Source organism: Hyphomonadaceae bacterium ML37 (assembly GCA_027627685.1).
Classification (GTDB): domain Bacteria; phylum Pseudomonadota; class Alphaproteobacteria; order Caulobacterales; family Maricaulaceae; genus Oceanicaulis.
This window is the reverse complement of sequence record CP091241.1, coordinates 2,514,803-2,625,943: the sequence shown is the minus strand read 5'-3', so window position 1 is coordinate 2,625,943 and position 111,141 is coordinate 2,514,803. Positions and strand designations below refer to the sequence as shown.

Sequence of the window (111,141 nt, the reverse complement as noted above, 5' to 3'; positions counted from 1 at the left end):
CATCGCCCAGTCAGACCGGATGAATACCGGTCTTCTGATCCACTACACCCCGCGTTTTGACTATTCCATCGGCGTGAAGACCGAATGGGACCGGACCGACGATCTTCTGTTCAACGGCGCCCAGGCGACCTGGCTGGCCAAGCGCTGGTTCGGCGAGGACTATCAGGCCAATCTCTACGCCTTCGCGGGCGCCGGGGTGGCTCAGGGCATCAACGACAATGATCGCGGCGCCACCGGCGCGGGCTATGCCGGCATCATGGCCGACTGGGAGACCCGGCGCTGGTTCCTGTCTTACATGGGCCGGGTCAGCGATATGGGCGAGGGCGGCCACGCCATGCAGGCGGCTCGCGCCGGGGTCGCGCCCTATATCGCGGGCTTTGGCGAGCTGCACACCTGGCTGATGGTTGAGGTCGACCACCATCCCGAAGACGCCACGCCCGTGGCGGTGACGCCGCTGGTGCGCTTCTTCCGGGGTCCGGCCCTGCTGGAGCTGGGCTACACGCCGGTTGTCGACGAGGCCCTTGTCACCTTCATCTATCGTTTCTGATGATCCTCAAAAGGAGAGATCCCATGTTTCGTATCCTGAACGCGGCCATCGCCGCCCTGCTTTTCACCACTCTGCCGCTCGCTCCGGCCGCCATGGCCGACGACCACGCCTATGCCACCCCGGAACTCGCCGCCGCTGTGGAGGAAGGCGGCACGCTGGTCAGCGCCGATATCCTCGGCATGGTCTGTGATTTCTGCGCTATCGCCATGACCCGCACCTTCGGGCGCCGGGCCGAGGTCGCCGCCGTGCACATCGATCTCGATGACAAGACGCTCCAGCTGGTGGTGCGCGACGGTCAGACGCTGGACGACGCGACCATCACCGATCTGGTGCGCCGTTCGGGCTATCAGCTCGCCGGCGACATCCGCCGCGGGGATGACGCCTGATGCGGCTCGCCTTGAGAGAAACCGCAGCTCCGGCGCTGGCGCTCTTCGCCAGCGCCGGGACGCTGATCTGCTGCGCCCTGCCGGCCCTGCTGGTCACCATTGGCGCGGGCGCGGTGATGGCGGGTCTGGCGTCCAATGCGCCGGGCCTGATCTTTCTGTCCGCAAACAAGGAATGGGTGTTCGCGATCGCGGCCCTCGTTCTGGCAGGGGCCTTCGCCATGCGTTGGGCCACGCGCAACGCACCCTGTCCGGCGGACCCCGCTCAGGCCAGGGCCTGCGCGCGGCTGCGCAGGATCGGCGGCTGGGCGCTGTGGAGTGCGCTCATCCTCATGGTGATCGGCGCCTTCTTCGCCTTCTTCGCGGCGGACTTGCTCCTTCGATAGTGCATTTCCCTTTTGCGCGTTCTGCGTCATGATATTCCCCTTTCAGGGGAGGGCGTCATGGCGCGGGGCGTGCGGATCGGGCTGGGTGTACTGTTGGCGGCGGCGCTGCTTGCAGCGTGTGGAGAGCGCGTGGAGCAAGCTGCGCAAACGCCGCAAGCGCCGGTCCTGGTGCGCGCCGCAGGCGAAGTGGCGTCCGCCCACGCCTTCACCATTCCTGCAGAAGACGGGACCGAGACCCGGGTCATTCTGGCCGGCGTCGCCACGCCGCGCCCTGAGGCCGCGCCCGAGGCCGCCGCGCTGGCGCGCGCGCATCTTGATGGCCTGCTGAGCGAGGCGGGGGCGGGCCTGTCCCTCATCCCCGTGGCGGACGGCGACAGCCTGGACCGCTACGGCCGGGTGCAGGCGCGGGCGGTCTTTACGCGCGGCGCCGAAGAGCTGGATGTGGGCGCGGACCTGATTGCCCAGGGCTGGGGGCTGGTCTGGCCGCGCGACGGTCTTGACCTGCCGCTGGAGGATTTTCTGGCGTACGAGGGGGATGCCCGCGCCGGCGCGCGCGGCGCCTGGGGGCTGGGCGTGTTTGCGATCCGCGATCCCGATCCGGACAGGCTCGCCCAGCATCTCGACAGCGCCCAGATCGTGGAGGGCCGGGTGACCAGCACCGGCGAGGCGCGCAATGGCCGGGTGTTTCTCAATTTCGGCGCTGACTGGCGCACCGACTTCACCACCAGCGCCAGCCGTGCTGCGCGCAACCGCTTCGAGGCGGCGGGCGTGCAGCTCGAGACGCTGGAGGGCGCGCAGGTACGCGTGCGCGGCTGGATGCAGGATGAGAACGGCCCGATGATCATCCTGACCCATCCCGCCCAGCTGGAAATCTTCGACGCGCCCGAGCCGCGCACGCTGCGCTGAGGCGGCCTGCGGCAAGCCGCGCGTCAGGCGTCGACCCGTTGGCCCGGGCGGATTAATGTGCGCGCCGCAAGATCAAGGAGCGCGCCATGGCTGACCCCCGTCTCATCACCGCGTTGGACCTGCCATCCGTCGCCGAGGCTGAAGCGCTGGTGGAGCGGCTGGGCCCGGCCTGCAGCCATTACAAGATCGGGCTCCAGCTCCTGCCCGTGGGCGGGATGGCGCTGGCGGCGGGGCTGAAGAACCGGGGCGCGCAGGTGTTTCTGGACTACAAGCTCCACGACATCCCCGCCACGGTGGAAAAAGCCGTGCGCTCCATCACCGGGGCGGGCGCTGATCTGCTGACCGTCCACGCCGAACCGCCGGTGATGCGCGCCGCGGCGGACGGCCGGGCGGGATCAGACCTCAAAATCCTCGCCGTCACCGTGCTCACCGCCTATGACGACGCCATGCTGGCGCAGATGGGCTACGGCATGGGCGCGCGCGATCTGGTGCTGCGCCGGGTGGAGCAGGCGATCGAGTGCGGCATGGACGGCGTGGTCGCCTCGCCCCAGGAAGCCGCCGAGATCGCCGCGCGCGTGCCGGAAGGCTTCCTGATCGTGACGCCGGGTGTACGGCCCGCCGGTGCCGACAAGGGCGATCAGATACGCACCGCCACCCCCGCCCAGGCCCTGCGCGCGGGCGCCACCCACCTCGTCGTGGGCCGCCCCATCAGCTCTGCGCCGGATCCTCGCATGGCGGCGGAGGCGATTGCGGCGGAGATGGCGGGGGTTTGATCCCTCACTCCCCAAACACCAGCGGCGTCAGCAGCGTCGCCAACAGGGTGATAAGCGGGGCGATGACGATATTGATGCGCAGGCCGGCGCGGATCATCTGGCTCATGCTGGCCGCGCCCGAGGCGTAGACGATGGCGTTGGGCGCGGTGGCGACGGGCAGCATGAAGGCGCAGCTGGCCGCCAGCGCCAGCGGTACGATCAGGTGGGCGGGCGGCACGCCGGCCTCCACAGCGATCGCCGCCAGCACGGGCAGGAAGCCCGACACTGTGGCGACGTTGGAGGTGAGCTCGGTCAGGAAGATCACCATGAACACCAGGATCAGCACGGTGAGGGGCAAGGGCAGGGCGGCGACCCAGCTGAGCTGACCACCAATCCAGCCCGCCAGCCCGGTCGCCTGGATCGCAGCGGCCAGCGACAGTCCGCCGCCGAACAGGATCACCGCCGCCCAGGGCAGGCGCTGGACCGTCTCCCAGTCCATCAGCGCCTGACCCTTGCTGGCGTCCCCGCCGGCCGGAATCAGGAACACCGCCACCGCGCCCAGAATCGCGATCTGGGCGTCGGACAAAGCCAGGCGCACCGGCAGGGCCAGAGCCTCGGACAGCCAGGCCAGCAGCGGGTTCCAGCCGAAGCTGATCTCGGGCCGGAAGATCAGCGCGCCGGGCAGTTCGCGTCCCATCCACAGCAGGGCGACGGTCCCGAACGCCAGCGCCACGCGCCATTCCGGCGTGGTCATGCGCCCCAGCGCCCGCTTCTGGCGCAGCACTTCCTCATGGCCCGCCGCATTGGGCGCGCTGGCGCTGACCTTGAAGGTGAAGCGGGTGAGGATGATCCACATCACGGGAAGGATCACCGCCACCGCCGGCACGCCCAGCATCATCCATTCAACAAAGGTGATGGAGGCGGCGAACTCGCGCTCCAGAAACCCGATGGCGATCAAATTGGTGGGCGTGCCCACCGGCGTCGCCAACCCGCCGACGCTGGCTGAATACGCCACCGCCAGCGCCAGCGCCGGGGCGAACATTTTCAGCTCCACGCCCTCATCGGCCATTTTCTCGGCGACCTTGAAGGCGATGGGGATCATCATCAGCGTGGTGGCGGTATTGGAGATCCACATCGACAACAGCGCTGTCGCCAGCATGAAACCGAGGATCAGAAGCGCCGGCTTGCCGCCGAACCGCGCCACCACGTTCAGCGCGATGCGCGCATGCAGATTCCAGCGCTCGATGGCCAGCGCGACAATGAACCCGCCCAGAAGCAGCATGACGATGGGGTCGGCATAGGGTTCGGCCGCGTCGCGGGTGGACAAGACGCCGAACACCGGAAACAGCGCCAGAGGTATGAAAGCGGTGGCGGCGATGGGGATGGCTTCAGTGGCCCACCAGCACGCCATCAGGACGGCGATAGACGCCACGATCCAGGCTTCACGCGAGACGCCCTCGGGCACCGGCAGGAGCTGGATGATGAGGGCGAGGGCCAGCCCCAGAATCAGCCCGATCCGCTTTGCCGTCCAGAATCCGGTCATGCTTTCGCGCCCCCCGCTGCCCTCGCCTGCGGCGATCAGGGCCGCGCATGGGCTGATTGTGGCGGCCAGGCCGCGCGGGTCAACCAGCTATGGGCTGGTGCGGGCAGGAAAGCGTCAGGCGGCGGCTGCGCCGGGATCGTCCCTCGAGCCCTGCAGCACGAAGCGTCGGTCGCAATAGCCGCATTCCACGCAAGTGTCCGTTCCCATATCGTACCAGACCCTCGGATGGCCCAGCGCGCCGCCGCCGCCATCGCACATCACCTTCTTGGATGTCACCACGATGACTTCGGGCGGCGGGAAGGCGGTGGAATCGGGACGGGCGGACATGGTTGGCACAGCGCTCCGCTTGTGGCCGCGCGGCGTTCCGGCGTGGACGCGCCGGTCAGCGCGGGTCTAGTTTGCGTCGATCCGTACCTAGGCGCGCGGCGCGCTGGCGTCAATTGCGCGCCGCGCCGCGCACCGCTCTGACCCGACGGGATTGCCCATGACCGATCACCTCCCCGACTACGCGCTTGAAGCCGAAGGGCTGGAGAAGACCTATCCGGCCGCGAAGAACAGCCCGGCCAAGCACGCGCTGCGCGGCGTGGATCTGTCGATCCCGCGCGGATCGATTTTCGGCCTGCTGGGGCCCAATGGCGCTGGCAAATCGACCTTCATCAATATCTTCGCAGGCCTGGTGACCAAGACTGCCGGGCGCGGCGCCATCTGGGGCAAGGATATCGACCGGCATCCGCGCGCGGCGCGCGCCGCCATCGGCGTGGTGCCCCAGGAACTGGCCATGGACGTGTTCTTCACCCCGTTCGAGACGCTGGAGCTGATGGCCGGCTTCTATGGCGTGCCCAAGGCCGAACGGCGCACCATGGAGATTCTCGACATCATGGGCCTGGCCGACAAGCGCGACGCCTATGTGCGCCAGCTGTCGGGCGGCATGAAACGGCGCCTTCTGGTCGCCAAGGCGCTGGTGCATAACCCGCCGCTTCTGGTGCTCGACGAGCCCACCGCCGGGGTGGATATCGAGCTGCGCCGCCAGCTGTGGGACTATGTGGTGCGCCTCAACGAGGCCGGGGTGACGATCGTGCTCACCACCCACTATCTCGAAGAGGCCCAGGAGCTGTGCGACCAGATCGCCATCGTCAATCACGGACAGGTGGTGGCGTGCGAATCCAAGGACTCCCTGCTCAAACGCCTCAATCGCAAGACGCTGGTTATCGAGCCGGGCGAGCCCCTGTCCGCCGTGCCGGCCGGCTTCGAGCACGCCGATGCGGTGATCCGCAAGGATGGCGCGCTGGCCATCACCTACAAGGTGGGCGAGGCGTCGGTGGCGCGCCTCATTGAGACCTATCACGCCTCGGGCGGGCGCATCGCCGACCTGCGCACCGAAGAGCCGGATCTGGAAGACGTCTTCCTGGCCCTGACCTATGAGGCAGACAGCGCGGCCTGACGGGCCGTCACTTCGCCGTATTTGAGGCTATGCTGGCGGTATGAGCTTCATCGCACGCATGTTCACCCGGTTTCTGGCGCTGATTTTGGCGCTCAGCGTCTTTGGCGTCTCGCTCTGGCTGGCGTTTTACATGCGGCCGGAAGGCGCAGGCGGCTGGGTCCTGCTCATTGGCCTGCCCTTCGCCGGGGCGCTGGCGGGCCTCATCATTTATGGCAGCCTGATGCGGTCGACGGGCGTTTCTGCGCCCCATCCCGAGCGCACCGGCGCGGGCATGATGGTGGGTCTGGGCTACCGCGCACGCCAGAGCGATGAGGACGAACTCGATCTTTGATACGATCTCAGCAGGGCGTCCGCCTGACGCCGCAGGTCAAAGATGAAATGTTGTACATACGCAATGAATTGATTGCGCCCTCCATCAATGCGGGTTAGATAAGGGACAAGACGCGCCACAGCCGGTTGGTCCGGCGCGGCGCGAAGACCCGGAGCCCAGGCGCGTGAACGACACGGCAATCATCCATAACCGCCTGCCTGTGCTGCGCGCCGAGCGCGGCCTGTCGCGCAAGGCGCTCGCCGAGGCGCTCGGGGTCAATTATCAGACCGTCGGCTATCTGGAGCGGGGCGATTACAACCCGTCGCTGGAGCTGGCGCTGAAGCTGGCGGCGTATTTCGAGCTGCCAGTAGAAATGATCTTCTCCCTGCAGCCTTTCACGCCCCTGTCGCGCATGGCTGCCTCTGGCAAAGGCGACTGAGATGTCCTTTTATATGCGCACGGCCTCGGGCCGCATTCCCTACCGCTCGCGCGCCTCGGTGCGCGCCGCCGTCATCCTGGTGCTCATCGGTTATCCCGTGGGCTGCATCGTGCAGCTCATCGCGCTGCACGTGGCGCTGGATATCTTCGGCCTGTTTCTGGTGCTGGTGAGCGTGCTGGCGTTCTTCTGGGTCGCGCCCTCCTATGTCCAGCGCATCGCCGGCGAGGTCCCAAGCGCTCTGGATGACGTGGAGCGTGATCTGCGTCACCGCGCCTACGCCTTCTCCTACACTGTGCTCACCGCGCTGGCCGCTGCGGCGGTGTTCTATCTGGCTGTCGCCAATGATGACACGCGCCTGACCCTCTGGGCGCCGCAGGGCTATGCCCACTGGAACGCGATCTTCTTCGGCGTGCTGATCTACAGCTTCATCATGCCCGCGGCCTGGCTCGCCTGGACCCTGCCCGAGCCCGACGCCGAAGACGTCGAGGGCGAGGCCCCGGTGCGCAAGGGCGGGGCGCGCGTGTGGCTGTGGAGCCTGCTGGCGCTGGGCGGCATGGCCGGCTTTGTCCTGGCCCGCCTCATCTCCGGATGAGCAAGGCGCGACAGGCGCGCCGGACCCTGCGGGCGGGCGCGCGACACGATTGAACCGGCCGCCCGCCTCCTGTATGCACCTCGTCTGGCCGATCAGCACCCGTAGCTCAGCTGGATAGAGCGCTGCCCTCCGAAGGCAGAGGTCACAGGTTCGAATCCTGTCGGGTGCGCCAGATTTTCCTTCGAGCTCGCAATCAGAACCGCTCAGCTGCTCCGGGCGTCCCGCCGCGAACGGCGAAGCCCGCTACCAGCCAAACGCCCGCGCAGCGCGCCGCACCAGGCGGGCGATGGGGTTGTGGGGGTCGGGTTCGGCGTGAGCCAGCGCGGGGACCTGGGCAGGGGGCGACGCCTCGTGGGTCGCGGCGCCGTTCGTTGCGCCTGTGGCGGCGGCGCCGTCCGGGGCCGTTTCGGGGATTGAAACCGCCCCGGCGTCTGCCGGCGCATCCGCGGCGGGCCGGCGCCGGCCCTTGCGGGCTTCCGCCTTGAGGCGGCCGGCTTCGCGGGCTTCCACCGCGGCGGCGATCTGGACTTGCGCCCGCTCATCGCGTCCCACCTGGCGGCGCTCCATCTCTTCGCCATAGGCTTGGAGGATGTCCCTCACATCGCCATCGCCGCGCACGCGGCCGGCATCCAGCCACAGGGCGCGCTTGCAGGTGTCGATCAGAAGCGACGGGCTGTGCGAGGCGAGCACCAGGATCCCGGCCTTGTCCACGAAGGCCTGCATGCGCTCGGTTGCCTTCTTGCGGAAGGCGGCGTCGCCGGCCGACAGCCACTCGTCGAGAATCAACACGTCGGGTTCGAACGCTGTGGCGATGGCGAAGCTCAGCCGCATGCGCATGCCGGCCGAATAGGTCTCCACCGGCAGAGCCAGGAAATCGCCCAGCTCGGAGAAGGCGGCGATTTCCGCGCGGCGCTCCTCGATCTCGGCGCGGGTGCGTCCGGCCGCCAGGCCGCGCAGGGTAATATTGCGATGGCCACTGGCTTCGGCGTTCATGCCCAGATTGATATTGACCAGGGCGGTGGTCTGGCCCTCGATCTCCACCTCGCCCGCGTCGGGCGAGTAAATGCCTGCAAGCACCTGTAAAAGCGTAGTCTTGCCCGAACCGTTCTCGCCGATCAGCGCGATGCGCTCGCCGGACCCGGCCTCAAAGGTGACGCCCTGCAACGCACGCACGCCGACCACCCGGTTCTTGCGGTCGCGTACCATGCGATCGAGGTCCGGATCAATCTCGTGCACGCCCGCTGCGGCGCGGCTGCGGCCGTACAGCGGGTAGTTCACGCAAAGATTCTCGACGCGGATATGGGACACGGCAGCGCGCTCCTACAGCCAGTAGGCCAGGCGGCGGCGCATGCGCGACGCGACGATCGCCGCCGCGATCCACACCACCACGGTCAGGACCCCGACCACGATCCAGCTCAGCGGACGTGGCTCAAGACCCATGAGCGGCGCGCGGAACACCTCCACATAATGGGCGACCGGATTGAAATCGGCGAAATTGCTGCGCCCGGTATCGAGATCGGACCGTATCCACAAGATCGGCGTGACGAACAGCAGGAGGCGCGTGATCGAGCCGACCAGATGGGTGACGTCGCGGTAACGCGCGCTGATCAGCCCCATCAGGTACTGGATCGCGACCGCATTCAGCAGGAAGACGGCGATCGCGGGCAGGACCCAGAGATTGACCAGGGTAGGCTGCCAGCCGGCGCCGATGATGATGACTGCGGCCACAATGAATTGCAGGGCGAAGGTGAAGATCGACCGGCAGATGCTGCGATAGATATGGATCGAGTGCGGCAAGGCGATGGACTGGATCCAGACCCTGGCCCCTGTGAACACGGTACATCCGTCTGTCACATTGCCCACGATGAAACTGAACGCCGCAAAGCCGATCGCGACGTGAATGACGAAGAATTCCCCGCCCCGGTCGGAAAACCCGGAAAAGATGATCGATACGCCGCCAACAAACATGGCGTAGGAGACAACGATCCAGGCCACGCCCAGTATGCTGCGCCGGTAGCGCTGCTGCATCTCGTCCCAGGCAAAGGTGCGCCAGAGATCGGTCATGCGCAAACCGGCAGCGAGGTCGGCGAAGAAGCTGGATATTTCCCCGTCTCTGGCCGTTCGGCGGACGGTGACGCTGGTGCTCATGGACTGACCCCGTCCGTGGTCGGAGGCGCCTGGCGCAAAGGCGCGGGCGCGATCAGGCGGCGCCTGAGTGAAATGGACTTTGCGGCCATGCCTGTCGCCTGTTCCGGCAGCGTCCCCGCGACGCGCCGTGTCCGATCGCTGCGCTGCATCAGCGGCTCTTGTAGGGCGCAATGGCCCGCCTATGCAACTCGCCAAGGCTGAGGCGGGCGACCTGCGCACGCGGATGGACGCTAAGGTTTGAAAAGGTTAGTCTTATCGGGTATTTTACTCGACTCAAAACGTATAGATTGTATTGAGCCGGGTGGCGGCTGGGGAATTTCGAGCCAGACTGGCTCCGCAGACAACACGGGGAAGCAGGGTGTGACGCACGTGGCGTTCAAAACACCTGGCGCAGGGCTAAGCCTTGCGGGAGCCGCTCACTGGGCGACTACCCCTTTGCCTGCCCTGTTCCTTGATCTGCGCCGCCCGTTTGCGCGCGCCTGGAGTGACCCCGATGCGCCCGCTGCACCTTGAGTGCATTGTCTATGGCCGCCCCGGCCTGATTGTCCATGTGGGCGCCGGGCCGGACGGGCCGGGCGCGCTGGCGCAGTCAGCGCGCGCTGCAATTCTGATCGAGCCGGATCCGGACCGGGCGGAGCAGTTGCGCATACGCTACGGCGCCACGCCGTCTGTGCGGCTGATAGAGGGAGCGGTCACCCGCGCCGCCGGGCGCATGCCGTGGCGCCGGGCGCACGCCTTCACCCACGCCATGGGCGCGGCCGGCGCGCAGGGTCTGGTTCGTGACCTCGCTGCAGCCATTGAGCGCGACGCGGACTGTGTCGTGGACTGCATCGCGGCGGATTCGATCCTTAAACCTGACGATTTTGATGGCGAGGGCGAACACATCCTCCTGATCGACGCCGCCGACGATGCTGTGGATGTGCTGGACGCCCTTGACGCCGCTGGCTGGCTGGCGCGGTTCGATCATGTGATTGTCCGGGTCAAAGAGGCCCCGCCGCCCGGGCACGCGAAGGCGCGCGGCGATGTGGCGGACTGGGCGCAGGCCCGCAGATGGCTGATGCTGGCGCTGCCCGGACAGGGCGGCGCGGATGCATGGCGCGCCTGGATCGGCCCGGTGCGCAAGCCTGCATCCGGCGCCGGGCCGGAGCAGAACCGTCCGGCGCCGCACGCCGCGCGCGTGGTTGAACTGGACGCGGCGCTGGAAACCTATCGCGCCGCAACCCGCGACGCCGAAGCGCGCTGGCTTGAGCAGCGCGCAGGTTTGATGGACGAGCTGCGCGCAAGTCAGGCCCGCTGCGCCGGGCTTGAGGCGGACGGTGAGCTGGAAGCTGTTCGCCGCGCGGCCGCTGAGTCCGAGGCGCACAGCCAGGCGCGGCGCGAAGAACTGGTGGCCGAGCTCGAGGCGGCGCGCGTGCGGGCGCTGGAGCTGGGGCGCGCCCTGCAAACGGCCGAGGCGGCGCGCGCCAGCGCCGAGGCGCAATTGCAAAGCGCCCGCCAACCCGCGCGGGATCGCGACGGCTATCAGTCCGCCCTGCGCGAAGACGCTGTCCGGTTTCAGCGCGAGCTTGACCGGCATCTGGAGGCGGCGCGCGCCGCTTCCGAGCGCGAGCGCGCCCTGACGGCCCAGATCACAGCGGCGCGAGACGATCTACGCCTGGCGATCAAAGGCCAGCGCCTGGCCCAGGCGAGCCTGTCGGAGCTCCAGGACCGCTACAGCGCGCTTCTGGATGATCGCAACGCCCTGGATGGGTTGCTGCGACAGCTGACCGACCGGCTGACAAGCGCCGCTACGGCCCGGCTCGGCATCGCTCGCTCCGGGGCGCAGGCGGATTGGGACCATTGAACGCGCAATCCAAAACCGCACCAGGCTTGCCTGTGATGGTCGAAGAAGCGCTGGAGTTGTTGCAGGGGCGTTATCCGCCGGCGGCGCGCGGCGGCTCGGCGGGGATGCCGCTGGGCCAGTTGCTCGAACAATGCTGGGCGCGTAGCCAGGCGCGCGCCCATGCCGGTCCCGAGCCGGTGCGGGTGATCCGCCAGCTCGCCTGCGTTGGCGGGACAATGTTCGCCCGCGCGCTGCAGGCCCAGCCCAATGTGGTGGTGCTGAGCGAAGTGGACCCGTTCGCATCGCGTCCGCGCCGGTCTCCGGAGTTTGCGCCCACCGATCTGTTGTATCTGGCCGAAACCGCAACGGGCAGTGTCGATAACGCCGTGCGCGCGCAGGTTTTCAGCGCCAGTCTCCGCGCCCTCCACGCGGCTTATGACCGCCGGGGTTCTCGCCTGGTGGTGCGCGCTCACAGCCATACCCGATATTGCACCGCGCGCGACTGGGCCTCGCGCCCCGGCGTGACCGAGCTGGTGGCGCGCGACCTGCCGGTGCGCACGCTCACCCTGGTGCGCCACCCGCTGGATTCCTGGATGTCGCTGAACGCCAATGAATGGGTGCACTTCCAGCCGCGGACGCTGGAGGAGTATGCACGGCGTTCTCTCGCCTTCATTGATCAGCCCCATGCCGGGCGGGTGGTGAAGTATGAAAGCGTCGCGGCTGATCCGCACGCCATGATGGGTTGGGTCTGCGAATGGCTGGAGCTGGCCTTCAATCCCGACTGGGACGATCTGGTGGGCGCCATACGCCTGTCCGGGGCCAGTGGCCGGAGTGGCGATGCCGTCAGCCCGCGCCCTCGCGCCGCCGTGCCGGAGTGGATCGCGCAGGAAGCCTCAACCAGCCCGGCCTATCAGCGGCTGTGTGCGCGGCTGGACTATAATCCTGATCCGGCCTCGCCGCCTTTGCCGCGCGGCGCTCCGGCGGACGCGGGCGCCTAAAAGCGCGCGATGGCCGCTTCCATCAGCGCTACCGCCTCGGGGCTCGCCCAGTCCGCGTCGCCGTCCAGCCGGCCGATCTCGATTCCGTGGCGGTCATAGAGCACGCTCAGCGGCAGGCCGCGCGCCCCGGCGGCGAAGCCCAGATTCATGTTGGGATCGAAATACAGGGCGAGATGACCAAGCCCGCGCTCGGCGTAAAACGCTTCAGCATCCTCGACCCGGCGATCCATGGAGATGGCGACCACTTCAAAATCATCCGAGCCCAGCTGGGCCTGCAGGGCGTCAAGCGCCGGCATCTCCACCACGCAGGGCGGGCACCAGGTGGCCCAGAAATTGACCAGGATCACCTTGCCGCGCTTGTCGGCCAGGGTGATCTCGCGCCCCTCGGCGGTGAGGATCGGCCCGCGCGGCTGGGCGGGCGCGCCCGCAACGCTGCGAAACGCGCTCATCTCGCCCACTGTGAAACTCGATAATGCAGCGGGCGCCGGGCCGCTGAAAAAGGCCCCGCCCAGCGTCCAGATGGCGGCGCCGGCGCCGATGACGATCATGGCGACGATGGCGTGGGACAGCTTCAGCTGCGGCTTGCGCATGACGCACTTCCTCTTCCTAATGCCGGCACACCGCCGAACACCCGCTCACGCACAGGACGCCGCCCCGCCCATGACCACTGACGCCCCCGCCTCGTCCCCGTCCGCCAGCGGCATCTGGGGCGGACGCTTTGACGCCGGACCGTCCGCCGTGATGCAGGCCATCAACGCCTCGGTGGATGTCGACAAGCGCCTGTTTGAACAGGACATCGCCGGATCGCTGGCGCACGCTGCGATGTTGACCGCTTGCGGCGTGATTTCAAGGGAGGACGGTGAGGCGATTGCGCGCGGTCTGGACGCGATCCGCACCGATATCCGCGCCGGCCGGTTTGAATGGAAGGCCGAGCTGGAAGACGTGCACATGAATATCGAGGCGGCCCTGCGCGACCGCATCGGCGCGCCCGCTGGCCGCTTGCACACGGCCCGGTCGCGCAATGACCAGGTCGCCACAGACTTCCGCCTCTGGCTGCGCGAGGCGCTCGAAAGCGCGGCCGACGCGTTGCAGGCCTATCAACGGGCCCTGGTTGCGCGCGCTGATGATCACGCCGACTGGGTCATGCCCGGCTTCACCCATCTGCAGACCGCCCAGCCGGTGAGCCTGGGCCATCACCTCCTCTGCTGGGTGGAGGCGGCCGAGCGCGACCGTGGGCGGCTGCTGGATGCGCGCGCGCGGCTGAATGAGTCGCCGCTGGGCGCCGCGGCGCTGGCGGGCACGGCGTTCGCGATTGACCGGGAGATGACGGCGAAAGTGCTGGGTTTTGACCGGCCCATGGCCAATTCGCTGGACGCGGTGTCCTCGCGCGATTTTGCGCTGGAGGCGCTGTCGGGGGCGGCCATCACGGCGATCAATCTGTCGCGTTTTGCTGAAGAGATCGTGTTGTGGACCTCGCGCCGTTTCGGCTTCGCCAGCCTGTCGGATGCGTTTTCCACCGGTTCGTCCATCATGCCGCAAAAGCGCAATCCCGACGCCGCCGAACTGGTGCGCGCCAAGCCCGGCCGCATCGCCGGGGCGCTGCAGGGGCTGATCCTGGTGATGAAGGGCCTGCCGCTGGCCTATTCCAAGGACATGCAGGAAGACAAGGCGCTGGTGTTTACCGCGTTTGACGACCTGATGCTCGCCATCACCGCCATGACCGGCATGGCCGGCGATCTCACATTCAACCGCGATGCGCTGGAAGCGGCGGCGGGCGAAGCCTATTCGGACGCCACGGATCTGGCCGACTGGCTGGTGCGTGAGCTGAACATGCCCTTCCGCGACGCCCATCACGTGGCCGGGTCTGCGGTGAAAACCGCCGAAGCCTCCGGTCTGGCGTTGAAGGACCTGCCGCTGGCGCGTTATCAGGAGATCGAGCCGCGCATTGATGCGCGCCTGTTCGAGGTCTTGTCCGCGCGCGCCTCGATGGAGAGCCGGACCAGCTTTGGCGGTACGGCGCCAGTGCGGGTGCGCGAACAGATCGCCGTTTGGAAACAACGCCTGCAGGCGTGAGGAGACCGACCATGACCGCCGACATCACATGGCAGCGCATCGCGGGGCTCACCGCCTGCGCTCTGGCGGCGCTCGCGCTCACCGGGTGCGGCGTGCGCGGTGGGCTGGAGCGGCCCGCGCCGCTCTGGGGCGATCCCCGGGAGATCGAACCGGACTCCGCTCAGGATGACGACGAGGATGCGGATGAAGAGGAGGACGATTTCCTCGACCCGGACGACTGGCGCGCGCCGGGCTAGCGCGCCGACACGTCCACCCAGCCGAGGCAGCCGGATTGTGCGCGGGCGCCTTCGACGGGCGTCAGCCGCCATTGGGCAAGCTGTTCGCGCAACTGGCGATTGGCGGCGCGGGCCTGCTGGCGGGTCATCACTGGCTGGCTTTCGGGGAAGGCCAGCATGATCGGGCGCAGATTGGACGTTGAGCCGCTGGTGCTGACATCATAGGCGAAAACATAGCGCGCCGCGCCGATCCAGGCGGTGTTGCGCAGCCGGGGCGTCTCGCCCGACCAGGCCGAAAAACCCTCAGCCACTCCGTCCGCGGTCGTGCAGTCGGCGCTGGCGAGCAGGGCGGCCTGTTCGGCCTCGTCCATGAAGGCGATGGTGCTTGACTGGCCGGCCAGAAGCGCGGCGGCGGCGAGTGTGGCGAGAACGGACATGGGTGTCTCCGGTATGTGGACCTGACCGCAGTATGATCCAGTCCTGGTCCGCTGGCAAAGCCTGCCGGCGGGTTATCGGACGGTCAGCTGCGCCGTCGTATGGCAGCCTGTCAGGGGCCGGTCTGGAGAGGCGGTCTCAAACCGCTCCCAGGTGATCCAGTCCAGCAATTCAGCCTCCAGGACCTGGCGCTGGCCGCGTGTGAAATGCCGGGCGCGATCATGATAGGTATAGCGCGTGATGCGTGCGTTGGTGGTCCGGTTATCGCTGTCGATATCAAACAGGAAGTCCACCGTCACCGAACCCCGCCAGAACTCCATGATGCTGTTGGGCACGGTCGGCGACCCCGCAGAGCGGTAACCATCAGAAAAAAATCTGACGTCCTCATCGGTCGCATGGGCGTGGCCGCAATCACCCTGCTGGAATATCCGCTCCACCTCGTCGGGCGGGATCACATCCACAACCCCGCCGCGCTGGCGCGCCTCGGCAGGGGCGGCAGCCATCACGGTTAGCAGGATGAGCACTGCGCTGACAGCGCCGGAACGAGCCATGAAAACCCCTCTTCAAGGGGAAAACTTACGCCGATGCACGCTCAAATGACAAGCCCCGCCGGATCGCTCCGGCGGGGCTTTCTGTATCGCGCAGGCGTAAGGCCTAGTAGCGGTAGTGCTCGGCCTTGAACGGGCCGGCCTGGCTGACGCTGATATAGTCGGCCTGTTCTTCGCTCAGCACGGTCAGATTGGCGCCCAGCTTGGGCAGATGCAGGGCTGCGACCTTTTCATCTAGGTGCTTGGGCAGGATGTAGACGTCGTTCTTGTACTGGTCGCCGCGCGTCCACAGCTCGATCTGGGCCAGCACCTGGTTGGTGAAGCTGGCGCTCATCACGAAGGACGGGTGGCCGTTGGCGTTGCCCAGATTTACCAGCCGACCTTCGGACAGCATGATGATCTTGTGGCCTTCAGGGAACTCGATCAGGTCGACCTGCGGCTTCACATTGGTCCATTGGAAATTGCGCAGGGCCTCGACCTGGATCTCGTTGTCGAAGTGGCCGATATTGCACACGATGGCCATGTGCTTCATGGCGCGCATGTGGTCGACCGTGACCACGTCCTTGTTGCCGGTGGCGGTGACGACGATGTCGACATCGTTGATCACGTCTTCCAGGCGCACCACGCCGAACCCGTCCATGCACGCCTGCAGGGCGCAGATCGGGTCCACTTCGGTGACAGACACGCGGCAGCCGGCCTTGGCCAGCGATTCCGCCGAGCCCTTGCCCACGTCGCCATAGCCGCACACGACGGCGGTCTTGCCGGCCATCATGACGTCGGTGCCGCGCCGGATCGCGTCCACCAGGCTCTCACGGCAGCCATAGCGGTTGTCGAATTTCGACTTGGTCACGCTGTCGTTCACGTTGATGGCCGGGAAGGCGAGCTCGCCGCGCTTGGCCATCTGATACAGGCGCATCACGCCGGTGGTGGTTTCTTCCGACACGCCCTTGATGGCGGCTTTGGCGGTCTTGAACCAGCCCGGCGACATCCGGATGCGTTCGCGGATGGTTTCGAAGAGGAATTTTTCCTCTTCCGACTTCGGCTCGCCCAGCACGGACGGGTCCGCCTCGGCCTTTTCGCCCAGCTGCAGGTACATGGTGGCGTCGCCGCCATCGTCCAGGATCATGTTGGCGGTTTCGCCATTGGGCCAATGGAAGATCGCATCGGCGAACTCCCAGTATTCCTTCAGGTTTTCACCCTTGTAGGCGAACACCGGAATGCCGGCCTCGGCGATCGCCGCGGCGGCGTGGTCCTGGGTGGAGAAGATGTTGCACGACGCCCAGCGCACGTCGGCGCCGAGAGCGACGAGCGTCTCGATCAGCACCGCAGTCTGGATGGTCATGTGCAGCGAGCCGGCGATGCGTGCGCCTTTCAAGGGCTTGGACGCGCCGAACTCCTCGCGCAGGGACATCAGGCCGGGCATTTCGATCTCGGCCATTTCGATTTCGATCCGGCCCCAGCGCGCCAGGCTCATGTCTTTCACATACCGGTCTTCGCCGGTGTTCGCAGCATTGATCAGAGTCATTGTTTACAAGGGCCTTTTCGCCAGTCGTGGGGAGAGTGTCTCATTCGTCCCGGATCGGGACGCCGATCATATAAAGGAAAGTGCATATCGGCGCAAACGCGCATCGCGCCACGGGCGAAATTCCTTGCGACTCAGGAAAATTCTTAAAACGGTCCTAATCTTGTATATACTCTTCGGTAACCGGTGGTGCGGGCGTTCGGAGGGGATGCGTGCGCCATCGCGGGAGGGGTTTCAGCTGACCTGCACGGCATTTTCGCCGCGGATTGGCTCGCATGAGGGGAAGATTCATCATGGCGACTTTGCCGACGGCCTATGCCAGCCTGCGTTTCGGGCGCAAGACCATCGACTTCTACGCTGTCACCGGCGAAGTCGTCGGCTCTGACCCGCGCGCCCGCGCCGAGGAACGCCGCATTCAGGATCTCGATGGCGCGCGTCACACGCTGCGCCTGATGGAAAAGAGCTACCGGCTCGAGCCGGGCGACAGCGCCAGCGTGCTGCGCCTGCAGCCCGGACCGGAACGCCGCTCGCGCCCCGTCGCGGTGGCGAGCCCCTCGGCCCAGAGCTGGTCGCGCACCCATCCGGGCGTCGCGGCCCTGCTGTCGCGCGCCGGCGTATCACGCAATGTGAACTGGTGGCTGACCATGGTGCTGTTTACCCTCGCGGCGCTGGCGATGGTGTGGCCCTATCTGCATGCCTTCCTGGTGGAGCTGGCGCCCGGGCGCATCGCCGCCCTGCCGGCGCCGGATTTGTTTGCGCTGGCCGCGGCGTCCGTGCCCGGTCTCGACACATTCCGCTGGTCGGACGCCGCAGCCGGGCTCGCCCCTCTGCTGGACTCCGCCGCACCCGGTCTCGCGGACCAGACCGGCATGATCGTCTTCGCCGCCATCGTGTCCGCGTTCGCGGTGCTGGTTTATGCGGCGCGTTCCTGGCGCCTGGTCTGGGCGCCGGTGTTTGTGGCGCTGGCGGTGGCGGGGGCTATCGGTCTGAACGGGCCGGCCGGCGCTGAAGGCCCGGCTCTGGCCGCGCTGGGCGTTGCGGCGCTGCTGTTTGTGGTGGGCGGGATGACCAATCGCCTGCGCGACGAGGCGCGGCTGGACCAGCGTATCGCGCTGCTGGCCGACCATCTGGTGTCCCAGGCCCCGGTCGAGCATGTACGCGCCTCGCGCCTGCCGGAGGCTGCTGCGGCCGGGATCGGCGCCAGCACCATCACCGCGTCTGCTCTGCGCGAACCGGCGGCGCCGCATGAGGCGGCAGAGACGGCGATCGACGCCGGCACGGACGTTCAGACCGATGCGCCGGCGGCCGAGGCCACCAGCGCCGCAGTGACAGTCGAGGCTGAACCCGCCTCGGACGCAGAAGCCCAGACAGAAACAGCCGCCGCTGAAACGCTGCCCGAGGCGGCAACCACCGGCGCCGCGGAGACAAGCGTCTCCACGCCTGCGGACACCGCGGACGCTACGGCTGAGGCGCCTGCCGAGGCGGCCGAGCCGGTCAATTCAGCGCCGGTGAGCCACAACGCGACGGCCGAGACGGCGTCTGACGCCATCGAAGCGGATGGATTTGTGGATCCGGACCTGAGCGTGGACACCGCCCCGGCCATTCCGGTTGCGTCCCCCGCCCCGGCTGCGGCCGAGGCCGCGCCGGCCGACGCCGACAGCACCGAGGAAGCGCGCCTGCGCGATGATCCGCGCTATGCCGCGCGCGCCATTGTCCTGCCCGCGCCCCCGCCCATGCCGGCGCCTCAGACCGGGGCCGCGCCCGCCTTCGCTGCGCCTGCGGGCGATAACGCTGCGCTGCAGTCCGGTGAGGCGGAGGCCCAAGGCGCAGGCGACGCTGAACGCACGCCGGAGACGGCCCGCTAGGGGAATCGCGTCTGCAGCGCGTGTTGCCTCAGCCCGGCGGGGTCAAACCCGTCGGATCAGGCCTTCGCAGCCTTTCTCGATCAGGTCGAGGGCGCGGTTGAAATCGGTTTCATCGCCGTAGTACGGGTCCGGTACGTCCTGTCCGGCCATACCCACAGACCAGTCGAGCAAGAGCGAGATTTTCGCGCGCTCGGGCAGGCGGCGGTAATCGCGCGCGGAAAGGAGCCAGCGCTTGTGGCCCTTGTCGAGCGCGATCAGGTGATCGAAACGCTCGAAGTCCTCATCTGTGACTGCCCGCGCCGTGATCCCGGACAGATCATAGCCGCGTCGTTCACCCGCCGCAGCGGCGCGCGGATCAGCGCTTTCGCCGGCATGCCAGTCGCCAGTTCCGGCGGACTCAAAGGCCATTGGCTTGCCGGCGCGCTGCGCCAGAGTGGTCGCGACCGCTTCGGCCAGGGGCGAGCGGCAGATATTCCCGGTGCAGACAAACAGAACCGATATCGCCCGGCGCGCCATGATGGATATCCCTTTGGGGCAAGAAAAAAACGGCGGCCCCATAGAGCCGCCGTTTGCTTTAAGGCGCACTTAAGCGGCGCGGTTAACCGGGCGTGACCGCCGGTTGGGCTGCAAATTGCGGCGCGATGCGCAGATCACGCGCCCAGCGCAGTTTCTCGAAAATCAAAAGCGCTGTGCCGTTATAGTCGAACACCCGGTTGAACAGGCCGCGCCGGGGCAGGTGCAGGGCGCTGGACGGCTCGTCGTGGTGGTGGTCATGAAACGCTTCGCCACCCGTGAGCAGCGCCAGCAGATAGTCGGCCCAGGCCGGCGTCTTGAGGTGGCCGAACACGTTCACGCCCAGGATCGTCGCGTGGAACTGCACCCCGCGCGCCACCACGGCGCTGGCGTGCAGGATCAGGGTCAGGATCAGCGATCCGCCCAGCGCCCACACCAGCGCATAGATCGCGGCGGGCAGCACCAGGTGCACCGCCACCGAGATCAGCGAATAGTGACGGTCAAAGACCACCACCGAGCGCGTATCGCGCAGCCACATGGCCAGCGGGCGCTTGAGATCATTGGGGTCGCGCCAGAACAGCCAGCCCAGCCATGCCCACATTTTGCCTTCGGCCGGATTGTGCGGATCGCCGGGGCGGTCCGACAGGCGGTGGTGCTGGCTGTGATAATTCACCCAGTCCCGGAACCGGCCCTGCATGGCGACAACGCAGTTGAAGGTGGTCAGCACCTGCGCCGGCCAGCGCAGCTCGCCCGCCTTGTGCTGCCAGACACGGTGAAGCGCGCCGATGCCGACATTGCAGATCACCAGCGTCACGGCGCCGGACAGGAGAGCGAGGGGGATGTACCACCATTCCAGGGTCACCCCGGAGAAGGACCAGCCGATGATGGCGGCGGCGATGAGGCCGATGACGCCCAGGGCGGGATAGATGATGGCGGCGAAGACGCTGGCCCAGTCGAGATTAGACCAGCTTTTGCGGATGGCGACCGACCGCGGCGTCGGCAAGGCTTTCATGCAAGACCTCTGTTGCTTTGCCTGCCAGCGATGACACAAGCGTCTGCGGGCAAGACCTCCCCCTTCTGCTGGCGAGATTGACATGGCTTCGCGGCGAAAAACAGGCCTTCGTGCGTCCGGGCCGGTCACAGCGCAGTGAGGCGGGTCGCGGCCGGCGCTCGACGCAGGCGCGCGTGTGCGCTATTGGCGAAGGCAGGATGACAGGGCGGGCGGCGATGGCTGTCAGAGCCCTGAAATAACAGGCAGGGAGCAGGCAATGGCTGAAGGCGAATTTCCGGCGGGCGCACTCATGAAGGGCAAGCGCGGGCTTGTCATGGGCGTGGCGAACAAGAATTCCATCGCCTGGGGGATTGCCCGCCAGCTGCATGCGCAAGGCGCCGAGCTCGCCTTCTCCTACCAGGACGAGGCGCTGGAAAAGCGCGTGCGGCCGCTGGTCGAATCATTGGGTGATGAACCCTTCATGGTCACCGCCGACGTGTCGGACGACGCCTCCATGGACGCCTGTTTCGAAACGCTCAAGGCCAAATGGGGCAAGATGGACTTTCTGGTCCACGCCATCGCGTTCGCCGGCAAGGACGAGCTGCAGGGCTCCTTCACCCACAACACCACCCGCGAAGGCTTCAAGCGGGCGATGGACATCTCCGCCTTCTCCTTCGTCGATGCGGCCAAGCGCGCCAGCGCCCTGATGCCGTCACGTGAAGAGGGCGGCGGCGCGATGGTGACGCTGACCTATCTGGGCGCCGAACGCGTGGTGCCCAATTACAATGTCATGGGCGTCGCCAAGGCCGCGCTGGAAGCCAGCACCCGCTATATCGCCCGCGATCTGGGCCCTGAAGGCATCCGCGTGAACGCCATCTCCGCCGGTCCGATGCGCACCCTCGCCATGGCCGGCATCAGCGGCGGGCGCCAGCTGATGAAGACCGGCAAGGACTGGTCGCTCCTGAAAGAAGACACCACGATGGAAGGCGTCGCGGGCGCGGCGCTCTACCTCCTGTCCGATCTCGGCAAATCGTGCACCGGCGAGGTCCTGCACGTGGACGCCGGCTTCCATGTCGTCGGCGTGCCCGATGCGGGGGAAGGGGAGGAGTAGCCCTCCCTCACCCCACCGGCTGACGCGGCTGGAAGGTCGCCAGGCACGCATCGGCCAGGCGCCACTGGCCGTCTTCCAAGACAAAGCGGCAGGCGGCGTGGTCGCGGCCCGGCTCGCCGGTCTGCAGCCCGGTCATGCCCGGGTTCTGCAGGGCGTCGAAGCGCCCGGCGGGGAAGACATAGGTCAGGCGCGCATTGTCCGTCGCCGGTTCATCGATCAGGCACAAAGGCGGGCGCATGAGCACGGTGCGCACCGAGCGGTCATTCATGCGTGCGCCGAACACCTGCGCGAACACCGCCGGGTCTTCCGCGCGCAGGCGGCGCGCCGTCTCGCCGCCTTCAGCAGCGAGAAGCCCCGCCAGCCGGTTCTGGTCATGGGTGACGATGGCGGCGAAGGCGGCCCGCTCGGACGCATCGGCGTCACGGCAGGAGACCGACTGGGTCGTCGTGGTGCAGGCGCTCGCCAGCGCGGCGGCGGCGAGGGCGGGTGCAAGGCGGCTCAGGCGGGCGGTCATGACAGCGTCTCCGGCATCGTGTCAGCCGCAAGGTGCGGCGGAATTGTCGCCGGGGAGAATGCACGCCCGCGCCCGCTTCGCCAAGCCGTCAGGGGCGCAATTCAGCCGCATCCGCCGCTCATGGCGCCGATCCAGGCGGCGATCAGGGCCGCGCCCTCGTGATAGGTCACCGACCGGCCAAGCTCGGGCATCATGTCGCTGAGCCGCTCGGTTTCCAGGCGATGGGCGAATATCGACTGTTCCGGCGATCCCGGCACGATGGAGAAGGGCCGCCCGCCCGTGCCTGTCCCGGCGGCGATGGGCGGTTTGCAGCGGCCCAGATGCGGCCCGTCCGGCTCCCACGGCTCCAGATATAGCCCCGATGTGCGCGCCGGTCCGGTGCGCGAATGGCAGTGGGCGCAGTTGATGTCCAGCCAGGCGCGCGAGGCCGTATCCAGCGCGGCGCCGGACAAGGTGACATCCCCGTCCCAGACCGCCGCGCGCGGCGCCAGGTCCGGCTCCGGCGCGCCGGTGAGTAATCCGGCCTGTGTCCAGTGCGCCAGCTGGTTCTCAGGTCCGTCGGCATAGGCGAACGGCCCGTTGAGGTGCCGCGCACGAGGACCAATGGGCCGCACCGCGCCGTCGCGCGCGTCAGTGACGTGGCAGGCCGCGCACTGGTTCACGTCCGGCACGGCGTAGGTGAAGCTTTGCGCCGGCCGCGCCGCGCTGATCAGGGTCAGGTCCACAAAGGCCCCGGTGCGCGCCAGCGAGGCGCTGCGCTGGGCGTCGTCCCAGACGTAAGGCAGCGCCTCCCACCCCGCCTCGCGGCGCACGAGAACCCGCGTCTCGATGAGGCGCAGGCCCGTGAGATCAAGCTGCACCCCGTCAAAATGATCCTCCAGCCGGCCCCGGGCCGAGACCTGATCAAATCCACCATCGCTGAGCGAATAGAAGAAGGTCTTGGTGATCACCGTGCCGACGGGAAACTCGAACGTGTCTGTCTCGTGATAGGCCGCAGGTCCCGCTCCGTCCGGGATCCAGACCGTGCGCAGTTTCAGCGCATAGTCGGAAAACAGCGCGGTGTTCAGCCCATAGGCTGTCACGCCCTCGCCCAGCACCAGCGCATCGCCGCGCCGGGCCACCTGGCCCCAGGCCTCCAGCGCCGCCGGGCGCCCGTCCGCGATATAGGCCGGCTCCGGGGGCGGCGCCGGCGGCTGCGCGGAGCAGGCGGCGCAGAGCAGGGCGAGGCCGGCGGCGAGGATCAGCCTCAACACTAGCCCTCCAGCGTGACGGCGGGCAGGGGCTCATGGCTGCAGTTGAAGGCCGCGCGATCCACTTGCGGGTCGGCGAAGTCATTGGGCCCGTCGGCGTTGAGCACCTCGGCGTCGGTGACGCACAGGCGCAGGGCGCCGGGCAGGGCGCCATCCACCATCCGGTCCGTGTTCACATAGCCATCCCAGAACACCGGGGGCAGGCGGCCCGTGGGTCCGAACTTCAGCAGCCGCAGCGCCTGCAGGTCCATATTGTCGGGATTATTGCCGCCGCCCTCATAGGTGTTGGAGTGGACGTGGATGCGTTCGGGATAAGGGTCGAACTCATCGTTCACGCCCAGATCGGAGAAGCCCGAGGAATAGCCTGAGGAGATGATCACGTGGGCGGTGCGGTTGTCGCGCATCCGGTTGTTGAAAATCTCCACATCATCATTGGCGTTGATGAGGATGCCCGTACCCGCCGGCACATTGGCCACCGGCGTGCCGGCATGGCCGAAATTGGCGGTGTTGTTCTCGTGCACATCATTGTCGAACACGCGCGTGCCCGCGCCGGGACGCGGCAGGTTGGGCATGTTGAACACCAGAATGCCGCCGGTATTGTTCACCGCCACATTGCCGTAAACGTCGGCATTGTTGGAGTTCTCGATCTCGATCCCGGCCACATTGTACTCGGCGCGGTTATTGCGCACGATGATCATATCCGACTGGCCCACATAGATCCCTGCGTCCGATGCCGCGATGGCCACCGAATCCTCGATCAGCACATTGCGCGACAGCACCGGATACAGCCCGTAGGCGCCATTGTCGGTGGAGGGGCCGCGCGTCCATTCCACCCGCACGCCGCGGATCGTCACGCCGTCGCCGCCGGTGATCTTCACCGCGTCGCCGGCGGTGTCCTCCACAGCCAGGTTCTCGATGGTGAAATTGTCCGAATTGGAGACCAGCAGGCCCTCGGCGCCCTGGCGCTGACCGGCGAAGGACAGGATGGTCTCGTCCATCCCGGCGCCGCGGATCGTGACGCCGCTGACGCCGCTCAGGGACAGGCCCCGGTCAAAGGCGAAGCGCCCGGCCGGGATCTCGATCACATCGCCGGGCTGCGCATCCAGCAGCGCCTCGTGCAGGACGCTCTGATACTCGGTGTCGAAATCGCTGGTGTCGCGGGCCTCGGGCTCGCCGCCGCAGGCCGTCAGGATCAGGGCTGCGCCAAACGCAGCAATCAGGCGTGACAAGGTCATCGTGGTTTCTCCCCTGACCGGCGCGGCGCGTCTGGCGTGCGCACATCTTGCCGGAGCATGGGGAGAGGTTAACCGCGCGGGGCGGGCGATGTCGAGCAAGATGAACGCTGTTCACACACGAAAAACGCCGCGCTCCCGCGGACCAGGGAGCACGGCGTTTCATGTCGTACAGCAAGCGTCGTCAGGTCGGGCCAGCGCTCTAGCGCCGGGCTGCGACCTTCGGCTTGGGCAGCAGACCTTCGCGCTGGGCGCGCTTGCGGGCCAGCTTGCGGGCGCGGCGGATAGCCTCGGCCTTCTGGCGCGCCTTTTTCTCGGACGGCTTTTCGTAATGGTTACGGCGCTTCATTTCACGGAAGGTGCCCTCCCGCTGCATTTTCTTTTTCAACGCCTTGAGCGCTTGCTCGACGTTGTTATCGCGCACAACAATCTGAACGATGGTCCGCTCTCCCTGGTGTGTTCCGTGCAGGACGCCGCGCGCCTGCTGCCTGTTGATATGTGCTGTCCACGCAAAACGCGCCGGGCCAAGGGGTTTAAGCCCCCGGCGGCGCGGCGGCGCTTCCAGCAGAGGCGGGGGGTATACCGGAGGCGGATACGTCTGTCCAGCGGCCCGGCGCGGCGAAACGCCCCGTGACGCAGGCGTCTGCGGGGCTTATATCTGCATCCATGACAGAGACCGCCACCCCCCGCGCCGACGCCGCCCGCCTCGCCCTTCTGGACGCGGCCCTGCTCCATGCCGCCTTTGACGGCTGGACCGCCGCCACGCTGAAAGCGGCGGGCGAGGATGCGGGGTTCAGCGCCGGCGAAGTGGCGCTGTATTGCCCCGGCGGGGTGCTGGACCTGATCGAGACCTGGTCGCGGCGCAGCGATTCCATCGCCGCCGAGGCCATCGCCGCCGATCCCGCCAGGCGCGTGCGTGAGCGGGTGACCCATGGCGTGATGTTCCGCCTTGAAGCCATGGCCGGCCATGAAGATGCTGCGCGGCGCGCCCGCGCCCGGCTGCTGCTTCCCGATGGTCTGGATCGCGGCGCGCGCCTGATCTGGGCCAGCGCAGACTCCATCTGGCGCGCGCTGGGCGATCCCAGCACCGACGTCAATTTCTATACCAAGCGGGTGACGCTGTCGGGCGTGTTCACGACTACCCAGGCGGTCTGGCTCGACGAGGATGATCCGGCCAAGCCGCGCACGCGGGCTTTCCTGGACCGTCGTATCGACGGCGTCATGCAGTTTGAGAAGGTCAAGGCGCGCTGGCGCGAGGCGCAGGCAAGCCTGCCGGATCTGGCCGCCCTGGCCGGACGCATGCGCTATGGCGGGGGCGGCGGCCGCTAGGGCCTGCACGCCGCCTCAGGCGCGCAACGCGTAGCCGTCATCCAGCTCGCCCATGGCGTCCGCGTCTTTGTCAGCGTGTGACGGCGCAGCAATGTCCGCCTCAGGGCGCGGGCGCGTCATCCGGCTGGCCGCGTAGCCCGAGAGGAGCGTCGCCAGCATGATCAACAGCAATTGAAAGACCGCGGTGCGCACCGCCGCGTCGCGGCGCGCCTGGGCTTCGCCCAGCACTTCGCGCACGCCCTCCTGGGCGAAGCGATTGCGCAAGGTGGACAGCTCGAAATAGATCGGCAGCCGCGTCTCCCGCCACCAGGCGCGGTGCGTCTCGTCCAGCGGCGCGCCATAGCCCGCCGCGATCAGATGACCGCGCGCTTCGGCCAGCGTGCCGGGCGCGGCCCGGGCGATCACGCTTTGCAGCTCCCAGTCCCAGCGCGTGTCCGCGAGGGAATGGAATGCAGCCAGATGGCTGTTCTGCGCGCCCATCGCCTGCAACAGCACGCCATGGGATGACCGGCTGATCTCTCCGGCGGCATAGGCGAACAGGCCCGCCCCCAGCTCCTCGGAATAGCGGTCATGGAAGCGGCACAGGGCGACGAAGGCGCCCGTGAAGCGCGCCTCTTCTCCGGTGGCCAGGCTCAATTCCAGCGCCATCACATCGATGAAGTGATTGAGCGCGCCGGTATAGGCGGCCAGCGAGTCTTCCACCGAGACGCTGCGCGCCAGCACGGCAGGCCGGATCGCCTGGATATCGGTCAGCGACAGGCGCAGTGCATCGCGGGTCTCGGGCCGGAAGGCGGCGGCGTGCACGCTTCCCTCTTCAAACAACGCGAACAGGTTTTCGGTCGTGCCCTCAAAGTTTTCCCAGTTGGATTCATACATCTGGCGCGACGCGTCCGAGCCGGAGATCAGCCAGCTGGTTGCGTTGGCGCGCTCACGCTGCAGATCATCCAGCGCCACCGCCGACCGCGCGGCGAACTCGCCCACCGCTTCGGCCGACGCAATGCGCGCGCCGGTCCCGCTGAACACCGACAGCGCCGACGCGCCCACGATGACCAGAGCGATCAGCGGGGCGAGCAGGAGCAGGCCGAACCAGGGCAGCTTGTCGTCAGACATGGGAGGCAATCCTGTGGAGGCGGCATGAGCCGGGCCTAAGGGTTTATACTCATCAACCCTTTAGGCTCCGCTAACGCGCCGGGGCAGGCCTCACCGCCGCCCGAACAGGCGTTCGATATCGGCGAGCTTCAGCTCCACATAAGTGGGCCGGCCATGGTTGCACTGGCCCGAATGGGGCGTGGCCTCCATCTCGCGCAGGAGGGCGTTCATCTCCTCCACGCCCAGCCGGCGTCCCGCCCGCACCGAGCCGTGGCAGGCCATGGTGCCCACCACCTCTTCCAGCTTTTCTTTGAGCGACAGCGCCTCGTCATATTCGGCGAGCTCATCGGCCAGATCGCGGATCAGGCCCTGCACGTCCAGGCGCTTGAGAAGGGCGGGCGTCTCGCGCACGGCGATGGCGCCCGCTCCAAACGGCTCCACCACCAGACCCAGCTCGGCCAGCTCGTCTGCCCGCTCAAGCACGCGGCGGGCCTCGGCCTCGTCCAGCTCGACGATTTCAGGCACCAGCAGGCTCTGGCGCGCCACCCCGGTCTCGGCCAGCTGGCGCTTCATGCGCTCATAAACCAGGCGCTCATGGGCGGCGTGCTGATCAACGATCACCAGACCGTCCGCAGTCTCGGCGATCACATAGGTGGTGTGCACCTGCGCGCGCGCCGCGCCCAGCGGCCAGCCGGTCTCGCCCGGCGCGGCCGATGCGCCCTCAAAGGCGGGACGCGCGCTTTCGCCCATGCCGGGCCCGGCGTACGCGACGCCCGCATCAAACGGCTCTTGCGCATTCTCCGCCAGCGACGCCTCCCAGGCGGGGGAGGGGCGGTTGGCCCAGCCGGACCGGCTCAGCGGCAAGGAGGGCGCCGGCGCGCCTTCGGGCCGGGCGCGGCCCAGCGCAAAACCCGCCACCGTGGTGGAGGCGCGATGGCCGGCGCCCGCCAGCGCATGGCGCAGCGCGCCCACGATCAGGCCGCGCACCAGACCGGCATCGCGAAACCGCACCTCCGCCTTGGCCGGATGGACGTTCACGTCCACCTGATCGGCCGGCACGTCCACATAGAGCGCTGCCACCGGATGGCGGTCGCGGGCGAGGAAATCCTGATAGGCGCCGCGCACCGCGCCGACGATCAGCCGGTCCTTCACCGGGCGCCCGTTCACAAACAGGTGCTGATGCTGGTTGGTGCCGCGATTATAGGTGGGCAGGGACGCAAACCCGGTCAGGCGCACGCCCTCGCGGGTCTGGTCCAGCGCCAGCGCGTTCTCGCCAAAATCCGCGCCCAGCACCGCTGACAGGCGCGCCTTTCGCGCCTGCGCCGGATCGTCATGGGTCTCGGCCGGCACCGACAGGCGGGCGCGGCCGTCGGCATGGACCGAAAACGCCACATCGGGCCGCGCCAGCGCCAGGCGCTTGATCATGTCGATGACCGCGCTGGTCTCGGCGCGCTCGCTCTTGAGGAATTTCAGCCGCGCCGGCGTGGCGTAGAACAGGTCGCGCACGCTGACGCGCGTGCCGGAGCGGCCGAGCGGCGCCGCCGGTTTGACATCGCCAGTGCGCCCGCCTTCCACATACAGCTCGAACGCTTCATTCGAGCCGCGGGCCTGGCTCACCAGCGTAAGGCGCGCCACCGAGCCGATGGAGGGCAGGGCCTCGCCGCGAAAGCCCATGGAATGGATGTTCAGAAGATCATCCGCCCCGTCCGCGCCCACGGGCAGTTTGGAGGTGGCGTGACGCTCGATGGCGACGGCCAGCATGTCCGCATCCATGCCTTCGCCGTCATCCTCGACCAGGATGAGGCTGAGGCCCCCCGCTTCGATGCGCACATCGATACGGTTGGCGCCGGCGTCCAGCGCGTTTTCCGCCAGCTCTTTCACCGCCGAGGCCGGACGCTCGACGACTTCGCCCGCGGCGATCCGGTTGACGGTTTCAGGCGACAGGCGGCGGATGCGGGTCATGGCCCAAAGCCTCGTGGCGCGCGGTGAGTCGGTCAAGGCGTCTGCGCCCGGTCTTTCTCAGCGCGTACAGCCCATGATATGCAAGCTCCCATGACCGGAGCGCCCATGACCCAGTTTGACAAGGACTTCAGCGGCGAAGCCCATCTTGAGTATGGCGACGCCGATTTCCTCATCATGAAGCCCGGCGCCTATGTCACCTGCGCGGTGACGGGCGCCCGGATTTCGCTCAATGATCTGCGCTACTGGAGCGCGGAGCATCAGGAAGCCTATGCCGACGCCAGCGCCGCCACGGCGCGGTGGCTGCAGCTCAATGGCGGCCCCGCCGGGGCGCCGCAACCGGAGGCGGGATCATGATCGCAATACTGGCCCTCACTCTCATGGCCGCCAGCCCGGAGGCTGAAACCCCCATCACATGCGCCGGTGAACACCGCCAGGGCGCGATATTGGTCTGCCGCACCGCGCCGGGCGCGCAGGTGACGCTGGGCGATCTCACCGAGCGCGCCGACGCCGAAGGCTGGATTGTCATGGGCCATCACCGCGATGCGCCACCCGAGGCTGTGTTCCGCGTGCGCCATGATGGCGGCCTGTGGGAAAGCCGTGTCGATGTGGCGGCCCGCGAATACGAAATCCAGCGTATTGATGGCCTGCCGCCCGCCATGGTGACGCCGCCGCCCGATCCCGAGTTTCAGGCGCGTCTGGCGCGCGAGAACCGGGCCAAGGGCGCGGCCTATACCTCGCGCTGGGAAGGCCGGGGCTTTCTGGACGGGTTTGAATGGCCGGTCACGGGACGCATCACCGGCGTCTACGGCTCACAGCGCGTGCTCAATGGCGAGCCGCGCCGGCCCCATTTCGGGCTCGACATCGCCGCGCCCACGGGCACGCCGGTCGTGTCGCCGGCAGCCGGGGTGGTGACGCTGGCCGATCCTGACATGTACTGGGAAGGCGGGCTGATCTTCATCGATCACGGCCAGGGCTTTACCGGCGTGTTCATGCATCTCGACACGGTCGATGTGGACGTCGGCGATGTGGTGGAGCGCGGTCAGGTGATCGGCACGGTCGGGGCCACAGGCCGCGTTACCGGTCCGCATCTCGACTGGCGCGTACGCTGGCGCAATCGTCAGATCGATCCCGAGGCGCTGCTGGCGCTGGACGTGTCAGTGGTGCGGTAAAGCGCCTTCTCAAACCGGCGATGCACCCAGAACCATTGTGACGGCGCAGCGTGGATCTGGGCTTCCAGAAACGCGTTGATGCGCGTGGTCGCCTCCAGCACCGCCGCCGCGCCCTGGCCTTGCGGCTTTTCGAGCGGATCATGCACGGTGATGCGGAAGCGCACGCCGTCCAGCCGGCGCAGCGACATCGGCACGATATCCAGCCCATAGCGCAGCGCCATGCGCGCGGGCGCCGATGCCGTCATGCCCTGCCGGCCCAGGAAGGGCGCGGCGATGCCGTCATTCATCTTCTGGTCGGTCAGCATGGCGATGGAGGCGCCGTCCTTGAGCGCACCCATGATCACCCGCGCGCCGGACGGCCCCTTGGGGGCGAAGAAGTTCACGCCATAGGCCGTGCGCATGGCGCGGATGCGGTCTTCCACCAGCGGGTTGTTCACCGCCCGGTAGGCGATGCCGCAATTTTTCATGTAATGGCCGATGAAGGCGGGCTGCATTTCCCAGTTGGCGAAATGCCCGCCGACGAACACCACAGCCCGGCCCGAGGCGTTGATGGCGTCCAGCGCCTCCAGGTTCTCCACCTCCAGATGCTGGCCGCCGGGGTTGAGGTCGATGCGGTCCATATTGGCCACTTCGCCCAGCGTCCGGCCCAGATTGTCCCACATCGCGTCCAGCAGCGCGTCCAGCTCGCGCTCATGAGCCTGCGGGAAGGCCAATCGCATATTCACCCGAGCGATGTGATGCACGCCGGTGCGCGGCCCGACCCGGCGCGCCAGCTTGGCGCCCGCATCGCTGGCGCGCTCCAGCCCCATCGCCCGGAAGCCGGCGGAATAGCCGTCCCAGGCCAGGCGCTCCAGACGGCGCGAAAAAGTGGAGAGAAAGCCGGTCATGAACTCGCTCTAGCGCCGGGCGCCCCAAACGTCCATCGCCTGCTCGACCAGGGCCGACAGGCGCGCCGGTTCGGCGAAGCGCGCGCGCACCGGCCAGGCGTGAATCCCGCCCGCCAAATCGCCGGGCAGGCGCACCCAGTCCTTCTCCGTGGTGATCAGCTGGGCCTCCAGCGCCGCAGCCAGATCGGCCAGACGATGCAGATCGGCCCGGCTGAACACGTGATGATCGGGGAAGCTGGCGGTGTCGCGCAGATCGCCGCCCCACTGGACCAGTGCGTCAAAGAATTTCTGCGGCCGGCCAATCCCCGCGAACGCCAGCAGCGGACCTTCGGGCGGTGCAGCGACCGGCTCCAGCCAGGCGCGCAGCACCGGCTTGTCGAGCTCGGCGAGTTCCAGCGCCTCCAGATCGGGCTCGAAGCGTTCATCCGGGCCCATGACCACCACGGCGTCCGCGCGCGCCAGACCCGCGCTCACAGGTTCGCGAAGCGGCCCGGCGGGAAAGATCTGCCCCGGTCCCCAGCCGCTGACACCATCCACCACTACGAGGGACAGGGTTTTTTCCAGGCGCGGGTTCTGATGGCCGTCATCCATCACGATGATCTGCGCTCCCAGCGTTGCCGCCAGTCCCGCGCCCGCCACCCGCGTGCGGTCCACAATGGTCAGGCCCTCGCGCGCCAGCAGGAGCGGCTCGTCGCCCACTTCGCGCACGCCATGGACCGCGGCGTCGACCTGAACTGGCCCGGCCAGCCGCCCGCCCCAGCCCCGCGTTAGCGCCGCCGGCGTCAGGCCCAGCGCGCGCGCCGCCTCCATCACCGCCAGCGTCACCGGCGTCTTCCCCGTGCCGCCCAGCGTCAGATTGCCCACGCAGATCACCGGAACCGGCGCCGGGGCGGGAGTGGTTGTCGCAATCCGTCTGGCGCCGATAGCCGCATAGGCCCAGCCCAGCGGCGACAGCAAAGCGCGGGTGATCGCGCCGGAGCTGCGCGCGCCATTGGGGTCCCAGAAGGGCGGCGGTCTCATGAGAGAGCCTCCCGGGGCAGGAGATTGAGGATCGCCGCGCTGGTCTGCGCCAGCGCACCGCCGGGCAGGGAGGCGATGGCGCGCGTGCCTGCCTGCGCATCCGGCCCGCGCCCGTCCCAGATGGCGAGCACCGCGTCAGCGATCTCGTCAGCGTTCGCCGCGGTCAGCACGGCGTCGTGGGCGCGGTAGGCGGCGTAGACATCGGCAAAGCTGGCGGCATATGGCCCGGTGATCGCGGCTGAACCGGCGCGCGTCGCCTCCACCGGGTTGTGGCCGCCAATGGCGTCGATGAAGCTGCCGCCAATCACCGCTGCGGGGCTGACGGCGTACCACAAGCCCATCTCGCCCAGCGTATCGGCGAGCCAGACCGGCGTGCCGGCATCCGGGGCGCCGCCATCGGACCGGCGCACATAGGCGAGGCCCTGTGCACGCAACGCCTCGCCCGCCTCGTCCGCGCGCGCCGGGTGGCGCGGCGCCAGGATCATCAGCGCATCGGGCCGGGTTTTCAGAATGCCGGCGTGAGCTCTGGCCAGGATCGCCTCTTCCCCGGCATGGGTGCTGGCGGCGGTGAAGACGGGGCGGCCTGTCAGCGCCGCGCGCACTTGCGCCAGCGTTTGCGGGTCGGGATCGGGTTGCGCGGCTTCCAGCTTCAGATTGGCTGTCAGGGAGGGCGCTTTGCCGGTCAGGCGCTTGAGGCCTTGCGCCGTGCGCGCGTCCGCGGCGCCGATCCAGTCAAACGAAGAGGCCAGCGCGCGGAACGCGCCGGAAAACCGGCCCCAGCTGCGGATCGAGGCGTCATTCATGCGCGCATTGGCCAGCGCCAGCGGAACCCCCGCCTGCACCGCCGCAGAGATCAGGTTGGGCCACAGCTCGCTTTCCAGAAACACGCCTGCGTCGGGATGCCAATGGGCGATGAAGCGCGCCGCCCAGGACGGGCGGTCCACCGGAACATACTGATGCATCACCCGCTCCGGCGCGCGCCGGGCGATCAGATGCGCGGAGGTCACCGTGCCCGAGGTGATCAGGATTGACAGAGCGCTGCGCGCGGCCGTCAAGGCTTCAGCCAGGCTCAGCGCCACCAGGCTTTCGCCCACGCTGGCGGCATGCAGCCAGACCAGAGCGCCCTCAGGCCGGGGCAGGCTGGCGATCCCGCGCCGCTCGCTCAGGCGTGCCCGGTCTTCCTTGCCGGCGGACGCCCGGCGCTCGAGCACGAATCCCGCCACCGGACCCAGCAGCTGCGCTGCGCCGGCATAGGCCTGCAGCGCGGGCGTGCGTCGCAGGGCGGTCACGGCGCCGGATCCGGGAAGATGGGCGCATGGCCGCAGGCGATATCGGCGGCGGCCATGCCGTCATTAAGCCGGGCCTCCACCAGCGCGCGGGCGGCTTCGATGTCGTCCGGCGTGGGGTTATCGGGCAGGCGCACCGGCTCGCCCCAGATAATCACGCCCCGCCCGAAGGGCAGGGGCACGTGAAACCGGTCCCAGGAATTCAGCCGGAAGCCCCAGCGCGTCGACCAGCTGACCGGGACCAGCGGTGCGCCGGTAATCTGGGCGAGCTTGATGGCGCCGGGCGAGACGCGCTGGCGCGGCCCGCGCGGCCCGTCCGGCGTAATCGCCATGCAGCCGCCGCCGCGCACCCAGCGCACCATGTCGCGGAAGGCCGCAGCGCCGCCCTTGTCCTTGTGCTTCTTGGCGTCGTTCTGGGTGGAGCCGCGGATCAGCGCCACGCCATTGAGGCTGGCGGCGCGCGCCACCACATCGCCCTCGCGTGATTTGGAGATCAGGATGGCCGGGGGCTGGCGATCCGCAGGCCAGGTGGATTCCATGAACAGATTGCGCCCGTGCCAGCCGCACAGGACCAGGCCTTCGCCGCTCTCCCAGATGGGCGCGATATGCTCGCGCCCGCGCATGTCCCAGCGCGTAAAGCGCTTGATCAGGGCCATATGTCCGCCGATCAGGCCGCCCAGCGCCCATATGACCGGGCCGTAAGAGAGGATCGATTTCGCCATCGCGCACGCTGGATCGCTGGCCGCAGCCGCTTCGTCAAGCGCTCAGGCGCATTGCCGCGCGCAGGATCAGCGGCTAGGGGGAGGCGTCATGGGGAATGATCTCGACAATCCGGCGGCGTACCGCCGCGCCATGCGCGCCCTGATGTGGAGCGATCACGGCGTCCTGCGCCAGCGCTGGCGCAATATGCACCGGGTTGGCGGGGACATGTGGCGCGGCAACCAGCCCAGCCCGCAGCGCCTGGCCGAGCTCAAAGACATGGGCTTTCGCACCATCCTCAATCTGCGCGGGACCCAGCCGGGCCGGCCCTATTACGATCTGGAGCATCACGCCGCGCGCCAGCTGGGCCTCACCGTCATCGACCTGCCCTGGGGATCGCGCGAGGCGCCGTTCGTGGAGCGCATCGAGCGCTTGATCGAGGTGTTCGGCACGATCGAGTACCCCGCCTTCATGCACTGCAAGTCCGGCGCGGACCGGGCGGGAATCGTCGCGGTGTTCTACAAGCTGCTCCACGAAAAGGCGCCATTTGAAGAGGCGGTGGAGCAGCTTTCGCTGAAATACGGCCATGTCCGCCAGGGCAAGACCGGCATGCTGGACCATTTCTTCGATCTTTACCGCCAGCGCAATGCGCGCGAGCCCATCGATTTCCTGACCTGGGTGCGCACCGAATATGACCGCCAGGCTTGCCATGACGGCTTCATGGCCAGCTGGTGGGGCTCGCTGCTGACGGAAAAACTGCTGCGGCGCGAGTAATTCACCCGCACAGGGTTTTGTTTACTGTATGCATGCAATGTACGCGCTCAGTGAGCCGATGGAAGCATGCCAGCTATGCCGCGCCGCCATGTCATTTCCCGCCCCCGGGACGGTCTGATTCGCATCGAGGTGTATGGCGAACGCTGCGACGCGCAGGCGCGGGCGTCCACAGGGGCCTTTCTCGCGGTGCAGAACGCCGACCCCACCAGCCAAATTCTGTTTGACATCACCCAGGCGACCTATTCCGGCGCCCCTGAAGCGCTGTATGAGCGCGCGGTGCAGTGCGGTCAGGGCATGGCGCCGTGCAAGGTCGCCATTCTCGCCGGACGGCTGGACAGCATATATGCGCGCTTCTGGCGGCGCGGCCTGATGGAGATCGGCCACGAGACGGCGGTGTTCATCTGCGAGCGCGAGGCCGACGCCTGGCTCGCCAGCGAGGCCGAAGCCGACATCCTCTTTCTCGCCTGACAGGCAGCGCCTTTCAATCTGGCCCCGGGCTTGCAGCGCCCGCCTCCACCATGGAGGCCCCGTCATGCATGTATCCGCTCACATCCGCGCGCTTCAAAGCCGGTTTCCGGCGCTGCTGGAAGCCAAGGCGAACGCCCAGCGCCTGATGCGCCGCGCCCTGCGCCAGCCTTTCGAGGCGGATTTCGCGCTTTTGAGCCGCTGGGCGCCGGAAGCGGGCGAGGTGTTCATCGATGTGGGCGCCAATCGCGGCCAGTCCATCGACGCCATACGCCTGTGTCATCCTGACGCGCTGATCCACGCCTTTGAGCCCAACGCGCATCTGGCCGCCAATCTCAGCCGGCTGTTCGCGCGCGACGGGGCGCTGGCGGTCTATGCCTGCGGGCTGGGCGAGCGCGACGAAACCCACACCCTGCACATCCCGGTCTATCGCGGCTTTGTCTATGACGGGCTCGCCTCGTTCGACGCCGCAGAATGCGCCAGCTGGCTCAACGCTGACACCGTCGCGGGGTTTGACCCGGCACAGCTGAAAATCATCGCCTTCGAGGCGCGCGCCTTTCCGCTTGACGATCTCGATCTCAATCCCGGCTTCATCAAGCTCGACGTGCAGGGCTTCGAGCGCTCGGTGCTGGCCGGCGCCCGCAAGACGCTGGAGCGCTGCACGCCGCTGGTGATGCTGGAGAACAACGCGGCAGCCGATGACTTCCTGACCGGTGAGCTGGGCTGGACGCGCGCCGCCTGGACCGGACAGGGCCTGGATCTGGGCCTGCCGGGCGAGCTCAACACGCTCTATGTCGCGCCCGCACGCCGGGCGTCATTGAAGCGAGCGGGGCTTCTGGGCTGACGCCGCCGACGCCGGGCGCATTCGCCGCACTGAAATTTCTGGACGCGCGCGCACGCCGCGCCACCTATTGTGCCGCAAATGGCACAAGGCGGAGGCGGCATGGCCTACAAATCCTTACGCGAGTTCATGGCGCTGCTCGAAGCCGAGGGCGATCTCAAGCGCGTTTCAAAGCCTGTCTCCACCCATCTGGAAATGACCGAGATCCAGACCCGCCTGCTGGCCAAGGGCGGTCCGGCGGTATTGTTCGAAAATCCTGTCCATGAAGATGGCCGCCCCAGCGAAATGCCGGCGCTGGTCAATCTGTTCGGCACGGTGGGCCGGGTGGCGCGCGCCGTGACCATGGGCGGCGAGCCGCGCAAGACGGCCGCCGATCTGCGCGAGGTGGGCGAGCTTCTCGCCTTCCTGCGCCAGCCCGAACCGCCGCGCGGCTTCCGCGACGCCATGGAGCTGCTCCCGCTGGCCAAGACCGTGATGGCCATGCGGCCCAGCACCGTGAAAAAAGCGCCGTGTCAGGAGATTGTCCTGACCGGCAAGGATATCGATCTGGACCGCCTGCCCATTCAGGGCTGTTGGCCGGGCGAGCCGGCGCCGCTCATCACCTGGCCGCTTGTGGTCACGAAAGGCCCGTCAGACGACAAGCAGGACGATTTCAATCTCGGCATTTACCGCATGCAGAAGCTCTCCAAGGACCGCACGCTGATGCGCTGGCTCAAGCATCGCGGCGGGGCGCAGCACTATCAGCGCTGGAAGGGCGCGCGGCCCGATCCCTTGCCGGCAGCCGCCGTGCTGGGCGCCGATCCCGGCACGATCCTGGCCGCCGTGACGCCCGTGCCGGACACCTTGAGCGAATACCAGTTCGCCGGCCTCCTGCGCGGCCGCAAGGCCGAGCTGGTGGCGTGCAAGACCGTGCCGCTGAAAGTGCCCGCTGAAGCCGAGATCGTCATCGAGGGCCATGTCCTGCTCGACGAGGACGGGCCGGAGGGACCCTATGGCGACCATACCGGCTATTACAACTCGGTGGAGCGCTTCCCGGTCTTCCAGATCAGCGCCATCACCATGCGCCGCGATCCCATCTATCTGACCACCTTCACCGGCCGCCCGCCCGATGAGCCGAGCGTACTGGGCGAGGCGCTCAACGAGGTGTTCATCCCCCTCATCCGTCAGCAATTTCCAGAGATCATCGATTTCTGGCTGCCGCCCGAAGGCTGCAGCTACCGCATCGCCGTGATCTCCATGAAGAAGGCCTATCCCGGCCACGCCAAGCGCGTGATGCTGGGCGCGTGGTCCTATTTGCGCCAGTTCATGTACACCAAATGGGTGATCGTCGTGGACGACGACATCAATGCGCGCGACTGGAAGGACGTGATGTGGGCCATGTCCACCCGCATGGACCCGGCGCGCGACTGCACCATCATCGAACACACCCCCATCGACTATCTCGACTTCGCCTCCCCTGTCTCCGGCCTCGGCTCCAAGATCGGCCTCGACGCCACCAATAAATGGGACGGCGAAACCAACCGCGAATGGGGCGAGAAGCTGTTCATGGAACAGGAGATTATCGATAAGGTCGACGCGATGTGGGGGGAGTTGGGGCTTTAGGCCCCTCACGCCCTGACCGATTCCCACAGCTCCAGCTTGACCCCGTCCGGGTCCATGATCCAGGCGAAGCGGCCATAGGGGTAGGTTTCCGGCTCGGCGACCAGCGGCACGCCGCGGTCGGCGAGGCGCGCCAGGATGGCGTCGAGATCATCCACCATCAGATTGATCATGATGGGGTGGGGCGAGGGGTCGAAATAGGGGCTGGCCGCGTCAAAGCGGGCGAAGATCGTGCGGGCGCCGTCCTCGAATGTGTCGGCGCTGCGCCGGTGGCGGAAGTCGAACTCGCCATACTCATTGAGGCTCATGCCCAGCACGTCCTGATACCAGGCGCGCGTCGCCGCCGGATCGGCGCTTTTGACAAACACCCCGCCCACACCGATCACCGCCATGACGCGCTCCCCTGTCCATATCCTGTCCGGCGATGAGTTTGCCACGCGGGTGGCGCAGGGGCGAGCCCTTGCGGGGTCGGCGCCTTGATGGCATTTTATGGCAAAGCCTGTCATCGAAAAGGAGCGCGCCTTGGCCACAATGAATGTCTCTCTCCCCGACCTCCTCAAGGCGGCGGTGGATGAGCAGGTCGCCTTGGGGCGCTATGCCAGCGCCAGCGATTATGTCCGCGACCTGATCCGGCGCGACGCGGAGTCGCGTGCCAAGTGGGCCGAGTTCAATCGCCTGATCCAGGAGGGTCTGGATAGTCCTATCGTGGATCAGAGCCTGTCCGAGATCACCAGCGAGGTGCGTGAAGAGGCGCGCCAGCGTGGCTATGCAGATTAGGCTCAGCAGCCGGGCCAGAAGCGATTTTCGCCAGATCTATCTGGCGGGCGCTGAAGCGTTTGGACTGCGCCAGGCGGATGTCTACGCCGAAAAACTTGAAGCGGCCATGGCACGGTTGGCGCATTTCCCCGAGCTTGGGCGAGAGTGGTCCGGCGCAGAGCCGTCTCTGCGATGCCTGTCCCATCCCCCGCACCTGATCGTGTACCGCATCGGTGAGTCGGCGATCGATATCCTGCGCATCCTCCACGCCCGCCAGGCGCCGCCCGAGCTGGGCCAGGCCTGAACCGCGCCCACCCCCCGCGCGCCCTTAACCACCGCTTAACCTCCAGACTTGAATCCGCGTGCAATCTCAGCCGCGTGCAGGCAATTTCCGGTCATGGACACGCACCGGGCGCGAGCCTGCGTCCCCCCTGCCCAGCTGACGATCCGGCGCGTGATCTGACCGCCTGCACCATCCCTGCTGCGCTCTCCCGCGAGGCGCACCCGCCTCTCGTGTAGCCGCCTGAGCCCCTCGTCCCCCCCACCACCGCGACGGCTCGGGCGGCTACACTTTCCTTTCCCTGACATTGTCAGCCCAAACGCCAAACGCCCGGCCTTGAGGGCCGGGCGCTGCGTCTGTCAGGCGTGAGCCTGAGAGATGATTACGAGGTGCGGTGCGGCGCGATGCGGATTTCCACGCGGCGGTTCGCGGCGCGGCCCTCATCGGTGGAGTTGTCTGCGATCGGCTGGGTCAGGCCCATGCCGGCCACGAACAGGCGCTCGCGGATCACGCCGCGGCCGATCAGCTCGGCGGCCACCGAGCTGGCGCGGCGCTCGGAGAGCTGCTGGTTGAACTGGGCCGAGCCGACATTGTCGGTGTGGCCGACCACGTCCACATAGGTCGCCGGATAGGTCTGCAGCACGTCGCCGACATCATGGAGAACGCCGCTGAAGCGCGGGCTCACGGTCGCCGAGCCGGTGGCGAAGGTGATATTGCCCGGCATCACCAGGACCAGATCATCACCCACACGGCGCACGGTCACGCCCGAATCGCGCAGGCGCTCGCGCATGTCGCGCTCCTGGCGGTCCATGTAATTGCCGACCGCGCCGCCGGCCAGCGCGCCCACGCCCGCGCCGATCAGCGCATTGCGGCGGTCATCGCCGCCCGCCAGCATGCCGAGCAGAGCGCCCGCCGCCGCGCCCGCCAGGACGCCTTGTCCGGTGCGGTTCGGGTTGGTGTTGCCGTATTGGTCGGTGGTGGTGCATGCAGCCAGGCTCACGGCCAGGGTTGCGGCGGCAAGAGAACGGATAATCATCTGAGACTCCCTCGAGAATGTCGTATTCGCGCGCCAGGGCAGTCCCGGCGCGCAGGCTTCCGGCCAGGCCGAAGCTTTGATCAACCTAGCATGAACGCGCACTGAACGCATACGTTCCCGATGGCGCAATTTTGTGGCGCCTGTGCGCTGCGCCGCCCCTTGACGCTTGCCAGCGCCCCCCTTACTTCCACGAGCGTTGGCAGCCGGGGCGTGAGAGTGCTAACGCCCCTGTCCCCGGACCGCCAGACAGATACCGGAACGATGAGCGATACCGCTCGATAACGGAGACACGGTCATGAAATTTCGTCCGCTGCACGATCGCGTGCTGGTGAAGCGCGTTGAAGAAGAAGCCAAGACCAAAGGCGGGATCATCATTCCCGACACGGCCAAGGAAAAGCCCCAGGAAGGCGAAGTCGTCGCCGTGGGCGGCGGAGCGATCAAGGAAGACGGTTCGGTCCGTCAACTGGACGTGAAAGCGGGCGACCGCATCCTGTTCGGCAAATGGTCGGGCACCGAGGTGACGGTTGATGGTCAGGAACTCCTGATCATGAAGGAATCCGACATCCTGGGCATTCTGGCCTGAGGCAGCTCGCGATTTCCGCCACCCATCTTCTGAACATCTGAAAAGAGAGAACACCCTATGTCCGCGAAAGACGTGAAATTCGGCGCATCCGCCCGCGAGCGCATGCTGCGTGGCGTTGATATCCTGGCCGACGCCGTGAAAGTCACCCTCGGCCCCAAAGGCCGTAACGTGGTGATCGAGAAATCCTTCGGCGCGCCGCGCACCACCAAGGACGGCGTCACCGTCGCCAAGGAAATCGAACTGGAAGACAAGTTCGAGAACATGGGCGCCCAGATGGTCCGCGAAGTCGCTTCGCGCACCAATGACGAAGCCGGCGACGGCACCACCACCGCCACCGTGCTGGCCCAGGCCATCATCCGCGAAGGCATGAAGTCGGTGGCCGCCGGCATGAACCCGATGGACCTCAAGCGCGGCATCGACAAGGCCGTCCTGAAAGTCATCGAGACCATCAAGGGCATGTCCACCCCGATCAAGGGCTCGTCGGAAATCGCCCAGGTCGGCACGATCTCGGCCAACGGCGAATCCTCCATCGGCGACATGATCGCCCGTGCGATGGAAAAAGTCGGCAATGAAGGCGTGATCACGGTCGAGGAAGCCAAATCCCTCGAAACCGAGCTGGAAGTCGTCGAAGGCATGCAGTTCGACCGCGGCTACCTGTCGCCCTACTTCATCACCGACGCCGATAAGATGCGCGCCGAGCTGGAAGACCCCTACATCCTCCTGTTCGAAAAGAAGCTGTCCTCGCTGCAGGCCATGCTGCCCGTGCTCGAGGCGGTGGTTCAGTCCAACCGTCCGCTCCTGATCATCTCCGAAGACGTCGAAGGCGAAGCGCTGGCCACCCTGGTGGTCAACAAGCTGCGCGGCGGCCTGAAAATCGCCGCCGTCAAGGCGCCGGGCTTCGGTGATCGCCGCAAGGCCATGCTGGAGGACATCGCTGTCCTGACCGGCGGCCAGGTCATCTCCGAAGATCTGGGCATCAAGCTGGAGAACGTCACCCTGGACATGCTGGGCACCGCCAAGAAAGTGTCCATCACCAAGGATGACACCACGATCGTGGACGGCGCTGGCGAGAAAGTCGCGATCGAGGGCCGGGTCAACCAGATCCGCCGGCAGATCGAGGACACGTCCTCCGACTACGACAAGGAGAAGCTGCAAGAGCGTCTGGCGAAACTCGCCGGCGGTGTCGCCGTGATCAAGGTCGGCGGCGCGTCGGAAATCGAAGTGAAAGAGCGCAAGGACCGTGTTGACGATGCCCTGAACGCCACCCGCGCTGCGGTGGAAGAAGGCATCGTGCCGGGCGGTGGCGTGGCTCTGCTCAAAGCCTCCAAAGTCCTGGTCGGCATGACCGGCGACAATGAGGACCAGAACCAGGGCATCCAGATCATCGCCCGCGCCCTGCAGGCACCGATCCGCCAGATCGCCGAGAACGCCGGCGTTGAAGGCTCGATCGTGGTCGGCAAGGTGATGGAGTCCAAGGACGCCAACTTCGGCTACAACGCCCAGACCGAGAAGTACGAAGACCTGGTCGCCTCGGGCGTCATTGACCCGGCCAAAGTGGTGCGCACCGCGCTGCAGGACGCCGCGTCCGTGGCCGCGCTGATGATCACCACCGAAGCGGCCGTGGCCGAAAAGCCGAAGAAAGACTCCGGCCAGTCCATGGGCGGCGGCGGCGGCATGGGCGGCATGGGCGGCATGGACTTCTAAGGAAGCCTGTACCCCCACGACCTTACACCTACGCGAAAGGGCGGCTGGCGACAGCCGCCCTTTTTCTGTTGAGATGATCTGTAAGCTCAGCCCCCCGCCGCCAGCGCCTCGCCGGTCGCGCGCGCCACCGCTTCAGGCTCCAGCAAATCCGATTTCGACACCGGTCCGATCAGTCTGAGAATATCCGACGACGCGCTCACACCTTCGGGCGCAGCGGTGATCAGCAGGACCGGGCCGCGCCAGCCGCTGGCTTCGATCAGGGGCAGGGTTTCGGAAAAACACCCCCAGGGCGGTATGCGGCGGTCGAGTATCACCAGATCGGCCTGCGGCGCCGCGGCGAACGCCTCCACCGTGGCGACATGCGCCAGCGTGTGCTCCGATCCGGAATGCTCCAGCAGGCTGCGCAGGATCAGCGCCTCCACCGGATCATCATCGATCAGGGCGATGCGCGCCACTATGCCGCCGCCCCGTTCAGCCGGGCGTGTAGGGCGTTGACCAGGGCTTGCCCGTCCACAGGCTTGGCGAAGAAGCGGTCAGCGCCCAGCCCGTCCAGGCGCTCGCGCGTATCCTTGGTGACGTCGGCGGTGAGGATGAAGACCGGCAAATCGGCCGGCCCGGCCTCGCCGGCCCGGATGCGGCGCAGCGCTTCATCCCCGCTCATCCCCGGCATGTGCAGGTCCATCAGGACAGCGTCGACCGTTCCCGACCGCAAATGGTCTAGCGCGTCCGCGGCGCAGCCTGTCTGGGTGACGTGGAAGCCGGCCTGGCTGAGCATGCCCACAGCCACATCGCGGTTGACCGAGTGATCCTCCACCACAAGCACGCTGCGTGCTGGGCCCGGCGGTGCAGGGGTGGGCGCGGCTTCGGGCGTGTCCTGCGCGCAGGCCGCCGGAGGCGCAGGCTGCTCGACCCAGAACAGGGCGCCGTGGCCAGGCTCGGAGACCACGCCGATGCGCCCGCCGGCCAGCTCGGTCAGTTCGCGTGCAATGGCCAGACCCAGCCCGGCCCCGCCATGATCCCGGCTCGCGCTCATATCAGCTTGGCTGAAGCGCTCGAACACGCGGCCCTGGAACGCCAGATCCAGTCCCGGCCCTGTGTCTTCCACTTCAAGGCGCAGCCACCCCTGCGGCAGGGCGCGCGCCCGCACGTTCACACCGCCCTGCTCGGTGAATTTCACAGCGTTCGAGACGAGATTGATCAAAACCTGCCCGAAGCGCTGAGGGTCGATCAGAACCGGGCCCTCCAGCGCCGCATCAATCTCGATTGTGACAGCCAGACCCTTGGTCGCGGCGCCCGCCGCCTCCGCCTGCAATGCCTCGTGCACCACATCAGCCAGACGCACCGGCTGCGGGAACAAGGTCAGCTTGCCCGCTTCGATGCGCGCAATGTCCAGAACATCCTCGATCACCGCCTGAAGCGCGCGGCCCGAGGCCCGGATCGTGTCCACATAGCTGCGCTGGCGCGGGTCCAGAGCGGTCATTTCCAGCAATTGAGCCATGCCAATCATCCCGTTGAGCGGCGTGCGGATCTCATGGCTCATATTGGCGAGGAATTCGGACTTGGCCTGGTTGGCCCGGTCTGCGTCAATCAGCGCCGTGTGCAATTCAGATTGCATGCCCTTGATCTTGAGAATCAGCGCGTCGCCAAACAGCACCGCCGGCGTGGCGACGACCAGCGGCACGACGGTTCCGATCATGGCGATCGCGGCGAGCAGCCCCATGGACCCGGCCGGTTCGAACAGATCACGCAATAAAAATCCCAGCGTCAGGGACAGAATCAGGCTGGCTGTCACGATGATGATTACCAGGGCCGTGTTGGCTGTCAGGGAGCTGGACTGCTCTGTTATGTCCAGAACACGGTTCAGCCAGGCTGGGCCCGGCGGCGCGGTTTTGCCCGCCTCAGACCCGATTGCAGTCTCGACCATGGTCGCCCCCCTTTTGACGGCCCAGAATTGAAGGGGCCGGGGCTGGCGTCAAGCCGCCCGCCGATAGCCGCACACTGCAATCAGAGCATGAAACGGACGGAGCCCTACGCCGCAGTCCCCGTCAGGCGCGCGCGCAGGGCGTTGACCAGGGCCGGTCCGTCCACCGGCTTGGCGAAGAAGCGGTCGGCGCCCAGCCCGTCCAGGCGTTCGCGCGCATCCTTGGTGACGTCGGCGGTGACGATGAAGACTGGCAAATCCGCGGCTCCGGCTTCGCCAGCGCGGATGCGGCGCAGCGCCTCGTCGCCCCCCATGCCGGGCATATGCAGGTCCAGAAGCATGGCGTCCACGCCGCCTTCGCGCAGACAGTCGAGGGCGTCCGCGGCGCACTCGGCTTCACAGACCACGAAGCCGGCTTCATGCAGCATGCCGGTCGCCACGGCCCGATTGACCGGATTGTCCTCCACCACCAGCACGCGCCGCGCCGGTCCCGGCGGCGGCGGGGCGGGGGGTTCGGCGCGCGCGGGCTCGACCGGGCTGCAGGGCGGCGCAGGCTGCTCCACCCAGAACAGGGCGCCGTGTCCGGGCTCGGATTCCACGCCGATGCGCCCGCCGGCCAGCTCGGTCAGTTCGCGGGCGATGGCCAGGCCCAGCCCGGCGCCGCCATGGGCCCGGCTGGGGCTCATATCGGCCTGGCTGAAGCGCTCGAACACGCGCACCTGAAGGGCGCGGTCAAGGCCCGGCCCGGTGTCGCGCACCTCAAGCCGGATCCAGCCGCCGGGCAGGGCGCGGGCGCGCACGGCGACCTGACCGTGCTGTGTGAATTTGACGGCGTTGGAGATCAGATTGGTCAGCACCTGGGCCAGCCGCTGGGGATCGACCTTCACCGGCGCCTCCAGGGCAGGATCAATCTCCGTGATGATTTTCAGCCCCTTGCGCGCCACATCGCCGGCCACCGGAGCCAGCGCCTGCACCACAATATCGCCGGTCAGGGCCGGCTCGGGCGACAGGGTCAGCTTGCCCGCCTCGATGCGCGAAATGTCCAGAATATCTTCGATCACCGCCTGCAGCGCGCGGCCGGACGCCCGAATGGTCTCCACATAGCTGCGCTGGCGCGAATCGAGGGCGGTCAGCTCCATCAGCTGGGCCATGCCCAGAACGCCATTGAGAGGGGTGCGGATCTCATGGCTCATATTGGCCAGGAATTGCGATTTGGCGGCGCTGGCGGCTTCGGCGGCGTCGAGCAATTCTTTCAGGCGCAGCTCGGCCGCCTTGCGGTCGGTCAGGTCCTGGGTGATGCCCACAATGCGCAAGGGCTTGCCCGAGGAGTCGCGCGCGACCACGCCAACCTGGGCGAGGATCCAGACCGGCGTGCCGTCCCGCTTGAGAATGCGGTGTTCCGACTGCACCTCGTCCACCTCGCCCTCAATCAGGCCGCGCAGCAATTGGGTCGTCCTCTCAAGATCATCAGGATGGGTGAACGCCCAGGCGTCCTTGGGCGTCATGGGCGAGTCGGCGAGGCCCGGCCGGTCCATAAGCTCGGCGAGCGTTGCGTCCATGCTGACCAGGCCGGTGGCGCCGTCCTGTTCCCAGACCCCGAGCTTGCCGGCCTTCAGGGCGATCTGGGCGCGCACGCCCAGGCGCCGGGCCTGGGCTTCAGCCTCGCGCTCTCCGGTAATGTCCAGCAATGAGCCGGCCATGCGCACCGCCCGCCCTGTCTCGTCTCGCATCGCCTTGCCGCGCACGCGCACATGGACATAGCCGCCGCGGGCATCGCGTATGCGCATGTCCTGATTATAGGGTTCGTCGGTGCTCAGATGATGGCCCGTGGCCGCTTCGATACGCGCGCGGTCTTCGGTATGCAGCTGGTCCATGAAGTCAGCTGTCGGTCCGACCCAGTCGCCCGGCGGGCCGCCGAGAATCTCGTTCAGGCGCGGCGAGAAATAGACCTCTTTGCGCACGATATCATTGTCCCAGATCGCCATAAGAGAGCCGGTGACGGCCAGGTCATACCGGTCGTTGGCCTTGCGCAGCGCCACCTCGGCGTCATGCAGGCCGGAGATGTCGCGCGCCACGACGACATAGCCTCGCCCGCTACCCGGCGCTTCAGGCGGAAGGGGCGCGGCGGACAGTTCGAACCAGCGTATGCCGGTGGACGTCTCGAAGCCGTCGCGATAGCCGCGCACGAGGCCGGTTGCGTCCACCTCGGCCATCAGCGCGCGCCCCATGGCGGCGACTTCCGGGCGCAGCACGTCTTCCAGCATCTGGCCGACCAGAGCCTCCGCCGGCAGCATCAGCAGATCGGAATCGTTGGCGTGTATCGCCATGAACCGGCCCTCATGGTCGACTTCGACAACGATGTCCGGCATGGCGTTCAGCGTCGCCTGCAGCCGGTTGCGCGCCGCGATGGCGGCCTGTTCCTGGATTTTGCGTTCGGTGATGTCGGTATGGACCGCGACAAACCCGTCCACCGCGCCGTCCGGGCCGTAGGTCGGCTGGACATCGATGTTCAGCCAGTACCGTTCGCCGTCCCGGCTCTCGCACAGCATATCGACGCGCACCCGCCGGCCCGCCTCCATCTCACGGCGCAGCATCGGGCCGGTTTCGGGATCGGTGTCGGCGCAGCGCAGAAACTGTCCGGGGTTGTGCCCGCGCACCACATCAAGCGAATAGCCTGTGCGCGTTTCCCACGCCCGGTTGACCCACATAATGGTCAGGTCCGGCGCCATCACCACCAGCATGTGACTGGCGCTCTGGACCAAAGTGGTCAGCCTGCGCATGAGGTCGTTTCTTGAAGGCGTGTCGGGCATCACTCCCCCCGCCGGGTCCGCTATGAATGAAGATATAACCGCAGCCGCGTCCTGTGTGATACCCCGGGCCTGCACTCTTCCGTCACAGGCCGTGCCGGTCTATATCCTGTGCAATCGACCCTTAACCCCCGAGTTTTGTTGAAAGGTGAACCCATGGCCGCTCTGATCGCCCTTGGTCTCTGCTTTGGTGTGTTCGCGATCTTGAACCTGATCGACAACAAGCGCCTCGACTAGCGCGAATCCGTCGCTGAGCGGGGGCTGCGCCCTTGGCTGAAAATCTCCTCCTGATCCTGATGGTCGTCATCGGGATTGTGCTGCTGCTGGCAGGCGGCGACGTGCTGGTGCGCGGCGCCACGGCCATGGCGCGCAAGATGGGCGTGCCGCCGCTGGTGGTCGGCCTCACGGTGGTGGCTTTCGGCACCAGCGCACCGGAAATGGTGGTCTCGGTGGCCGCCGCGATCCAGGGCGCGCCGGGCCTCGCCTACGGCAATATCGTCGGCTCCAACATCGCCAATATCCTGCTCGTGCTCGGCGTGGCGGCCCTGTTCGCCCCGCTGGTCACCCGCGCGCCGGGCGTGCGCACCAACACCGCCATCGCCGCCGTCCTGACCGCCGTGTTCATCGCCCTGGGCCTGAACGGCGAGTTCGGCCTGCGCGAAGGCTGGGTGCTGATCGGGGCCATCGTCCTCTACGTGCTCTGGCTCGCCTGGTCCGCCACCCGGCCCAAGGCCGCCGCCGATCCGCTGCTGTCAGAAATGACCGACGTGGACAATATGGACGGCCTGCCGCGCACGGCCCTCATGATCTCGGTCTTCCTGATCGTGGGCCTCGTCCTGTTGCCGCTGGGCGCCCATTTCGTGGTGTCCAACGGCTCGGTGCTGGCCCGTCAGCTGGGCATCAGCGAAGCGGTCATCGGCCTCACTTTGCTCGCCGTCGGCACCAGCCTGCCCGAGCTCGCCACCGCCATCGTCGCCGCCGTGCGCAAGCAGGCCGCCATGGCGTTCGGCAATATCATCGGATCGAACATCTTCAACATCGCCGCCGTGGGCGGGCTGACCGCGGTGTCGGCGCATCTGGCCGGCGTCTCGGTCACCGTGGACCCGATCTTCCTGCGCTTTGATTTCTGGGTCATGGCCGGCGCCATGTTGGCCGGCGCGGCCTTCGTGTTCACCCAGCGGCCCATCGGCCGCGTGGCGGGCGTGGTGCTGTCGGGCGGCTATGCCGCCTATCTCGCCGCGCTGGTCTATATTCACCTGGGCTGACGCCGCACCACCTCACCCCTCTTCGCGGAACGCCGCCAGCGGGGCGGGCGCGCCGGTATTGGCGATCAGCGCCTGGCGGCGGTAGAAGCGGGTCAGTCCGGCTGCGCCCATGCGTGACGGCCCAAGGCCCGATTGCCGGAAGCTCTGCTTTTCCGCCTCATAGAACAGCGCCGTCAGCGCCGCGTCATTGAGCGAGACCGCGCCCGCTTCCAGGCGCCGTGCGATGGCTTCAGCCTCATCAAGATCACCGGCGAACACCGCCGCGGACAGGCCGTAGACCGTGTCATTGGCCAGCGCGACCGCCTCATCCACATCCTCAAACGCCATCACGGGCAGGACCGGACCGAACGTCTCCTCGGTCATCACTGCCATCGTGTGGTCGACGTTGGAGAGGACGGTGGGCCGGATCCACAATCCCCCGCCATGGCGCTCCACCTTGCCGCCGGTGTGCACGCGCGCGCCTTTGGATTTCGCATCCTTGATCTGTCCGGCGATCAGATCGGCCTGTTTTTCAAAGATGATCGGACCGATCTCGCCTTGCGTGATGTCGGGCCAGTTGAGCCTCACGCCTTCAGCCGCCTCCACCAGGCGCTCCAGGAAGGCGTCATGGATCGCACGGTCCACATAGATGCGCTCGATGGACTGGCAGGCCTGCCCGGTGGACAGGACCGAGCCGCGCAAGGCTGCGCGCACCGCCAGCTCCAGATCGGCGCTGCGGGTAATGATCAGCGGGTCCTTGCCGCCCAGCTCCAGGAAAGCCGGGATCAGGCGCCCGGCGCAGGCTGCGGCCACCTTGCGCCCCGTGGGGACCGAGCCGGTGAAGCAGATGAGATCACTCACCGCGATGACCTGCTGGCCGGTCTCCCCGGCGCCGGGCGCAAACGCGATCAGGTCAGACAGGCCGGCTTCTGCAATGCTCGCCGCCACCGGTTCGGCAAAGCGCGGCGTCACCTCGGACGGCTTGATCAGCACCGCGCAACCGGCGGCCAGCGCCGGGATGGCGTCGATCAGCGACAGGGTGAGGGGGAAGTTCCACGGGCTGATCACGCCCAGCAATGGATAGGGGATGTATTGTCCTGAATGCTTCAGCGCCGGATTGCTGCGCCCCGGGGTCCAGTCAGCCTTCGGCGCCAGCGCCGGCGCGCCCGCCGCCCAGCCGCGGATCGAGGCGCAGGCGCCTTGCACTTCCATGCGCGCCACCCGCCGCCGCCCGGTATCGGCCTCCAGCGCGGCGGCGATGGCGTCGATTTCGCGGGCCATGATATCGGCCCAGCTGACGAGGCGCGCCAGGCGCTCTTCGATTGATAGCGACGCCCAGCCGGGCTGAGCCGCGCGCAGGCGGGCCGCTGTCCCGGCAAGCTCCGCCTCCGAAGGCGGCGTGAAGCGGTAATCGGTTTTGCCGGTGCGCGGACTGCGTACGGATATCGCTCGGGTCATGACTCGCCGTCCAGTCTCAGGGCGCCAGGATTGATCATGTCGTGCGGGTCCAGCTCGGCCTTGATCGCGCGCAAGAGCGCCAGCGCCGGAGCTGACCGCGTGCGCGCCAGCGGATAGGTGCGCCCGATCTGGAAATGCGCCGCGCCATAGCGGGTGAAAATATCCACCACCGCCGTTCGCGCTTCGGCCACCAGCGCGGTCGCCGCCGGGTCGGCGGGCCCGGGTTTCAGGGATTTGAGATAGCCCGCCTCCACATGCGCGCGGTGCAGACCGAACAATTCATCGGGCCACAGGAAAACCGGCTCCACCAGAAAGCCGGTGGTCCCCAGCGTCGTCACCAGAAAGCCGGTGGTGACGCCATGGGCGTCAAATCGGGGTTTCAGGCTGGCGAACAGCGCCTCGATCTGCGCCCAGCAGGCCGGGCCGTCATCCATGGCGACGATGCCATGGACCGGCACCCAGCGCTCGGCGCTCGGGCCGATCATATTGTTCAAGGGCGTGAAGGGGTTGGCGCGGATCACCTTGGGGATGGTCGGCTCGACGCTGCGCCCGCCCGCGCGTTCGGCGAGCTCCGTCAGCTGGCGCATCGCATCGTCCGCCCCGGCTTTGGAATGGCTTTCGGTCACCACATGCAGGTTGAAATCAGCCTCGCCCAGGAATGACCGGCCCGCCAGCGCCATTTTCGCGCCCTCGGCCAGGCCCTTCATCAGATTCTTCTGCCCCGTCACCACTTTGCTGAGGGTTTTGGCGTCGCTCATCAGCGAGGCGCGCTTCATGCGCACGGCGGTCAGGCCAGGATCAAAGGCGAACAGCTCGCACGCCAGCCCGGTGCGGCCCATGGAGGCCAGGGCGGCCGCGCAGGAATCACGGCTCGCGAAGGAAAAGCTCGCCCAGCGCTCATGGGCCGGGGCGGGGATCAGGCGCAGCGTGATCTCGGTCTTCACCCCCAGCGCCCCGGCATCGCCGCAGAACAGGCCGGTCAGGTCAGGCCCGTAATGACGGAAGAAGGGGCGGGCGGGCCCGGCGCCGGTCTCGCCCGACGCGGTTCCGGTGCGCAGTATCGCGCCATCGGGCAGGGCGACGGAGACGGACAAGACGCTGTCGGCGGTCGGGCCATGCACGCCGGCGCCGAAGAAGGCGTTGTTCTGCGACACGCCCCCGCCGATTGTGGAGGAAATGCCCGACAGCGGCCCCCAGAACGGGGTGCGCAGGCGGGTGGGCGCCAGCGCCTCATGCAGCGTCTTCCAGGTGCAGCCCGCCTCCACGCGCACATACATGCCCGCTTCGCTGATCTCGAGCACCCGGTTCATGCGTGTCGTGTCGAGACACACGCCCCCGGGCCGGTCGGCCAGATAACCGCCCGTGTAGGACATGCCCCCGCCGCGCGGATAGATCGCTGCCCCGGCTTGCGCGCAGGCGCGGACCAAAGCCGCGCACTCGGCCTCGCTGGCCGGACTCGCCACCAGATCCACACGCGCGCCTTCGCGCCAGACATCCTGGGAATACAGGGTTCGGGCGGCGTCGCCAGTATGGACGTGACCGGCGCCGACAATCCCCGACAGGGTGGCGGCGAGGGTTCCTGCTGTGGCCGCTTCGGCGGTGCGGGTCATGGCGATACTCCCTCTAGACCGGCTGCAGCACGCCGAGCGCGGCAGCGCCCAGCACGGCGGCCCAGATCACGAACACCCAGATGCGGGCCTTCGACAGGCTGGCGCGCACGGTTGTCTCGGAGGCGTCATCGCCCTGGCCCGCCGCAATCTGTCCGAAGGCCGGACCAAACGGCGCCAGCACAAGCCGCACCATCAGCCCGGCGAACACCGCCAGCGCCAGCACTAACAGCTTGCCCGCAATGAACAGGGGCAGGACGATCAATCCGGCGAGCCCTGCCGCGCCCGCGCCGGCAAAGCCGATCAGCGCGACAATCCGGATCGCCATGTCGATGCGCTTGGCCAGCCCGTCCGGCCCGGCTTTCAGATGCACCATCCAGGCTGCTGCCGCCCACACCAGCGCCAGCGCAAACGCTGGCGCGATCCACACCGCGTCGATCTGCAGCCAGCCCTCATACACCGCCAGCGCAAAGCCGGTGGGGAAGGCGAAGATCAGCGCCATGCGCGGCGCCATGTCCACATCCATCAGGATTTTCGCGGCCGCGGCCCGTCCAGCGGGCGGGCGGGCCGGATCGGCTACGATCCGGCTGGCGACAAACGCGCCCAGATCACCGCCCAGCCAGTAGACGAGGATGAGAATGTGGAGAAGTTCCAGAAGCGCCATCGCCCGCCGTCCGCTCGCATTACCCCTTGATCAGCCGGCAGGACCGGCTTCAAATGGTATAGTTATATATCTTTTGGGCGGAGGGAAAGACGATGGGAGCGGCGCGCGCCTTAGCTCATTTCAGCTTCGCTCCAGTCGTCATCGGCGGCGCCCTTGCGCACCAGACGCATGTGATAGCGGAAGCGTTCAGGCCGGTAATAGGCGATGATATGCTGCACCGCGCGCCCGTCCGCCCCGCGCATGATGCGTTTGATCTTCAGCAGCGGCGATCCTGGCGAGATGCGCAGCGCCGAAGCGATCAGCGGCTCGGCGGCTACCGCCGTGATGGTCTGGTCGGCCTCCACAGTCTCCGCCCCCGCCCGGCGCAACAATTCCTGCATGGGCTGGGTTTTCAAATCCTCTTCGCTGTAACGCTGCGCGATCTCCCACGGCACATGGGTGACCAGATAGGAAAACGTGTCGCCCTCCAGCGAGCGCAGGCGCACTGCGCGCTGCAGCTTGCAGCCCGGGTCCAGCGTCATCTCAAGCGCCAGATCCTCGCTGGCGCGCACCAGTTCGGCTTCAAGAAGCTGGACCTGGGTCTCCAGCCCCATGCGCTTGAGGGCGTCGAACAGCGTGTCGAACCGCCCTTCCACCACCGGCGCCGAGGCGTTGTGGGTGACCACCGTGCCGCGCCCGCGATGGCGGGTGACGAAGCCGTGGGCGGCCAGCTCGTTCATGGCGCGCTTGACGGTGATGCGCGAGACATTGAACAGCCGCGTCAGCTCCTGCTCGCCCGGCAGGATCGCGCCTGCGGGAAATCCGCCCTCGCGAATCCGGTCGCGCAGCACCAGAAAGATCTGGTGATAGAGCGGCGTGGGCAGGGTCTCGTCGATCAAATCGGGCGCCAGCCGCGGCGCAGCGCCGCCGTCCAGCCTGGAAGTGGGGCTCATGTCTGGCCTGCTGAGGTCCGTGACGGATTGTTCATGTCCGGACTATGTCTTGGGTTCGCACATGACTGCAAGGAGACAGTGTGATGACGCAATCTGACCCCGCCTATACGGCGCTCGCCCTGCAGTCTCTGTGCGAGACGGTGAACGCCTGCCCGGACGGCGAGAGCGCGCGCGCCCGCATGCTCGCCTCCATCGCGCGCATCCGCGCCGAGATCGCCGGCTCCATCGCCTTTATCGGCCCGGATGTGCGCCTGGTGGTGTTGCCCGAATATGCGCTCACCGGCTTTCCCATGCGCGAAACCGCCACCCAGTGGCGCGGCAAGGCGGCGATCAGCGCGGACGGGCCGGAGTTCGAGGCGATGGCCGCCATCGCTTCGGACTTCAACATCTTCCTGGCCTGGAACGGGTATGAGACTGACCCGCACTTCCCCGATCTCTATTTCCAGGCCTGCGTGGTGATCGATCCGTCCGGCGCGCAGGTGCTGCGCTACCGGCGCCTCATCTCAATGTATGCGCCCAGCCCGTATGACGTGCTGGACGCCTATCTTGACGCTTATGGCGAGGAGGCGCTGTTCCCGGTGGCCGATACCGCCATCGGCCGGCTGGCGGCCATTGCGTCCGAAGAGATTCTTCACCCCGAGATCGCCCGCCTGCACGCGGTGCGCGGGGCGGAGGTGTTCGTGCATTCCTCGTCTGAAGTCTCGAGCCCCCAGGCCACGCCCAAGAACATCGCCAAGCAGGCGCGCGCCATCGAAAACCTCGCCTATGTCGTCTCAGCCAATACCGGCGGCATGACCGGCACGCCGATCCCGCAGGCGAGCGCCGACCGCGGCTCCAAGATCGTCGATCCGCGCGGGCTGATCATCGCCGAAGCCGCCTCCGGCCCGTCCATGTGCGCCTATGGCGAGGTGGATGTGGGGCTGGTGCGCCGCCTGCGCCGCAAGGTGTCCATGGGTAATCTTCTGGCCCGCCAGCCGATGGAGCTGTGGGCGCGCGCCTATGCCGGCGCCGCCATCCATCCGCCTGAAACCCTGATGGCGGATGGCGCGGTGACGACCCCCGCCAAGGAATTCTACCGCGAGCGTCAGGCCAGCGTGATCGAGGCCCTGGCCAAACGCGGCGTGATCTGAAGGCGCCCTGTTCAGGGGAGGGCGTTGCCGGTGACGCGCGCCTAACCTCCCGTTCGGTGAAGCCGGACCGGCCTTGATGACCGGCCGGCGCCAGAACGGGGATTAGTCATGAAACACTATCTTGCCGCCGCCGGGGCGGCGATCATCCTGGCCGGCGCAGCGTCGGCCCAGGAAGGCCAGGTCATGCTGATGGGCGACACCGCCATGAGCTGTCAGCAGATCATCGTGGCCGCCACCGAGCAGACCGAGATTCTCGGCGGCTCGCCCGAGGGCGGCTTGCTGGGCAGCGAATACGCGGTGGGCGCCGCCACGGCGCTGGCCCAGCAGGGCGCGCTGATGTCCGGCGCGGGCCGGGCGATCCCGGGTCTGGGCATGGTGGGCGGCATGATGGGCCGCGCCGCACAGCGCCGCCGCGAGGAAGAAGAAGCCCGCCGCGCCATCGCCGAAAAGCGCTGGTATTTCCTCAACGGCCTCTATGGCGGGCGTGATTGCGACGAGGTTCTGCGCCGCGAAGCCGAGGCGGCCGCCGCTGCAGCCTCTGCCCCGGCTCCCGAGCCCGTTTACGAGCCCGCAGATGAGCCCGCCTACGAGCCAGCCTCTGAAGGCGACGGCCGCTAGGCGCCTGTAGCGCCGCCATGCGCTCCGCCTGGCCCGGGCTGCTCCGGGAAGGGCGGGGCCTGGCGTGGCTTGGGCGCTGCGAAGGCCTTGTCCTCGCGCCTGGCCGGATAGATCAGCGAGAGGGTCGAGCCCAGCGTGTAATAGGAGCGCAGGAAGCGGAAACCCATGTACAGCGGCAGGATCAGGATGAGATCAAAGCGCCGCCAAAGGATCAACACCGCCAGCGCCAGCACGAACGGCATGCCCAGCACCACCGCGACCACCGTGGCGAAATGGGGGTGTCCGTACACGCCGCCGAACAGCAGAAACACGATCACGCCATAGATCAGCAGCGGCGTCATCATGGCGCGCCGCGCCCCGTTGAGCAGGGTGAAGGGCAGCACCACGCAGCCGATGATCGACCCGTTGGCGAACAGCACCCGGCGGTTGTGGGCGGTGACGTGATAGAGCGAGCGGAACCAGCGCGTGCGCTGCTCGCGCAGGAAGGCCAGGGTGTCCGGCGTCTCGGTATAGAATTTCGCGCGCGGGTCCGACACCATCCGCCATCCCAGGCTGGTCATGGCCAGGGTGATGTCAGTGTCCTCGCCATTCATGCCTTCGGTAAAGCCGCCCGCCTCGTCCAGCGCGGACTTGCGGTAGATCACGAACATGCCCGGCAGGCCGAAAATCCCGCCAAACGCGCCAAAGCTCACCTGCACAAACCCGTGGCGCAGCAGCACCTCGATGGCGCGCACCTTGGACGGGAGGCCTTCGCCCTCATGGGGCAAAGGCAGTCCGCCCACGCCGCCGACCTTGGCGTTGGCGAAATGGCGCATGGCGATGCGGATGGCGTCCGGCCCGATGGTGGTGTCGGCGTCGATGCGCACGACGAACTCGTCTTCGATCATGTCGAGACCGCGATTAAGCGCCTTGGCCTTGCCGGGGATCTGGCTGGAATCCACCGTCCAGCCGGACAGATGCGTGCATTCGGCCAGCGTGGTTTCGGCCAGGCGCGCCGTGGCGTCGCTGGAGTTGTTCTCCATCACCACAACGCGCACCGGCCCGTCATAGCGCGCCGCGGCCGCGTCCACCGCGCGCAGGGTTTCATGGATCTGGTGCGCCTCGTTGTGGGCGGGGACAAGCACCGTCACCGGCGGGGAGAAGGCGCGCCGGCGCGAGACCATGTTGCGGATCCAGCCAATGGCGGCGAGCTGGCCGGTCATCAGCTGCTGGGCCAGGAACACGCCCGGTCCCATCCCGCCCAGAATGGCGATGGAGCGCAGATAGCCCGCCTCGTCGCCATAGACCGTCGCCACAATGATGGCGATCACCGCCGCGATCAACGCGGCGATGAACAGGATGGCGTACTCATGCACCTTGCCGGTGCGCAGATTGGCGACGCCGGAATCCACCGGCAGCCGCGCGTTTGAAATCAGCGTGTGGGGAAAGATCACCAGCCCGGCCATACCCGCCAGGAATTGTTGGAAATGGATCGGCCAGACCGCATCCACGAACCGCCAGCTCAGCCATGCGCCCCCGTCAATGATGGCGCACGCCGCCACAAACTTGGCCAGGAACAGAAGCGCCAGCCTGCCCCGCGTCACCACCGAGCCATAGGCGAACAGCGCGTAGGTGAGGAAGAACGCCAGGATGAAGCTGCGCACCGGCAGCATGGAATTGACCCGGTCGGCGCTGAAAATCACGTAGTCGCGCGGGATCGCGAGGTCGAGCACGCCGGTGCGCGCCAGTTCGGGCAGCGCCAGCACGATGATCGAGATGAAGGCGAAGGCGACCAGCGCGGTATCCTGGACCATGCGCGGGCGGGCGACGGACACGGCCTTGGGCGCGGAATCCACCGAGCGGAAGAAATCCGCCGACCGTCCCGTGCTGTCCAGACGCGCTGCGTCCGGCGCGCGTTTGGCGTCCGGACGGGCAACCGGCTCCGCCGTTTGTGGACGCGTCTGCGTCCTGATGCCGTCTTCCATATGCGTCCCCTGGCCTCGAAATCGCCTGATGCGCGCCCTTCAAGGCCCGCAATCGCACCCCATGGCTCTATCTTAACGCCCGATTAACCGGCAAAATAAAGGCCAAAACCGACATCGGCCAAATCGGGGCTGATCGAGATTGAGGGGGATCGCATGCGCATCACGTTCGCCGCCGCAGGACTGGCGCTCTTGACCGGGGCCGCCGCCGACGCCCAGGAGGGCCGGTTCGAGTTCAATTCGGACAACATGATCGCGCGCGATGACCCGTTCTCGCCCGATGACGAACTGAGCGCCGGACCGGGCGGCCAGCCTTTCGGCCTGGCCACCGGGTTTGATTCCAACAATTGGGGCCGCTGGGTGCAGCCTTTGTCGGGCCGCTAGGTCCTGCGGTTCGAGCAGCAGGTGCGCGTGCGCAGCTATTTTGATCGCGACGGGCTGGATTCCCTTCTGCTCACCCCGCGCATCCAGTACTGGAACACCACGCAGGACAATACAATCCAGTTCCGCCTGTCGGCGGCCTACAGCCATTTGACGCGCGATGGCTCGGCTCAGTGGACCCGGCCCGAGGCCGAGGCGCAGCTGCGCTGGCGCCCGCGCGGCGACCGCACGCTGGAAACGGTCGGGCGGCTGCGCCTCAACGCCTATGATTTCCGCGGCGCGGCCCTGCAGGGCTTGAGCTCCACGCGCGTGCGCGCCGGGGTCGAGCAATTCGTGCGCGCCCCGGACGATGCCTGGGAAGTGCGCCTGTCGGCATTCCGCGAAACCGCTGACGCAGACAGCGAAGCGTTTTCGTTTGACGAGACCCGCCTGGGCGCCGCCGTCACCTGGCGCGCCGGGACCCGCACCACGCTGGGCCTCGCCGCCGATTACCGCGATCGAGACTACAAGGACGCGTTCTCTCTGGCGGTTCCGCTGGAGCGCTCCGATCAGCGCCTGCTGACCGAAGCGCGCGTGGAGCACCAGCTCGGCGAGCGCGCCACCGCGTTTGCCGCGGCCGGCTATCTGGACAATCAGTCCAACATTGCGTCGCGCGACTATGGTGGCGCAGTGTGGCGGCTGGGCGTGCGTTTCCGGTTCTAGGGGCGGCAGTTGCGCGTGAACGGAACCAAGTGACACATTCGCGCCTTAAACATGCCTTCCCGGGGCCGGAAAGCAGACCTTTCCAAGCCGCAATGGGGAACCATGTCTGACGTAATGAAAAATTTCCTAACGCCCTGGGGCGGGGCGAACGAGCAATTGCTCAAAAGGGGCTGACATGAAATCCAATCATGAGGACAAGCGGCGCTTTCCGTGGTTTTCGGCGTCGCTGGGCGTCATTGCGCTGGCGAGCGTCGCCACGCTCTTCGTCTCCGGCCAGCTCAACGCCGGCTAGGGCGATTTCGGCACGTTCGTCACCCGCACCGCCGAGCGCCTGACCAATGCCCAGGCCGTGATCGGCGTGGAAGGCCGCCACCGTATCCGCTTTGAAGACGCGGGCGCCGAAGCCGGCGTTGTCGTCGCGGGATTTCCGTCTTTCGCCTCTGTGAACCTGCCGCTGGTGCGCGACCAGGCCCCGCGCGCCGTGCGCCTGGTGCTGACCGGCGAGCAGGATGTCGGTCCCGACACGGTGACCGCCCTGCAGGTGACGGTGAATGGCCGGCGCGTGATGGAGCGCCGCCTGACCCCGGGCCGGCGTACCTTCAACTGGGTGTTTGACCTGACCGAAGATCTGGCGGGCGCCTCGGAAGCGCGCGTCGCGTTCCAGCTCAGCGGCGACCTGCCCCAGGATTTGTGCCACAACGAGCGCTCCATGGGCGCCATGGTGGCCTTCACCGCTGATTCCGGCGTCGAGGTGGACCTGGACGGTCCGCTGACCTCGGTGCGCGACGTGATGGCGCTGACCCCGCACCACGTGACCATCGGCATGGACGAAGGCGACGCCTGGTTCGAGCTGGCGGTGCGTCTGGGGGCGCGCCTGGCCCGCAACGGCTATGAGATCGACATGGTCGATCTGTCCACGGCCGCCGAGATGGTCCAGCCGGGCACGCGCGGCCTGATCCTGGCCGCCTCGCCCGAGGCGTTGCGCCGGGCCGGCTTCACCCCCGTGCGCGAACGCGCCCCGGCGGGCGCGGGCCTGTATCGCCGCGCCGGCGCCACGCTGGTGGCGCCGATGGACGCCGAACGTTTCGAGACTGTGAGCTTCCTGACCAGCGAGTTGGCCTCCATCGCGCGCTCCGACGTCATCGACGCGGTGTTGTTCGAAGATCTGTCTGCGGATGCGTCTATGACGCCGCTGTCGGCCTTTGGCGCGGACACCTCGGTGCAGAACATCGCCAACAGCCGCACCTGGCGGATGGACTATGCGCTGGCGGATCTGCCCGGCGGACGCTTGCCCGAGGCTGTGTCCATTGACCTGCGCCTGTCCGAAGGCCCGGATGGCTTCACCAATCTGGTGCACACCGTCCTCAACGGCGAAATGATCGATTCGCGCCGTCTTCAGCCTGGCGTGGACAGCCGCTTCGCCGTCGGTCTGCCCCCGCACCTGCACAATCTGAATAATGAGCTGTCCATCACGCTGCAGCGCCATCGCGATGTCGGCGGCTGCGAAATCAGCCAGCAGCGCTTCCCTGTCCAGCTCAGCGCCGAAAGCGGGCTGATGCTGGCGCGCGGCGCCGGCGCGGCGGGTTTCACCGCCTTGCCGCCGGTGTTCAGCGATGCGCTGCTGGTGCGCCTTCCGTCCGAGATGGACGCGCCCGAGCGGCTGATCACCGCGCGGGTTGCGGCGGAGTCCATCGCCCGCTTCGCGCCGCGCCGGGCCGATCTGACCTTCGAGTTCGCTGTTGTGGACAACGGGTCTTCCGACCGGGTGACGCGCCCCTTCCTGGCGATCAACAACATGCCGGGCAATGCCGAGGCGCCGCTGCGCGTCTATGCCGACCGGCTGGTGATGGATTCACGCGCCTACGCCGCCGATGCGGATGTGCGCGCCCTGTCTGACCTGGCCCTGCTTCAGGTGTCGCGCGCGCGCCTGAACCCGAATGCGCCGCCCAGCGAACCGGCGGTCTATGTCAACGGGCTCGTGGTGCACGCCATCGACCAGGCGCCGTCCATGATGGGCGCCACCCTGGGCCGGGAGTTCGTCTCCATCGTCCACGCCGATGGTGAAGCGGTCGCCCCGCGCAGCGCGTCGGCCGCCGGGATCGCCGAGGCTCTGCCGCCGCGCGGCTAGGGTGACAGGCCCGCCGCTGGCCGCCTCTGGCGGCTGGCCTCAGGCCAGCGCCTTGAGCTGATCGCGCGTCAGGCCGGCGGGCACCACTGTCACCGGGATCACCCGGGCGTCGAACAGGCCCTTGCCGCGCCCCAGCGCGCTGACCAGCGGGCCGGGACCATCGCCGTCGCCCGCCGCGCCCAGCACCAGGATGGCGATGGCGTCGTCGGTCTCGATCAGTTTGCGCAGCTCGTCCAGCAGGACGCCTTCGCGCAGAATCACTTCGGGCCGTGCGCCCATGACCTCCTCGACGTCTTCGGCCAGGCTCTCCAGCGCGGTCTCGGCATTGTGCAGCGCCTCGGCGCGCATGGCGTCGCCGACGCCCAGCCACAACTCGCCCGAGCTTTCCACCTGCGCCACGGCCAGGATGGTCACCGCGCCATCGGTATTGCGCGCCCGGCGCGCCGCAAAGTATGCAGCCACACGGCTCTCATCAGAGTCGTCTGCGATCACGAGGAATTTGCGCGCCATGGTCATGATGCTGACGCTGCCCTGTTCGCCCGTTCAGGGCAAGCCCGGGCGCACGTCATGAGCGCGCGCGGCCCGGTCATCATGCTCGAGGATCGCCGCTCGCCGCTGGCGCGCACGCGCACGGTGAGCCTCTATCCCGACCGCATCGATCTGTCCGATGACGGCGCGCTGGCCCGGCGCATTGATCTGTCCGCCATTACCGAAGTGCGCCTGACCGTGGAGCCGGCGCCCGGCGCCGGGACCGGCGCGCTGGTGGTGTGCCGCGTGCGCGCCGGGTCCAAAGAGATCGCCTTCGGCTCGCGCCGTCTGAAGCCCGATGGCGGCTGGAGCGATGAGGGCTATGCCTTCCGCAAGGCGATCATCGCGCTTCACACCGCTTTGCGCCCGCGCGCGGGAGAGATCGCCTTTCGCGAGGGGCCGTCCCTGCGCACCCGGCTCATCCTGTTCAGCGCCGGGCTGGCCATGGTGATCGGGGCGGTCGGTTTTACCGGATACATGGCTCTGGCGCGCAATGCCGGCCTGCTGGCGGTGATGGGCGCGCCGTTCGCGCTGATCGGCGGGGCGATTGCGTGGATGTACCGGCCGCGCCGCGACCAGGCCTATGACCCCGACGCGCTGATCCAGCGGTTTTCGGGAAAGACCGCCGACAGGGCCTGATCGCGCGCGTCGCGCAGGCCCGCGTCCGACACATTTTCCAGCACGAACCGGTCCACGGGCAAATCCAGGTCCAGCGCCTCGATCGCCATGGACTGGGCCTCCCACTGCCCGCCTTCGGGCCAGCCGCACCCCGTTGAAGGAAAAGCGGAGACCCGCAGCGGCAAACATCCACTGAGACAGGCATAGGCCTCGAACGGCGCCCTCACTGCCGGCGGCGCGTCGATGGGGGCGATCGGCACGCCGTCATAGACTGCGCCGCGATCTTCCGTGGCGTTCATGATGGCGTAGTCGCGCGCGCTCAGCAGTGTCGCCCACACCCGCGCCGTTCCGCCCGGACGCGCCACCAAAGTGGCGGGCACCGAGCCGTATTCGGCCAGCCGGTTGGCGTAGGCGACGATATGGTCGGGCACGGTGATGGGGATGACCAGAATCGCCACGTCATCAAGATGCGCGGCGAATTTGCGCCGCAACTGGCCCGGCGCGGCGTTGGAGCCGACAGCGGCCACGGCGTGATAGGCGCCGGCTTCATAATCGCCAAGCTGACCCGGCGTCAGCAGATCGCCCAGCGCCATGTCGTCGCGTGCTGCATGCACCCGCCACTGCGCGAACGCACCCTCGGTCGAGGTGATCGCCCAGCTGGCCCCGTTCAGGAACACGAAGGCCCGCCTGGGCCGCGCAAACGGATAGCTCAGCGCCCATTGCAGGCGCAATGTGGCCTCATCGATCATGTCCGCTTTGCTTCGATCCAGTCGGCGATCAGGGCCGAACCGTCCACGCCGGAAAACCGCCGCAGCTCCTGCAGGCCGGTTGGCGAGGTGACGTTGATCTCGGTGAGATAATGTCCGATCACATCGATTCCGACGAACACCAGGCCCCGGCGTTTCAGCTCCGGGCCGATCATGGCGCAGATCTCCAGATCGCGCTCGGTGAGCGTCGATTCCACCGCCTTGCCGCCCACATGCATGTTGGCGCGCACCTCGCCCTCGGCCGGGATGCGGTTGATGGCCCCGATGGGCTCGCCATCGATCAGGATCACCCGCTTGTCGCCATTGCGCACGTCTGGCACGAAGGCCTGGGCCATCAAAGGATCGCGGCTGACCTGCTGGAACATCTCCACCAGAGAGGCGAGATTCTCCGCCGTCTCGCGGATGCGGAACACGCCCGCCCCGCCATTGCCGAACAGCGGCTTGACCACGATGTCGCGGTTATGGCGCTCGAAAAAGGCGCGGATTTCCTTTTCATCCGACGTAATCAGCGTCGGCGGCATCAGCCCCTCGAACATGGTCACGAAGAGCTTTTCCGGCGCATCGCGCACATGGCGCGGATCATTGACCACCAGCACCTCGGGCTGAAGATGCTCAAGGATATGCGTCGAGGTGATGTAGCTCATGTCAAAGGGCGGGTCCTGGCGCAGGAAAACCACGTCCACACCATGCAGATCCAGCACCGCCGGCTGCGCCAGGCGCACATGATCGCCCTGCAAGCGCTGCAAATGCTCCACCCGCCGCGCCAGCGCCCGCACCCGCCCGTCCTCGAACGTCAGGTGACGCGGCTCATGCACCCACAGCTGATGCCCGCGATTGAAGCATTCGAGCGCAATATCAAACGTGGAATCCCCGTTCACATTCACATGAGTGATCGGGTCCATCTGGAAGGCGATCTTGAGCATTGGCATGTCTCCTGACGGACCGGCGGGCGAACTGGCGGGCGCGCTGCGCTAGAGGTAGGCGATGGCGCGCCCCGGGGGAAGGCGCAGCACGCGGGCGAGGGCAGGGGGGAGATGGTTTGTGCGATTCGGAGCATAATTCACGTTTATGCGATTTATGGCATAATGTGAAAGTATGCTATAAATCACATATTGTAAATTTATGCCATTTATCGCATAATGGTGTTGAGGAGATTCTGGTATGAATGCGCTCGCGCGATCGCCCAAGCAAATGGGACAAATTATTCAGAGGCGCCGGAAGGCTCTGGGAATGAGCCAGACCGAGCTCGCTTCGAGAACTGGCGTGCGCCAGGAGCTCATCTCCCGGATTGAAGGCGGCCACGATGGCGCGAAGCTCAGCACAATCTGCGATCTGCTCGCAGCGCTCGGCCTCGAAATGACAATTGCCCCCCGCTCCAAGAGCTCATCGGCTGACATTCGGGATATCTTCTAATGGGCCGCCGCAAGGCGCATGCGCCATTAAATGTGCTCATCAACAATCGCCAAATCGGGCGGCTGGAAAAAGACCCGAGCGGTGCGATCAGCTTCCAATACGATGATAGCTGGCTGAATTTTCCCAGACACTTTCCCGTCTCTCTGTCCCTTCCACCTCGACCCGAGCCATATCGGGGAGAAGGGGTCATCGCAGTGTTCGACAATCTTCTCCCGGACAATCCTGATGTGCGGGGTCTGGTGGCGGCCAAAACCGGCGCGCAAGGGACAGATGCCTACAGCCTTCTGGAGCAGATCGGCCGAGACTGCGTGGGGGCCATGCAGTTCATTCCCGATGGCCGCAGCGTTGACGCCATGGCGCCTGTGTCCGGTGAGGCGGTATCGGATAGGGAGATCGAACAGATACTCGCCAACCTTGCGCGCGCGCCGCTAGGCATCAATCTGGAACAGGACTTCCGGATTTCTGTCGCCGGAGCGCAGGAAAAAACGGCCCTTCTGCATCATGAGGGCCGCTGGAAACGCCCCGCCGGCACGACGCCGACCACGCATATCCTGAAGCCGCAAATGGGCGAGATACCAACCCCGGATGGTGTAGTTGATCTTTCAAACAGCGTCGAAAACGAGCACTACTGCCTGAAAATCATGGAAGGGTTCGGCCTGCCGGCTGCCAAGACCGAGATCGCCACCTTCGGCAAGCGCAAGGTTCTTGTCATTGAGCGCTTTGACCGCGAATGGCGAGATCAGGATCACATTCTTCGCCTGCCACAGGAGGACTGCTGCCAAGCGCTCTCCATCCCCTCAAGCCGGAAATACCAGAGCCATGGCGGCCCTGGCATTGTCGATATCCTCAAGCTGCTTGGCGGGAGTGACGAACCCTCACGCGATCAGGCGGCCTTCTTCAAAAGCCAGATCATTTTCTGGCTCATCGGCGCGCCCGACGGGCATGGCAAGAACTTCAGCATCTTCTTGCGGCCCGGCGGACGTTTCGAGCTGACACCGTTTTATGATGTGCTGACTGTTCAGCCAGCTGTTGACGCCAAGCGCATTCGTCACAACCAGTTCAAGGCCGCGATGTGCGTCGGGAATAGCCGCAAATACGAAATCCTGCGCATTCACGGACGCCATTTCGTGGAGACCGCCAGACAGGCCGGGCTTGGCCCCGCCATCATCCGCGAGGTTGTCGATGAGGTGATGCGCGATGCAGCGCGCGCACTGGACAGCGCCCGGCGCGCCATGCCGCACGATTTTCCCGCAGACCTTGTCCACTCCGTTGAAACTGCGGCGCTGGGGCGCCTCAATCAGCTGAAGACCGCCTACGACGCATTCTAGCGTCAAGCGCTGGACTCCCTCCTTCGCCGCCCGCAAGCTGGCGTGTGTCGCCTCGAGGGGGAGGGGAGGGCGTGGAGTTTCAGGGCTGGATCGAGGCCGGGCTTGCCCTGTGGGCCGGGCTTCCCGGCTGGGTTCAGGGCGCGGCGCTGACGCTGCTCGGCGTGTATGCGCTGTGGGCGGTTTTGTATCTGGCCCAGCGCCGCCTGATCTATTTCACCGATCCCACCCGCATCGCCCCGGCCGAGGCCGGCCTGACGCGCGCGCGGGAGATTGAGCTCAAGACAAGCGACGGCCAGACCCTCGTGCTCTGGCGCGCCGACCCGGCTTATGAGGGCGCGCCGCATATCCTTTACCTCCACGGCAATAGGCGCGCGCTGTGGCGCCGGGCGCGCTTTTTCCGCATGTTTCTGGCCGCTGGCTGGGGCTTCACGGCGCTGGCGCACCGGGGCTTTAACGGCTCCACCGGACGGCCGGGTGAGCGGGTCAATGTGGCCGATGCACTTTTTACCCTGGACCAGATCGCGGCAGATGGCGTCGATCCCCTGCGCGTGGTGGTCTATGGCGAATCCATGGGATCGGGCACGGCCATCCAGGTCGCCGCCGCCCGCGCCGTGGGCGGGGTGATCTTGCATGCGCCCTATGACAGCTTCCGCGATATCGTGCGCGCGCGCACCGGCTGGCTGCTGCCGCGCGCCTTGTTCCGGGAGCGGTATGATTCCATCCGCCAGATCGGGCGCGTCACAGCGCCGATCCTGTGGCTCCACGGCGATGATGACCGGGTGATCCCGCTCAGCCGCGGGCGGCGCCTCTATGACGCGGCGCGCGGGCCGAAATATGCCGCCCTGGTCAGGGGCGCGAACCATTTCGGCATCTACACCCAGCAGGTGTTCAACCAGCATATCCGCTTTTTCTGCGAGAGCGTGGCGCGCGCCAGCGCCGATCCCCGTGCAGAAGGCGAGATGAGCGTCATCGACCCGGTCCTGCCCAGCGAGGATGCAAGGCCGGAATTATAGCCGGTTGCAAATGCCTGTCTGAAGGGGCTCAAATCAGGGTCAAAGCTACAACTATTAATCCAGGCGGAGACATGCCCCGATTTCCAGCAAGGCGCTTGGCTGATCTCCCCGCTGACGTCATCAACAGAGCGCTTGGGCTGGAGCTTGACGCGGCGCCTGTCTGGATGAGCAAAGCCGCACACAGGCACATCGCGCTGGATCATCCGGAAGACTATCCGCAGATCATTGGCCGGCTGGGAGAGGTCATTTCTCGCCCAGCCTATGTGGGACAGAAGCCGGGCATCTCGGACAATTTCTATGTGGTCCGTAATTTGCGCGACGTTTCATCCCCAATCCTCGTCGCTGTAGGGATCGGACTGAGCAAGTTCGGCACGTACAATCTGCGCAGTGCGTACTGCATTTCCATGGAGGACGTTGACCGCTACCGGCAGAGCGGCCACTTGTTCATCGTGAAATGAAAAAGGGACCGCCAAGCGATCCCTTTTAGAACTTGAGCGCGACGCCAATCGCGATCTCTCGGCTCGAAGCCTCTACCCTTTCGGGTGTGTGGGGTGGCTGTTCCCACCTCTCAAGTCACTTTGGATAATAGAACAAAGAGGCATCAATTTCAATAAAATTCAGCACGCCTGACGCCTCGGGCGTCTGTCCTCACGGGTGCGGTCAGCCTGCGAGCGTCAGGCTCACCTCGGCCCGTGCGCCCAGGCCACGAAGGGTCCGTTGAGATAGTCCGTCTCGGTCTTGCCGTAGAGGAAGGGTCCGCCATCGGGGCGCGTTACTGCGCCGCCGGCCGCGATCAGCACGGCATGGCCCGCGCCCGTGTCCCACTCCTTGGTCGGACCAAAGCGCGGATAGACATCGGCGGCGCCTTCCGCCACCCGGCAGAATTTCAGGGAGGACCCGGCGCTGACCGTGTCGGTCACGCCGAGCTTTTCGGCGAAGCGCCGCGTCTCTTCATCGGCGTGGGAGCGGCTCATCACCGCCGTCAGGCCGCCTGTGGGCGCAGGGCGTGTGCGGATGGATTGGGCCGCAGCCGGATCAAAGCTCGCGCCGGGCGCCAGGGACGCTGATGCCGCCTCGCGCCCGCCCAGCCAGATGCGCGACAGGGCCGGGGCGTAGACGCAGCCGGCGACCGGAACGCGATCCCGGATCAGGGCGATATTGATGGTGAACTCATCATTCTTGTTGATAAATTCCTTGGTGCCGTCCACCGGATCGACCAGCACGAACTCGCCTGCGATGTCCGGGCGCAGCCCGGCCTCGAAGCTTTCCTCGGCCAGCACCGGCACGCCGGGCAGCACGCCGGCCAGTTCATGCAGGATCACATCCTCGGCGCGCCGGTCCGCCTCGGTCACCGGCGAGCGGTCGGCTTTCTGATCGGCGGTGAATTCGGTGGCGTAGACCTCCATCACCGGGATCGCGGCGCGCGCGCAAATGGCGGCGAAGACCCGGGCGAGCCGGTCGGCGTCAGTCATCATGTCAGTCCCCCAAACCCCAAATTGTCCGTATGCGGCGAGAAGGGCGTCCGGCGCCCGTCAGGCGCGCGAGGCTGCCGTCACGGCGGCGCAGATATCGTCCACGACATTGACCACCAGCTTGCGGTCGCCCTCGGCCATCACGCGGATCAGCGGCTCGGTGCCCGATTTGCGCACCAGAAGGCGGCCCTTGCCATTAAGCCGCGCCTCGCCCGCAGAGATGGCGGCCTGCACCGCCTCGGCGCCCAGCGGATCGGCGCCGGGCGCATAGCGCACGTTTTTCAGGATTTGAGGCGCCGGGGTGAACACGCGCAACAGGTCGCTGGCCTTCTTGCCCGAGCTGACCAGCAGGGACAGCACCTGCAGCGCGGCGATCAGCGCATCGCCCGTGGTGGCGAAATCGCTGAGCACCAGATGGCCTGACTGCTCGCCGCCCAGATTGAAGCCGCCTGCGCGCATGGCCTCGACCACATAGCGGTCGCCCACCTTGGCGCGCTCCATCCTGATCCCGGCGTCGGCGAGGGCTTTTTCCAGCCCGATATTGCTCATCACCGTGGTGACGACCGTGTCATGGGCGAGGCGTCCCGACTCCTTGAAGGCCAGCGCGATCAGGCCGATCAGCTGGTCGCCATCGATGATTCGCCCGGTCTCGTCGCACACGATCAGCCGGTCCGCGTCGCCATCAAAGGCGATGCCGATATCGGCGCGGTATTTCAGCACGTGCTCGGCCATGGTCAGGGGCGAGACCGCGCCGCAATCTTCGTTGATGTTGAAGCCGTTGGGATCGGTATTGATCGGGACGACGTCGGCGCCCAGCTCCCACAGCACGCGCGGGCCCACCTTGTAGGCCGCGCCATGGGCGCAATCGACCACGATGCGAAGGCTCGACAGGCGCATGGAGCGCGGGAAGGTCGCCTTGACGATCTCCATATAGCGCGCGGCCGCGTCGTCCACCCGCTTGGCGCGCCCAAGATCAGGCGGGGCGGCCAGCGCCTCGGCCGGATCGGCCTCCATCAGCGCCTCGATCTCCAGCTCGGCGGCGTCATCCAGCTTGAACCCGTCGGGGCCGAACAGCTTGATGCCATTGTCCTTGTACAGATTGTGCGAGGCGGTGATCATCACGCCCAGATCCGCGCGCAGCGAGCGTGTCAGCGTGGCCACCGCCGGAGTTGGCACCGGACCGAACAGCGACACATCCATGCCCGAACTGGTGAAGCCGGCGGTCAGCGCGTTTTCCAGCATATAGCCTGACAGGCGGGTATCCTTGCCGATCACCACCGAATGGCGCCCGCCATTGGACCGGCGGAAATAGCGCGACGCCGCCATGCCCAGGCGCAGCGCCGTCTCCGCGGTCATGGGAAAACTGTTGGTCTCGCCGCGCACGCCGTCCGTACCGAAATAGCGCTTGGTCATGCCGCACTCCGCCCGTGATGGCCAAAGGCCGTATCGCCGTTATGCACGGCCCGCAAGACCGGCGCCAGAGGCGGGTCTGCGCGCCGCCCTCACGCATCGCTTGAACTTTCCCCCGCAAAAGCGGATTTTGTTTCCATGAGCGAGCCGGTTCCTGCCGAAGACGATGATGTGCTGGCCCAGTCGGCTGCGCGCCTGGAGCGCGCCGTGGCGGCGGCGTCTGCGCGCATGGACGAGCTGGTGCGCCGCGCCGGCGCGGCGGGCGACGAAGCCCATGCCGCACGCAACTCCGATGATGACCGCGCGCGTTTGGCCCAGGCGCTGGATGAGGCGCGCGGCCGCGAGGCGGAGCTGACGCAAGCTGCGCGCGAGGCGGGCGAGGCGCTGGACGAAGCCATGATCGAACTGACAGCCTTGCTGGCCGGCGCCGGAACCGGTGATGACGAAGCCGATGATCCGGAGGACGGGGCGTGAGCAAGGTCACGATCTCCCTCAATGGCCGCGCCTTCACCATTGGCTGCGAGGACGGCCAGCAGGCATACTTGCGCGAGCTGGCCGCCCATCTCGACGGGCATGTGCGCGAGCTGTCCGAGCGCGTGGGCCAGATCGGCGATGTGCGCCTCTTGCTCATGGCCGCCCTGATCGTCGGCGATGAATTGCGCGAAGCCCAGGGCCGCGTCGAGGCGCTGGAAGAGAGCCTGACCGACACGCGCGGACGCCTGTCCCAGGCCGAGGCGCGCCGCCGCGCCGACCGGGCGCGCGCCGCTGAAGCCATCAACGCCGCCGCCGCCCGGCTGGAGGCGCTGGCCTCTGATTCGCCGGGCGATGAGCAAGACGCTTGAGCCCGGCGCGGTTCAGGCCCATCTTCATCAGTGGCGGTCGCTCGTTCGTGCGCCAGGCCTTAACATCCCGAGGACCTTACCTCTCTGTGAGGGAGCTACCTCTGGCGCGGACCGTGGTCCGTGTCACGCGGCGCCCACCTGATTTATCAGGTCATCAGGGACGGAAAACGGTCAGCGGCGAAACCGGCGCCGCCACCTATTTTGCATGGAGCCGGCCATGCTGATGCAATGGCGCAAGCAGCGCGCCCGCGCCGCCGCGCTCAAACGCCGGGCCGCCGCCCACGCTGGCGATCCCGAGGCGGGCCGGCGCCTGGCCGACCATTTCCCCGACTGTCTCTGGCCGAAGCTGCACAGCGTGGTGGCCGGCTATCACGCCGTACGCAGCGAGATCGACCCCGCCCCCCTCATGGAGACCTTCTGGTGCGAACAGGCGCGCCTGGCGCTGCCTTGCGTCACCGCCCCGGACGCGCCGCTGGCGTTCCGCGCCTGGGCGCCGGGGGACGCGTTGGAAACCGGCGCCTATTCCATCGCCTGTCCGCAGCCGCGCGCGCCGGTCCTGACGCCCGATCTCGTGCTCGTCCCCCTGCTGGCCTTTGACCATATGGGCCGGCGCCTCGGCTATGGCGGCGGGTTTTACGACCGCACCATCGCTGCGCTGCGCGCCGCCGGAGACGTGCAGGTCGTGGGCCTCGCCTATTCCGCCCAGCGCCTCACCCGGGTTCCCAGCGCCGCCCACGACATGCGCCTCGACTGGATCGTCACCGAGCATGGGGCGCTGAAAGCGGGCGCCTGACCCCCTGCGACACAGTGAGGCGGTTGGCAACAGCGCGGCGCGCGCCGTAAAACCACCCTTAGCGGGGAACTTCCCAGACAAGACCGGAAGGATGGGCGATGGCGGCGGTGACGGAACAGACGGTGTTGTCGGTGCGCCATTATACAGACCGCCTCTTCGCCTTCCGCGTCACACGCCCGCCCAGCTTCCGCTTCCGCTCGGGCGAGTTTGTGATGCTGGGGCTGATGATCGACGGCAAGCCGCTCCTGCGCGCCTATTCCATCGCCAGCCCGTCCTGGGACGAGGAGCTGGAGTTTTTCTCCATCAAGGTCCCCGGCGGCCCGCTCACCGAGCACCTCCAGCACATCCAGCCCGGCGATACGATCCTTCTGGGCACCAAGTCGGTCGGCACGCTGGTTCATGACGCCCTCCTGCCGGGCGAGCATCTCTATCTCCTCTCCACCGGCACCGGCATTGCGCCCTTCGCCGCCGTGGTGCGCGATCCCGAGACCTATGAGCGCTTTTCCAAGGTGATCCTCACCCATACCTGCCGCCAGGCCGCCGAGCTCACCTATGGCGTGGAGCTGGTCGCCGCCGCCAAAGCCGATGAGCTGGTGGGCGAGATGGCGAGCGCCCAGCTCATCCACTACCCCACCACCACCCGCGAGCCCACCGCCCGCATGGGCCGCATCACCACGCTCATCGAGACCGGACAATTGTTCGAGGATCTGGGATTTGCCCCCTTCGACCCCGCCCGCGACCGGGTGATGATCTGCGGCTCCATGGACATGCTCGCCGACCTCAAGACCCTGTGCGAAGCCGCCGGCCTCGAAGAAGGCGCCAATTCACGCCCCGCCCACTACGTGGTGGAAAAGGCGTTTGTGGGGTAGGGGCGGTTGCCCTGATCACTCCGGGTGCCCTGCCTCCAAGGTCAGGAACAACTCGAGAGCACCCCGTTTGCCAAATCGTCATGCTCTCCCGATAAGACGGGGCTCGTAACGCCGCCCTCGCGATGGAGCCCGCCATGCAGATTTTTCTCGATACCGCCGATATCGACGCCATCCGGGAACGCGCCCATTCGGGGCTGGTGGACGGGGTGACGACCAATCCGTCCCTGATCGCGGCGTCGGGCGCGGATATTTTCGAGCGCATCGCTGAAATCTGCGACGCGGTCGACGGGCCGGTCAGCGCCGAAGTGGTGGCCACGGATTTTGAGGGCATGCTGGCCGAGGGGCGCAAGCTGGCGGCCATCGCGCCCAATGTGGTGGTCAAGCTGCCGCTCACCGTGGACGGCCTCAAGGCCTGTCACATCTTTGCGGGCGAGGGCGTGCAGACCAATGTCACGCTGTGCTTTTCCATCAACCAGGCCCTGCTCGCGGCCAAGGCGGGCGCCAGCTATATCTCGCCCTTCGTGGGCCGGGTGGAGGATATGGGCGGGGACGGGCTCGACCTGCTGATGGGTATTCGCGAGGTCTATGACCAGTTCGGCTATGAGACCGAAGTGCTGGCGGCGAGCCTGCGCTCGCCCGCCCATGTGGAATCAGCCGCGCGGGTGGGGTGCGATGTGGTGACCATCCCGCCCAAAGTGTTCGACGCCCTGATCAAACACCCGCTCACCGATGCCGGGCTGGAGGCGTTTCTGGCCGACTGGAAGAAGACCGGGCGCAAGGGTCTGGTCTAGGGGGGCTGGTTTAGGCGTTACGCCTCGCCCAGCGACCGTCCGATGGCGAGGAAGCGCTCGCGGCGGCGCTTGCGAATCTCCGCCGGATCGAGACCGTCCAGATTGGAAAGCGCCGCCTCGATGGCGTCGCCCACGCGCGCAATCGTCCCGGCCCGGTCACGATGGGCGCCGCCCAGCGGTTCGGGGATGATGGAATCGATGATTTTCAGCTCGATCAAATCCTGCGCCGTGATCTTCATGGCCATGGCGGCATCGCGGGCCTTGGCGCCGTCGCGCCACAGGATGGAGGCGCAGCCCTCGGGCGAGATCACCGAATAGATCGAATGTTCCAGCATGATCACGGTGTTGGCCGAGGCCAGCGCCACCGCGCCGCCTGATCCGCCTTCGCCGGTGATGACCGAGATCAGAGGCGTGCCCAGGGTCAGGCAGCGCTCGGTGGAGCGGGCGATGGCTTCGGACTGGCCGCGCTCTTCGGCGCCCACGCCGGGATAGGCGCCGGCGGTGTCCACCAGCGTGATCACCGGCAGGCCATAGCGCTCGGCCAGATCCATCAGGCGGATCGCCTTGCGGTAGCCTTCGGGCCGGGCCATGCCGAAATTGTGCTTGATGCGGGTCTGGGTGTCGTGGCCTTTCTCATGACCCATGATCACCGCCGGACGGCCCCTGAAGCGGCCCGTGCCACCCACAATGGCGCAGTCCTCGCCAAAGCGCCGGTCGCCGCTGAGTTCTTCAAAATCGGTGACCAGCGCATCGAGATAATCGCTCAGGTGCGGGCGTTCGGGATGGCGCGCGACCTGGGTCTTGCGCCACGCATCCAACTTTGAATACAGGGTTTTCAGCTGATCGGCCGACTTCTGGCGCAGCTTGGCGACTTCTTCGGCGGCGTCGGGCGCATCGGCGCCGCTGCGCGACAATACGCCCTGCAGCTCCTCGATCTTGGCGTCGAGCTCGGCGATGGGGCGTTCGAAGTCGAGATAGGTGCGGGTCGGGTCAGACATGAGCCGTCCTGGACAAGCGCTGATACAGATAAGTGCGTGCAAACTATAGCCCGCCTGCGCCAGGCGCAATCGCTGCGCGCGGCGGGCTTTCACGGGGAGTTGACGCGCCTCACTCGGCCTTGCGCGCCAGCGGGTGCGCGTCGTGGACCAGGCGCGTCAGGCGCTCTTCCAGCACATGGGTGTAAATCTGCGTCGTGGACACGTCGGCATGGCCCAGGAGGAGCTGCACGCTGCGCAAATCCGCCCCGTGAGCGAGCAGATGCGTGGCGAAGGCGTGGCGCAGCACGTGGGGGCTGACGCGTTCAGGGTCGAGCCCGGCGGCCAGCGCGATCTCTTTCAGGACCTGCGCAAACCGCTCACGGGTCAGATGCCCGGCGGCGCCCGTGCCTGACGGGAAGAGATGACGCTCGGCCTTGGCGCGCGTCGGCGCGGCCTTGCCCGGCAAATGCTCAGGCCGCACCAGCTTGTAGGCAGCCACCGCCTCCAGCGCCGCATCGGTGAGCGGGACCAGCCGCTCGCGCCCGCCCTTGCCGGTAATGATCACGCAGCGCTCGGCGCGCGCAAACGCCGCCAGCGGCAGGCCCACCAGCTCGGTGACCCGCAACCCCCCGGCATAGAGGAGTTCCAATAGCGCCCGCGCCCGCACGCCATTGGCGCCGGGCAGCGCATCGGCGGCGTCAAACAGCGCCTCCACATCGGCTTCGCTCAGCACTTTGGGCAAGGGGCGCGGCAGTTTCGGGCCGGACAGGCCCGACGCCGGATCATCCGCGCGCAGGCCTTCTTTCAGGAGGAAGCGGTAATAGCGCTTCAGCGCCGACAGGCGCCGCGCACCCGTGGCCGGCGCCAGACCGTCGGCGGCGATGCCCGCCAGCAGAGTTTCCAGATCGGGCGTCGACGCGGTTTCAAGCTTTGCGCCGCGCGCGGCCAGGCGCTCAGTGCAATCATCCAGATCACGGCGATAGGCGTCGAGCGTGTTGCGCGCCGCGCCCCGCTCGGCGGCCATCATGTCGAGGAACAGCGCGATTGAGCGCCCGCTCACGCCGCCTCGTCCAGGATCAGCTCCAGCACAAAGCGCAGCGCCTCCAGGCGCAGGCCCGCCCGGTCCAGCGCCAGCGCCGCGCCGGCGCAGGCTTCAGGATCGCGCCCGCCCTGCTCGATCAGGCGCGCGGCATGCAGCTGGGTCTCGCCTTTGGCGCCCGCCACTGCGGCCAGCAGGGCTGGCACGATCAGCGGCGCCGGGGCGTCGGGATCACGCACCAGCCCGGTCATGGCGGTGCGGATGGCCGCGCCGTCATCGGCGCCCAGCGCGATCAGCGCTGCGGCCTGGCACAGGCGCGCCGGGCTCGGCGTCTCCATGCGTGCGGCCAGCAGGGCTTCAAAGCCCGGCCCGGTGATTTCGCCGGTGGCCACAGCGCGGGCGAAATCCACCGCCACCAGCACGCGCGGCGGGGGCGGGGTCCAGTCGATCTCCGGCTCGGGATTGGCCGCAGAGGGCGCGTTGGCGTCGATTTCATCGGGGAAGGCATTGCCCGGCCCGTCGTCGAAATCGAGGCGGAAGGCGTCCTGCGCCAGCGGGGCGGGCCGCGGCGGCCCGCTCATCATGGCTTCGCGCCAGGCATTGGCGGCGATGATGTCGTCGGCGGCCAGCGCGGCCAGCACGAAGCGCGCGCCATGGGCCAGCGTATCGCCGGTGATAGGCAGGTCAGCGACCTCCATGCCATAGGCGCTGGCGGTCTCGACAAAGCCGCCATTGCGCGCCGCATCGGCCAGCGCAATGGCCAGCGCTTCGGCGGCGATCTCGCGGTCAATATCCTGCTGGATCAGCGCGCCCAGCGCCGCGGCGCGCAGCGCGCCCTCCATTCCTTCAGCCGCCTCCAGCGCCTCGCCCAGATCTTCGGGCAGGGCGACGGTCTCGCCGGTGCGTTCGGCGGCGCGCTTGAGCCAGCGCGGCGCGGCGTCACCGGGGATGATGCGGGTGTCGGGCGCCAGATGCTCGGCGATCGCCAGCTGCACCCCGCTCATCGGCGCAGCGTTGTCCGGCAGGCCGCGGCCCAGCGCCAGCGCATCGAACAGACTCTCAAACGCCGGGTTGGCGGCCTGGGCGCGGGCAAGCTCCGCGCTCAGCTCGGCCGCGGCGATATTGCCGGCAAACGCCTGGCACGCTGCGCGCACGCGCAGCCAGTAGGCGGTCTCGCGCCCGTTCACCAGCGTGTCGGCGATGCGGCAGGCTTCGTCCCGCCGCCCCAGCGCAAAGGCGGTTTCGGCATAGAGACGCGACAGCGGCGCCGATTCATTGGTGCGCGGCGTGCGCGAGAGCAGGGTGTGCACCGGTTCGGCCCGGCCCGCCGCCAGCGCCCGTCCCGCCCGGCGCGCCGCCAGCTCATGGTCGCCGCGCGCGCCTTCCGGCGGCGTTCCGGCGCTCAGCAGGGCGCGCAAGGCCAGGCGCGCCGCCGCCGGTGAGCGCCAGCCCGGCCCGCCGCTTTCGGGCAGCACATCCAGAATGGCGCGCAGCGCGCGCGCATCACCCGACGACCACACATCGCTTTCCAGCGCGCCGCCCGGCGCGCCGACCTCGAACGGATCGGTCACCGCCAGCTCGCGCATTTCAATCGGCGCGCGCGGCTGCTGCTGGGCCAGCGCGGCAGGCGCGCCCAGCGTCAGAGCCAGCGCACAGGTCAGGACAGGCGCAACACCCTTCAAGCTCATGTCAGAGCCCCAGCTCTTCGCTGACATCGGTGCGGATCTCGCCCGGTTCCGGCGCGCCGGACTCGGCGATCACCAGAAGGGCGACGAACCCGCCCCCGGCGATCAAAATCACCGCCACCAGACCCACCAGAAAACCCCTCATAAGCCGCCGCCTCCATCGCGAAATTGTAGATATCTCAATAAAGCAGGAGATTGGGGCGTTTTCCAGACAGGCGCACCGATTGCGGCGCCGGCCCGCGCTGGCGTATAGACACTCCATGACCCAGGCCGATCCCCTGCGCGACCTTGCGCGCCCCGTCGTGCTGGTCGGACTGATGGGCGTGGGCAAGACCACGGTCGGACGCCGGCTGGCCGCACGCCTCAACCGCCCCTTCGTGGACGCCGATGAAGAGATCGAGCGCTCGGCGGGCCGTCCCATCCCTGAAATCTTCGCCGATTTCGGCGAAGCGGCGTTCCGCGACGGCGAGCGCCGGGTGATCGCGCGCATCCTGGAATCGCCCAAACCGATGGTGTTGGCGCTGGGCGGCGGCGCCTTTGTGCAGGAGGCTGTGCGCGAGGTGGTGAAAGCCGCCGCTGTGTCGATCTGGCTGCGCGCTGATCTTGATACGCTGATGGAGCGGGTCGGCCGGCGGCCCGGCGCACGGCCCCTGCTGGAGACCGAAGACCCGCGCGAGGTGATGGCCCGCCTCATCGAGGCGCGCGCGCCGGCCTATGGCGAGGCCGACATCATCGTGGACAGTGCAGCCGGCTCCCACGACGCGACCACCCAGCGCGTGGTCGAGGCGCTCCAAGGCTGGATGGAGACGGCGGGCTCATGACCTGCCTCACCGTCACCGTCGCGCTGGGCGCGCGCAGCTATGACGTGCTGATCGGCGCGCGCGCGCTGGAGGCGGGCGCAGGCCAGCTGGCGGCGCACTGTCCGCGCGGCCGGGCCCTGATCGCCGCTGACAGAAACGCGCTGGCCCAACATGCCGGCCGCCTGGAAGGCGTTCTGGCCGGCGCCGGCCTTTTGCCGGTCATCTGTGAGATCGACGGCGGCGAGGGCGCCAAGACCTGGGCCGGGCTGGAAACGCTGGTCGACTGGATGCTCGATCAGGGCATGGAGCGCGGCGAGGCGCTGATCGCCTTTGGCGGCGGCACCGTCGGCGATCTCGCCGGTTTCGCGGCTTCAGTGATGAAGCGCGGCTGCCCGTTCGTGCAAATCCCCACCACCCTGCTGGCCCAGGTGGACAGCTCGGTGGGCGGCAAGACCGGCATCAATACCCGTCACGGCAAAAATCTCGCCGGCGCGTTTCATCAGCCGTCTCTCGTGATCGCCGATACCGGCTTTCTCGCCACGCTCCCCCAGCGCGAAATCCGCGCGGGCTATGCCGAGATCGTCAAGGCCGGGATGATCGCCGACCGGGCCCTGTTCGAGCGTCTCGAAGCGCTGGGACCCAAAGCGCTGGAGGGCGATGCGCTGACTGAAGCCATCGCCGACGCCGTGGCCTTCAAGGCGCGCATCGTGGCGGGCGACGAACATGAGCGCGGCGCGCGCGCCTTGCTCAATCTGGGCCACACCTTCGCCCACGCCTTCGAGGCGGAAGCCGCCAAAGGCGCGCTGATCCATGGCGAGGCGGTGGCCGCCGGTCTGGTGCTGGCGATGCGCTATTCAGTCCGGCTGGGCGTATGCCCGCGGGCCGATGCCGATCGCGCTGAAGCGCATATCGCCGCCGCCGGCCTGCCCGCGCGCATCGCGAACCTGCCCGGCGGGCCGTTTGACGCCGCCCGGCTGGTGGCGCGCATGGGGTCTGACAAGAAGAATGCCGGCGGCGCGATCACGCTGGTGCTCGCGCGCGCCCTGGGCGGCGCGTATATCGTCCCCGGGGCCGACCGGGCTGATCTGGAACGCTTCCTTCAAGAGGAGATTGAACGGTGACGATCGTATTGGAACCCTGGATGATCTGGGCGGGCCTTGTCATCGTCTTCCTGCTGGCGTGCTCGGCCTTCTTTTCAGGCTCGGAAACCGCGCTGACCGCCACCTCTCGCGCGCGCATGCTGACGCTGGAGAAGGATAAAGATCACCGCGCGGCCCGTGTGAACCGGCTGATCGCCGACCGTGAAAGCCTGATCGGCGCGATCCTTTTGGGCAATAACATGGTCAATATCCTGGCCTCCTCCATCGCCGCGGCGGTGTTCCTGGCGATGTTCGGCGATGCCGGCGTGCCGGTGGCCACGCTGGTGATGACGCTTCTGGTGCTGATCTTCGCCGAGGTGCTGCCCAAGACTTACGCCCTGTCCAACCCGGACCGGCTGGCGCTGATCGTGTCCTTGCCTTTGCGCTTCTTCGTGCTGGTCTTCGCGCCGGTGGTGGCGGCGGTGCAGGCGGTGGTGCGCACCACGCTGCGCCTGCTGGGCGCGCGGGTGGAGGGGCCGGTGCTCTCAGCGCGCGAGGAGATTCGCGGCCAGATCGATCTGCACCACCAGGAAGCCTCGCTGGTCAAATCGGACCGCGACATGCTGGGCGGCGTGCTGGATCTGGGCGATTTGAGCGTCGTGGACATCATGGTCCACCGCAAGAATTTGATCATGCTCGATTTCGACGCGCCCAATAATCTCATCGTTGAAACGGCGCTGCACAGCCCGCACACCCGCCTGCCGCTCTATCAGGGCGACACCGAGAACATCGTCGGCGTGCTGCATGTGCGCGATCTGGCCCGGGCCTTGCGCCAGGCCGGCGGCGATCCCGAAGGGCTCGACATCCAGGCCATCATGCGCGAGGCCTGGTTCGTGCCCGAGACCACCCCGGTGCAGGACCAGTTGTCGGCTTTCCGCACCAAGCGCGAGCACTTCGCCCTGGTGGTGGATGAGTATGGCGCCCTGATGGGCGTGGTGACGCTGGAGGATATTCTCGAAGAGATTGTCGGCGAGATTCAGGACGAGCACGATGTCACCCCGGCGGGCGTGGCGCGCACCGCCGACGGCTTCGTGCTGGTCGATGGCGCCACCCCGATCCGCGACGTCAACCGCGCGCTGGACTGGGACTTGCCCAATGAGGAAGCGGTGACCATCGCCGGTCTGGTGATCCATGAAGCCCAGACCATCCCCGAAACCGGTCAGGTCTTCCGCTTCCACGGCGTGCAGTTTGAAATCCTCGAACGCAAGCGCAACCAGATCACCCGCCTGCGCCTGAAGGCCGATCCGGGCCAGAGCGATGCGGGGCTGTAGAAGGCGATCATTGAGCTTTGCTAAATCATGGGTAAGGGCGGCTTGGCTTGTTATGGTGCAGCGCACAGTTAGGTGACACGGGATGATCAGGCCGCACTGCGGCCGTTTCCCGGAGACCGCGCCATGCGCCTTGCCGTGCCCGCCTTGCTCGCCCTGACCCTCACCCTGGCCGCTTGCGGCGGCGATACCGGAGACCGCGTCATCGAAACCCCCGCCATCCCCGACGGGATCGCCTTCGAGATCCTGGACAATGCCTACGCCGAAGCGCCCCCGGCCATGGCCGCGCTGGACGCGGCGTTCGAAACCGCGGCGCGCGAGAACAAGCGCGTGCTGGCGATCTTTGGCGGCGACTGGTGCCCCGATTGCCGCATCTTTGGCGGCATGCTGACCATTCCGGCGATGGCCGAGTTCGTCGACGCGCATTTCGTGGTGGTGAAGATCGACGCCGAACGCACCGGCGAGCTCAATGCCGACGCCATCGCCCGCTTTGGCTATGAGGATGGCCTCACCGGCTATCCCACCGTCGTGGTGGTCACGGCGGACGGTGAGGTGGTCAATCGCGCCGACGCCGCGCAGTGGCGCACCGCCCGCGAGCGCCGCCCTCAGGAAGTCGCCGACTGGCTCACCGCCCTCGTCACCGCGCCTGTGCCCGCAGATGCTGGCCGGGTCGACACCGGCGCAGGCGGCGCATGATCAGCCTGCCTTACGCCGAGCTGCACGCCTTCCCCGACGGGGACGCGCCCCATACCGGCAATCCGGCGGGCGTGATGGTGCTGAGCGCGCCCATGAGCGACGCGGACCGGCTGGGCATCGCCTCGTCGAACAATCTGTCCGAGACGGCGTTCCTCGAAGCCTCGGGCGAGGCGGATCTCTGGCGCCTGCGCTGGTTTACGCCCGGCGTGGAGGTGGATCTGTGCGGCCACGCCACCCTGGCCAGCGCCGTCTGGCTGTTTGAAGAGGGCCATGTGGCGGGCGATACGGCGCGGTTCGACACCCGGTCAGGTATTTTGAGCGTCACCCGCGCAGGTATCGACCGCTACGCCATGGATCTGCCGGCGATCGGGTATAAGCCCGCCGATGCAGCCCCGGAGGCGATCGCCGCGCTCGGCGCCGGCGCGCCGGAGGCCGCCTTCGACATCGAGCGCGTCCACGGCGCGCGCTATCAGATGCTGGTCTATGGCGACGAAGCGATTGTGGCCGGCCTGCGCCCGGACATCAGTGCGCTCAAGGCTGCCGGGATCAATGTCATTGCTGCCGCGCCGGGCGCCAGCGCCGACGTGGTCTCACGCTTCTTCGCACCCGCCAGCGGCGTCGACGAAGACCCCGTCACCGGCTCGGCCCACGCCACCCTCGCCCCCTACTGGGCACAGCGCCTTGGCCGCCAAACCCTCACCGCCCGCCAGATCGGCCCCCGCCCCGGCGCGCTGGAGATGACGCTGGGCGGGAATGGCCGCGTGACGCTGACCGGGACCGCGAGGCGGTATCTGGATGGGGTGGTGCGGGTTTAGGGGGGCGCCGTCCTTCATCTCCCCCCGCTTGCGGGTGGGGTGAGACGCGAAGCGTCGAACGCGCGAAGCGGCGAGGGGGGGTGCGGCAGAGCGTTCATTCTCAGCCCTCGCAGATGCGTCATTCCCCCCTCCGGCCCTACGGGCCACCTCCCCCGCAAGCGGGGGAGGATAAGCAGCCCCACCCCACCTACCCAGGCGGCGGCACCACACTCAGATCAAAGCTCTGCACCAGCGAGCCGACCACCAGGCGCCAGCCATCCACCAGCACGAAGAAGATCAGCTTGAACGGCAGCGAGATCACGATGGGGGGCAGCATCATCATGCCCATGGACATGAGGATGGAGGCCACCACCAGGTCGATGATCAGGAAGGGGATGAACAGCAGGAACCCGATCTCGAACGCCCGGCGCAGTTCTGAAATCATGAAGGCCGGGGCGACCACCTGGAAGGGGATGGCTTCGGCGTTTTCCGGCTCGATCCCGGCGATGGAGATGAACAGCGCCAGATCATCCTCGCGGGTCTGCGCGAGCATGAAGGTTTTCACCGGCGCAGTGGTGGCGGTGAACGCCTCGCCGGTCTCCATCTGGCCGTCGATATAGGGCGACAGGCCCTGCTCCCAGGACTGGGTGAAGACCGGCGCCATGATGAAGGCGGTCAGGAACAGCGCCAGCGAGATGAGCACCGCATTGGGCGGGCTCTGCTGCAGGCCGATGGCGGTGCGCAAAAGGCTCAGCACCACCACGATGCGCACGAAGCTCGTCGTCATGATGATGATGGACGGCGCCAGGCTGAGCACCGTCAGAAGCACGATGAGCTGGACCACCCGCTCGGTCAGGCCGCCGCCTTCCTCGCCCAGATCAATGCTGATCGCCTGCGCGTCCGCCGCGCCGGCGGCCAGCGTCACAAGAACGAGGCCCAATGACACATAAAGCGCCGCTTTGAACACATGGCCCCACCCGCTTGACCCCGAAAACCCCGGTTTCATGGCTGGCTGTCCCCGGCTCTGCGGGCCGCGCTATCCGCATCGCTGTCCATGTCGGGGTCCGGTTCGCTATCCACGTCCGGAGCGGATTCAAACACCGGCTCGAATACCGGTTCGGGCGGGGCGGGGCGGGTGTCGAGCACTGTCTCGCCCGACGCGCCCAGCAGCACCACGTGTTCGATGCCGTCCGCGCGCACGATCACCACGCGCCGGCGCGGGTCGAGCAGCAGGCTTTCGCGGATGCTGAGGCGGCGGGCGCCGCGCGCGGGCTGCAGATTGACCAGGCCGGAAAACCCCGACGGCAGCCAGCCCTTGCGCAGAATCACCCAGAACCCGCCGAGCAGGCCCAGCACCAGAATGAGTGCTGCGAAAAAGCGTATGAAATCAACCTGATCCACGCCTGCGCCTTGCCGATTGAAACCCTGCCGCCGCGTCCGCGCGGCTCGCGCGCACGCCGGGACAGTCCAAGGCCTAGCGGGAGTCGGCCCATCGGTTAAGCCTGTCTTAACCGGCGCGCGAGAGGGTTAACGCCACAGTCAAACTCCAGAACGGAGCGAGGCGCTCATGCGCTCAGACGACATTCCGCTTCTGTCCATGTTGCGCGAGGCGATGGGCTTCCACGCCGCGCGTCAGCGCACGCTGGCCCAGAACGTCGCCAATGCCGACACGCCCGGCTTCACCCCCTCGGACCTGTCGCGCGCGTCTTTCGAGCAGGCGCTGGAGGGACGGGCGCGTCCGAGCGCGGGGCTGCAGCGCACCGATGCGCGCCATATCGCCGGCCAGGCGGACGCGGCGGGCCGCTTCCGCACCGAGCGCACGCCCGACAGCGAAACCACGGCCAACGGCAATTCGGTGGTGCTCGAAGAACAGATGGCGCGCGCCAGCGAGACGCGCATGCAATACGAAACCGCCGTCAGCCTGTACCAGAAAAGCCTCACGCTGATCCGCATGGCGGCGCGCGGGCCCGGCGCCTAAGTCCCTGACAAGGAGGTCTGATCCATGGACCGCTCCCACGACGTTCTGCACATCTCCGCCTCGGGTCTGCGCGCGCAATCGGCGCGCATGCGCATCATTGCGGAGAATCTGGCCAACGCCGATTCTGCGGCGCAAACGCCCGACGCCAATCCGTACCAGCGCCAGATCCCGGTGTTCCGCGCCGAGCTCGACCGCGAAACCGGCGCGCAGGTGGCCCGCATGACCGATGTGCGCCTGGACGACCGCGATTTTCGGTCGGTCTACCAGCCCGGCCACCCGGGCGCGGATGACGAGGGCTATGTGCGCTATCCCAATGTGTCCTCGCTCATCGAACTCATGGACATGCGCGAGGCCCAGCGCAGCTATGAAGCCAATCTCACCATGATCGAAGGCTCGCGCCGCATGCTGGAGCGCACCCTGGATCTGCTGCGCCGCTAGGAGTTAACCCATGGATCTCGCCGCTCTCCGCGCCTATGCCCAGGCGGCCCAGGCCGCCAGCGGCGCCGCCGCGCCCGCGCCTGCGCCCACAGGTGAATCGAGCGGTTTCGCCAGCCTCGTCACTGACGCGGTCAGCGCGCTCCAGACCAGCGTGGCGGCGGCTGAAACCCAGTCCACACAGGCCGTCATGGGCCGCGCGGAACTGACCGATGTGGTCACCGCCATGGCCGCGGCGGAAGTCCAGCTGGAAACCGCCATCGCCGTGCGCGACCAGGTGATCCGCGCCTATCAGGAAATCATGCGCATGCCGATCTAGGGGCTGGCGCGCCGATCCTGATATGGCCTCCCAACTGCGCCGCATTGCAACATTTTCATTGCAGTGACCATGGCATGACGCCCACACTCTGAGGGAGCCAGAGGCAGGGTGTGATGTTTTTCGATGAAATGACCGGGCATGGCGGCGCCGGCGAGGTGCGTGACAGCTATCGCGCACTGTCAAAATGGCTCGCGGACTCGCCGCCCGATCTGCTCGAAGCGCGCTCCCGGCAGGCGGAATTCTTTTTCCGGCGCATGGGCATCACCTTCGCGGTCTATGGCGAGGCCAACGCCAGCGAGCGGCTAATCCCGTTCGACATCGTGCCGCGCATCCTGTCAGCCTCCGAATGGCTGCTGCTGGAAGCGGGGCTGGTGCAGCGCGTGGCGGCGCTGAACCTGTTCCTCAAGGACATTTACGGTGCGCAGGACTGCATCCGCGCCGGGATCATCCCGGCCGACATCGTGCTGACCAATCCCCATTTCCGGCCCGAGATGACCGGCCGGCGCCCGCCCCAGGATGTCTGGGTGCATATCGCCGGCGTCGATCTGGTGCGCACGTCTGAAGATGCGTTCTACGTGCTGGAGGACAATGCGCGCACGCCGTCGGGCGTGTCCTACATGCTGGAAAACCGCGAAATGATGATGCGGCTCTTTCCCGACCTGTTCAGCGAATACCCGGTGCGGCCGGTGGAAAACTACACCGACATGCTGCTGCACTCGCTCAAGACCTGCGCGCCTGACAGCGCCGCCAAGGATCCGAGCGTGGTGGTGCTGACGCCGGGGCCTTATAATTCAGCCTATTACGAGCATTCTTTCCTGGCCGACAAGCTGGGCGTGGAGCTGGTGGAGGGCTCCGACCTCTATGTCGACGATGCGCGCGTCTACATGCGCACCACCGAAGGCCCGCGCAAGGTGGATGTGATCTATCGCCGGGTGGATGACGACTTCCTCGATCCGCTGACTTTCAATCCTGACAGCGCGCTGGGCGTGCCCGGCCTCATGCTCGCCTATCAGGCGGGCCATGTGACGCTGGCCAATGCGGTGGGGACCGGCGTCGCCGACGACAAGGCGGTCTATACCTATATGCCGCAAATCATTCGCTTTTTCACCGGCGAAGACCCGATCCTGCACAATGTACCGACCTGGCGCTGCCGCGAACCGGACGCGCTCAAGGAAGTGCTCTCATGCCTTGATGAGGTGGTGGTCAAGGAGGTGGGCGGCTCAGGCGGCTACGGCATGCTGGTCGGGCCGGCGGCGACGAAGGATGAAATCGAAACCTTCCGCAAAAAGCTGATCGCCGACCCGGCCGCCTTCATCGCCCAGCCGACCCTGCAGCTGTCCACCGCGCCAACCCTGTGCGGCTCGCAATTGTCAGGGCGCCATGTGGATTTGCGCCCCTTCGTGCTGACCGGCCCGCAGGGCGTACAGGTGGCGCCGGGCGGCCTGACCCGGGTGGCGCTCAAAGAAGGTTCGCTGGTCGTCAACTCAAGCCAGGGAGGCGGCACCAAGGACACCTGGGTGCTGGATGTGTGATGCTCTCTCGCACCGCTGATAGCCTGTACTGGGTCGGCCGCTATGTGGAGCGGGCCGACTTCCTCGCCCGGATTCTGGAATCAACCTTGCGCCTGTCATCGGTCCCGTCGCGCGACGGCGAAGTGGACGCCGCTTGGCACAGCGCTTTGCATGCCGCCGGGGTCCGAGGCGCGTTTGACGCCAGCGAGCGCCGTGTCACGGACATGTCCGTGCGGGAGTATCTGGCTTTCTGTCCCGACAACCCGTCCTCGATCTCCAACTGCATCATCAGCGCGCGCACCAATGCGCGCTCGGTGCGCACGGCGCTGACCGTGGAGCTGTGGGAGGCCATAAACGGAAGCTGGAACGCGCTTGAGGAGCAGGGCCAGCCGACCCAGCGCGCCGAGTTCGCCGAGTTTCTGGGCTGGGTGAAATCGGTCACCCTGCTGGTCGAGGGGGCGGCCAGCCGCTCCATGCTGCGCAATGACGCCTACTGGTTCCTGCGCCTGGGCTCGGCGCTTGAACGCGCCGACAACACCGCCCGTCTGCTGGACGCCAAATACCATCTGCTCCTGCCGGAGGGCGAGCCGGTGGGCGGACAGCTGGATTATTTCCAGTGGACCACGCTCTTGCGCCAGGTGTCGGCCCTGACCGCCTATCGCTGGGTCTATCGCGACAGCGTCAAGCCCTGGCTGGTGGCTGATCTTCTGGTGCTGAACCGGCAAATGCCGCGCTCCCTGGCTGCGTGTCAGGCGTCCATCGTCGAGTATCTCGAGCATCTGGCGGCCGATTACGGCCGGCGCGGACCGGCCCAGCGCCTGGCCGCGGCCCGGCTGGGCAAGCTGGAGGAAGCGTCCATGAAAGTCATCTTCCAGTCCGGCCTGCATGAATACATCGAAGACTTCCTCGCCGAGAACGCGAAGCTGAGTCAGGCCGTCACCGAGCAATACCTGACCTGAGGAGGGTCCTGGATGCTGATCCGCATCGATCACGCGACCCGGTATCAGTACGAAAGCGCGCCGCGCTTCGTCATTCAGGTGCTGCGCAAGACCCCGCGCTCGTGCGACCGCCAGCATGTGCGCCGCTGGCGCATCGATACCGATATCGACGCGCGTATCCGCCAGAGCGAGGACGCCTTCGGCAATATCATCCACGCCATCTACTCTGAAAAACCCGTCGACAGCCTGACCGTCAGCGTGGCCGGAGAGGTGGAAACAGGCGACTCGTCCGGCCCGCTGGACGGATGGCCGGAACGCCAGCCCCCGCTGGTGTATCTGCGCACCACGCCGCTGACTCTGGCCGATGAGGCGATCCGCGAGTTCGCGCTGGAGCATGCCGGCGGCGACCGGCTGGACATGCTGCACGCCCTCATGGGCGCCGTGCGCGCGCGCATCGGCTTTGACACCGGCGCCACTGCGGTCACCCACACGGCGGCCGAGGCGTTCGCAGTGGGACGCGGCGTGTGCCAGGACCATGCCCATGTTTTCATCGCCGCAGCGCGCTGGCTGGGCGTGCCCGCGCGTTATGTATCGGGCCATTTGCGCCGGTCCGATGGCGAGGCCGAGCAGGAGGCCGCCCACGCCTGGGCCGAGGCGCTGGTGGACGGGCTCGGCTGGATCGGGTTCGACGCCGCCAATGGCGTCAGTCCGGACGAAAGCTATGTCCGCATCGCCTCGGCTCTGGACTATCTGGGCGCGGCCCCGGTGCGCGGCGCCAGTTATGGCGGCTCGGGCGAGCGCATGACCGTCAGCCTGCAGGTGCGCAGCCATCCCCAGGCCCAGCGGCAGCAATAGGCCGCGCATGCCGGTGTGGAATCGGCTATCACTCCGCCTGCGGGGGCTGAACTGCGCGTTGGAGCGCTGCATTCATGACGTATTGCGTTGGCATGTTGCTGGAAGACGGTCTGGCGATGATCGCGGACACCCGGACCAATGCGGGCGTCGACAACATTGCGATCTACAAGAAGCTGTTCGTCACCGAAGTGCCAGGCGAGCGCGTCATCGCCATTGCGACGGCGGGCAATCTCTCGGTCACCCAGACGGCGCTCAACCGCCTGAAAGAAGGGATCAAGCTGCCCGATTCCGACGGGCCGGAGACCTTGTTGACGGCGCCGACGCTGTTCCGGGCCGTCCAGCTGGTGGGCCACGCCATCAAGTCCGTGCGCATTGATTTCGAAGAAGGTCTGGAAGCCGAGAGCGTCTCCATGCGCGCGACCGTCCTCCTGGGCGGGCAGATCCGGGGCGGGGCGCTGGGCCTCTACCTCATCTATTCCGAAGGCAACGCCATCCAGTGCGGGGCGGACACGCCCTATCTGCAGGTGGGCGAGCTGAAATACGGCAAACCCATTCTCGACAGGGCCCTGCGCACCGACACGCCGCTGGTTGAAGCGATCAAGCTGGGGCTGATCTCGTTTGATTCCACCTTGCGTTCCAATCTCGGCGTCGGCCTGCCGTTCGACATGATCACCATCCGCCCTGACGCCCTCATCGGCGACCAGCGCCGCATCGAGACCGATGATCCCTATTTCCGTGAGCTGGGCGCGCAATGGTCGCAAGCCATCGCCAAAGCCCACCGCGCCATGCCGCCGCCGCCCTGGGACATCGCCTGAGCACACACCGCCGTCGCTCAGCCCCGCTGCACGTCCGCCGCCAGAGCCAGGCGGATGAGCGCGGGCAGGGAGCCTGCCCCGGTCTTGCGCATCACCGCCGCGCGATGGTTCTCCACCGTACGCTGATTGATGCCCAGATCGGCGGCGATGATCTTGTTGGGCGAGCCGTCGAGCACCTCGAACAACACGTCGCGTTCGCGCGGGGTCAGGCTGGAGAATTTCGCCTCGGCGGCCTTTCGGGCGTGGGCCTGCGCGTGACTGCTTTCGGCTGCCTCGAGCGCGCTGCGCACGCTTGCCAGCAATTCGGCAGCGCTGGCGGGCTTTTCGATCAGGTCTGATGCCCCGGCCTTCAGGGCGGCAACCGCCACCGAGGCGTCGCCATGACCGGTCAGCATGACGGCGGGGAGGGGCGAGTTCTCCGACCGCAGCTGGCGTACCAGTGCCAGTCCGTCCATGCCGGGCAGATAGTTGTCGACCAGCAGGCAGGCGTTGGTATCAGGGCGCGGGCACATCAGGAAGTTTTCAGCCGAGGCATAGGTTTCCACCATCCAGCCTTCGGCTTCGAGCAGGCGGCGCATGGTGGCCAGGATCACCGGATCATCGTCGATGATATGGACGGTGGTCCCGGAATTTTTCTGGCGATCAATCCGTCTCGTTTTTGATTTTCGGTCCTTTCCGATGATCTCGGAAATCAGGGCGAGAAGCACGTCGGGCTGGATCGGCTTGGACACCTGGTGGCAGTCCGATTCCGCGATGCTCTTCATGGTGGCCGCGGTGATGTCGCCGGTCAGGATGATGGTCGGCACGCCCTCACCCAGAATGTTTGGAAGATCTTGCGCCAAGCCCAAGCCCGTCGCCTCTCCGTGCAGCTCGAAATCGGTCAGCAGAAGATCGGGGCGCGGTGTGTCGCCGCTGGCCCAGGACAGCGCCTCGCTCGCACTCGCCTTGGCGATGACGGTATGCCCCTCCTTTGACAGCACCTCGGCAAGGATGTTGCGCAGCGGCTCCTCATCTTCCACCAGCAGAATGGTTCCGCGCTCCAGTGCTGCGCCTTTCAAGCGGGGCGCTGTCAGATGCGTGGACCCGGTTTCCGGCAGCGCGTCGGCCAGCGGCAGCGTGATCATGAACGCTGACCCTTTTCCCGGCGTCGAGCGGACGGAGACGTCATGCTCCAGGATGGTTGCGAGCCGCTGAACGATCGACAGCCCGAGCCCGAGGCCGGACCCGGATAGCGCGGCGGCGTCTTCGCCCTGGCGATAGGCCTCGAAGATCACCTTCGATTCCGAGGCGGACACGCCGATCCCGGTATCGCAGACGGCAATCGTCAAAAGCGGACCGCGCCACCGGCACCCGATCAGGATACTGCCCCTGGGTGTGTATTTCAGGGCGTTGGACATCAGATTGCGCAGCATCTGTTCCAGCAATTGGGGATCTGTGAACACCCAGGCCGAACAGGGCACGGTGCGCAAAGTCAGGCCTTTGAGGGCACATTGCGGACCAAACTCGTCGGCCAGGCGCTGCAGGAGCGGGGCCACGGCAACCGGCCGCTTTCTGGGCTGCACAATCCCGGATTCGATCCGGTTGGCGTCCAGCATGGAATCCAGCATCTCGGTCATGGAACTGAGGGTCTGATCCATCAGCGCAGCCAGGCGCGTGCTTTCCGATGACCGTTTGTGCCCGGCCATCAGCTTGTGCAGCATCGCCATGGATTGCAGCGGCTGACGCAAATCGTGGCTGGCCGATGCCAGAAAGCGCGACTTGGCCTTGGTGGCCCGGTCAGCCTCGTCCAGAGCAATTTGAAGCGCGGCGTTGGTGCGTTTGCGCTCAGTGATGTCGGTATAGGTGATGACCACGCCTTCCACCCGTCCGCCCTCGGCGCGATAGGGTTGGATGCAGCGCAGATACCACTTGTCTGCGGACCCCCGCGTCTCGCGTTCGCTGGGGGCGTTGGCGGCGAGCACGGCGCGGGCCTCGGCGGCCAGATCATCGTCCTTGGACACGGCCGCGAGGTCCGCCAAAGGCCGGCCCACATCGGTGGGGATAACGCGGAAGATCGCGCGCGCGGCGGGCGTGAAGAAGCGGATATTGAGATCCAGGTCGAGGAAAAGCGTGGCGATATCAGTGCTGAACAGCACGTTCTGCAAATCGTTGGCGGTGGTGCGGTGGCGTTCCAGCGTCTCCTGCAGCTGGCCGTTCAGCGCGGTCAGCTCCTCGTTGAGCGATTGCAGCTCCTCCTTGGAGGCCAGCAATTCCTCATTGGTGGACTGAAACTCCTCATTGACCGACAGCGCCTCGGCGGCGTCGGCGCCATGGGCCTCGACCTCATGCTCCAGGTCGCGCAGCGCATCGACCAGATCATTGCGCGTGGCTTCCAGGTCAGCTTCCAGATCGGCGGCGCGCCGCGCCTGGCCCTTCTGCTCCGGCGTCCCGCCTGTCATCTGGCCGGGGCGCGGAGTGTCGATGAAACAGGCCAGCAGGAGCGGTTCGGAGCCGGACCCCGAAGCCACCGCATGCAGGGCGATGTCAAATCCGCCCGAATTGCTGGTGCGCCCGCCCGACACGACCACTTTGGGATTGGCTGGCGTACAGTCCGCCGCCGCCGTGCGAAACCGGACGCGCAGCGCCTTGGGCAGCATGCCGACAATGCCGGGATCAGGATGGCCTTGCGTGATTTTCAGGTATTTTTCGGTTGGGCCGAGCAGATACAGAACGTCCAGCCGGCTATTCAGCAGGATGGCGGCGGGCGCGTAGTTATCCAGCACGATCCGTCGGCACAGATCGGCGAGCGCCGGGCGGCGGGCGGGCGTGTGCCCGGCGGGGGAGGCCGGCTCCTCGCGCCTTCCTATGGCGAATTTCAGATCGCCGGGCAGGCTGCGCCCGACACGGCGCCACAGCCGGGCGCCCTTGTCCTCGACCGCGAAACAGCCATCGCTCTGGCCCGGCATTTCGGCGGCGCCCAGCAGCAGCAAGCCGCCCGGGCGCAGCGCAAAGCAGCAGCGCGCGATCACGCGCTTTTGCGCCTCGGGGCCCAGATAGATCAGCACATTGCGGCAGGACACCAGATCGATCTTGGAAAACGGCGGGTCTGACAACAGGTCCGCCACGGTAAACACGATCACGTCGCGCAGCGTCGAGATGACCCGCCAGCCATCGTCCTCGGCCACGAAAAAGCGCGCTAGCCGCTCCTCAGAGACGCAGGCCTCGATATCCTTTGAGTAATATCCGGCCCGCGCCGTCGCGATGGCCTCGGGATCCACATCGGAGGCCAGAATTTGCAGCCGGGCGCCGGACCCCGCCGCATCAATGGCTTCAAGGCACGACATGGCGAGGCTGTAGGCCTCTTCGCCGGTGCTGCACCCGGCAGCCCAGACCCGCAAGGGCCGGTCTGCGGGCAGGGCCTTGATCAGCTCGGGCAGGGCTTTTTCAGACAAATGCTCGAACACGGCCGGATCGCGGAAGAAGCTGGTGACGTGGATCAACAGGTCGGCCACCAGGTGACCGCGTTCCTCGCGGTTGTCCTGCAGAACCGACAGATAGCGCGCGGTATCGTCCTCGCCGAGGCCGAGCAGGGCCATGCGGCGCGCGATGCGCCGCTCCAGCGTGCCGCGCTTGTAGAGCGAAAAGTCCTGCGCAGAGTGCTGGCCCAGATAGGTCAGCAGAGCATCATATCCGTTCTGCCCGGCATCACCCGCGCCACGAGCGGTGGTTTTGGCGCCCCGTGCCTTACCGGCCGTGCGCGGCGATCCGCTTTTGCTGGCGTCCAGAAACTGTTGGAGCGCAGCGGCGATCTCGCGCGCGGGCAGGATTTTGTCGACGAAGCCGGTGGCGATGGCGCTTTCAGGCATGCCGGCATAGCCAGCCTCCTTGGGGTCCTGGGCGATCACCAGCCCGCCGGCGGCATGGATATCGCCGATCCCCAGGCTGCCGTCTGTCCCGGTTCCCGACAGGACGATGCAGGCGGATGTCGCCGTGGTGTCCTTGGCCAGGGACCGCAGCAAAACATCAAACGGCAGGCGCACCGCCTTGCCGCCCTCCGGCTCGGACAGGTGCAGGGTGCGGTTTTTGACGGTGAGAAATACGCCGGGCGGGATCACGTGCAGGCAGCCGGCTTTCAGCGTCACGCCTTCAGTCGCCTGAACCACATCCAGCCGCGTATGGGCCTTAAGCAGATCGGCCATCATGCTGTTATGGGTCGGATCGAGATGCAGGATCAGGATGAACGCGGCCTGCATATCGCCCGGCACGCCCTTGAGCAGGGCGCGGCAGGCCTCAAGGCCCCCGGCGGAGGCGCCGATGGCGATCACAGGCAAGTCATGTCGCGGCGCGGTGTCCGACATGGTCTCTCCACTAGGGGCTGACTGTCGGTCCGTGGGGCAGGATTGGATCAGACGCCGCCAGGCTGGCGGCGTGAATCGTCACTCCCGGTACGGATTCACTCCTTAACAGAGTTAGTTGTGAGCGGATACGTGCGCGAGACAAAATTCGCGGGAACCGTTCCGGCGCAGCGCCGTTACCTAGACACGACATGAGTATATTCCGGCGCTACTCAACAAACCCGCCGGGACGTAATGCCAGACCACGCTGCGCGAACTATGAGGCGCACAACGAGAGACTGGACAGTCAGGCAGCCGCCAATGCGATATGGAACACCCCTCCCCGGTCTCCAGAGGCATGGCAGCGTTCTACCCAACCTGGCTGTCCAGTCGGCTTCTTAAGTCATCGCGCCTTGGGTCGCCACGCACCGCGTGTTCAGCGGCTGAAGAATTGCGCATGTGTACTTGAACCGCCGCCCTTAACAGGCGGCGCCAACAGGATCGAGCGATCCAAGGAAACCACCATGTCCCAGATCATCTACATAGTCGGCGCCATTGTCATCATTCTGGCCCTGCTCAGCTTTGTCGGCTTGCGCTGAATCGCGCGTCACAGTTCAAGGAAATTGTCCATGATGTCTGATCTTCCGCCGCCGCATAGCGCAGCCGAAATCGCCCGTCCCTACACGAGCGACGCTTCTTATATCGACTGGGCCGCAATCCTCGCCGGCGCCGTCTTCGCGCTCGCGCTGTCCATCCTCCTGATGAGCTTCGGCGCCAGCCTCGGGCTGTCGCTAACCTCTCCATATGAAGGCGAGGGCCTGTCCGCCGTCTGGGCCACGATCGCTGTTGGAATCTGGTTCGCCTGGGTGATGGTCACCGGCTTCGGCGCCGGCGGCTATCTGTGCGGGCGCATGCGCCGGCGCGCCGGCGACGCCACCGAGGATGAAGTCGGTGTGCGCGATGGCGCTCACGGACTGATGGTCTGGGCCACCGGCGCGGTCGTCGCCATGGTGCTCGCCGCCACGGGCGGAATGACTGTCCTGAACATTGGCGCAAACGCCGCCGGAGCGGCGGCCGAGGCCGCCACCGAGACGGTCTCTTCGGACTATTTCGCCAATGTCATGCTGCGCAGCGAAGGCGCTCAGGGCCAGACGATCACTGGCGTCGATCCCGACGCCCAGCAGGAAATCGCCGGCATCCTGACGCGCAGTGCGGCCGACGGCGACATGTCTGAGCGTGACCGCAACTACCTTGCCCAGATCGTGGCGGCCAACAGCGATCTCACCGCCGCCGAGGCCCGCACCCGCGTGGACGAGGTCAACGCTGAAATCAGCGAGGCTCTCGAAGCCGCCGCTGAAGTGGCTGACCGCGCCCGGATCGCCGGGGTGATCTTCGGCTTCATCGCCGCCGCCACCTTGCTGCTGGGGGCTGTCGCCGCTTTCGCCGCTGCTGGCGCCGGCGGGCGTCACCGCGACGAAGGCATTGGTTTCAACGCCTTCACCATGGCGCGGCGCTGATGCGCCGCCGCCTCTTCCAGACACTGAAAGGATAACCCCATGCCCGCCATCATCGCCTGGCTTCTCGGAGCCCCGCTTCTGGTCGTGATCATCATCGCCTTCCTGCTGTGATGACCGGGCGCCGCTGCAAGGCGGCGCCCCCGGAAGCCCACCCCGCAACGACCCCCGTTTATGGAGTATTCCATGTCGATCGAAACGCTCGAAGACCTGTTCCACCACACCTTGAAAGATGTGCTCTACGCCGAGCGCAAACTCCTCAAAGTGCTCCCGAAAATGGAGCGCAAGGCGGGCGATTCAAAGGTCAGGGCCGCTCTGGCCGCGAGCCGCGAAGAGGCCGAAGATCAGGTCGTGCGGCTTGACGAGGTGTTCGAGGTCATCGGCAAGCAGGCGCGCGGCGCCAAGTGCGACGCCATGGTCGGCCTCGTCGAAGAAGCCGAAGGCCTGATGGACGAGATCGAAGACGCCGAGACCATGGACGCGGCGCTCATCTCCCTCGCCCAGGCGATGGATCACTACAAGATCGCCCGTTACGGCACGCTCGTGGCCTGGGCCAGGGAGCTCGGCCACTCCAAAGCCGCAACGCATCTCAAGACCACGCTCGATGAAGTGTACGGCTCCGACCGCAAGCTGTCGGCGCTGGCCGAAGACCGCGTGAACGCGACCGCCGCGAACTGAAGCGCGTTCCAGACCGGCCCCGCGCTGCACCGGCGCGGGGCCGTCATGGCGGCGCGAGGCTGGCGGCGGTTGTCACCCCGAAGCTGGAGGCGCCCCGTGACCGAACGACATCCGTTCCACCTGCTCCTCCCGCAGCAAGCCCCCGTGCTGCGCCGCCGGGCGCTCAAGCTGACATCCAACCGGCATCGCGCCGACGATCTGGTGCAGGACACGCTCCTGAAAGCCTGGGCGTCCCGCGACAGCTACAGCCCCGATACGCGCCTGCGCGCCTGGCTGTTCACGATCCTGCGCAACACCTTCTATTCCGATCTGCGAAAACGCCGGCGCGAGGTGGAGGACGCCGATGGCGCCCTGGCTCTGTCCGTTGTTCAGGAGCCGTGCCAGGAGCACAAGCTGGCGCTCAATGAGCTGATGGCCGCCATGGGTCAGCTGGCGCCCAGCCAGCGCGAAGCGCTCGTCCTGATGGGCGCCTACGGGTATTCCCAACTGGAAGCGGCCAAAGCGTCGGGGTGCAGCGTGGGAACCATCAAGAGCCGGGTCAGCCGCAGCCGGACCGTCCTGACCCAGTTGCTGGCCGGGCGGGTGACCGAGAGCGCAATACAGGACAGGCCAGACCTGACCTGACCTGACCCCATCGTCTTCGACAGCGGGGCCGGGCTAGCGCGCAGGGGGGGCGGATAGCCGTCAGGCCCGCTTGTGCTGCAGGAAGAAGCGCAGCATCTCGCGCGATGCGTCGGGTCCTTTCGGGTCGGTGCAACTGCCGCCGGCCTGACCGCCGGCCCAGGCGTGGCCTGCACCTTCGACCTCCCAGTATTCGGCCAGGCTGCAGCCCTTTGAATCCTCGTAGCGTGTGTCGGCGCCCATGGCGCTGCGCTGGGTGACGGACAGACACTGCGAGGCGGTGCGCGGCGGCGCATGCGGCGCGGACGCGGCGCGTGTCCTTCAGCGATCCTCCAACACCGCCTGGCCGCTTCCGTTCCGGAGGCCGGGCGCCGCAGCGCCGCAGCGCGCGCCGGCCAGCCGTGACCCTGGCGGTTGCTGCCGGCGCGTGGGAACGCAGTGGCGGGCCGCACGTTCTCTAAGAGCCGGCAGACGTTTCGACGTCGCGCTCACACGGGCGCAGGCATCAGACCTGGACAAGGCGCAGCAGGCCAGGAAGGCATCGATATGACGCACACGTCCGGATCAGTCCGCGCCGCCGCCGCCGCTGGCATGGGTCAGCGTCCGGTGATGCTGCATGTCTTCCAATTCGCAGCATTCCCGGCGCCCGGCGCCGAGCCAGGCCGGGACTACACGTGGCGCTCAGGCCTTGTCGTGGCGGGGGCCGCTGCAATCCTGATCATTCCCATGGCGGCGCTCGCCGCGGCGACCGTTCTGGTCATGCTGCAGCTCACCCTGATCATCATCTGCCATCTGCCCGCAGCGATCCGCGCCAGCCTTCCGGCCGGGCAGATCGCCGAGGGCCACGCCAACGCGCTCAGCCTCATTCAGCTTTACGCCACACCCGGGCGGCGCGCTGCGGACGACCCGCGTCACCGACCACCCGTCGCCGCCCGACTATCATCACAGGACGGTTCTGATCTGCGGGTAAGGGGCGGACGGCTTCGCCCGGAAGCAAACCCGATCTTGCGCAGTTCCGCGCGGAACTGCGCGCCGTTTTGCGCGTTCAGTCCACTCCACAAAGGAGAACCCATCATGAAGTACATTCTGACGTTCGTTTTCGCATCGCTCACGATCCTGGTCGCCAGCTGCAACACCATCGCTGGCGTCGGCGAAGACACGCAGCGCGCTGGCGAGGCCATTGAAGACGCGGCTGACGACAACAGCTAAGCGCCAGGCCGAATTTGATTGATGGGAGCGGGCGGTCCAGTTGGCCGCCCGTTTCTCATGTCCGCTGCCGTTCGCGCCGGCCCGCTATATTACTGAGCGTCGGTCACGCTGACCGAGACCTGAAGTCCCAGGAACCGGCCGCCTTCAGACGTGAAAGTTCCGCTCACCGGGCGGGCCTGGGCTGGCGTGCGGGTCTTGGCCACCCGGATCAGATTGCGGCTGGCGAAAATGCGGTTGGTGGGGTCGAACTCCACCCAGCCGGCGCCCGGCACGAAGACGTCGGCCCAGGCATGGGTGGCGCCGCCGCCGGTCATGTCTTCGCCGGACCCGTTGGTCGCGGCCTCGTCATGCAGATAGCCCGTGATGAAGCGCGCCGCGAAGCCGAGGCTGCGCACGGCGTCCATGAATAACAGCGCGAAGTCGCGGCAGGTGCCTGATCCCAGCGCGATCGTTTGCGACGGCGTTTGCACGCCCTCTTCATCGCGCCGGGAATACGCGAACGCGCCGTGAATCGCGCCGCTCAGCGCGCGCAGCACGTCTAGGCTGCCGCCCGGCCGGTCGGGCAGCACATGATCCATCCAGGCGGCCAGCGCGTCGCGGTCCTGCGGCTGGTCGAAGATGAAATAGGGGCCGAGATCAATCTGCTCGTCGCCATCGTATTGCGGCGGGTAGGCCCCGGCATAGCGCCCGATCCGCACCATCGGCTCATCCAGGCCATACCGGCGCAGCAACAATTCGCTGTCGATCACCAGCTCGTCTGCAGCGTCGTGGAACGAAAGTACGGCCACAGAGTTGCCAAATGTATCGAAGGCCCAATGCACGTCCGCACGCGGCGACACTGTGAGACTGGAATCCAGGATCCGCATGTCGTGTCCGTCACGCGGCCGGATCATCAGGCGGTGTTCGCCAAATCTGACCGGGCGGTCATAGGCGTACCGCGTTCGGTGAAGGATGCGCAGGGTTCGGATCGCGTGGCCCTTCAGCGTGTCTGTTCAGGGTGTCGGATCGCGCCGCACGGGCGTCTTGCAGACCGGGCAGGGCGTGCAACAACAGAGAAAAGCCTACGTCAGGCCAGGAAGGGCGGCAATGTTCATTCGCATCGGCTACGAGATCACCATCGAGAGCAAGGCGGGCGCCGTCCTGATCCTCGCCCTGTCCCCGCACACCAGCCTGAACGGGCGGGTCATCGGGTTCTCCGATGTCCACACCACCCCGGACGTGAAGCTGCAGCCTTTCGTGGACACGTTCGGCAACCGGCTGCACCGGCTGACCGCGCCGGCCGGGCGCCTGACGCTGTGGTCCGATTGCTTCATCGAGGTCGACGGACAGCCCGACCCGTATGACTGGTACGCCCCGCAGCACGATGTCGCCGATCTGCCGAGCGACACGCTGCGCTTCCTCACCCCCAGCCGCTATTGCGAATCCGACGTGCTGGTCTCGGCTGCGTTTGATCTGTTTGGCGCGACGCCGCCGGGCTGGGCGCGGGTGCAGGCGATCTGCAACCATGTCCACAATCATTTGACCTTCGGATATGGCTTCGGGCGCAGCACCAAGACGGCCAGTGACGCGCACCGTGAAAAGACCGGCGTGTGCCGGGATTTTGCACATCTGGCCATCGCGCTGTGCCGCGCCATGAACATCCCCGCCCGCTATGCCAGCGGCTATCTCGGCGATATCGGCGTGCCGTATTCGGGGCCGGGCGATTTCTGCGCCTGGTTCGAGGCCTATGTCGGCGGGCGCTGGTATACGTTTGACGCGCGCTACAACACGCCCCGGATCGGCCGCGTGCTGATGGTGCGCGGACGCGACGCGGCCGACGGCGCGATGATCACCTCCTTCGGGTCGTATGACATGAAGGCGTTCAAGGTCTGGACAGATCAGGCGCCCGACGGGCACTCTGAAGCCATGCTGCTCGACATGCTCAAAACCCGCCCGGACACCCCGGCCCTGACCCTGGCCCCGGCGCGTGGCGGGCAGGCGCGCCAGGACGCTGACCTCCAGCCTGCGCAGTGACCGCATGCGCATCCAGCATCGGCGCCCCGTGCAGCGCCGCCGCCGGGGCGTTGGATGCATAATTTCATCTTCCGCCGGATCATGCAGTTCAAGCAGAACTACTGGTTCTGGCCCAGCGCGATGACCGCCGCGGCGGTGCTGCTGGGTTTCCTGCTGCCCTATCTGGACGCCCGGCTCGGCTCGGACTGGATCCAGTCGGTGGATTTCATCCGCGCCAGCGGTGTGGACGGCGCCCGGTCGATCCTGACGACGCTGGCCGGCGCCACGCTGGGCGTGGCCGGCGTGGCGTTCTCCGTCACCATCGTGGCCGTGTCGTTCGCCAGTTCCAATTACGGGCCGCGCCTGATCGGCAATTTCATGGGCGACCGCAAGAACCAGGTCGTCCTGGGCGTGTTCGTGGCGACCTTCGTGTATTGCATCACGGTTCTGAGCACCGTCCACGCCAGCGCAGAGGCATCGGGCAATGAGCTCGACGCCTTCGTGCCGCAGCTCTCGGTGTTTCTGGCCCTGCTGCTTACGCTGGCCGCTGTCGGCGCGCTGATCGCCTATATCCACCACATCCCTGAATCCATCAACATCATGAATCTGACGGCGAAGATCGGGGACAAGCTGCACAGCTCCATCGTCGCCATGCTGGACAGGGAGGAGGCGCGCGATTGCGATGAGGGCGACGCGGTCGATGTGACCGCCTGGCGCGCGGCGCCGGCAGACGACAGCGCGGCCCTTATCCGGGCAAAGGGCGCAGGCTTCCTGCAGCAGATCGATCTGGAAAGCCTGACCGACATCGCGCGCGAACACGAAATGCAGATCGTGCTTCACCGCGCGCCGGGTGATTTTCTGGTGGCGGACGAGATCGTCATGAGCGTCACGCCCGGCGCCCAGACCAGCCAGGACCTGCCCCAGCGCATCCGAAAGTGCTATACGCAAGGCGCCAACCGCACTGATTTTCAGGACATTCTGTTCCTGTCCGACCAGCTGGTCGAAGTGCTCGGGCGCGCCCTGTCCACCGGCGTGAACGATCCCCACACGGCGGTATTGTGCCTCAACTGGCTGCGGGCCGGTCTGGTCTCATTCGCCAGGCGGCCCCCGGTGCAGCCGGCCATGCGCAGCGATCCGGTGGTCTATCAGCGCGTGACGTTCGAGGACATGCTTGACCGCTCCTTCGACCGGATGCGCCAGTACATCGCGGGCGACAGGTCGGTCACCCTGCACGCCTTGCGCGTCCTGACAGACATCGCCGAGGCGGCATCGCGCCAGGCCATGGCGGACGCCTGCCTGCGCCAGATGCGTGAACTCGCCCGGTCCGCGCAGGAGCAATTGCCTGACCCGGTAGGGCGCGACGAAGTGGAGGCCGCCCTGACCCAGGCGCTCAAGGCGGTCGCGGCGCGGGACGGGTAGGGGCGGAGACGGCGTAGACACCGGCGCAAGCGGAGTGAAAACTGGACATCCAGACCAGCCGGAGCCCTGTCATGTCTCGAGCTATAAAAGCGATCCTGATCGGCGGCGCTGCCGTCTTCGCCTTGGCGGCCTATGCGTGGAGCGTTTTGGCCGTCTATGTGACACTTGGGGGAAGCGTGGAGCGGTCGAATATTGGTGGCGATCCGCTTGTCTACCTGCAGTATTTCATCTGGTACCTGGTCGGCCCGGAAATTCCCGGAGTGTCAATTCCATTCTGGCTCGCAACAGCCGCATCGGTGGCCGCTATGGTCTTCTCCTTCAACTGGCGACGGAAAAACGGCGTTCATCCGGCGAACGCCAGCCGGCCTTGATTGCTTGACCCGGCCAGAGGCGAATGTCCGGCGTCTGAACCCGCCTCAGGACGGTCCCTGCTCCGCGTCGGCGCAGGTCAGCGCCCGCACGCCGGGATCGAGACGGATGGCGCCTGACGGGCCGTCGACCGTGATGATGGCGTGTTGCAAGAGATCGAGGCCCAATACCATGGCGGGCCTGTTGCGCCAGCCCAGGGCGCGGAACATGTCCACATCCGCCTGAATGGCGCCCATCGCCTGGATGCAGATCGCTCCGAGACGCACCCGTTCCAGGCGGGCGCGCTCCTCGACGGCGGCGCTGGGGGCGGAGCGGGTAATGGCGCCGATGCGCATACGCATGACCGGCTCGCGGTCAAGGCGGCGCGCCAGAGCCGAGTTGATGAGCGTGAAACCGGACCCGGTATCGACCAGCACCATGACCGGTTCGCGCACGCCGTGGACACGCGCCTCCATCATCGCCACGCCATGCACCGGATCGATGCGCCCGTGGGCGTGATCAATGGCGGACACATCGAAGACGATCTCGCCGGCGGGAAAGTCCAGGCGCACGCGCTCGCCGGCCAACGCATCAAGCCCGACAAGCCCCTGCAGCTCATCGCCCACCACATCGGCGACCACCGCGTTGAGGCTGGCCGCGCGCGCCGGCCCGAACCGCATATCGGCGATCGCGAGCCGCTCCTCCAGCGTCTCCGCCGTCAGGGTCTGGACCGCATGAAGATGCTCGCGCGTGGAGATGAAGCCCAGCGCCTCGGCCACGGGCAGGGCCAGCGTGGTGTGGCTCGCCCCGGTATCGATCATGAAGGGCCAGGGACCCACGCCCGAAATGGTTACATCCACGAGGAACTGGCCGGTGGACGCACGCTCAAGGGTCAGCCGGGTGTCCTGCGCGGCGGCTGCACTGTCATGGGCGGCGTAAAGACTGAGTGCACTGAGAAGGGTGGCCAGCATGATGCTCATGCCCTCCGCTCCGGATCCGCCCCCGCATCCCGGACCTGAACCTAAACGCCTTTACCCCGCCCCGCCAAGCGTCAGGCCTTCAACGCGCAGGGTCGGCTGGCCGACGCCCACGGGCACGCCCTGTCCGCCCTTGCCACACATGCCCACGCCGGAGTCCAGCGCCATGTCATTGCCGATCATGGTGATCTGTTTGAGCGCCGCCGGGCCGTCGCCGATCAGGGTGGCGCCCTTGATGGGCTCCATGATCTTGCCGCCGCGCACCCTGTAGGCCTCGGTGCAGCGGAACACGAATTTGCCAGACGTGATGTCCACCTGACCGCCGCCGAAATTCTTGGCGTAGATGCCGTCCTTCAGGCTTTCCAGAATCTCGGCTGGATCGTGGGAGCCGTTCTCCATGATGGTGTTGGTCATGCGCGGCATCACGGGGTGGGCATAGCTTTCGCGCCGTCCGTTTCCGGTGGGGGCCATGCCCATCAGCCGGGCGTTCTGCCGGTCCTGCATATAGCCGCGCAATATGCCGTCCTCGATCAGCACGGTGCGCGAAGTGGGCGTCCCTTCATCATCAAAGGACAGCGATCCGCGCCGGTCTGGTATCGTGCCGTCATCGACGATGGTCACGCCTTTGGCCGCCACCTGCTGGCCCAGTCTGCCGGCAAATGCGCTGGTCCCCTTGCGGTTGAAATCGCCTTCCAGCCCGTGACCCACCGCCTCGTGCAGCAGTACGGCGGGCCAGCCCGGGCCCAGCACAACCGGCCATTCGCCCGCCGGGGCGTCCACGGCTTCCAGATTGACGTGCGCCACGCGCAGCGCCTCGGCGGCCAGGCTTTTCCAGCTTTCGGGCGCCAGCCAGTGCTCGAACGCCGCGCGGCCGCCCGCGCCGGCCGATCCGGTCTCGCGCCGGCCGTCGCGCTCGCACGTCACCGACACATTCAGGCGCACCAGCGGGCGCACTTCGGCGCGCACATCGCCGCCCGACCGCACAATGGCGATCACCCGGCGTGACCCGGTCAGCGAGGCCGACACCTGCACCACGCTGGAATCCTGCGCGCGCACCCAGGCGTCGATCTCGGCCAGCAGGGCCGATTTCGCCTCAAAGCCCGGCTCGGCGATCACGTCCACATCGTCATACAGGCGCTGGTTGGCGCGGGGCGGCGGGGGCGCCATCACCGCGTCGCGGCCCTTGCGGGCGGCGGATGCCGTCTCGGCGGCGCGCGTCAGCGCGGCGAGGGACGGATCGCTGGAGTGGGCGAACCCCGTGGTCTCGCCAAACACGGCGCGCAGGCCGAAGCCGCGCTCGGACGAGAAATTGGCGATCTTCAGCCGGCCATCATCAAAGGCCAGCGATTCCGACGCCGAGGTCTCCAGAAACAATTCCCCGTCATCGGCGCCCGCCAGCGCATGGTCCAGCACCCGGGCCGCATCGGCGGCGTCGAACTCGAAGGCGGCGAACGCATCTGTGGTCATGTCGGCTCCCGGCGTCTGTGTCTTCTCCAGAGATAGCCGCTCGGGCGCCGGCTTGCGAGGGGGCGGGTGTGTTCAGACCGAAACCGAGTGACGCGCCACGCTGGCGGGCAGGTAGGCGTCGAACGCCGCCGCAGCGAGCCGGGCGAGCGGGCGGTAGCCCGGCGCGATCCGGATGCGGCGGCCCTCACGCACCACAATGCCCGCCTGTTCCAGCGCAGCCAGATCGGCCCGGGGTTCAGGCAGGCCATGGTCCGCAGCGATGGCGGCGGGGTCGGCTTCCAGAAACGTCATGATCTGCTCGATCACCGCCCGGCGCAGCCGGTCATCCGGCGTCAGCGCCACGCCCCGCCGTGCGGTGAGGCGTCCGGCCTCCACCGCCTGCCCCCAGGCGCGCACATCGCTGTGGGCCTGGACATATCCCTGGGGCAGGGCGGCGATCGCCGAGGCGCCCAGGCCCAGCAGCGTGTCCGAGGGATCGGTGGTGTAGCCCTGGAAGTTGCGCTTCAGCGATCCCGCCGCCAGCGCCCGGGCCATGGCGTCTTCGGGGCGGGCGTAATGGTCGATGCCGATGGTCTGGTAGCCGGCCGCCAGCAAGGCGCTCTCCATGGCGTCGGACTGGTCCAGCCGCCCGCGCGCATCGGGCAGGTCCGCGTCTTTGATCAGGCGCTGATGGGCCATCATGTGAGGCACATGGGCATAGCCGAACACCGCCAGCCGATCCGGCGCGAGGTCTGCGGCGGCTTCGGCGCTGGCGCGCGCGCTGGCTGTGCTCTGGCGCGGCAGGCCGTAGAGCAGGTCGATATTGATCGCGCTCACCCCCGCCTCGCGCAACCGGTCAAAGGCGATGGCCGCCAGCTCCCAGGGCTGGATGCGGTTGATGGCCGCCTGCACCGCCGGATCGAAGCTCTGCACGCCGGTGGAGGCGCGGGTGAAACCGTTGCGCGCCAGGCCCAGCGCATCCGCCCGGGTGAAATGGCGCGGATCGATCTCGATGGACAGCTCTGCACCGGGCAGAAACTCAAAGCGCGCGCGCACCGCGTCCATCAGCGCGCTGATCTGGTCCGGGGAGAGAATGGCGGGCGTGCCGCCGCCCATGGCGAAGTGGGAGAGTGTCATCCGCCCCGGCAGGCGGGCAGCCATCAGGTCCAGCTCTGCAAGCAAGCGTTCAAGATAGGCCGCCACCGGTTCGCTGCGCGTGGTCGCGCGGGTGTTGCAGCCGCAATACCAGCACAGCGACCGGCAATAGGGCACATGGACATAGAGCGAGACCGGCCGCGCCGGGTCCAGCGCGCCCAGCCAGCGCGCCAGCGTGTCGGCGTCCACGCCCTCATGGAAATGCGGCGCGGTGGGGTAGCTGGTGTAGCGCGGCGTGCGCGCCTGGGCGTGGTGCAGGATGGTGTCGCGGCGGCTCATGAAATATCCCTCATTGATTTAGGGACATTTCGCGCATTCCGGGGCCGGACGCGATGGGGCGCCTCGCCGCACCTGGGCCTGAGCCTTCGCCCTGTCAGCCGCGCTCCAGCGCCTTCAGGCGCTCCACCGCCGCAATCTTGTCGATGGCCGCGGCGACATAGGCGTCCAGGCCTGAGCCTTCGGTGAAATCGGCCTGGGCCGTGAAATGCACCCGGTGATCGGCTTTGAGCTGGGCGGTCTTGGCCGCCAGGGCCTCGTCTTCAGGCGGGTGCACCGCGATGGATACGCCGCCCTGTTCCTTGACCGTACGCATGCACGGCACATCGGTATCGCCATCGCCGATATAGATCATGTTGCGGAACGGCACCGGGCGCTCGTCCTCGGGCACATAGCGGTTGACCGCCGCGTGGTCGCCGGGGTCCATCGCGCCCTTGTTGATGCGGAACAGGAATTGGGTCTTGTTGGTGTAGTTCACCGCCGCCGCCGCCCACTCGGGCACGTCATAGGCGTCGTATTTGAATTCCGAGGCGAAGATGGCGGCGAATTCCGGCCCGATGGCGCTGGCCGCGATCATCTCTTTGAGGCCCGACGAGATGATCACGTGCTGCACCTCCAGCCCCGCCGCCGCGCCGCGTTCGCGCTGACGGGCGAACCAGCCATCGGCCACGCCGGGAAAGAAGCCCACCCGCGCCCCGTGGCGCTGAATGTCTTCCTTGCGGAAACGCACGCCCTGCTTGCGCGCCGCCTTCACCATCTCGTGCATGTAGACGAGGATATTGTCGGCTTTGAGCCGCGCCGCATCGCCATTCACCCGCGCCCAGAACGCCGCCTTGTCCTCGCCGATCTCCGGGATGAAGGAATGCTCCTGCATGGAGCCCGGCGACAGCGTGCCGTCAAAATCATAGGCGATGGCGAGGACGGGGCGCGGGCTCATGGCGCCAAGTTCTAGGCCGCTTGCCCCGGACCGCCAAGCACTCCGCGGCGCCCTTGCGCGCGGCGCCCTGGGCGGGTGACGCTCGATTCGTCCCGGGGAGCGTCGCGGGCAGCCTGCTGAGCGCCTCGCCCCGTTTTTGGAGCCGCTAGGCAAAGACATTTTTGCCGGTCAAGATCGGGCGTCTGTGTTGGAGCAACCTTGTGGAACTGGGTCGGCTGGCGATCATCATCGTGTGCGCCCTCGCCATAGCGGGGTGCAGCAAGCCAGCCCATTCGGCTGAACACGCGCGGGACATATTCCAGAGTGAATCCGCCCGGGCCGTGGCGGCCGCCGCCTGCAATGGCGAGGTTGAAGCCCTTCAGGATCTGATCGCCGGCGGTGCGGATGTGAATGCGGCCGGACGCCACGGCGTCACGCCCCTGATCTGGGCGCTGACCTGTCATGGACTTCAGTTCAACGACATGATCGCAAATGAGGCGGTCAGCCGGGGCCCCGGCGCCGTCAGACCCATACCCGCTCTGCGCCAGCTTGCGGCGCTGGAGGTGCTGCTGGCGGCCGGGGCCGATCCGAACGCCATGATCGATGGCGATTTCGGGCCGGTCTATCCGGGCGCCGACGCCTACTGGATTGACCGCTACACCCCCATGCTCATCGCAGCGGAGTTTCATGAGCCGGGCGTGCTGGCGCTCCTGCTCGCCCATGGCGGCGACCCGAATGCGGTGCATGGCGGCGTCGGCGCCTCCGCCTTGAGGCTGGCGTATGAGCGGGGCCAGTGGCTCGACCTCGGCCCGCAACTGGCGCCCTTCGATGACCGGCAGTGGCGCAACATGTTCATGCTGCTCGATGCCGGCGCCCGGCTTGAGCTCGCTTCGGGCAATCAATCGAATATCGTCGAGCAGGCCTCAGCCCATCGCGTCCCGATCGCCGTCCAGCTGCTGAGGCGCTATGAATATACCGGCGATTTCGACGCCATCGTCTACAATCTCCTCAATGGCATAGAGATGGGCTTTCCCGGCGAACAGGAACGCCTCGATCTCCTGGCCTGGCTGCGCGATGAGCGCGGGATCGACATCGAGGCGATCCGGGCAAGATATTGGCCGCCCGCCCCGCAGCGCGGCCCCTGACCCTTGCGCGCCCACCCTTGCGCGCCCGGGCCGGCGCGTGCGAAGTTCATCTTTCAACGTTCCAAGGGGCGTCCCGTGATCATCACGGGGCTGAGATCGCACCCTCAGGACCGGATCCGGGTCATGCCGGCGTCGGGATGGAGCCTATGACGCTAGACGATTACAACACCCATTGCGCGCGCCTGCCCGCCGCCTCCCATGTCATCCAGTGGGGCGGGGCGCATGTGTGGAAGGTGGGCGCGGGCGAGGGGCAGACCGGCAAGGTGTTCGCCGTGGCCGGCTGGGGCGAGGACGAGAGCCTCGCCGTCACCTTCAAATGCTCCGACATTGTGTTTGAGGTGCTGCGCGATGCGCCCGGCTGCCGGCCCGCGCCCTATCTCGCCTCGCGCGGCATGCTGTGGATCCAGCGCATTTCTGACGCCAGCGTCAGCGATGACGAGCTCAAAACCCACCTTGCCGAAAGCTGGCGCCTGGCCAGCCTTGGCCTCACCCAGAAACGCCGCGCCGCGCTGGGCCTTGCCTGACGCACGGCCCTTTCCTTTTCCGCTCAAGCCCGTGAAAGCCCGATCCCATGAACAAGCCGCTCAACCCGTCCGAATTTCCCACGCCCACCGTCACCACCGGGCCGCTGGCCGGGTCGCGCCGGGTGTTCACCCACCCGCAGGCCGCGCCGCATCTCGCCGTGCCGCACCGGGAGATCGCGCTGCACCCCACGGCCATGGAGCCGCCGGTGCGCGTCTATGACTGTTCGGGGCCGTATACCGATCCCGGCGCCAGCATCGACGTGGAAAAGGGCCTGGCGCGCCCCCGCACGGCCTGGGTCACGGCGCGCGGGCATGTGGAGGCGTATGAGGGCCGGGCGCCCAGCCCGCTCGATAATGGCGGGGCGCAGGGCAAGTATCTCGCCCGCGCCTTCCCCGTGCGCCACCGCCCCTTGCGCGCCACCGGGACCGGCCCTGTGACGCAGTATGAATTCGCCCGGGCGGGCATCATCACCGATGAAATGATCTATGCCGCCGAGCGTGAGAATATTGGCCGGGCTGAGGCCCTGCCCGGCGCCGCGGAACGCCGCGCGGACGGCGAGGATTTCGGCGCGGCCATCCCGGAGTTTGTCACGCCGGAATTTGTGCGCAGCGAGATCGCGCGCGGGCGGGCCATCATCCCGGCCAATATCAATCATGGCGAGCTGGAGCCCATGGTGATCGGGCGCAATTTCCTCGTCAAAATCAACGCCAATATCGGCAATTCCGCCGTCGCCTCTTCCGTGGAGGAGGAGGTCGACAAGATGGTCTGGGCCATCCGCTGGGGCGCCGACACGGTGATGGACCTCTCCACGGGCAAGAATATCCACAACACCCGCGAATGGATCTTGCGCAACGCGCCTGTCCCCATCGGCACCGTGCCGATCTATCAGGCGCTGGAGAAGGTGGGCGGCGTCGCCGAGGACCTGACCTTCGACATTTTCGCCGACACCCTGATCGAGCAGGCCGAGCAGGGCGTGGACTATTTCACCATCCATGCCGGGGTGCGCCTGGCCTATGTGCCGCTCACCGCATCCCGTGTCACCGGCATCGTCTCGCGCGGCGGGTCCATCATGGCCAAATGGTGCCTCTCCCACCACAAGGAGAGCTTCCTCTACACGCGCTTTGACGAGATCTGCGAGATCATGCGCGCCTATGATGTGAGCTTCTCACTTGGAGACGGCCTGCGCCCCGGCTCCATCGCCGACGCCAATGACGCCGCCCAGTTCGCCGAGCTGGAGACCCTGGGCGAGCTCACCAAAATCGCCTGGGCCCATGGTTGCCAGGTGATGATCGAGGGGCCGGGCCACGTGGCCATGCACAAGATCAAGGCCAATATGGACAAGCAGCTGGAAACCTGCGGCGAGGCGCCCTTCTACACCCTTGGGCCCCTCACCACCGATATCGCGCCGGGCTATGACCACATCACGAGCGGCATTGGCGCCGCCATGATCGGCTGGTTCGGCTGCGCCATGCTCTGCTATGTCACGCCCAAGGAGCATCTGGGCCTGCCCGACCGCGACGATGTGAAGACCGGCGTCATCACCTATAAAATCGCCGCCCACGCCGCCGACCTCGCCAAAGGCCACCCGGCGGCCAAGCTGCGCGACGACGCGCTGTCCCGCGCCCGGTTCGAATTCCGCTGGGAGGACCAGTTCAACCTCTCCCTCGACCCCGACACGGCCCGCGACTTCCACGACCAGACCCTGCCCAAGGACGCCCACAAGGTCGCCCATTTCTGCTCCATGTGCGGCCCGAAATTCTGCTCCATGAAAATCACCCAGGACGTGCGCGACTACGCGGCGGGCCTGTCGCAGAACGAAAAAGCCGACCTGGAGCGCCAGGCGGACGAGGCGTCAAAGGGCATGGCGGAGAAGGCCGAGGAGTTCAAGCGGAGCGGCGGGGAGATTTATGTGGGGGAGGATTGAGGCTATCCTCTTCCTGCAGGTTTCAAATGACACGAGGTGAACGGTGACGAAATCCCCGACCTACACTCCTGAGAAGCGAACTATCAGCGAGCTGCTCACGCTAACCAATCCGCCTCTGGTGGTTCCAAATTGGCAACGAAGCTACAGCTGGAAAAGCCAGCATGTTGAAACATTCTGGCTCGACCTAATGCGATCAATTGATCGGGACATATCTGAATACTTCATAGGCTCTATCGTAATCGTAAATTCAAAAGCTGGTGAATACCTACTTTTGGATGGTCAACAGAGAATGGCGACTTCTGCTATATTGTTATCTGTAATTCGAGATTTCTTGAAAAGACACAATTCTAGTGCGGCGGAAGACCTTCATAGGAAGTACTTGTCTGATTTTGATTATGACACAGAGAGAACAACATATAAAATTTCTCTTAATCACTATGACCGCGAGTTTTTTAGGAGGTTAATTCTTACTCCTAAGACTGATGATTATAAGGAACCAGCCCCTGAGCATGCGTCTCATCATCTGATACTGAGGGCCAGAGACTATTTCGCATCAAAATTTGAAGAAGTTTGGAGCGCCGGGGATAACAAGAAATCTTATAACTGGTCGCTCAACGTTCAGAAAAAACTTTTGCGCGATTTCACGCTTATCTCTGTCGTTTCAGTGGACGAAGATGCGGCAGCCGAAGTTTTCGAGACACTAGGACCTGTTGACGAAGTGGATTCCCAACCCGCCCGAAGCGTGATTCAAGACTGGCTTTTGGGAGGTGGTCTTGGTTCGCGGTTTGATGACGGACGAGGAGTGGGCGTTCTTTGCGCCTTTCGTGGTGGCGACCGGAGGCAAGCGGGGCCGCCCGCCTTCTGATCATCGCCGCGTGCTGGACGGCGTGTTCTGGATCGCGCGCACCGGCGCGCCCTGGCGTGATCTTCACGACTATTTCGGTCCGTGGACGCGGGTCTACCGCCAGTTCCGCCGCTGGACGCTGTCAGGCGTGTGGGAGGTGATGTTGGAAGCGCTGGGCGAGAGCGGGGCCGTACCCGACAGTCTTCAAATGGTCGATTCCACTATCGTTCGCGCGCACCATCAGGCTGCGGGCGCTAAAGGGGGACTCAAAAACAGGGTTTTGGGCGCTCAAAAGGTGGCTTCACGACCAAAATACACCTTCGCACCAACGCTGAAGGGCTGCCCATAGCCGCTGAGATCACCGGCGGTGAAGTCTCCGACTACAAAGGTTATGAGGCGGTGATGGCCGCGCATGGCCCAGTCCCGCGCGTCCTGCTGGCCGACAAAGGCTATGACAGCGACAATATCCGAACATCGCTGGAAGCCGCCGGCGCCGTGCCGATGATCCCGGCGCGCCGAAACCGCAAGAACCCCGTCCAGATCGACGACTTCGTCTATGGGCTGAGAAACCGCATCGAGCGGTGCTTCAACAAGCTGCGCTGCTCACGCCGCCTCGCCACACGCTACGACAAGACCGCCGACAGCTATCTCGGCTTCATCCATCTCGCTTCAATCCGCCTGTGGTTCCGGTACTTTGTCAACAGCACCTAAATGATCGCGGCATTGGCCTATCAACACCAGATCTTCTGAAGAATCTTCTGATGAGGAGGGCGAAGGCCGATAGCTATGGCTCGCTAATCGACAGCTGGTCAAAAATCTTAGATTTTGAGAACGAGACACAGATATCTAACTTCATCAGACATTATTGGATATCTAATCACGGCGATGTTAAAACGCAAAGCCTATACCGCGAAATTAAAAACGAAATTGCAAACTCAGATATTGACAGTGTAACCTTCACGGATGGACTTGCCGATTCTTCAGACCTTTACAGAGAAATTATATCTGGATCTTACAGTGAGGCTGGTTGCGGTGACCTAATCGATGATTTCCGAGAATTTGGTGCAAGCGGAAACCTCATGCTCCCCGCGATAATGGCGATCCTTGAATCGGACGAGGACGAAAAAAAAGAGCCTAGCCTGAGGTTGCTGATTAATCTCTATGTCAGATATTCGATCATCGGGCAACGTGAAAATAGCAAACTTGAAAATGTGCTATATTTAGCGGCTCGTGAATTAAGAGCTAGCGGCGACTTCGATGCGTTTTCTAAATCTATACGAGATGCCGCTCCCGCAGATGATCATTTTAAGGCTGCATTTGCCACCGCTATTATTTCGAAAAGTCGCGTGCAGCGATATCTTCTTAAAAAGCTGGAGGGCGCGCGCCGAGCAACTGAGGAGTTAGAGGTCTCGACGCCCACAAAGGTGCATGTTGAGCACATTTACCCCCAGACGCCAGAGGACGGGAAGCGTTGGACGGACCATCATCGTTGGGTAGATCGCATCGGAAATCTAACGCTTCTGTGTAAGCGTTTGAATACAAAGATTAAGAATGCGGAATTTTCCAAGAAGAAGCCTGATCTTGCAAAGTCAGAGATCATGCTCACCCAAGATGCCGCTTCTGAGGCGGATTGGACTCCAGACATCGTTGCGAACCGGCAGGCAAAATTTAGCGAGGCGGCGGTCACTATCTGGTCAATGGGGCACTCGTAGAAACCAATGCGATCAGAGATCGCCCACGTCAGGCATGACAAACCGGGGACACACACACCTATTTCCCACCCTCTCAGCCTCCCCCTGCGCCCCATCCCAAACTCTCCCCCAAACCCGCTCAGCGCGCGTCAAGGCCGTCCCGGTATTGATCCGGGACGCCACACGAGCGGTCCCGGCCCGGCGGGCCGGGCGGTTTGGGCCGGTCTGGCGCTTTAGCGGTTGAGATGTATCGGGAAGGGTCCCGGATAACCGCTTCGCGGTTTCCGGGAAAACAGGGGTGGGGAATCAAAACACCCAAATTGTTCTCCCGGGCGACCGTAGGGAGACCCGGGACCCATCCACCGATCCTCTGAGCCGTTGAGGCGGCTGAGATGTGTCGGGATGGGTCCCGGATATTGGCTTCGCCAATTCCGGGAAGACAGCGGGAGGGATTGATACACCCACCTTGTTTTCCCGGGCGACCGGAGGGAGACCCGGGACCCAGCCACCGATGCTTTCAGCCGCTTGAGGGGTTGGGTCTTATGGGGGATGGGTCCCGGATATTTGCTTCGCAAATTCCGGGAAAACAGGGGTGGGGGATTTAATCAAAGCCGGGGAAGGGGGGTTAGAGCGTCAGGTCAAAGGTCAAATCGCGCCAGTCGGGGTTTTCGGTTTCGATCAGGGTGATCTTCCAGGCGCGCCGCCAGCGCTTGAGCCGGCGTTCGTGGGCGTACGCTTCCAGCACGTCGCTGTGATGGGCGTACCAGACGAGGCGCGTCACCTTGTGCCGGCGCACAAAGGCCGAGCCGATCCCCTCGCGATGCTCCCACACCCGGCGCACCAGATCGTTGGTCATCCCGGTATAAAGCGCGCCCTGTTTCCGGTTCGCCATGATGTAGACATAGAAGTTATAGTCGCGCATCGGGCGATTTTGATGCAGCTATATCCCTCAGAACAACCCATCTTGTTTTCCCGGCCGAGCGTAGCGAGCGCCGGGACCCATCCACCAGTCCTGTCCGCTGTCGAGGCGGTTGAAATGTATGGGGGATGGGTCCCGGATATTTGCTGACGCAAATTCCGGGAAGACAGGGGTGGGGGTTGGGCGGTGTGTGGATGAAACACCCATCTTGTTTTCCCGGGCGACCGTAGGGAGGCCCGGGACCGATCCACCGATGCTGTCTACCGCCTGAGCGGCTGAGATGTGTCGCGATGGCGCCCGGATATGGGTTGCGCCCATTCGAGGAGGGCAGTTTGTGTCGGCGGCCCGGCTGGGCTAGGCTTCGGGCATCAAGGGACTGAGGGGGTAATTCCATGAGTATATATGTGCGCACCGCTTTGGCGGCGGTGCTGGCGCCGGCGGCTGCTCTGGGCGCGTTGTGGGGCGCCGATCAGGCGGGGTTTGCCGGCGGGGGTGGCGCGATCACTGCAGCGCCGGCGCAGGCGGTGGCGCCTGAGGCGCAGTTGCAGCCGAGCCGGTATGACCTGTT

The 111,141-nt window shown here is 66.7% G+C and carries 117 protein-coding genes, 1 tRNA gene, 1 other RNA gene and 1 riboswitch (2 of these 120 only partly in view); of the genes, 70 read left to right on the top strand and 49 right to left on the bottom strand.

The annotated features are described in order from the left end of the window. From L2D01_12975 to pyrF, 5 genes are all read left to right on the top strand, one after another. Positions 1–547: the 3' portion of a hypothetical protein gene (locus L2D01_12975; protein ID WBQ09791.1), read on the top strand. 92 nt of this gene lie to the left of the window's left edge; only the last 547 of its 639 coding nucleotides appear in the window; the start codon falls outside the window, past its left edge; its stop codon occupies positions 545–547. Positions 548–570: 23 nt separating this feature from the next. Then, positions 571–933 (top strand): hypothetical protein, encoded by a 363-nt coding sequence (locus L2D01_12970; GenBank protein WBQ09790.1) that lies wholly within the window; start codon positions 571–573, stop codon positions 931–933. After that, positions 933–1,316 (top strand): hypothetical protein, encoded by a 384-nt coding sequence (locus tag L2D01_12965; GenBank protein WBQ09789.1) that lies wholly within the window; start codon positions 933–935, stop codon positions 1,314–1,316. The genes L2D01_12970 and L2D01_12965 overlap by 1 nt, the downstream gene beginning before the upstream one ends. Before the next feature lie 57 nt (positions 1,317–1,373). Beyond that, entirely contained in the window at positions 1,374–2,222 is an 849-nt protein-coding gene (locus L2D01_12960) for a hypothetical protein (protein ID WBQ09788.1), read from the top strand. 86 nt (positions 2,223–2,308) lie between these two features. Further along, positions 2,309–2,995, top strand: a complete 687-nt coding sequence (gene pyrF, locus L2D01_12955; GenBank protein ID WBQ09787.1) for an orotidine-5'-phosphate decarboxylase — start codon at positions 2,309–2,311, stop codon at positions 2,993–2,995. A gap of 4 nt (positions 2,996–2,999) precedes the next feature. Here the strand turns inward: pyrF and L2D01_12950 are convergent, their stop codons facing one another. After that, positions 3,000–4,517 carry an SLC13 family permease gene (locus L2D01_12950; GenBank protein ID WBQ09786.1) on the bottom strand — a complete coding sequence of 506 codons (1,518 nt, stop codon included), beginning with the start codon at positions 4,515–4,517 and terminating at the stop codon, positions 3,000–3,002. A 114-nt stretch (positions 4,518–4,631) separates the two neighbouring features. Next, entirely contained in the window at positions 4,632–4,844 is a 213-nt protein-coding gene (locus L2D01_12945; protein ID WBQ09785.1) for a zinc-finger domain-containing protein, read from the bottom strand. Between the two features lie 157 nt (positions 4,845–5,001). Here L2D01_12945 and L2D01_12940 point away from each other — a divergent pair, with 157 nt between their 5' ends. The 5 genes from L2D01_12940 (at position 5,002) to L2D01_12920 (ending at position 7,471) form a co-directional block, all read left to right on the top strand. Next, entirely contained in the window at positions 5,002–5,958 is a 957-nt protein-coding gene (locus L2D01_12940) for an ABC transporter ATP-binding protein (protein ID WBQ09784.1), read from the top strand. A gap of 40 nt (positions 5,959–5,998) precedes the next feature. Further along, entirely contained in the window at positions 5,999–6,289 is a 291-nt protein-coding gene (locus tag L2D01_12935) for a hypothetical protein (GenBank protein ID WBQ09783.1), read from the top strand. Positions 6,290–6,452: 163 nt separating this feature from the next. Further along, positions 6,453–6,707: a helix-turn-helix transcriptional regulator gene (locus L2D01_12930; GenBank protein WBQ09782.1), complete on the top strand. Its 255-nt coding sequence runs from the start codon at positions 6,453–6,455 to the stop codon at positions 6,705–6,707. A gap of 1 nt (position 6,708) precedes the next feature. Beyond that, the gene (locus L2D01_12925; GenBank protein ID WBQ09781.1) at positions 6,709–7,299 is read left to right on the top strand and encodes a hypothetical protein; all 591 of its coding nucleotides are present in this window, start codon (positions 6,709–6,711) and stop codon (positions 7,297–7,299) included. A 95-nt stretch (positions 7,300–7,394) separates the two neighbouring features. Then, positions 7,395–7,471 (top strand) — tRNA-Arg (locus L2D01_12920). Positions 7,472–7,542: 71 nt separating this feature from the next. Here the strand turns inward: L2D01_12920 and L2D01_12915 are convergent. Both L2D01_12915 and L2D01_12910 read right to left on the bottom strand, forming a co-directional pair. Beyond that, positions 7,543–8,607, bottom strand: coding sequence for an ABC transporter ATP-binding protein (locus tag L2D01_12915; protein ID WBQ09780.1), 1,065 nt, complete (start codon positions 8,605–8,607; stop codon positions 7,543–7,545). Between the two features lie 12 nt (positions 8,608–8,619). Continuing rightward, positions 8,620–9,447 (bottom strand): ABC transporter permease, encoded by an 828-nt coding sequence (locus L2D01_12910; GenBank protein ID WBQ09779.1) that lies wholly within the window; start codon positions 9,445–9,447, stop codon positions 8,620–8,622. A 493-nt stretch (positions 9,448–9,940) separates the two neighbouring features. Between L2D01_12910 and L2D01_12905 the strand changes: the two genes are divergently transcribed. Beyond that, positions 9,941–11,290 carry a hypothetical protein gene (locus tag L2D01_12905; protein ID WBQ09778.1) on the top strand — a complete coding sequence of 450 codons (1,350 nt, stop codon included), beginning with the start codon at positions 9,941–9,943 and terminating at the stop codon, positions 11,288–11,290. After that, the gene (locus tag L2D01_12900) at positions 11,287–12,267 is read left to right on the top strand and encodes a sulfotransferase (protein ID WBQ09777.1); all 981 of its coding nucleotides are present in this window, start codon (positions 11,287–11,289) and stop codon (positions 12,265–12,267) included. The genes L2D01_12905 and L2D01_12900 overlap by 4 nt, the downstream gene beginning before the upstream one ends. Here the strand turns inward: L2D01_12900 and L2D01_12895 are convergent. After that, positions 12,264–12,857, bottom strand: coding sequence for a TlpA family protein disulfide reductase (locus L2D01_12895; protein WBQ09776.1), 594 nt, complete (start codon positions 12,855–12,857; stop codon positions 12,264–12,266). The two genes, L2D01_12900 and L2D01_12895, sit on opposite strands and share 4 nt — an antisense overlap. A 70-nt stretch (positions 12,858–12,927) precedes the next feature. Here L2D01_12895 and argH point away from each other — a divergent pair, with 70 nt between their 5' ends. Then, the gene (argH, locus tag L2D01_12890) at positions 12,928–14,340 is read left to right on the top strand and encodes an argininosuccinate lyase (GenBank protein WBQ09775.1); all 1,413 of its coding nucleotides are present in this window, start codon (positions 12,928–12,930) and stop codon (positions 14,338–14,340) included. Between the two features lie 11 nt (positions 14,341–14,351). After that, complete coding sequence (locus L2D01_12885) at positions 14,352–14,576, top strand: lipoprotein (protein WBQ09774.1); 225 nt, start codon at positions 14,352–14,354, stop codon at positions 14,574–14,576. Here L2D01_12885 and L2D01_12880 read toward each other — a convergent pair. The 3 genes from L2D01_12880 to ahcY form a co-directional block, all read right to left on the bottom strand. After that, on the bottom strand, positions 14,573–14,992 hold the full coding sequence (locus tag L2D01_12880) for a hypothetical protein (GenBank protein ID WBQ09773.1): 420 nt from the start codon (positions 14,990–14,992) through the stop codon (positions 14,573–14,575). The two genes, L2D01_12885 and L2D01_12880, sit on opposite strands and share 4 nt — an antisense overlap. A gap of 72 nt (positions 14,993–15,064) precedes the next feature. Continuing rightward, positions 15,065–15,541, bottom strand: a complete 477-nt coding sequence (locus L2D01_12875) for a hypothetical protein (protein ID WBQ09772.1) — start codon at positions 15,539–15,541, stop codon at positions 15,065–15,067. 103 nt (positions 15,542–15,644) lie between these two features. Then, complete coding sequence (gene ahcY, locus L2D01_12870; protein WBQ09771.1) at positions 15,645–17,063, bottom strand: adenosylhomocysteinase; 1,419 nt, start codon at positions 17,061–17,063, stop codon at positions 15,645–15,647. 290 nt (positions 17,064–17,353) lie between these two features. On the opposite strand from ahcY, the gene L2D01_12865 reads away from it, so the two are divergent. Then, on the top strand, positions 17,354–18,925 hold the full coding sequence (locus L2D01_12865; protein WBQ09770.1) for a hypothetical protein: 1,572 nt from the start codon (positions 17,354–17,356) through the stop codon (positions 18,923–18,925). A 42-nt stretch (positions 18,926–18,967) separates the two neighbouring features. On the opposite strand, the gene L2D01_12860 is transcribed toward L2D01_12865, so the two are convergent. Both L2D01_12860 and L2D01_12855 read right to left on the bottom strand, forming a co-directional pair. After that, positions 18,968–19,441: a low molecular weight phosphotyrosine protein phosphatase gene (locus L2D01_12860; GenBank protein ID WBQ09769.1), complete on the bottom strand. Its 474-nt coding sequence runs from the start codon at positions 19,439–19,441 to the stop codon at positions 18,968–18,970. Positions 19,442–19,523: 82 nt separating this feature from the next. Further along, a complete protein-coding gene (locus tag L2D01_12855; protein ID WBQ09768.1) occupies positions 19,524–20,450 on the bottom strand; it encodes an acyl-CoA desaturase in 927 nt (308 codons plus the stop codon). 256 nt (positions 20,451–20,706) lie between these two features. On the opposite strand from L2D01_12855, the gene L2D01_12850 reads away from it, so the two are divergent. Then, positions 20,707–21,540: an enoyl-ACP reductase gene (locus tag L2D01_12850; protein WBQ09767.1), complete on the top strand. Its 834-nt coding sequence runs from the start codon at positions 20,707–20,709 to the stop codon at positions 21,538–21,540. A 7-nt stretch (positions 21,541–21,547) separates the two neighbouring features. Here L2D01_12850 and L2D01_12845 read toward each other — a convergent pair whose 3' ends face one another. The 4 genes from L2D01_12845 to rpsU form a co-directional block, all read right to left on the bottom strand. Next, positions 21,548–22,054, bottom strand: a complete 507-nt coding sequence (locus L2D01_12845; protein WBQ09766.1) for a hypothetical protein — start codon at positions 22,052–22,054, stop codon at positions 21,548–21,550. Between the two features lie 101 nt (positions 22,055–22,155). After that, positions 22,156–23,304 carry a hypothetical protein gene (locus tag L2D01_12840; GenBank protein ID WBQ09765.1) on the bottom strand — a complete coding sequence of 383 codons (1,149 nt, stop codon included), beginning with the start codon at positions 23,302–23,304 and terminating at the stop codon, positions 22,156–22,158. A 2-nt stretch (positions 23,305–23,306) separates the two neighbouring features. Beyond that, positions 23,307–24,539 (bottom strand): right-handed parallel beta-helix repeat-containing protein, encoded by a 1,233-nt coding sequence (locus L2D01_12835; GenBank protein ID WBQ09764.1) that lies wholly within the window; start codon positions 24,537–24,539, stop codon positions 23,307–23,309. 199 nt (positions 24,540–24,738) lie between these two features. Then, positions 24,739–24,975 (bottom strand): 30S ribosomal protein S21, encoded by a 237-nt coding sequence (gene rpsU, locus L2D01_12830; protein WBQ11647.1) that lies wholly within the window; start codon positions 24,973–24,975, stop codon positions 24,739–24,741. Positions 24,976–25,202: 227 nt separating this feature from the next. On the opposite strand from rpsU, the gene L2D01_12825 reads away from it, so the two are divergent. Further along, positions 25,203–25,865: a COQ9 family protein gene (locus L2D01_12825; protein ID WBQ09763.1), complete on the top strand. Its 663-nt coding sequence runs from the start codon at positions 25,203–25,205 to the stop codon at positions 25,863–25,865. Between the two features lie 15 nt (positions 25,866–25,880). Here the strand turns inward: L2D01_12825 and L2D01_12820 are convergent, their stop codons facing one another. Both L2D01_12820 and mutL read right to left on the bottom strand, forming a co-directional pair. Continuing rightward, positions 25,881–26,975: a nitrate- and nitrite sensing domain-containing protein gene (locus tag L2D01_12820; protein ID WBQ09762.1), complete on the bottom strand. Its 1,095-nt coding sequence runs from the start codon at positions 26,973–26,975 to the stop codon at positions 25,881–25,883. Positions 26,976–27,065: 90 nt separating this feature from the next. Then, positions 27,066–28,916, bottom strand: a complete 1,851-nt coding sequence (gene mutL, locus L2D01_12815; protein WBQ09761.1) for a DNA mismatch repair endonuclease MutL — start codon at positions 28,914–28,916, stop codon at positions 27,066–27,068. Between the two features lie 105 nt (positions 28,917–29,021). Here mutL and L2D01_12810 point away from each other — a divergent pair, with 105 nt between their 5' ends. Next, positions 29,022–29,270: a DUF2093 domain-containing protein gene (locus tag L2D01_12810; protein ID WBQ09760.1), complete on the top strand. Its 249-nt coding sequence runs from the start codon at positions 29,022–29,024 to the stop codon at positions 29,268–29,270. Next, the gene (locus L2D01_12805; GenBank protein WBQ09759.1) at positions 29,267–30,085 is read left to right on the top strand and encodes a M23 family metallopeptidase; all 819 of its coding nucleotides are present in this window, start codon (positions 29,267–29,269) and stop codon (positions 30,083–30,085) included. The genes L2D01_12810 and L2D01_12805 overlap by 4 nt, the downstream gene beginning before the upstream one ends. On the opposite strand, the gene L2D01_12800 is transcribed toward L2D01_12805, so the two are convergent. The 4 genes from L2D01_12800 to L2D01_12785 are packed head-to-tail and all read right to left on the bottom strand — an operon-like array spanning position 30,034 to position 34,000. Then, a complete protein-coding gene (locus L2D01_12800; GenBank protein ID WBQ09758.1) occupies positions 30,034–30,972 on the bottom strand; it encodes a lysophospholipid acyltransferase family protein in 939 nt (312 codons plus the stop codon). The genes L2D01_12805 and L2D01_12800 overlap by 52 nt on opposite strands. A gap of 9 nt (positions 30,973–30,981) precedes the next feature. After that, positions 30,982–31,992: a tetraacyldisaccharide 4'-kinase gene (gene lpxK / locus L2D01_12795; GenBank protein WBQ09757.1), complete on the bottom strand. Its 1,011-nt coding sequence runs from the start codon at positions 31,990–31,992 to the stop codon at positions 30,982–30,984. Next, positions 31,989–33,281 (bottom strand): 3-deoxy-D-manno-octulosonic acid transferase, encoded by a 1,293-nt coding sequence (locus L2D01_12790; GenBank protein ID WBQ09756.1) that lies wholly within the window; start codon positions 33,279–33,281, stop codon positions 31,989–31,991. Before L2D01_12790 ends, lpxK begins: the two co-directional genes overlap by 4 nt. Further along, positions 33,278–34,000 carry a lysophospholipid acyltransferase family protein gene (locus L2D01_12785; protein ID WBQ09755.1) on the bottom strand — a complete coding sequence of 241 codons (723 nt, stop codon included), beginning with the start codon at positions 33,998–34,000 and terminating at the stop codon, positions 33,278–33,280. The genes L2D01_12790 and L2D01_12785 overlap by 4 nt, the downstream gene beginning before the upstream one ends. Positions 34,001–34,088: 88 nt before the next feature. Here L2D01_12785 and L2D01_12780 point away from each other — a divergent pair, with 88 nt between their 5' ends. The 4 genes from L2D01_12780 to L2D01_12765 all read left to right on the top strand — a co-directional run bounded on the left by L2D01_12780 (position 34,089) and on the right by L2D01_12765 (position 37,659). Then, positions 34,089–34,751, top strand: a complete 663-nt coding sequence (locus tag L2D01_12780) for a sulfur transferase domain-containing protein (GenBank protein ID WBQ09754.1) — start codon at positions 34,089–34,091, stop codon at positions 34,749–34,751. Positions 34,752–34,817: 66 nt separating this feature from the next. Further along, positions 34,818–35,219, top strand: a complete 402-nt coding sequence (locus L2D01_12775) for a hypothetical protein (GenBank protein ID WBQ09753.1) — start codon at positions 34,818–34,820, stop codon at positions 35,217–35,219. 64 nt (positions 35,220–35,283) lie between these two features. Further along, on the top strand, positions 35,284–36,060 hold the full coding sequence (locus tag L2D01_12770; protein WBQ09752.1) for an FkbM family methyltransferase: 777 nt from the start codon (positions 35,284–35,286) through the stop codon (positions 36,058–36,060). 99 nt (positions 36,061–36,159) lie between these two features. Beyond that, positions 36,160–37,659 carry a UbiD family decarboxylase gene (locus L2D01_12765; protein ID WBQ09751.1) on the top strand — a complete coding sequence of 500 codons (1,500 nt, stop codon included), beginning with the start codon at positions 36,160–36,162 and terminating at the stop codon, positions 37,657–37,659. Positions 37,660–37,664: 5 nt separating this feature from the next. Here L2D01_12765 and L2D01_12760 read toward each other — a convergent pair whose 3' ends face one another. Next, on the bottom strand, positions 37,665–38,048 hold the full coding sequence (locus L2D01_12760; GenBank protein WBQ09750.1) for a VOC family protein: 384 nt from the start codon (positions 38,046–38,048) through the stop codon (positions 37,665–37,667). Positions 38,049–38,187: 139 nt separating this feature from the next. Here L2D01_12760 and L2D01_12755 point away from each other — a divergent pair, with 139 nt between their 5' ends. Together L2D01_12755 and L2D01_12750 are read left to right on the top strand one after the other, a co-directional pair. Beyond that, positions 38,188–38,433 (top strand): type II toxin-antitoxin system ParD family antitoxin, encoded by a 246-nt coding sequence (locus tag L2D01_12755; GenBank protein WBQ11646.1) that lies wholly within the window; start codon positions 38,188–38,190, stop codon positions 38,431–38,433. Continuing rightward, positions 38,423–38,716: a type II toxin-antitoxin system RelE/ParE family toxin gene (locus L2D01_12750; protein ID WBQ11645.1), complete on the top strand. Its 294-nt coding sequence runs from the start codon at positions 38,423–38,425 to the stop codon at positions 38,714–38,716. The genes L2D01_12755 and L2D01_12750 overlap by 11 nt, the downstream gene beginning before the upstream one ends. Before the next feature lie 358 nt (positions 38,717–39,074). Here L2D01_12750 and L2D01_12745 read toward each other — a convergent pair whose 3' ends face one another. Beyond that, entirely contained in the window at positions 39,075–39,728 is a 654-nt protein-coding gene (locus L2D01_12745) for an OmpA family protein (GenBank protein ID WBQ09749.1), read from the bottom strand. A 295-nt stretch (positions 39,729–40,023) separates the two neighbouring features. Between L2D01_12745 and groES the strand changes: the two genes are divergently transcribed. Together groES and groL are read left to right on the top strand one after the other, a co-directional pair. Continuing rightward, entirely contained in the window at positions 40,024–40,311 is a 288-nt protein-coding gene (groES, locus tag L2D01_12740; protein WBQ09748.1) for a co-chaperone GroES, read from the top strand. Positions 40,312–40,368: 57 nt separating this feature from the next. Next, positions 40,369–42,015, top strand: a complete 1,647-nt coding sequence (gene groL, locus L2D01_12735; protein ID WBQ09747.1) for a chaperonin GroEL — start codon at positions 40,369–40,371, stop codon at positions 42,013–42,015. An 86-nt stretch (positions 42,016–42,101) separates the two neighbouring features. On the opposite strand, the gene L2D01_12730 is transcribed toward groL, so the two are convergent. The 3 genes from L2D01_12730 to L2D01_12720 all read right to left on the bottom strand — a co-directional run bounded on the left by L2D01_12730 (position 42,102) and on the right by L2D01_12720 (position 46,716). Continuing rightward, positions 42,102–42,470 carry a hypothetical protein gene (locus tag L2D01_12730; protein WBQ09746.1) on the bottom strand — a complete coding sequence of 123 codons (369 nt, stop codon included), beginning with the start codon at positions 42,468–42,470 and terminating at the stop codon, positions 42,102–42,104. Further along, positions 42,470–43,939, bottom strand: coding sequence for an ATP-binding protein (locus tag L2D01_12725; protein WBQ09745.1), 1,470 nt, complete (start codon positions 43,937–43,939; stop codon positions 42,470–42,472). The genes L2D01_12730 and L2D01_12725 overlap by 1 nt, the downstream gene beginning before the upstream one ends. 104 nt (positions 43,940–44,043) lie before the next feature. Continuing rightward, a complete protein-coding gene (locus tag L2D01_12720) occupies positions 44,044–46,716 on the bottom strand; it encodes a PAS domain S-box protein (GenBank protein WBQ09744.1) in 2,673 nt (890 codons plus the stop codon). Positions 46,717–47,012: 296 nt separating this feature from the next. Between L2D01_12720 and L2D01_12715 the strand changes: the two genes are divergently transcribed. Then, positions 47,013–48,008, top strand: a complete 996-nt coding sequence (locus L2D01_12715) for a calcium/sodium antiporter (protein ID WBQ09743.1) — start codon at positions 47,013–47,015, stop codon at positions 48,006–48,008. 12 nt (positions 48,009–48,020) lie between these two features. Here L2D01_12715 and L2D01_12710 read toward each other — a convergent pair whose 3' ends face one another. The 4 genes from L2D01_12710 to L2D01_12695 form a co-directional block, all read right to left on the bottom strand. Then, positions 48,021–49,445 carry an aldehyde dehydrogenase family protein gene (locus tag L2D01_12710; protein WBQ09742.1) on the bottom strand — a complete coding sequence of 475 codons (1,425 nt, stop codon included), beginning with the start codon at positions 49,443–49,445 and terminating at the stop codon, positions 48,021–48,023. Continuing rightward, positions 49,442–51,055, bottom strand: a complete 1,614-nt coding sequence (locus tag L2D01_12705) for an FAD-binding oxidoreductase (protein WBQ09741.1) — start codon at positions 51,053–51,055, stop codon at positions 49,442–49,444. Before L2D01_12705 ends, L2D01_12710 begins: the two co-directional genes overlap by 4 nt. A 13-nt stretch (positions 51,056–51,068) precedes the next feature. Then, the gene (locus tag L2D01_12700; GenBank protein ID WBQ09740.1) at positions 51,069–51,716 is read right to left on the bottom strand and encodes a hypothetical protein; all 648 of its coding nucleotides are present in this window, start codon (positions 51,714–51,716) and stop codon (positions 51,069–51,071) included. 110 nt (positions 51,717–51,826) lie between these two features. Beyond that, complete coding sequence (locus L2D01_12695; protein ID WBQ09739.1) at positions 51,827–52,648, bottom strand: GntR family transcriptional regulator; 822 nt, start codon at positions 52,646–52,648, stop codon at positions 51,827–51,829. Between the two features lie 83 nt (positions 52,649–52,731). On the opposite strand from L2D01_12695, the gene L2D01_12690 reads away from it, so the two are divergent. Both L2D01_12690 and L2D01_12685 read left to right on the top strand, forming a co-directional pair. Then, positions 52,732–53,778, top strand: a complete 1,047-nt coding sequence (locus L2D01_12690) for a nitrilase (protein WBQ09738.1) — start codon at positions 52,732–52,734, stop codon at positions 53,776–53,778. Positions 53,779–53,886: 108 nt separating this feature from the next. After that, a complete protein-coding gene (locus L2D01_12685) occupies positions 53,887–54,396 on the top strand; it encodes a hypothetical protein (protein WBQ09737.1) in 510 nt (169 codons plus the stop codon). On the opposite strand, the gene L2D01_12680 is transcribed toward L2D01_12685, so the two are convergent. Further along, a complete protein-coding gene (locus L2D01_12680; protein ID WBQ09736.1) occupies positions 54,393–56,360 on the bottom strand; it encodes a glycosyltransferase in 1,968 nt (655 codons plus the stop codon). The two genes, L2D01_12685 and L2D01_12680, sit on opposite strands and share 4 nt — an antisense overlap. Positions 56,361–56,513: 153 nt before the next feature. On the opposite strand from L2D01_12680, the gene L2D01_12675 reads away from it, so the two are divergent. From L2D01_12675 to L2D01_12665, 3 genes are all read left to right on the top strand, one after another. Beyond that, a complete protein-coding gene (locus tag L2D01_12675; protein ID WBQ09735.1) occupies positions 56,514–56,741 on the top strand; it encodes a hypothetical protein in 228 nt (75 codons plus the stop codon). Positions 56,742–56,768: 27 nt separating this feature from the next. After that, on the top strand, positions 56,769–57,440 hold the full coding sequence (locus L2D01_12670; GenBank protein WBQ09734.1) for a hypothetical protein: 672 nt from the start codon (positions 56,769–56,771) through the stop codon (positions 57,438–57,440). 349 nt (positions 57,441–57,789) lie between these two features. Continuing rightward, complete coding sequence (locus tag L2D01_12665) at positions 57,790–59,568, top strand: hypothetical protein (GenBank protein WBQ09733.1); 1,779 nt, start codon at positions 57,790–57,792, stop codon at positions 59,566–59,568. Between the two features lie 39 nt (positions 59,569–59,607). Here L2D01_12665 and L2D01_12660 read toward each other — a convergent pair whose 3' ends face one another. Beyond that, positions 59,608–60,078: a universal stress protein gene (locus L2D01_12660; GenBank protein ID WBQ09732.1), complete on the bottom strand. Its 471-nt coding sequence runs from the start codon at positions 60,076–60,078 to the stop codon at positions 59,608–59,610. Between the two features lie 57 nt (positions 60,079–60,135). Here L2D01_12660 and L2D01_12655 point away from each other — a divergent pair, with 57 nt between their 5' ends. Further along, on the top strand, positions 60,136–60,735 hold the full coding sequence (locus L2D01_12655) for a hypothetical protein (GenBank protein WBQ09731.1): 600 nt from the start codon (positions 60,136–60,138) through the stop codon (positions 60,733–60,735). Here the strand turns inward: L2D01_12655 and L2D01_12650 are convergent. Together L2D01_12650 and gshB are read right to left on the bottom strand one after the other, a co-directional pair. Further along, positions 60,678–61,463, bottom strand: coding sequence for a hypothetical protein (locus L2D01_12650; GenBank protein ID WBQ09730.1), 786 nt, complete (start codon positions 61,461–61,463; stop codon positions 60,678–60,680). The two genes, L2D01_12655 and L2D01_12650, sit on opposite strands and share 58 nt — an antisense overlap. Further along, entirely contained in the window at positions 61,460–62,404 is a 945-nt protein-coding gene (gshB, locus tag L2D01_12645; protein ID WBQ09729.1) for a glutathione synthase, read from the bottom strand. The genes L2D01_12650 and gshB overlap by 4 nt, the downstream gene beginning before the upstream one ends. A gap of 238 nt (positions 62,405–62,642) precedes the next feature. On the opposite strand from gshB, the gene L2D01_12640 reads away from it, so the two are divergent. The 4 genes from L2D01_12640 (at position 62,643) to L2D01_12625 (ending at position 65,693) form a co-directional block, all read left to right on the top strand. Continuing rightward, the gene (locus L2D01_12640; GenBank protein ID WBQ09728.1) at positions 62,643–62,894 is read left to right on the top strand and encodes a helix-turn-helix domain-containing protein; all 252 of its coding nucleotides are present in this window, start codon (positions 62,643–62,645) and stop codon (positions 62,892–62,894) included. Next, a complete protein-coding gene (locus L2D01_12635) occupies positions 62,894–64,222 on the top strand; it encodes a type II toxin-antitoxin system HipA family toxin (protein ID WBQ09727.1) in 1,329 nt (442 codons plus the stop codon). Before L2D01_12640 ends, L2D01_12635 begins: the two co-directional genes overlap by 1 nt. A gap of 71 nt (positions 64,223–64,293) precedes the next feature. Further along, the gene (locus L2D01_12630) at positions 64,294–65,235 is read left to right on the top strand and encodes an alpha/beta fold hydrolase (protein WBQ09726.1); all 942 of its coding nucleotides are present in this window, start codon (positions 64,294–64,296) and stop codon (positions 65,233–65,235) included. A gap of 95 nt (positions 65,236–65,330) precedes the next feature. Further along, positions 65,331–65,693 (top strand): hypothetical protein, encoded by a 363-nt coding sequence (locus L2D01_12625; GenBank protein ID WBQ09725.1) that lies wholly within the window; start codon positions 65,331–65,333, stop codon positions 65,691–65,693. Between the two features lie 222 nt (positions 65,694–65,915). Here L2D01_12625 and cysQ read toward each other — a convergent pair whose 3' ends face one another. Further along, positions 65,916–66,710, bottom strand: coding sequence for a 3'(2'),5'-bisphosphate nucleotidase CysQ (gene cysQ / locus L2D01_12620; GenBank protein WBQ09724.1), 795 nt, complete (start codon positions 66,708–66,710; stop codon positions 65,916–65,918). Between the two features lie 57 nt (positions 66,711–66,767). Then, positions 66,768–68,120, bottom strand: coding sequence for a phosphoglucosamine mutase (gene glmM, locus L2D01_12615; protein ID WBQ09723.1), 1,353 nt, complete (start codon positions 68,118–68,120; stop codon positions 66,768–66,770). A 135-nt stretch (positions 68,121–68,255) separates the two neighbouring features. On the opposite strand from glmM, the gene L2D01_12610 reads away from it, so the two are divergent. The 6 genes from L2D01_12610 to fsa all read left to right on the top strand — a co-directional run bounded on the left by L2D01_12610 (position 68,256) and on the right by fsa (position 71,412). Further along, positions 68,256–68,591, top strand: coding sequence for a DUF4164 domain-containing protein (locus L2D01_12610; protein ID WBQ09722.1), 336 nt, complete (start codon positions 68,256–68,258; stop codon positions 68,589–68,591). Continuing rightward, on the top strand, positions 68,588–68,959 hold the full coding sequence (gene zapA, locus L2D01_12605) for a cell division protein ZapA (protein WBQ09721.1): 372 nt from the start codon (positions 68,588–68,590) through the stop codon (positions 68,957–68,959). Before L2D01_12610 ends, zapA begins: the two co-directional genes overlap by 4 nt. Positions 68,960–68,993: 34 nt before the next feature. Further along, positions 68,994–69,153: non-coding RNA, 6S RNA (ssrS, locus tag L2D01_12600), on the top strand. 23 nt (positions 69,154–69,176) lie between these two features. Then, positions 69,177–69,752, top strand: coding sequence for a 5-formyltetrahydrofolate cyclo-ligase (locus L2D01_12595; GenBank protein ID WBQ09720.1), 576 nt, complete (start codon positions 69,177–69,179; stop codon positions 69,750–69,752). A 98-nt stretch (positions 69,753–69,850) separates the two neighbouring features. After that, positions 69,851–70,621, top strand: a complete 771-nt coding sequence (locus L2D01_12590) for a ferredoxin--NADP reductase (protein WBQ09719.1) — start codon at positions 69,851–69,853, stop codon at positions 70,619–70,621. Between the two features lie 134 nt (positions 70,622–70,755). Further along, positions 70,756–71,412, top strand: coding sequence for a fructose-6-phosphate aldolase (gene fsa / locus L2D01_12585; protein ID WBQ09718.1), 657 nt, complete (start codon positions 70,756–70,758; stop codon positions 71,410–71,412). A 17-nt stretch (positions 71,413–71,429) separates the two neighbouring features. Here the strand turns inward: fsa and L2D01_12580 are convergent, their stop codons facing one another. From L2D01_12580 to L2D01_12565, 4 genes are all read right to left on the bottom strand, one after another. Beyond that, the gene (locus L2D01_12580) at positions 71,430–72,410 is read right to left on the bottom strand and encodes an acetyl-CoA carboxylase carboxyltransferase subunit alpha (GenBank protein WBQ09717.1); all 981 of its coding nucleotides are present in this window, start codon (positions 72,408–72,410) and stop codon (positions 71,430–71,432) included. 109 nt (positions 72,411–72,519) lie between these two features. Further along, entirely contained in the window at positions 72,520–73,449 is a 930-nt protein-coding gene (locus L2D01_12575; GenBank protein ID WBQ09716.1) for a site-specific tyrosine recombinase XerD, read from the bottom strand. Continuing rightward, positions 73,446–75,116: a hypothetical protein gene (locus L2D01_12570; protein ID WBQ09715.1), complete on the bottom strand. Its 1,671-nt coding sequence runs from the start codon at positions 75,114–75,116 to the stop codon at positions 73,446–73,448. The genes L2D01_12575 and L2D01_12570 overlap by 4 nt, the downstream gene beginning before the upstream one ends. A gap of 1 nt (position 75,117) precedes the next feature. Next, the gene (locus L2D01_12565; protein WBQ09714.1) at positions 75,118–75,258 is read right to left on the bottom strand and encodes a hypothetical protein; all 141 of its coding nucleotides are present in this window, start codon (positions 75,256–75,258) and stop codon (positions 75,118–75,120) included. A 115-nt stretch (positions 75,259–75,373) separates the two neighbouring features. Between L2D01_12565 and L2D01_12560 the strand changes: the two genes are divergently transcribed. The 5 genes from L2D01_12560 to L2D01_12540 all read left to right on the top strand — a co-directional run bounded on the left by L2D01_12560 (position 75,374) and on the right by L2D01_12540 (position 79,831). Further along, entirely contained in the window at positions 75,374–75,934 is a 561-nt protein-coding gene (locus L2D01_12560; protein WBQ09713.1) for a shikimate kinase, read from the top strand. After that, on the top strand, positions 75,931–77,034 hold the full coding sequence (aroB, locus tag L2D01_12555) for a 3-dehydroquinate synthase (GenBank protein ID WBQ09712.1): 1,104 nt from the start codon (positions 75,931–75,933) through the stop codon (positions 77,032–77,034). The genes L2D01_12560 and aroB overlap by 4 nt, the downstream gene beginning before the upstream one ends. Then, entirely contained in the window at positions 77,031–78,323 is a 1,293-nt protein-coding gene (locus L2D01_12550; protein ID WBQ09711.1) for an HlyC/CorC family transporter, read from the top strand. Before aroB ends, L2D01_12550 begins: the two co-directional genes overlap by 4 nt. A gap of 123 nt (positions 78,324–78,446) precedes the next feature. Next, on the top strand, positions 78,447–79,016 hold the full coding sequence (locus L2D01_12545; protein ID WBQ09710.1) for a thioredoxin family protein: 570 nt from the start codon (positions 78,447–78,449) through the stop codon (positions 79,014–79,016). Continuing rightward, complete coding sequence (locus L2D01_12540) at positions 79,013–79,831, top strand: PhzF family phenazine biosynthesis protein (GenBank protein WBQ09709.1); 819 nt, start codon at positions 79,013–79,015, stop codon at positions 79,829–79,831. The genes L2D01_12545 and L2D01_12540 overlap by 4 nt, the downstream gene beginning before the upstream one ends. A gap of 187 nt (positions 79,832–80,018) precedes the next feature. Here L2D01_12540 and fliP read toward each other — a convergent pair whose 3' ends face one another. Together fliP and L2D01_12530 are read right to left on the bottom strand one after the other, a co-directional pair. Beyond that, positions 80,019–80,816: a flagellar type III secretion system pore protein FliP gene (gene fliP, locus L2D01_12535; protein WBQ09708.1), complete on the bottom strand. Its 798-nt coding sequence runs from the start codon at positions 80,814–80,816 to the stop codon at positions 80,019–80,021. Continuing rightward, a complete protein-coding gene (locus L2D01_12530; GenBank protein WBQ09707.1) occupies positions 80,813–81,211 on the bottom strand; it encodes a flagellar biosynthetic protein FliO in 399 nt (132 codons plus the stop codon). Before L2D01_12530 ends, fliP begins: the two co-directional genes overlap by 4 nt. Positions 81,212–81,377: 166 nt before the next feature. On the opposite strand from L2D01_12530, the gene flgB reads away from it, so the two are divergent. The 7 genes from flgB (at position 81,378) to L2D01_12495 (ending at position 86,661) form a co-directional block, all read left to right on the top strand. After that, on the top strand, positions 81,378–81,788 hold the full coding sequence (gene flgB, locus L2D01_12525; GenBank protein WBQ09706.1) for a flagellar basal body rod protein FlgB: 411 nt from the start codon (positions 81,378–81,380) through the stop codon (positions 81,786–81,788). A gap of 24 nt (positions 81,789–81,812) precedes the next feature. Further along, positions 81,813–82,226: a flagellar basal body rod protein FlgC gene (gene flgC / locus L2D01_12520; protein ID WBQ09705.1), complete on the top strand. Its 414-nt coding sequence runs from the start codon at positions 81,813–81,815 to the stop codon at positions 82,224–82,226. Positions 82,227–82,236: 10 nt separating this feature from the next. Then, positions 82,237–82,542: a flagellar hook-basal body complex protein FliE gene (gene fliE / locus L2D01_12515; protein ID WBQ09704.1), complete on the top strand. Its 306-nt coding sequence runs from the start codon at positions 82,237–82,239 to the stop codon at positions 82,540–82,542. 113 nt (positions 82,543–82,655) lie between these two features. After that, positions 82,656–84,074: a circularly permuted type 2 ATP-grasp protein gene (locus tag L2D01_12510; protein WBQ11644.1), complete on the top strand. Its 1,419-nt coding sequence runs from the start codon at positions 82,656–82,658 to the stop codon at positions 84,072–84,074. Further along, positions 84,074–85,012, top strand: a complete 939-nt coding sequence (locus L2D01_12505; GenBank protein WBQ09703.1) for an alpha-E domain-containing protein — start codon at positions 84,074–84,076, stop codon at positions 85,010–85,012. Before L2D01_12510 ends, L2D01_12505 begins: the two co-directional genes overlap by 1 nt. 12 nt (positions 85,013–85,024) lie before the next feature. Continuing rightward, positions 85,025–85,846, top strand: coding sequence for a transglutaminase family protein (locus L2D01_12500; protein ID WBQ09702.1), 822 nt, complete (start codon positions 85,025–85,027; stop codon positions 85,844–85,846). 74 nt (positions 85,847–85,920) lie between these two features. After that, on the top strand, positions 85,921–86,661 hold the full coding sequence (locus tag L2D01_12495) for a peptidase (protein ID WBQ09701.1): 741 nt from the start codon (positions 85,921–85,923) through the stop codon (positions 86,659–86,661). 17 nt (positions 86,662–86,678) lie between these two features. Here the strand turns inward: L2D01_12495 and L2D01_12490 are convergent, their stop codons facing one another. After that, positions 86,679–90,998, bottom strand: coding sequence for a response regulator (locus tag L2D01_12490; protein ID WBQ09700.1), 4,320 nt, complete (start codon positions 90,996–90,998; stop codon positions 86,679–86,681). 605 nt (positions 90,999–91,603) lie between these two features. Here L2D01_12490 and L2D01_12485 point away from each other — a divergent pair. The 3 genes from L2D01_12485 (at position 91,604) to L2D01_12475 (ending at position 93,790) form a co-directional block, all read left to right on the top strand. Then, positions 91,604–92,491 (top strand): hypothetical protein, encoded by an 888-nt coding sequence (locus tag L2D01_12485; GenBank protein ID WBQ09699.1) that lies wholly within the window; start codon positions 91,604–91,606, stop codon positions 92,489–92,491. A gap of 183 nt (positions 92,492–92,674) precedes the next feature. Continuing rightward, positions 92,675–93,166: a DUF892 family protein gene (locus tag L2D01_12480; protein ID WBQ09698.1), complete on the top strand. Its 492-nt coding sequence runs from the start codon at positions 92,675–92,677 to the stop codon at positions 93,164–93,166. Between the two features lie 96 nt (positions 93,167–93,262). Further along, a complete protein-coding gene (locus L2D01_12475; protein WBQ09697.1) occupies positions 93,263–93,790 on the top strand; it encodes a sigma-70 family RNA polymerase sigma factor in 528 nt (175 codons plus the stop codon). Positions 93,791–93,850: 60 nt separating this feature from the next. Here the strand turns inward: L2D01_12475 and L2D01_12470 are convergent, their stop codons facing one another. Continuing rightward, on the bottom strand, positions 93,851–94,030 hold the full coding sequence (locus tag L2D01_12470; protein WBQ09696.1) for a hypothetical protein: 180 nt from the start codon (positions 94,028–94,030) through the stop codon (positions 93,851–93,853). Positions 94,031–94,378: 348 nt separating this feature from the next. Between L2D01_12470 and L2D01_12465 the strand changes: the two genes are divergently transcribed. Then, entirely contained in the window at positions 94,379–94,996 is a 618-nt protein-coding gene (locus tag L2D01_12465) for an entericidin A/B family lipoprotein (GenBank protein ID WBQ09695.1), read from the top strand. Between the two features lie 89 nt (positions 94,997–95,085). Here the strand turns inward: L2D01_12465 and L2D01_12460 are convergent, their stop codons facing one another. Then, complete coding sequence (locus tag L2D01_12460; protein ID WBQ11643.1) at positions 95,086–95,949, bottom strand: transglutaminase family protein; 864 nt, start codon at positions 95,947–95,949, stop codon at positions 95,086–95,088. A 133-nt stretch (positions 95,950–96,082) separates the two neighbouring features. Between L2D01_12460 and L2D01_12455 the strand changes: the two genes are divergently transcribed. From L2D01_12455 to L2D01_12445, 3 genes are all read left to right on the top strand, one after another. After that, positions 96,083–97,009 (top strand): transglutaminase family protein, encoded by a 927-nt coding sequence (locus L2D01_12455; GenBank protein ID WBQ09694.1) that lies wholly within the window; start codon positions 96,083–96,085, stop codon positions 97,007–97,009. Positions 97,010–97,063: 54 nt separating this feature from the next. Next, positions 97,064–98,407 carry a DUF2254 domain-containing protein gene (locus L2D01_12450; protein ID WBQ09693.1) on the top strand — a complete coding sequence of 448 codons (1,344 nt, stop codon included), beginning with the start codon at positions 97,064–97,066 and terminating at the stop codon, positions 98,405–98,407. A gap of 71 nt (positions 98,408–98,478) precedes the next feature. Beyond that, positions 98,479–98,778 (top strand): hypothetical protein, encoded by a 300-nt coding sequence (locus L2D01_12445; GenBank protein ID WBQ09692.1) that lies wholly within the window; start codon positions 98,479–98,481, stop codon positions 98,776–98,778. A 45-nt stretch (positions 98,779–98,823) separates the two neighbouring features. Here L2D01_12445 and L2D01_12440 read toward each other — a convergent pair whose 3' ends face one another. The 4 genes from L2D01_12440 to L2D01_12425 all read right to left on the bottom strand — a co-directional run bounded on the left by L2D01_12440 (position 98,824) and on the right by L2D01_12425 (position 103,546). Beyond that, the gene (locus tag L2D01_12440) at positions 98,824–99,735 is read right to left on the bottom strand and encodes an aspartyl protease family protein (GenBank protein ID WBQ09691.1); all 912 of its coding nucleotides are present in this window, start codon (positions 99,733–99,735) and stop codon (positions 98,824–98,826) included. 51 nt (positions 99,736–99,786) lie between these two features. Further along, positions 99,787–101,199 carry a metalloprotease TldD gene (tldD, locus tag L2D01_12435; GenBank protein WBQ09690.1) on the bottom strand — a complete coding sequence of 471 codons (1,413 nt, stop codon included), beginning with the start codon at positions 101,197–101,199 and terminating at the stop codon, positions 99,787–99,789. Positions 101,200–101,271: 72 nt separating this feature from the next. After that, positions 101,272–102,612 carry an oxygen-independent coproporphyrinogen III oxidase gene (gene hemN / locus L2D01_12430; protein WBQ09689.1) on the bottom strand — a complete coding sequence of 447 codons (1,341 nt, stop codon included), beginning with the start codon at positions 102,610–102,612 and terminating at the stop codon, positions 101,272–101,274. A gap of 94 nt (positions 102,613–102,706) precedes the next feature. Further along, the gene (locus L2D01_12425) at positions 102,707–103,546 is read right to left on the bottom strand and encodes a haloacid dehalogenase-like hydrolase (protein WBQ09688.1); all 840 of its coding nucleotides are present in this window, start codon (positions 103,544–103,546) and stop codon (positions 102,707–102,709) included. A 200-nt stretch (positions 103,547–103,746) separates the two neighbouring features. Between L2D01_12425 and L2D01_12420 the strand changes: the two genes are divergently transcribed. The 6 genes from L2D01_12420 to L2D01_12395 all read left to right on the top strand — a co-directional run bounded on the left by L2D01_12420 (position 103,747) and on the right by L2D01_12395 (position 109,675). Further along, complete coding sequence (locus L2D01_12420) at positions 103,747–104,670, top strand: hypothetical protein (GenBank protein WBQ09687.1); 924 nt, start codon at positions 103,747–103,749, stop codon at positions 104,668–104,670. A gap of 54 nt (positions 104,671–104,724) precedes the next feature. After that, positions 104,725–104,825, top strand: a riboswitch (TPP riboswitch). After that, entirely contained in the window at positions 104,817–105,194 is a 378-nt protein-coding gene (locus tag L2D01_12415) for an MmcQ/YjbR family DNA-binding protein (GenBank protein WBQ09686.1), read from the top strand. It overlaps the preceding riboswitch by 9 nt. 47 nt (positions 105,195–105,241) lie before the next feature. Further along, entirely contained in the window at positions 105,242–107,119 is a 1,878-nt protein-coding gene (gene thiC, locus L2D01_12410) for a phosphomethylpyrimidine synthase ThiC (protein ID WBQ09685.1), read from the top strand. Between the two features lie 43 nt (positions 107,120–107,162). Beyond that, the gene (locus tag L2D01_12405) at positions 107,163–107,984 is read left to right on the top strand and encodes a DUF262 domain-containing protein (GenBank protein ID WBQ09684.1); all 822 of its coding nucleotides are present in this window, start codon (positions 107,163–107,165) and stop codon (positions 107,982–107,984) included. Beyond that, positions 107,887–108,674, top strand: a protein-coding gene (locus L2D01_12400; protein WBQ09683.1) for an IS5 family transposase whose coding sequence is annotated in 2 segments (ribosomal slippage) — positions 107,887–108,220 and positions 108,220–108,674 — 789 coding nt in all. Because the reading frame shifts where the segments join, the coding sequence is not laid out codon by codon here. The genes L2D01_12405 and L2D01_12400 overlap by 98 nt, the downstream gene beginning before the upstream one ends. A 50-nt stretch (positions 108,675–108,724) precedes the next feature. Then, on the top strand, positions 108,725–109,675 hold the full coding sequence (locus L2D01_12395; protein WBQ09682.1) for an HNH endonuclease family protein: 951 nt from the start codon (positions 108,725–108,727) through the stop codon (positions 109,673–109,675). Positions 109,676–110,279: 604 nt separating this feature from the next. Here L2D01_12395 and L2D01_12390 read toward each other — a convergent pair. Then, the gene (locus L2D01_12390; GenBank protein WBQ09681.1) at positions 110,280–110,576 is read right to left on the bottom strand and encodes a GIY-YIG nuclease family protein; all 297 of its coding nucleotides are present in this window, start codon (positions 110,574–110,576) and stop codon (positions 110,280–110,282) included. A gap of 389 nt (positions 110,577–110,965) precedes the next feature. Between L2D01_12390 and L2D01_12385 the strand changes: the two genes are divergently transcribed. Continuing rightward, on the top strand, positions 110,966–111,141 hold the 5' portion of the coding sequence (locus L2D01_12385; GenBank protein ID WBQ09680.1) for a hypothetical protein. It continues 934 nt past the right edge of the window; only the first 176 of its 1,110 coding nucleotides appear in the window; the start codon lies at positions 110,966–110,968; its stop codon lies off the right edge, out of view.

Bases quoted from the DNA above. Each gene is read 5' to 3' on its own strand.
- L2D01_12970 (WBQ09790.1), top strand. From the start codon at position 571: ATGTTTCGTATCCTGAACGCGGCCATCGCCGCCCTGCTTTTCACCACT.
- L2D01_12965 (WBQ09789.1), top strand. From the start codon at position 933: ATGCGGCTCGCCTTGAGAGAAACCGCAGCTCCGGCGCTGGCGCTCTTC.
- L2D01_12960 (WBQ09788.1), top strand. From the start codon at position 1,374: ATGGCGCGGGGCGTGCGGATCGGGCTGGGTGTACTGTTGGCGGCGGCG.
- pyrF (WBQ09787.1), top strand. From the start codon at position 2,309: ATGGCTGACCCCCGTCTCATCACCGCGTTGGACCTGCCATCCGTCGCC.
- L2D01_12950 (WBQ09786.1), bottom strand. From the start codon at position 4,517: ATGACCGGATTCTGGACGGCAAAGCGGATCGGGCTGATTCTGGGGCTG.
- L2D01_12945 (WBQ09785.1), bottom strand. From the start codon at position 4,844: ATGTCCGCCCGTCCCGATTCCACCGCCTTCCCGCCGCCCGAAGTCATC.
- L2D01_12940 (WBQ09784.1), top strand. From the start codon at position 5,002: ATGACCGATCACCTCCCCGACTACGCGCTTGAAGCCGAAGGGCTGGAG.
- L2D01_12935 (WBQ09783.1), top strand. From the start codon at position 5,999: ATGAGCTTCATCGCACGCATGTTCACCCGGTTTCTGGCGCTGATTTTG.
- L2D01_12925 (WBQ09781.1), top strand. From the start codon at position 6,709: ATGTCCTTTTATATGCGCACGGCCTCGGGCCGCATTCCCTACCGCTCG.
- L2D01_12910 (WBQ09779.1), bottom strand. From the start codon at position 9,447: ATGAGCACCAGCGTCACCGTCCGCCGAACGGCCAGAGACGGGGAAATA.
- L2D01_12905 (WBQ09778.1), top strand. From the start codon at position 9,941: ATGCGCCCGCTGCACCTTGAGTGCATTGTCTATGGCCGCCCCGGCCTG.
- L2D01_12895 (WBQ09776.1), bottom strand. From the start codon at position 12,857: ATGCGCAAGCCGCAGCTGAAGCTGTCCCACGCCATCGTCGCCATGATC.
- argH (WBQ09775.1), top strand. From the start codon at position 12,928: ATGACCACTGACGCCCCCGCCTCGTCCCCGTCCGCCAGCGGCATCTGG.
- L2D01_12885 (WBQ09774.1), top strand. From the start codon at position 14,352: ATGACCGCCGACATCACATGGCAGCGCATCGCGGGGCTCACCGCCTGC.
- L2D01_12880 (WBQ09773.1), bottom strand. From the start codon at position 14,992: ATGTCCGTTCTCGCCACACTCGCCGCCGCCGCGCTTCTGGCCGGCCAG.
- L2D01_12875 (WBQ09772.1), bottom strand. From the start codon at position 15,541: ATGGCTCGTTCCGGCGCTGTCAGCGCAGTGCTCATCCTGCTAACCGTG.
- ahcY (WBQ09771.1), bottom strand. From the start codon at position 17,063: ATGACTCTGATCAATGCTGCGAACACCGGCGAAGACCGGTATGTGAAA.
- L2D01_12865 (WBQ09770.1), top strand. From the start codon at position 17,354: ATGGCGACTTTGCCGACGGCCTATGCCAGCCTGCGTTTCGGGCGCAAG.
- L2D01_12860 (WBQ09769.1), bottom strand. From the start codon at position 19,441: ATGGCGCGCCGGGCGATATCGGTTCTGTTTGTCTGCACCGGGAATATC.
- L2D01_12855 (WBQ09768.1), bottom strand. From the start codon at position 20,450: ATGAAAGCCTTGCCGACGCCGCGGTCGGTCGCCATCCGCAAAAGCTGG.
- L2D01_12850 (WBQ09767.1), top strand. From the start codon at position 20,707: ATGGCTGAAGGCGAATTTCCGGCGGGCGCACTCATGAAGGGCAAGCGC.
- L2D01_12845 (WBQ09766.1), bottom strand. From the start codon at position 22,054: ATGACCGCCCGCCTGAGCCGCCTTGCACCCGCCCTCGCCGCCGCCGCG.
- L2D01_12835 (WBQ09764.1), bottom strand. From the start codon at position 24,539: ATGACCTTGTCACGCCTGATTGCTGCGTTTGGCGCAGCCCTGATCCTG.
- L2D01_12825 (WBQ09763.1), top strand. From the start codon at position 25,203: ATGACAGAGACCGCCACCCCCCGCGCCGACGCCGCCCGCCTCGCCCTT.
- L2D01_12820 (WBQ09762.1), bottom strand. From the start codon at position 26,975: ATGTCTGACGACAAGCTGCCCTGGTTCGGCCTGCTCCTGCTCGCCCCG.
- mutL (WBQ09761.1), bottom strand. From the start codon at position 28,916: ATGACCCGCATCCGCCGCCTGTCGCCTGAAACCGTCAACCGGATCGCC.
- L2D01_12810 (WBQ09760.1), top strand. From the start codon at position 29,022: ATGACCCAGTTTGACAAGGACTTCAGCGGCGAAGCCCATCTTGAGTAT.
- L2D01_12805 (WBQ09759.1), top strand. From the start codon at position 29,267: ATGATCGCAATACTGGCCCTCACTCTCATGGCCGCCAGCCCGGAGGCT.
- L2D01_12800 (WBQ09758.1), bottom strand. From the start codon at position 30,972: ATGACCGGCTTTCTCTCCACTTTTTCGCGCCGTCTGGAGCGCCTGGCC.
- lpxK (WBQ09757.1), bottom strand. From the start codon at position 31,992: ATGAGACCGCCGCCCTTCTGGGACCCCAATGGCGCGCGCAGCTCCGGC.
- L2D01_12785 (WBQ09755.1), bottom strand. From the start codon at position 34,000: ATGGCGAAATCGATCCTCTCTTACGGCCCGGTCATATGGGCGCTGGGC.
- L2D01_12780 (WBQ09754.1), top strand. From the start codon at position 34,089: ATGGGGAATGATCTCGACAATCCGGCGGCGTACCGCCGCGCCATGCGC.
- L2D01_12775 (WBQ09753.1), top strand. From the start codon at position 34,818: ATGCCAGCTATGCCGCGCCGCCATGTCATTTCCCGCCCCCGGGACGGT.
- L2D01_12770 (WBQ09752.1), top strand. From the start codon at position 35,284: ATGCATGTATCCGCTCACATCCGCGCGCTTCAAAGCCGGTTTCCGGCG.
- L2D01_12765 (WBQ09751.1), top strand. From the start codon at position 36,160: ATGGCCTACAAATCCTTACGCGAGTTCATGGCGCTGCTCGAAGCCGAG.
- L2D01_12760 (WBQ09750.1), bottom strand. From the start codon at position 38,048: ATGGCGGTGATCGGTGTGGGCGGGGTGTTTGTCAAAAGCGCCGATCCG.
- L2D01_12755 (WBQ11646.1), top strand. From the start codon at position 38,188: ATGAATGTCTCTCTCCCCGACCTCCTCAAGGCGGCGGTGGATGAGCAG.
- L2D01_12750 (WBQ11645.1), top strand. From the start codon at position 38,423: ATGCAGATTAGGCTCAGCAGCCGGGCCAGAAGCGATTTTCGCCAGATC.
- L2D01_12745 (WBQ09749.1), bottom strand. From the start codon at position 39,728: ATGATTATCCGTTCTCTTGCCGCCGCAACCCTGGCCGTGAGCCTGGCT.
- groES (WBQ09748.1), top strand. From the start codon at position 40,024: ATGAAATTTCGTCCGCTGCACGATCGCGTGCTGGTGAAGCGCGTTGAA.
- groL (WBQ09747.1), top strand. From the start codon at position 40,369: ATGTCCGCGAAAGACGTGAAATTCGGCGCATCCGCCCGCGAGCGCATG.
- L2D01_12725 (WBQ09745.1), bottom strand. From the start codon at position 43,939: ATGGTCGAGACTGCAATCGGGTCTGAGGCGGGCAAAACCGCGCCGCCG.
- L2D01_12720 (WBQ09744.1), bottom strand. From the start codon at position 46,716: ATGCGCAGGCTGACCACTTTGGTCCAGAGCGCCAGTCACATGCTGGTG.
- L2D01_12710 (WBQ09742.1), bottom strand. From the start codon at position 49,445: ATGACCCGAGCGATATCCGTACGCAGTCCGCGCACCGGCAAAACCGAT.
- L2D01_12705 (WBQ09741.1), bottom strand. From the start codon at position 51,055: ATGACCCGCACCGCCGAAGCGGCCACAGCAGGAACCCTCGCCGCCACC.
- L2D01_12700 (WBQ09740.1), bottom strand. From the start codon at position 51,716: ATGGCGCTTCTGGAACTTCTCCACATTCTCATCCTCGTCTACTGGCTG.
- L2D01_12695 (WBQ09739.1), bottom strand. From the start codon at position 52,648: ATGAGCCCCACTTCCAGGCTGGACGGCGGCGCTGCGCCGCGGCTGGCG.
- L2D01_12690 (WBQ09738.1), top strand. From the start codon at position 52,732: ATGACGCAATCTGACCCCGCCTATACGGCGCTCGCCCTGCAGTCTCTG.
- L2D01_12685 (WBQ09737.1), top strand. From the start codon at position 53,887: ATGAAACACTATCTTGCCGCCGCCGGGGCGGCGATCATCCTGGCCGGC.
- L2D01_12680 (WBQ09736.1), bottom strand. From the start codon at position 56,360: ATGGAAGACGGCATCAGGACGCAGACGCGTCCACAAACGGCGGAGCCG.
- L2D01_12675 (WBQ09735.1), top strand. From the start codon at position 56,514: ATGCGCATCACGTTCGCCGCCGCAGGACTGGCGCTCTTGACCGGGGCC.
- L2D01_12660 (WBQ09732.1), bottom strand. From the start codon at position 60,078: ATGGCGCGCAAATTCCTCGTGATCGCAGACGACTCTGATGAGAGCCGT.
- L2D01_12655 (WBQ09731.1), top strand. From the start codon at position 60,136: ATGAGCGCGCGCGGCCCGGTCATCATGCTCGAGGATCGCCGCTCGCCG.
- L2D01_12650 (WBQ09730.1), bottom strand. From the start codon at position 61,463: ATGATCGATGAGGCCACATTGCGCCTGCAATGGGCGCTGAGCTATCCG.
- gshB (WBQ09729.1), bottom strand. From the start codon at position 62,404: ATGCTCAAGATCGCCTTCCAGATGGACCCGATCACTCATGTGAATGTG.
- L2D01_12640 (WBQ09728.1), top strand. From the start codon at position 62,643: ATGAATGCGCTCGCGCGATCGCCCAAGCAAATGGGACAAATTATTCAG.
- L2D01_12635 (WBQ09727.1), top strand. From the start codon at position 62,894: ATGGGCCGCCGCAAGGCGCATGCGCCATTAAATGTGCTCATCAACAAT.
- cysQ (WBQ09724.1), bottom strand. From the start codon at position 66,710: ATGATGACTGACGCCGACCGGCTCGCCCGGGTCTTCGCCGCCATTTGC.
- glmM (WBQ09723.1), bottom strand. From the start codon at position 68,120: ATGACCAAGCGCTATTTCGGTACGGACGGCGTGCGCGGCGAGACCAAC.
- L2D01_12610 (WBQ09722.1), top strand. From the start codon at position 68,256: ATGAGCGAGCCGGTTCCTGCCGAAGACGATGATGTGCTGGCCCAGTCG.
- L2D01_12595 (WBQ09720.1), top strand. From the start codon at position 69,177: ATGCTGATGCAATGGCGCAAGCAGCGCGCCCGCGCCGCCGCGCTCAAA.
- L2D01_12590 (WBQ09719.1), top strand. From the start codon at position 69,851: ATGGCGGCGGTGACGGAACAGACGGTGTTGTCGGTGCGCCATTATACA.
- fsa (WBQ09718.1), top strand. From the start codon at position 70,756: ATGCAGATTTTTCTCGATACCGCCGATATCGACGCCATCCGGGAACGC.
- L2D01_12580 (WBQ09717.1), bottom strand. From the start codon at position 72,410: ATGTCTGACCCGACCCGCACCTATCTCGACTTCGAACGCCCCATCGCC.
- L2D01_12570 (WBQ09715.1), bottom strand. From the start codon at position 75,116: ATGAGCTTGAAGGGTGTTGCGCCTGTCCTGACCTGTGCGCTGGCTCTG.
- L2D01_12565 (WBQ09714.1), bottom strand. From the start codon at position 75,258: ATGAGGGGTTTTCTGGTGGGTCTGGTGGCGGTGATTTTGATCGCCGGG.
- L2D01_12560 (WBQ09713.1), top strand. From the start codon at position 75,374: ATGACCCAGGCCGATCCCCTGCGCGACCTTGCGCGCCCCGTCGTGCTG.
- aroB (WBQ09712.1), top strand. From the start codon at position 75,931: ATGACCTGCCTCACCGTCACCGTCGCGCTGGGCGCGCGCAGCTATGAC.
- L2D01_12545 (WBQ09710.1), top strand. From the start codon at position 78,447: ATGCGCCTTGCCGTGCCCGCCTTGCTCGCCCTGACCCTCACCCTGGCC.
- L2D01_12540 (WBQ09709.1), top strand. From the start codon at position 79,013: ATGATCAGCCTGCCTTACGCCGAGCTGCACGCCTTCCCCGACGGGGAC.
- fliP (WBQ09708.1), bottom strand. From the start codon at position 80,816: ATGAAACCGGGGTTTTCGGGGTCAAGCGGGTGGGGCCATGTGTTCAAA.
- flgB (WBQ09706.1), top strand. From the start codon at position 81,378: ATGCGCTCAGACGACATTCCGCTTCTGTCCATGTTGCGCGAGGCGATG.
- flgC (WBQ09705.1), top strand. From the start codon at position 81,813: ATGGACCGCTCCCACGACGTTCTGCACATCTCCGCCTCGGGTCTGCGC.
- fliE (WBQ09704.1), top strand. From the start codon at position 82,237: ATGGATCTCGCCGCTCTCCGCGCCTATGCCCAGGCGGCCCAGGCCGCC.
- L2D01_12510 (WBQ11644.1), top strand. From the start codon at position 82,656: ATGTTTTTCGATGAAATGACCGGGCATGGCGGCGCCGGCGAGGTGCGT.
- L2D01_12505 (WBQ09703.1), top strand. From the start codon at position 84,074: ATGCTCTCTCGCACCGCTGATAGCCTGTACTGGGTCGGCCGCTATGTG.
- L2D01_12500 (WBQ09702.1), top strand. From the start codon at position 85,025: ATGCTGATCCGCATCGATCACGCGACCCGGTATCAGTACGAAAGCGCG.
- L2D01_12495 (WBQ09701.1), top strand. From the start codon at position 85,921: ATGACGTATTGCGTTGGCATGTTGCTGGAAGACGGTCTGGCGATGATC.
- L2D01_12490 (WBQ09700.1), bottom strand. From the start codon at position 90,998: ATGTCGGACACCGCGCCGCGACATGACTTGCCTGTGATCGCCATCGGC.
- L2D01_12485 (WBQ09699.1), top strand. From the start codon at position 91,604: ATGATGTCTGATCTTCCGCCGCCGCATAGCGCAGCCGAAATCGCCCGT.
- L2D01_12480 (WBQ09698.1), top strand. From the start codon at position 92,675: ATGTCGATCGAAACGCTCGAAGACCTGTTCCACCACACCTTGAAAGAT.
- L2D01_12470 (WBQ09696.1), bottom strand. From the start codon at position 94,030: ATGGGCGCCGACACACGCTACGAGGATTCAAAGGGCTGCAGCCTGGCC.
- L2D01_12465 (WBQ09695.1), top strand. From the start codon at position 94,379: ATGGGTCAGCGTCCGGTGATGCTGCATGTCTTCCAATTCGCAGCATTC.
- L2D01_12455 (WBQ09694.1), top strand. From the start codon at position 96,083: ATGTTCATTCGCATCGGCTACGAGATCACCATCGAGAGCAAGGCGGGC.
- L2D01_12450 (WBQ09693.1), top strand. From the start codon at position 97,064: ATGCATAATTTCATCTTCCGCCGGATCATGCAGTTCAAGCAGAACTAC.
- L2D01_12445 (WBQ09692.1), top strand. From the start codon at position 98,479: ATGTCTCGAGCTATAAAAGCGATCCTGATCGGCGGCGCTGCCGTCTTC.
- L2D01_12440 (WBQ09691.1), bottom strand. From the start codon at position 99,735: ATGAGCATCATGCTGGCCACCCTTCTCAGTGCACTCAGTCTTTACGCC.
- tldD (WBQ09690.1), bottom strand. From the start codon at position 101,199: ATGACCACAGATGCGTTCGCCGCCTTCGAGTTCGACGCCGCCGATGCG.
- hemN (WBQ09689.1), bottom strand. From the start codon at position 102,612: ATGAGCCGCCGCGACACCATCCTGCACCACGCCCAGGCGCGCACGCCG.
- L2D01_12425 (WBQ09688.1), bottom strand. From the start codon at position 103,546: ATGAGCCCGCGCCCCGTCCTCGCCATCGCCTATGATTTTGACGGCACG.
- L2D01_12415 (WBQ09686.1), top strand. From the start codon at position 104,817: ATGACGCTAGACGATTACAACACCCATTGCGCGCGCCTGCCCGCCGCC.
- thiC (WBQ09685.1), top strand. From the start codon at position 105,242: ATGAACAAGCCGCTCAACCCGTCCGAATTTCCCACGCCCACCGTCACC.
- L2D01_12395 (WBQ09682.1), top strand. From the start codon at position 108,725: ATGAGGAGGGCGAAGGCCGATAGCTATGGCTCGCTAATCGACAGCTGG.
- L2D01_12390 (WBQ09681.1), bottom strand. From the start codon at position 110,576: ATGCGCGACTATAACTTCTATGTCTACATCATGGCGAACCGGAAACAG.